The sequence below is a fragment of the bacterium genome, from assembly GCA_028821235.1.
Classification (GTDB): Bacteria; Actinomycetota; Acidimicrobiia; order Spongiisociales; family Spongiisociaceae; genus Spongiisocius.
In genome coordinates, this window is the sequence record JAPPGV010000089.1 from 1 (window position 1) to 115,343 (window position 115,343).

The window sequence follows — 115,343 nt, forward strand, 5'->3', positions numbered from 1 at the left end:
AGTTGCTGACGGTGCCCGAGGCGGCCAACCGTCTCGCCCTGCTCCAGAGCGGTGACGTGGACATCGCCCTCGATCTGTCCGTACAGCAGTTGGCTACCGCAGCAACTTCGGACGGTGTGAAGGTTCTGTCGGTTCCCGACCGGAACGGGATCAACGTCCTGCTGAACAACCAGGCTCCGCCGTTCGACAACGTGACCCTGCGGAAGGCGATGTCCTACGCGGTCGACTACAACGCGATCGTCAACGGCGTCCTGAATGGCCAGGCAGTCCCGAGCCAAGGACCTATCTCGGTGAATTCCAGGTTCTTCGACCTATACAACCTGGAGGACGCGTGGATCTACGAGCACGATCCCGACAGGGCTCGGCAGCTCATGGCGGAAGCCGGCTATCCCGACGGGTTTGAGTTCGAGATGGTCATCCGCCAGAACGTCCCGCTCGACGAGGCGGTCGCCACGAACCTCAAGGCGCAATTCTCCGACCTCGGGATTGACATGAGCATCCGTCCTGTCACCGGGGCCGAGATGTTCGACCACCTGTTCGGTCTCACCTACGGAGGTATGGCCTTCCGGGGCGGTCTCCTCGACTACGTCGATGACCCCTACTACCAGTTCTTCCTGTGGTGGGATTCGCAGGATGCAGCGATCAACTGGACCGGTTTCGTGGACCCGCGGATCGATGAGATCCTCGACGAAACGGCTTCGGTCGTCTCGGATCCGGGACGGCGCGAGCCTTATCGGGAGGCAGTGACCCGATTGGTCGATGCAGCACCGATGCTGTGGCTTGCCAATGCCAACTACACGCTGGCGATGCGTGAAGACATCGGCGGGTTCACGCTCCATCCCGACGGGCTTCTCTGGTTCGCGACCCTGAATCGGTCCGGCTAGTCCATCGGTAGCAACTACGCAGATCGGGAGGGCGCCGCCTAGGGTGGCCGCCCTCCCGATCGTTCTACCTCCCTGGAGCCACGCATAGAAGCGATACAGGCAACCAGTCAGGAGCGGGAGACCCGCGACCGGCTCTCCGGACTTCGGCGATGGGCCCTGTTCCTGGCCAATCGCGTCGTGGTTCTCGCCGTCGTCCTCCTGGCGGTGGTCATTATCGGCTTCACGATCACCCGGTCCACGGGTACCCCTCTTTACGCCTCGCTCGGAGTGGCGGTGAGCGAGGCGATAATCGAGCAGCGAGCCGAGGAGATGGGCCTCAACGAGCCCATCGTCGTACAGTTCTGGACCTATCTCACTCACCTTCTCCAGGGAGACCTGGGTGTGTCCCGTATTAGCCGCATACCGGTTGCCGAGGACATTGCCCTCAAGCTTCCCGCTACCGCCGAGATGGTCTTCTTCACGCTGATGGTCAGTTTCATCTGGGCCATCCCACTCGGTGTACGGGCAGGACTCAGACCCGACGGAAAGCTGGCCAGGCTCGGGGAAGGCATGGCGCAGTTCGGGGTCAGCGTTCCGGCCTTCTGGCTCGGCCTGCTGTTCATCTTCCTCCTCTACTTCCTGCCTCCCAGGCTCCCTGACCCTCTAGGTCCTCTCCCCTCGCTCTTCCCGCCTCCCTTGGGCCGCGTGGGCAGTGGCATTACTCCCCCGGAAATGGTGACCGGTCTCTACACGCTGGATGCCCTGATCGCCGGGGACTTCCGTCTGGCTTGGCATGCCCTGTGGCATCTGATTCTCCCCGCGGTGACCCTCTCGTTGACCAGTGGGCCCCCGCTATTCCGTGTCACCCGCTCCGCAGTTAGCGAGGCCGTGTCCAGCCCGTTCGTCGAGGCCGCCTACAGCTACGGACTGGGTCGGCGAACCGTTCTTGTCAGGGACGTTCTCCGCAACGCCTCCCCGCCGGTGCTCAATCTGGCCGCCATGACCTTCGGCTACCTGATCGGAGGCGGGGTGCTGGTGGAGGTGGTGTTCTCCTGGCCTGGGATCGGTTCGTTCGCGGTGTGGGGCATGGACAACTCGGATTATGACGTGGTACTGGCAGTGGTAATCATCGCCGCGGTCATCTACGTGATCCTGTACTTCATAGTTGATCTGATCCAGTTCGCCATGGATCCCCGGCTCCGTGACTGAACAGCGATGACCACCATCTCCCCCCAAAGGGAACGCCGGCTTCTAGCCCGTGTCTTTGTCGGCCCGACGGTCGGTATCACCGTCCGGCGTTCACTGTTCTTCTTCATGCTGTTCCTGGCCGTGATCGGTCCGTGGATCGAAACGATCGGCCAATGGATACCCATGCCCGTCTACGACCCTCTCCGGCCCGATCCGTTCAATCCGGTGTCCCCGCCCTCGGCGGAGCACTGGTTCGGTACGGACACGCTGGGCCTCGACATCTTCACGAGGGTGATAGTGGCCACCCGGGTCGACTTCACCCTGGCGCTCATCGGGGTCATGCTCGGCGGCGGCCTGGGATGCCTGGCCGGCGCCTGGGCCGCCTACCGCCGCGGGTGGGTGGACATGATTGCCCTGCGGATTGTCGAGGTGGTCCAGTCGTTCCCCGTCCTCCTCCTCGGGATCGCCCTGTTCGCCGCGCTGGGACCCCTCGAGATCTTCGGCCCCGTGGACAACGGCATGGCGGTCCTCGTGATAGCCATCGCCATGGTCAATTTCCCGTTGTACCTGCGCCAGGTACGCAGCGTGCTGCTGCCGCTTACCGAAGCAGAGTTCGTGCAGGCGGCCAAGTGCGCCGGCCTGGGAGCATGGGGCATCGTGGTGCATCACTTCATTCCCAACGCCCGGGGCCAGATCCTGGCCTTGTTCCCACTGACCTGCGCCTACGCCATCCAGATCATCGCCGGGCTCAGCTTCATCGGTCTCGGCATCGAACCGCCCAACCCCGAGTGGGGATCCATGATCAAGACGGGGGCCACGCTGATCGTCCAGGGCCACTGGTGGGTCTCCGTCTTCCCCGGCGCCTTCATCGTCCTGTCCGTGTACTCGTTGACCGGCTTTTCTGCCCGCTCCGAAACGTTGGTCGGTCCGGGAGGGACGTCCGCATGAACTCCGGTCCGGCCAACGGGGCGCTGCTGACCCTCTCGGGGGTGGAGGTCACCATCAACACCCTCTCGGGCCCGGTCCATCCTCTCCAGGGCGTGGATCTCCAGGTTTTCCCCGGTGAGACGGTCGGGTTGGTGGGGGAGAGCGGTTCCGGGAAGTCGATGACCCTGCGGTCGATACTGCGGCTGATGCCTCCGGGCGGGGCGATCACCGGCGGTGCGGTCGAGTGGCAGGACCGCTCGGTGCTCGACCTGGATACCGACGAACTCCAAACCTATCGGGGCTCGGATGTGGCCATGATCTACCAGAACCCGGTCACGGCCCTTGACCCGATGCTCAGCGTGGAGCGCCAGATCGTGGACGCGTTCAAGGCCAACCGCGAGGTACTGGACGGCGCTCCGGAGGAGTTCGCCCGCGAGGCCCTGCGGGACCTCGAGTTCGGCAACCCCGACGCGATCCTGAAACGCTACCCGCACCAGTTGAGCGGGGGAATGGCGCAGCGGGTCAACATCGCGCTGGCCCTGGCGTGCGGCCCTTCCCTCATACTGGCCGATGAGCCGACCACCGGACTCGACATGACCACCCAGGTGAGGGTGCTCGATCTCTTGGAGCGGCAGGTCAGCGCCCGTAATGCGGCCCTGCTCTTCATCTCCCACGACTTGCGGGCCGTGGCGAGGGTGGCCCGGAACATCGGGATCATGTACGCCGGACGGGTGGTGGAATTCGGCCCTCGGGAGCGGATCCTCACCGAGCCCTCCCATCCCTACGCCAGGGCGCTTCTCGATTGCGTGGACCTGCGCACCGATGAGCGTCCTCGTTCCATACCAGGCCTGGTTCCCCGGATGACCGAGGTTTACCAATTCTGCGCCTTCCGCGACAGGTGCGTGTACCGGATGGCCGTGTGCGACGAGGAACCCCTGCCCGTGCACGACTTGGGCGGGCGCCGCCGGTTGCTGTGTCACTTGGGTCCCGACCATGACTGAGGCCACCATCCTCGAGGTCCGCAACCTGTCGAAGACCTATCGGGTGCGTCGTTCTATCGGTCTGGTCGAGACGATCAAGGCTGCCCAGCGTGTCTCGTTCTCGGTGGAGCGGGGCCGGACCCTGGGGATAGTCGGGGAGAGCGGATCCGGCAAGTCGACCGTGGCTCGTTGCCTACTCGGCTTGACACCGCTCACGGAGGGGGAAGTCCTCCTGGAGGGGACCCAACTCGGTGATCTAGGCGTACGGAAGATGCGATCTCACCGCCGCATGATGCAAATGGTGTTCCAGATGCCGCAGGCATCCTTCGACCCGACCCGGACCGTGCGCAGTTCCGTCGCGCAGCCGTTGCGCCGCCTCCGACCGGACATGTCGAAGTCGGAGCAGGAGGAGCGTCTCCGGCATGTCCTGGCGGCGGTCAGCCTCGGTGAGGAGTTGTGGGATCGGAAGCCGAGGGCGCTGAGCGGAGGACAGCTCCAGCGCGCGGCCATCGCCCGAGCCCTGGCGCCCGATCCCGAACTCGTGGTGCTGGACGAGCCGACCTCCTCGCTCGACCTGAGCGTGCGCGGGGACATCCTGTCGCTTCTGCAAGAACTCCAGGACGAGTTTCACGTCGCCTTCGTCTTCATCTCCCATGACCTCGAAGCGGTGCGCGTGTGCGCGCACGAGGTGATCGTCATGTACCTGGGCCAGATCGTGGAGCAGGGCACGGCAGAACAGGTCTTCGGCTCACCTGCCCATCCCTACACGCAAGCCCTGATGGCGGCGAGCAGGTTCGAGACCGACAGTTTCGAGCTGGGCCCGAAGGGCGAGACCGACCCGGCCGCCGGTTGCCGCCTGATGCCGCGGTGCCCGCTGGCCGAGGAGGCCTGCTCCGCCGAGCAGGATCTGGTCCCGAGCGGTAGGGACGGGCGGACGGTGCGATGCTGGAAGGTCGTGGCCAACGACCACTGACCGCGGGTGACCGGCAACTGGTAGCCTGTCGGTCGCATCTTTCCACCTGAAGGGATCAATAGGTAATGGGCACGAGAATCGCGGTGGACATCGGTGGGACGTTCACCGATCTGGTCATGGAGTCGGACGCCGGAACACGGGTCTCGAAGGTCCTGAGCACCCCCGAGGATTTGGTCGAAGGTGTCCTGGATGCGGTAGAGGAGGCCGGCGCCGATCTCGACGACGTATCCCTCTTTATCCACGGAACGACGGTGGGACTGAACACCTTCCTCGAGCGCTCCGGTGGCAAGGTGGCCCTGGTTACCACCCGGGGCTACCGCGACGCCTACATCATCGGCCGCGGTCACCGGCCCGACATGTACGACCTGAAGTATCACAAACCCACCCCGCTGGTCGAGCGCGACTCCATCCTCGAGATCGACGAGCGGATCAGCGCATCCGGTGAGGAGCTGGCGCCGCTCGACGCCAATTCGGTCGAGGTAGTGGCCAAGGCCATCGCCGAGGCCGAGTACGAAGCGGTGGCCGTGTCCCTCATCCACTCCTATGTCGACCCACTGCACGAGCTGGAGACACGGGAGATTCTCCGCAGAACCCTCCCCGATATTCCCATCGTGCTCAGCCATGAGGTGGCGCCCGAGTGGCGGGAGTACGAGCGCACCTCCTCCACCGTCACCTCGGTGTACATCACCCCACGGGTTCGTGACTACCTGTCACGGCTGTCCCAAGCCCTCCGCGCCAAGGGGTTGTCGGTGCCGCTCCACATAACCCAGTCGAACGGCGGGGCGATGATTGCCGACTCGGCGGCCGACCGGGCGGTGCTCACCCTCTACTCGGGACCGGTAGGTGGCGTGATCGGGGGCCGGGAGGTGGGCCGGAGGACCGACCAGCCCGACCTCATCTGCATCGACATGGGCGGCACTTCCTTCGACGTCTCGATCGTGCGCGGTGGTCAGGTGGGCATGCAGTCCGAGTTCGAGCTGCAGGGCCTGCCGATACTGGCGCCCGCGGTGGAACTGGTGAGCATCGGCGCCGGCGGCGGGAGCCTGATCTACGAACGGCACGGCGGGCTCCGGGTGGGGCCCGAGTCCGCGGGATCGTTCCCCGGCCCGGCCAGCTACGGGCGGGGCGGCGTCCGCCCCACCGTTTCGGATGCCAACGTGGTGCTGGGCCGCATCCCGCGAGCCCAGAAGCTGGCCGGCTCCTTCACGCTGGACCGCCAGGCCGCCGAGGATGCCCTGGCGTCGGTGGCCGGGTTCTTCGACTTGACGGCGACAGATCTGGCCGAACAGGCGCTCGACGTCACCCACTTCGTCATGGCCGAGGCCATCCGCGAGCTGACCGTGGAGCGCGGCCTGCATCCGAAGGACTTCGCCATCGTGGCGTTCGGCGGGGCCGGCCCCCTCCACGCCGCCTTCCTGGCCGAGGAGCTCGAGGTGGAGCGGGTGCTGATACCCGCCAATCCGGGCGTGTTCTCCGCCTGGGGGATGCTCCAGGGCGATGTCCGCCACGATGCTGTGACCACCCATTACCGGAGGCTGGACCAGCCCATCGTCGACCTCACCGAGCCGATCGAGCGGCTCAAGGACAAGGTGTGCCGCGAGATGGAGGTGGATGACGAGCAGCGGGCCGGGATGCGCTTCGAGACCCACGTCGAGCTTCGGTACGTGGGCCAGGAGTACTCCTTGCCCATCCGGCTGGCGGCCGCGGCAGCCGACGAGGAGTTCAAGGCAAGCTTCCACGCCCGGTACGAGGAGCGCTACGGCCATGCCAACCCGGAGGCCCCGATCGAGATGGTCGCTATCCGCTTGACGGGCATCCGCGAGTTCGAGCGCGGCCCGTCCGGTGACGGCGACGAGCAGACCGGGGGTGCGGGCCGCACCAGCGAGCAGGTCATCTTCAACGGACGGTCCATGGAGGTCCCGATCGTGGACCGGGGCGATCTGTCCGGTCGCCTGGTGGGCCCGGCCATCGTCATGGAGCCGTCGACCACCACCGTGGTTCCCCCCGGCTGGGAGCTACGGGTGGGATCCCAGGGCCATCTGATCATGGAGAGGGGAGCCTGATCATGACCGACACCATCGTCAACGGCCAAAGCGGGAACATGCCCTCCCCGGCCACGGTAGAGGTGGTCCGGAACGCGTTCATCTCCGGCGCGGAGCAGATGCGGCGGAACCTGTATCGCAGCGCGCACAGCCCGGTGATCTACGAGATGAAGGACTGCTCGGTGGGTATCTTCGACGCCGAGGGTCACCTGCTCGGCCAGGCGCCGGGCCTACCGTTCTTCCTCGGCAGCCTCGGTGGGACGCTGCGAGAGGTGGTGAGGCTCAAGGGTTACGAGGTGTTCCGCGAGGGAGACGTCTGGATCGTCAACGACTCGACCATCGCAGGCAGCCATCTCAATGATGTGACCGTATACGCTCCGATCTTCGTGGACGGAGGCCTCAGGGGGTTCACGGCGGCCAAGGCGCACTGGAACGACATCGGCGCCAAGGATGCCGGATTCTGCGGTGACACTACGGACATCTTCCAGGAGGGTCTGCGCATAGGACCGACCTGCATCTTCCGGGACGGCCGTCTCGACCAGCAGATCGTGGACCTGATCGCGCTGAACTCCCGTTTCCCGACCGCGCTGGTGGGTGACCTGATGGCTGAGATCAGCGCCTGCCGGACCGGGGTGGAGCGGTTCCGTTCCATCGTGCGGCGGTTCGGATGGGACCAGGTGGAGAAGTCCATCCATGCCGTGTTCGAGCAGGCGGAGGCGGAGGACCGGCGCTCGGTGGCGGAGATCCCCGACGGCGTCTACGTCGAGGGCGCCTACCTGGACAACGACGGCGTGACCGAGGATCCCGTCTACGTGAAGGTCACCGTCACCGTAGAGGGTGACAGCATGACCGTGGACCTGACCGGCTCCAACAAACAGAACACCGGGAGCGTCAACAGCGGCATCGTGCAGACCCGGTCCGGCATCGAGCAGGGTTTCAAGTTCCTCGTCAACCCGCATTCTCCGGTGTCCGGAGGGAACTTCCGGAACCTGGAGGTCATCGCGCCCGAGGGCACCTGCTTCAACCCGAGCGAGACCGCCGCCTGCCTCAAGTACGGACCCCACCTGATGCTGGCGCTGGATCTGATGATCAAGGCCCTGAGCCGGGTCGTGCCGGAGCGAACCGCAGCCGGGCATGTGGGCGACTCGTGGAACGTCATCATCGTGGGGGAGGACGAGTTCGGCCTGTTCCTGTCCGGGGAGGCCCTGACCGGCGGCTGGGGTGCCTTCGAGGGGGGTGACGGCGAGTCGGCCCTGATCCACTCGGCGGCCGGCGACTTCAAGAACTTCCCGATCGAGACCATGGAGCACCGCTACCCGCTGATCATGCGGCGCCACAGCTTGCGCGAGGGTTCGGGCGGTGACGGGAAGTGGCGGGGCGGAATGGGGATCGTTCGGGAGTACGAGATCCTTGCCCCGGTCACGATCCAGCTCTGGTTCGAGCGGGCCGTCCAGCAGCCTTCATGGGGCCTCTTCGGCGGCCAGGACGGCGCGGGGCCGGAGGTGTGGGTGCACCGTCCCGGCGAGGCGCCCGAGAAGATGTTCAAGGCCAACGATCTGAAGGTCGAGGCCGGTACCCGGCTGGTGGTGAAGACCGGGGGAGGGGGAGGCTGGGGCGACCCGGCGCAGCGTGCCGCCGAGGACCGAGCTACGGACCGGCGCCTGGAGTTGGTCCCCTGAGTCCCGGGTAGCCGAAATCAGGACCTCTGACCTGTCCGCTCCGTCGCCCGCGACGGTCGAGGTAGTGCGGAACGCGTTCATCTCCGGCGCGGAGCAGATGCGGCGGAACCTGTACCGGAGCGCCTACAGCCCGGTGATCTACGAGGCCAAGGACTGCTCGGTGGGCATCTTCGACGCCGAGGGACGCCTGCTGGGGCAGGCGCCGGGCCTTCCGTTCTTCCTGGGAAGCTTGGGCGGGACGCTCCGGGCGGTGATCGGCATCAAGGGGTACGAGGTCTTCCGGGAGGGAGATGTCTGGATCGTCAATGACTCGACCATCGCCGGGAGCCACCTCAACGACGTGACCGTCTTCGCTCCGATCTTCGTTGACGGGTTGTTGCGCGGGTTCTCGGCGGCGAAGGCCCACTGGAACGATATCGGCGCCAAGCGGGCCGGCTACGTGGGTGACAGCACGGACATCTTCCAGGAAGGTCTGCGAATAGGCCCGACCTGCATCTTCCGGGAGGGTCGGGTCGATCAGCAGATCGTGGACCTGATCGCCCTCAATTCCAGGTTCCCGACCGCGATGGTGGGTGACCTGATGGCCGAGATAAGTGCCTGCCGTACCGGGGTGGAGCGGTTCCGGTCGATCGTGCGCCGTTTCGGGTGGGATCAGGTCGAGACCGCCGTCCGGCTGGTGTTCGAGCAGGCGGAGGCCGAGGACCGTGCCTCGGTGGCGGAGATTCCCGATGGTGTCTACGTGGCCGACGGTTACCTCGACGACGACGGTGTCACGGAGGATCCGGTCTACGTGAAGGTCACGGTCACGGTGGAGGGTGACAGCATGACCGTCGACCTCTCCGGCTCCAACCGCCAGTGTGTCGGCAGCATCAACAGCGGCATCGTGCAGACCCGGTCCGGCATCGAGCAGGGTTTCAAGTTTCTCGTCAATCCCCACGCTCCGGTGTCGGGAGGGAACTTCCGCAACCTCGAAGTGATCGCGCCGGAGGGCACCTGCTTCAACCCGGCCGAGACCGCCCCCTGCCTCCACTACGGACCCCACCTGATGCTGGCCATCGACCTCATGATCAAGGCCTTGAGCGCGGTGATTCCCGAGCGGACCGCGGCGGGACATGTGGGCGATTCGTGGAATGTCAGCATCGTGGGGGAGAACGAGTTCGGCCTCTTCCTGTCAGGTGAGTCGCTGACCGGGGGTTGGGGTGCGTTCGAGGGAGGGGACGGAGAGTCGGCCCTGACCCACTCGGCGGCCGGGGAATACCGCAACCAACCGATCGAGTCGTTGGAGAACCGGTATCCGTTCCTTATGCGTCGTCACGCCCTGCGGGACGGGTCGGGCGGTGACGGCAAATGGCGCGGTGGGCTGGGGATCATCCGGGAGTACGAACTCCTGGCGCCGTGCACCGTCAACCTCTGGTTCGAGCGCTCCAAGCAACCGTCGTGGGGGCTCTTCGGTGGCAGGGACGGAGCGCCGCCCGAGGTGTGGGTGCATCGTCCCGGGCACGAGCCCGAAAAGATGCTCAAGGCCAACGGTCTCAAGGTCGAGGCCGGGACTCGGCTCCTGGTGAAGACCGGTGGGGGAGGGGGCTGGGGAGATCCGGCGGAGCGCAGCGCTACGGACCGTGGACGGGACCGCCGACTAGAGATGGTCATCTGACTTGCGCGCCAGTCCGAGGGTGGGTCCATGCTGGTCTGCTGGAACGACATGATTGTCGCCGAACTCAACGAGCGGACCTAGGCACTATGATAGCAATGAAATCACCGTATAATCCCGTGCAGTTGCTAGCAGGAGTAGGTCAGTGGCGAGTATCACCGTGCGGAACCTGGAGGAAGGACTGAAACGTCGGCTGCGCATCCGGGCGGCCGAGAACGGTAGATCCATGGAACAGGAGGCTCGGGACATTCTGAAGGCAGCTCTGTACGCGCAGCCTTCGACGGGAGAGGACCTCGTCCGAGCCATCCGGAGCCGGTTTGCGCCCCTGGGTGGTGCTGAATTGGAGTTGCCGCCGCGTGAACCCATGAGGGATCCACCCGACTTCAGCGATCGCGATCGATGATCGTCCTGGATACAAACGTCGTTTCCGAGTTGATACACCCGCATCCTGCTGCCCCGGTGGTCGACTGGTTCTATCGACAGGCCGCCTTACGCCTCTATCTCTCAAGCATCACCGAAGCCGAGTTACGGTACGGTGTTGAGGTTCTGCCGGAGGGGTCTCGGCGGATGAAGCTCCGAGCTGCGGTTGAAGGGCTTTTGAGAGAGGACTTTGCGGGGCGTATTCTCCCCTTCGAGAGTGACGCCGCCCGCGCATACGCTTTGATAGCCGCCTCACGACGCGCCACGGGCCGTCCCATCAGCCGGGCTGACTGCCAGATAGCTGCGATCGCACGGTCGGTAGGCGCCTCGGTGGCCACGCGGGATACCGGTGGTTTCGAGGGATGCGGTGTCGGCGTCGTCAATCCGTGGTCTGACTAGCGAGAGGACTCCACATGAGTGACATGAACCAGGCGGTGCAGGACCTGGGGGTTGAGTTCTGGGACTGGAGGGTCGTTACCGGTTACCGGAGTCCTGACGATGTTCCCCGCCTGGAGCTTGTGCCCGACTGGATCCCGCAGTTCGACGAGGACTCCGCTCGCCACCGGCTGGACAAGGCCGCTGAATTCCGGCAGCGATGGGAGGACCTCGACGTGTCGGGCGAGCCGGTTCCCACCCAGGTCGACTACCGGCTGATCGGCTCCGCCATCTCCCGCGTGGAGTGGGAGACCAGGATCCTGCGCTCTTGGGAGAGGGATGCGGTCATGCAGGTCCATCAGGCCCTCGGCACCTATTACGACTCGCTGCTCTGCCCGCCGCCGTTCGACGGAGATCGCCAGGAGGGCATCATCCACAAGCTCCACATGGTGGGTCCCCAGCTCGAAGTCGCTCTCGAGAACCTGGCCCGAGCGGGTACTTCTGCTCTGGCCGGGTCGGCCATCCGCCTGCTCGAGGATATCGACTCGGCGCTGCCCGAGTCGATAGACGAATTGAGCGGATTCTTCGACGCATCCCGTCGGAGCTCCCTCGCCGAGGCCGGCGACCAGGCCACCGAGCACCTGGTGTCGTTCCGCGAGTGGCTGCGGGAGCACCAGGACGGGATGGCTGCCCCGCAGCCGGTAGGGCGCGACAGCTTCATGTGGTACCTCCGGAACGTGGCGCTCCTCCCCCTACAGCCCGAGGAGATGGTGCTGCTGGCCCAGCGGGAGCTCTACCGCAACTACGCCTGGGAGGAGGTGGAGCGCAACCGGTACGGGGACACGCCCGTGCCCGACCGATTCCCGACCGCCGAGGCCCAATGCGAGCAGCAGGCCCGGGATGAGCAGGCGGTGCGGGAGTTCTACGAGAACGAGAACCTCCTAACCCAACCCGAGTCGCTCCGCCGCTACCTCACCGCGCCCCGGCCGGGGTACGTGCGGCCTCTCAACTGGCTGGGGGTGGGCAACGATCTGACCTCAGATCAGCGTCTCGACGAGGACGCGTACACCTACGTGTGGGATCCCAACCAGCCCCTGTCCTATTTCTACGAGGCCAACGCCCGTGATCCCCGGCTGGGCATCATGCACGAGGGCGTCCATTACAAGCAGCTGGCCCTGTCCTGGGCCAATCCGAACCCGCTACGACGGCGCTACTACGACTCGATCAGCAATGAGGGCCTGGCCCACTACAACGAAGCTTTGATGCTCCAGGCCGGCCTGTTCGACGACGCTCCCTGGTCGAGGCTGGTGACCCAGAACTTCAAGCGACTCCGTAGCCTGCGGACGGTGGTGGACGTGAGTCTGGCCACCGGGGCCATCACCCTCGAGGAGGGGATGAAGATGTTCGAGGAGTTGATCCCGGTCGATCCCCAGACCGCTCTAGAGGAGACGTCGATGTACGTCTCCAACCCCGGTCTGGCGATGGCCTACATGGTCGGCAAGCTCGAGATCATCCGCCTGCTGGGCGATGCCAAGAAGAAGCTTGGCGCCGAGTTCAGCCTGCGATGGTTCCACGACCATCTGTGGAGCAACGGCAACGTCCCCATCTCGCTGCTCCGTTGGGAGATGCTGGACGACCCGAGCGACATCGAGGCCATCGACCGCGCCGGTTGACATGGGTCCCGCGAGACATGATGTCAAACCCACGCGGCTGGATCTCGTATTGTGCGGGTTGGTTGAAGCCGGGACTGTAGGGCGGCGCCACCGGAGGACCCCATGACCGAGAGCATCCGTGAGCAGGTACGGCAGAGCTACGCCAACGCTGCTCGCGCCACCATGACCCGGGTGGTCGAGACCGAGCCGGAGTTCGAGCTCGCGTCCAGCCTCTACGCGCCTTCCGACATCGACCAGCTTCCGATGGCAGCTGCCGAAGGATCCCTCGGCTGCGGAAATCCGGTTGCCGTGGCCGAGCTATGCCCTGGCGAGGTCGTGCTGGACCTCGGTTCGGGCGGGGGGATCGACGTGCTGCTGTCGGCTCGGAGGGTCGGCCCGGCCGGATTCGCCTACGGCTTGGACATGACCGATGAGATGCTGGACCTGGCGCGAGCCAATGCCGTTGAGGCGGGGGTGAGCAACGTCGAATTCCTCAAGGGCTACATGGAGCACATCCCGCTGCCCGACGCCTCCGTAGACGTGATCATCTCCAACTGCGTGATCAACCTGTCGGAGGACAAGAGGGCAGTGTTCGCAGAGATCGCCCGAGTGCTCCGTCCCGGCGGGCGGGTAGGGGTGACCGATGTGGTGGCCGACGATGCCCTCACTCCGGAGCAGCGGAAGGAGCGCGGCTCGTGGGTCGGATGCATCGCCGGGGCGCCCTCATTCACCGAGTACCGGCAGGGTCTGGAGTCGGCCGGCCTGGTCGACGTGGAGATCACTCCCACCCACCAGATGGCGGACACGGCGAACTCCGTAGCCGTCATGGGGGTTCACTCCGCCGTCATCCGGGCTCGTCGTCCCTGAACAGCGGACTCACGCGCACACTCCCTTCGACCCCGATCACCGACTCGTAGCGGCCCGCACAAGGGTTGCCATCGGATCGGGTCAGCAGCACGCCAGTCCGATCCTCCAGGTCCGTCCGGCCTCGACGGCTATCAGCGAAGCCAGGCCGAGGGCCGCCAGCGGATCGGCCCACCACCAGCCGAGAACGGCGTTAGCGACCAGTCCGATCAGGGCGACGACCGAGAGCTTCCAGCAGAAGTCGGTCTGGGCGGCGTCGGCCTCCATGGCATGGCTGTGCAGGGCCAGAGCTACGGCTCGTTTGGCGTTGGCCAACCACTTCATCACGGCTATCGACAACACCAGCAAAGCCACACCGACCGCCGAGGCGGACGGCCGCTCACCGCTCACCAGGGCGACCGTTGCGTCCGCAGCCACATAGAGCGCCAGTAACCAGAGGCTGAGGGCCACTCCTCGCCGGGCGATGCCCTCCACCCGGTCGATACGTTCCGGGTCCCTGGAGCGCCGCTCGGCGGCGATACGCCAGAGGATTACAGCGCCGGAGACGGTCTCGACGAAGCTGTCGATCCCGAACCCGAGGAGGGCCACGCTGCCGGCGGCCATAGCCGCTGCCACGGCGATGATCCCCTCCACCGCGTTCCACCCCACGGTCAGCCATTCGAGCCGCAGCGCACGCCGGAGCAGCCTCTTGCGGCCTCTGTCTGGCTGTTCGTGGGTCATGCGCTTCCTGCCCATGATTGACTAGGCACCAGCTATGAAACTAGTTCTTGAGTCTTTTCCTCGCACGGGAGAGAGAACTCTCCAGCAGTTCTTGCCTGTACGGCTCAAATTGTTGCCTAAACAGGCGGTATCTCTCGACGACCCAGTTGTGGACTTCGTCCCACGAATCCGTAAGGTCCGAAAAATCCTCTGGGTAGTAGCTCATAATCGTGCTTCCTCGATCTCGCTGCCACCGGCGTTCCCACTCCAGGTCTCCCAAGATTGATTCGATGTCACTCCTGTCTTCCTCTAGCCGGTCGAACGCCCAATGGCACCAGTCCAAGCTTTGATTACCGCGAGTGTCCAACTGGAACGAGAAAAAGATCCGATCACGGAAGTCAACCGAGTAGTTGAGCCCATCAAGGTGTTGGATTGCCAACCACGGTTTAGTGTGATCGCTCGTCGGGCCAAGTGGAAGATCAGCGAGTCTCAGCTTCTCTTGCAAGCGTTCCCGGAATCTGCGAAATCTCCTTCGGGGTGGGCGCGAGACGACATTTCTCTTCCGCCAGTCGTTCGGAGCAGCGACGACGCGAAAGTATGGGGCTGGCGGGGACCCGTCGATCGTCCACACTTCAATGACGACACCGAAGAACTTCGTCTGTGTGTCGGTTCGTTGATTGAGCCACTGCAACACTTGCCAGTGTTCGTCCTCGAACTCTTTGGCGATCCAGATAACGACATCGGCGTCCTTGCCAGCAGCATAGATCAGGAGCCTGCCTAGGTGATCGCCGTCGCTGTTAGCAAGCTGGTTCTCGATAATCACGGGACGACCGCTGCTGTCAGTGGCCATAATGTCCAGAAAGCGCTTGCCGACGGATGATTCCCGTTCTTGTGTTTCCAGCTCGATCCCCAGAGATTCTCCAAGCTCGGCGATATGGTCTGCCAACCACCGTGTGAAATGATCTGCTTCACTGGGCCAAACGCTTCGGAGGGCAACCCTCTTGATCCTTGAGAGTGGCGGTTGACCTACGTCACTTTCATTCATGAGCGAACCGTACCATTACGACCAGCATTCCCTGGGAGAGCGCCGACGCAGCCGCTAGCCATGCCGATACTCCCTGGCTGCAGGGTGCCATACGGGGTTCAAACTGGATTCCCTAAGGCTCGTCCATCCTGCACGGGGTCGGTTGGTGGTGTCGAGACTCCGATCTAGCAACAATGACGGTGGTCTTGCGTCGGCATGACCGAACGGACGGTCCGAATGAGAGCGTTCTCCGCCGGATGTGTGGGGGCACATCGGCCCGTCCGACCGCCCACTAGCATCGGGGGTCGCCGCAACAGAAACCTGGATTGGATTACCTTCGACCTCGCACGTGGCAGGATGCTGTAGCGCTGAAGACGGAGAACCCTGCCGCGGTTCCCATCAACGGCGGCACCGATCTCATGGTCGATCTCAACTTCGCCCGCTGCCGGCCGGCGGCTCTCCTCGATCTGTCCCATCTCGACGGACTCAAGCGGTGGGGCAAGAGCAACGGTACGGTCGAGCTCTGGGCCGGCGTCACCTACACCGATGTGTTGGAGCACCTGGGGACCGACCTTCCGGCGCTGGCGATCGCCTCGCGGACGGTGGGGTCGCCCCAGATCCGCAACCGGGGGACCATCGGGGGGAATCTCGCCACCGCTTCTCCCGCCGGGGATTCCCACCCGCCGTTCCTGGCTACGGGCGCGACGGTCCGGGTCGAGTCGATGCGAGGGGTCCGCGATGTTCCGGTCGGGAGTTTCTTCACCGGTCCCAAGCGCACCGTGCTGGAGCCGGACGAGCTGATCAGGTCCGTCCTGGTTCCCACCGCTCGGGGGCCACAGCAGTTCTCCAAGGTGGGCACCCGCAACGCGATGGTGATCGCGGTGGTCTCCTTCGCGCTCGCCTTCGACGTGCCGGGCCGCCATGTGGGGACCGGGATCGGTTCCGCAGCCCCCACGCCGATCGAGGCCGCCGGCGCCGCCGCCTACCTGGAGCAGGAACTAGACCGCGGCGGGTATTGGCAGGATTATCGAGAGCTTCCCGCCGGGATCGTGGAGGGCTTCTCCGAGCGGGTAGCGGCCGCCGCCCGGCCGATCGACGACGTGCGCGGTCCGGCCCGATACCGTGTCCATGCTCTTCGCGTCATGGCCCGCCGGACCCTGCGCTGGGCCTGGTCGGCCCTGGCGACGGATGGATCCCGTGCTCATTGAGTTGACCGTGAACGGCAGGAGCCGTACGGCCGAGAATGTCTGGGCCGGTGAGAGCCTCCTGTACCTCCTCAGGGAGCGGCTGGGTCTGAGGGGCTCGAAGGACGCCTGTGAACAGGGAGAGTGCGGATCATGTTCCGTGTACCTGGACGGTGAACTTGTCTGTGCGTGCCTGGTGTCGGCCGGCCAGGCCGATGGCGCCGAGGTGGTGACGGTGGAGGGCCTGTCGGACGGGGAGGCGCTCCATCCGATCCAGCAGGCATACGTGTCCGAGGGGGCGGTCCAGTGCGGCTTCTGCACGCCCGGGCTGATCGTCGCCACCCACTGCCTGCTCGATGCCAACTCCGATCCCTCGGACGCCGAGATACGTGAGGCTCTGGCCGGGAACCTCTGCCGGTGCACCGGCTACGAGAAGATCGTCTCCGCGGTCCGGCTGGCTGCGACGGGAACGGCGCCCGGATGAGCACGGTGCCCATCCCATCCAGGACCGGCCCGAGCGTCACTGTCCTGACCGGCTTCCTGGGCGCCGGGAAGACCACCCTCGTGAACCACATTCTCTCGACGGACCACGGCCGCCGTATCGCGGTGATAGTGAACGAGATGGGTGAGATCGGGATCGACGGCGATCTCATCGTCTCCTCTGACGAGGAGGTGATCGAGATGGCCAACGGGTGTGTCTGCTGCACCCTGTCGGTTCGCAACGACCTCACGGCCACGATCCGGAAGCTGCTGGCCCGCCCGGAGCCGCCCGACTACGTGGTCATCGAGACCAGCGGAGTGGCCGATCCGGTGCCGGTCACCCAGGCGCTCTTCGTGGACGAACTGTCCGATCGCATCGCGGTCGACGGGATCGTGACCATGGTCGACGCCAAGCACGTGGACGCCCACCTGGACGCGTTCGGTCCCGACCGTCGCGATAGTCGGGTGGTGGACCAGATCCTGTCCGCCGACCGGATCGTGATCAACAAGACGGATCTGGTCGGGCCGGACGCCTTGCGGAGGACAGAGGCCCGGATCGGTGAGTTCAACAGCACCGCGCCGGTCATCAGATCGAGCTATTCCAGGGTGGATCCGGATGAGATTCTCGGGATCGAGGCCTTCGGCGGATCGGCGGCGTCGACAGACGGCGGGTTCTTTGAGGACACCTATGTGCCCTCCGGCGATCCGGGCATCGAGGCCATCAGCATCGAGGTCGACGGCGAGTTGGACGAGGCGATGCTGAGGGGCTGGCTCGAGAACCTCACCGAGGCGCGATCAGCCGACATCTACCGGATGAAAGGCATCCTCGCCGTGGCCGGGCGCCCCCGCCAGACCATCCTGCAGGGAGTCCATCGACTCTTCGAGATCTATCCCGGCGGGCGATGGTCGGGCAGCCGTGGCAGCCGACTGGTCTTCATCGGTCGTGACCTCGATCACCGCATGTTGCGGTCCGGTCTGGAAGGCTGCCGCGCCTGATGGGAGTTCGCTCGCAGTTGGACACGAAGGTTCGCGACCGCGCGGCCCACGCGCGCGGCGTCGGCGCCTCACCGCCGCGTCCTGATGCCCCGCTCAAGGTGCTGGGCCGCTTCGCCTACGCCTCGGACCTCCACATAGACGGCATGCTGTGGGGCGCCACGGTCAGGAGTCCGCACCCGAGGGCACGCATCCTGGGTGTCGACATCGGCCAGGCCCTGGCGATCCGGGGGGTTGCCACCGTGCTGACCGCCGAGGACGTGCCCGGACACCGTTTCTACGGCATCAAGGTGGCTGACCAGCCCGTCCTGGCCGCCCACGAAGTCCGGTACGTGGGGGAGCCGGTGGCGATCGTGGCCGCCGACCATCCCGAGACGGCCCGTAGGGCGGTCGAGGCCGTCACCGTCGAGTACGAGGTGCAGGCGCCCCTGACCGATCCTGAATCCTCCCTGGCAGGGGACGGGGATCCGATCGACCCGGGCGGGAACGTGGCGCGGCACGTTCGCATCCGCCACGGGGACGTTGCAGCGGCTCGCTCGCGGGCAGAGATCGTCATCGAAGCCGAGTACCGCTCCGGGGTCCAGGATCCGGCCTTCCTGGGCCCGGAAGCCGGTCTGGCGGTGCCGGACGGGAGCGGCGGCATCGACCTGTACGTGGCGGCGCAGTGGATCCACGACGACCGGCGCCAGGTGGCAGCCGCTCTCGGGCTGGATCCGGGCATGGTGCGCCTGACGCTGAGCGGGGTAGGCGGTGCGTTCGGGGGCCGGGAGGATCTGTCGGTCCACATCCATGCCTGCATGCTGGCGCTGCGGATGGGCCGTCCCGTCAAGATGTCCTACAACCGGGAGGAGTCCTTCGTCGGCCACGTCCATCGGCACCCCTCGCGGATCCGGGTGGAGTTGGGCGCCCGCCGGGACGGAACCCTGGTCTACTCCAAGGTGAGGCTCCTGCTGGACGGAGGCGCCTACACGTCCACCTCGCAGATCGTCATCGCCAACGCCTCCTACTTCGCCGCCGGCGCCTACGCCGTCGACCACGTCGAGATCGACGGCTACGCCGTCTACACCAACAACCCTCCCCGCGGCGCCATGCGCGGCTTCGGGGCAGTCCAGGCCTGCTACGCCATCGAATCGGCCATGGACCGCCTCGCGGGGGAACTGGACATGGACGCGGTGGAACTGAGGATCCGTAATGCCATCCAGGCGGGAGACCTCCTACCCACCGGACAGGTGATTGACGGCCCCGCCCCAACCCGCGAACTCCTCGATCATCTGCGCAGTCTTCCCCTGCCCCCCAAGCGTCCTGCGGCAGGCGAGGACCTGAGGCGGCTGCCCGGCGGCGTGGGCAATACCACCCACGGGGAGGCGGTGGTCCGGGGGGTCGGCTACGCCCTCGGGATGAAGGCGATCGGCTTCTCGGGAGGCGTGGACGACATCTCCACGGCGCGAGTGTCGGTCTCGGTTGCAGGCGGCCGGCCCGTGGCGGAGGTCTACAGCGCCGCCTCGGAATGCGGGCAGGGCATCGTGGCGGTCCAGGCCCAGATAGTGCGCACCGAACTGGGCATCGACTCGGTGACGGTCCGGCCCGCCGACACTGACATCGGGGACGCCGGCTCGTCGGCGGCCTCCCGCCAGACCTGGATGACCGGGGGAGCGGTCGAGGGCGCCTGCCACGGCGTGCGCGAGCGGATCCTCGAGCGGGCCGCCCGGCGCCTCGGTTGCTCTCCGCGAGACCTGGCTCTCACTCCCCACGGGGTCACGGTTCCCGGCAAGGGGGAGGCTCTCGTTGGTCTTGCCGACATCCTCGGCCATGACACGATCGAGCACACCTTCGTGTACCACCACCGGCCTACCGAGCCCATCGACGACGTCCGGGGCCAGGGCAACGCCCACATCGCCTTCGCCTACGCCGCCCACCGGGCGGTGGTCGACGTGGACACCGAGCTGGGTCTGGTCCGGGTGGTCGAGCTGGCCACCGCCCAGGATGTGGGGAGAGCCATGAACCCCCAAGCCGTCGAGGGCCAGATCGAAGGCGGTTCCGCCCAGGGTCTCGGCCTCGCCCTGCTGGAGGAGGTCCAGGTCGAGGACGGCTTCGTGAAGAACGCTTCCTTCACCGACTACCTGGTCCCGACCATCCTCGACATGCCTCCCATGAACGTCCGGCTCTTCGAGTTCCCCCATCCCGACTCCCCATACGGGCTCAACGGGGTAGGGGAGCCGCCCACGCTGTCCTCCACCCCGGCCATCGTCAACGCCCTGCGCAACGCCACCGGCCTCGACCTGCCAAGGGTCCCGGTCCGACCAACCGATCTGATCTCGTCGTTCTAGCGCGACGGCTCTCGGGAAGAATAGGTCGATGCGACCTACGTTGTCCCGAGTCTCTACAAGCCCCTATCCGCGAAGAGTTGGGGTTAGCCGACGTCTAGGAGCGGGTTGTGCCATCGCAGTCCTGGGAAGCGGGCGAAGTCACCGTCGTTGGAGTGGACCTGGGCTTGGTGTTCGATGGCCAGCGCGGCGATGTGGGCGTCGGTGACGAGGTTCCCGCCCACGCCGACGGCGGCCAGCAAGTTGCGGAAGATGGCGAGGTGCTGAGTGCCCGGATTCAACGGAGTGACGCTGGATGAGCGGAACCACTTGGCCACGAGGTCGGCCGCGTGCTCTGGTGCCGCCGGGTCGCGCAGCACGGCGGGATGGGTAAGCAGCCGTACGAACCCTGTCGCCACGAGCCAAGGAACCCCTACTCGCTCGGTTCCGTTCACCAAGTCCTCCCACCACCGGCGTGCCGGCTGGTGCAGCGGCGCGCCGGCGGCGTGGGCGTACACGAGCAAGTTCAGGTCTGGGACGATCACTGCGCCTGCGGGCCGGGGAATCCGCCGACCTCGAGCGAGTCGTTGAGTTGGTTGAGTCGCATCGGATCGACGCCGGGCCTGAACCCGCTCGGGTAGGGATCGACTAGGTAGCGCGGCGCGGTCTCGACGAGCGCAGGGGACAGGCCCCGTCTCAAGGTGTCGTTGACCACCTTCTTGAACGGCTGGTCTGTGCGCTGGGCCTGTTCCTTGAGGGCATCAGCCAGATCGTCATCAAGAGTCAGAGTCGTACGCATGTAGACATCATAACATCAATGTCAAGTGATGCCATGATGTTAGATCGTGAAGCCAGATGTCATTCGATCACCACTAGCAAACCGGCTCCGACTCAGGGGGACTCCGAGTCTCGAGCCTGCAGGCTTCTCTAGCGGCGGCGTAGTTGTTTGATCCGCCGGGCGGCTGGGGTCCATAGCCACTCGGGTTCGGTGAACCGGCGATGGTCCTCGCCGGGCAACCCCAAGGGGTCGTAGTAGCTCTTGTCGGTGTTCTTGCGCAGATAGCTTGTTCGCCGCAGCACCTTCAGGGAGGCATAGATCGTCCCCTTGTGGGTCCAGCCCTGGCGCTGGTAGTTCCAGTTATCGGGCGCCAGGTGCTGCGCTTCGCTGAAGTACCGCCAAGCGCGTTCGCTGTCGCCCACCGACTCGAAGTGCAGCGCCAGCTTGAACGTCGCCTCCGCCAACCGTAGGTCGTCATCGACGGGCTTGAGCCGCTCGGCTAGTTCCTCGCTGGACCAGACATGCTCGCTGTCGGCTCCCTTGTCGATCCAGTCGCGAATGGCCCGGGCGAATGCGTCGTCGCCCACGCGGACCTTGCCGAGGCCGAACCTGATGGTCGTGTGAGCGGGGTACGTCCCCTCGTTGCTACGGACGATGCGCCCGTCCTCGTCTATCCACGCGGCTGACGGCACGCTCACCCAGCCGAACAGCGAGCTGATCTGATGGGTCGGGTCGATGACGCACCGGTAGGTCGGCGAGGCCCGGTCGAACCATTTGTCCACCACGGCGGGTCCGCCCGAGTCCTGCGCCACGCTGATCAACTCGAACCGGTCCGGACCGATCGATTCGTACAGATCCTGCCAGTCCGGCAGGCTGAAGCGGCACCCTCACCATGAGGACCAGGTGAACAGCACCACCTTGCGCCCCCGCAAGTCCGAGAGACTCAACGTGTTGCCGTTCCGCTCGGTCACCTCGAAGTCCGGGGCGATGGCGCTCTCAAGCCCGGCGCGACGGACCTCGGGCACCGAGCCGAGGCTCCAGACATCGCCGTCACGGGCGTACTTCTGGCCGATCCTGTCCGCGAATCCCGAGTAGCAGAACCAGACCCAGTCGTCGGCGTCCGCGATCCACTCCTCACGCTTGTCCGCCGGCAGCGGTACGCACAAATCGCCCAGGCAGGCGCCCTCCGGCTTCATCTGCCAGCCGGTGGCGCGCGGGAGTTCGTCCATCCGCACCCACAGCGCTCCCGCGGGGTCGGTCCGCCGGGCGACCTGGTTCGTCTTGCCGTTTACGAGGATGATCATGCTTGCTCCGCGAGAGCCGGCTCGCCCGGCCAGTTGAGCGCTTCGCCGTGCGTCAGGCTCCATTGGTACCTGACCGTAGTGCTCGCCGGCTACGAAGGCTATTGGCCATGGGCGGCCATCACGGACCGCTACGGGTTGGAGATGCGGCGTTCGTTTGCCTACGACCGGGTGTGCCAGGGACGGACCGCGCCCGGTCGCGAGGGTGATCGGAAGCCCGGTGATTCGGGCGGGGCAGTCCTATTGGTACCGTGCGGACCCGCTCGGGAGTGCCGAGGGGGTGATTCTCGTAGAGGGGATGAATCGTGCGGTCAGCAGGGAAGAGACGCGGTCGGTGAGGGTGGGTCGAGTCGGTCTGGGCTTGTTGGGCGCGGCGTTGGCGTCCGTCTTCATTGCGGCGTGCGGGCCGGCGGATGATCTGTCGACGTCGGGGGCTTCAGTCGTGTCGACCCTGGCCTCCGAGACATCGGCCGGAACGACCGCGGCTTCGACCGCGCCGGTCCCGGTTGTCGAGACGGGTCTCGACGGCGTGTCCGCGGACGCGCGTTCCCTCGTTGACATCTGGCTGTCCGCGGTGTCGGAGTCGGGTGGAGCGTGGCCGGGTTACGACCTTGGCGATATCCCGACGGTGTTGGTCTCGGTCGACGTCGGGGGGAGCATAGGGGCTGTGGTGGCCTTCAACCACCCGAGTCCGAGCCCCTTGGGGAGCGCGATCCTGGATGTCGAGGTGGGCGGCCACCGGGTGGCGGTGGTCGGGGAGCCCGCCGACCCGGAGAGGCTGGCCTCCATGGCGCCGTTCGACTTCTTCGCGGACATCGGCGGTACGGAGACCTTCGTGCTGGTAGGACAGCGGGGAGAGCCGGGCCGGGAGCCTGACACTCCGGGGTTCGTGGCGATGGTCGCCCACGAGGCGTTCCATCGTTACCAGTTCGATCACTGGGTTCCCGGCGCAACTGCGCAAGACGTCGTGGGATACGACTTCGGGGCGGAGAACCTCGAGTTGGTGCTGCTCGAGAACCGGGTCCTGGTCGCTGCCTACCAGGCGCGCACGGTGGGGGAAACCGAGCGGCTGGCCCGCCAGTTCGCGGCGGTGCGCGCCGCCCGGCACGAGCGGGATCCCAGGGTTGCGCTCGATGAGGAGCAGGAACGTATGGAGGGGTCGGCCCGATGGATCGAGCACCGGATGGGCGACGCGATCGGAAACACCTACCTCTCTACCAATCACACCAGCGAACTCGGATACCTGGATGAGAGCATCGACGACCCCGGGGCGGTGCTGGGCAACGTCAAGTCGTTCTTCGGGTTCGGGCGCTTCTACAGCAGCGGCGCCACCGTGCTCGCTCTACTCGAACGCCTCGGTGTGGCCGGCGCCGACGTCGCTGACCGGCTCGGGGACGGTGATACGCCTGCCCAGTTGCTAGCACAGCGCATCGCGCCCCTAGGCGACCGCGACGAGCTGGTCGCGGCGGCCTGGGCGGAGCACGATCCGGACGGCCGGCTCGGCGCGGCCGCGGCGGCCCTCGCCGAGCTCGCAGCCGGCGAGGGGGAAACCGACTTCGGCGCCGGCGACGCTCCTGAAGAGACGCTCGGACCCGGTTTCGAGGTCAGCGAAGACCAGATTGCCTGCCTCCTGGACCATGGGCTCGACCTGAGCGCCGACAGCGTCACCATCCCCGACGACATCGCGAGTGCCTGTCTCGGCGACTCCGGATCCTGAGCGGCCCGTTACCCGCGGCAGCCTCCCGGTCCAGGAGAAGCGGCCCTCCCGGCGAGCCGGGCACTCCTTCCTCGGGCCCAAAACTTTGGCGCGGCCCGCCGCGATGGGCTATTTTTCCTGAAGCGGGCAGAACGAGCTCGAGAACAGTGACCTATCGAAGGAGGCCGCCTTTGGTACCGAAGTCCAACCGTCCCCACCACTTCACCCGCCGCCAGTTCCTTGGCGGAGGCTCCGCACTCATGGCCTTCGCCGCCATGGGGGGTCTGTCCGCGCTGGTGGCCGCCTGCGGTGAAGGTGATCCGATCGAAGAGGGCGCCGAGCCCGGTACCGACTTCACCGGCAACCTGGGCGTCCTGATCGGCACCCACATGGATCCGGTCAAGGCCCTTCTCGAGCAGCATCAGGGTTCGGTCGGGTTCGCACCCACCATCGAGGAGGTCACCACTCCCGACCTCCGGAGCAAGCTCACCACCTCGTTCCTGGCACAGAGCTCCCCATGGGATGCGGTGTTCGTCACCGCCGAGCTCGGCGCCGAGTTGGGCAACCGCGGCTGGCTGACCAACGCCGGCATCTTCATGGATGAGCGGGTCCGTCCGGAAGGAGACCTGCTGACCAGGGGGATGGGAGCGGTGGAAGTCGGAGGCAACACCCTCGCCGTACCGTGGACCATGGGCAGCCAGTTGCTCCACTGGAACAAGCAATTGATGGAGCAGGCCGGACTCGATCCGGATGCCCCGACCGACTGGCATTCCACGCCCAACTCCTGGGACACTTTCGTCGAGTATGCCAAGGCCATGACCGGCGAGCGGGACGGCGTGCAGTACTACGGATATACGGACGCCTGGGCCGACAAGCATGTCCTGTGGACGTGGGGCGGCATGCTCAACATGCACGGCGGGAGCTTCCTCGACGAGGAGTCCCAACCGGCGTGGAACTCGGAGGCCGGGGTCGAGGCCCTGCAGAAGCTCTACGACCTGCTGCATACCCACCAGGTCATCGACCCGGCCGTCACCACCTACACGTGGGTGTTCGACGCCACTCCCGGGTTCTTCGAAGGCACCAGGGGCATGTTCATCTCCTGGCCGTTCGTGGCCGGTGTGGCGGCCATTCCCGACGCGGCGCCCGGTTTGGCCGGTCACAGCGCCTTCGCCCCCAACCCGGCGGTGGTGACCAGTGGATCGGTGGACGGCTCCGAGTTCTTCGGAGTTCCGGTCTACGCCGAGAACAAGGACGAGGCATGGCGCCTGCTCGATCTCATCACCTCCCGCGAGGGCCAGCGGGTGGTGGCGATGGGCGGGTGGGGATCCATCTATTCGGGAATCCTGCAGGAACCCGACATCGTGGAGGCCTTCCCGTTCTACCCGGCCCTCGCCAAGGCATACGAGTATCCCGTGGACGGCGGGTGGTCGGAGGATCGTCCTCGCTGGACCCAGATGCTGGCCGATGAGATCCACGAGGTCCTGGCCGGCAACAAGGCACCCAAGCAGGCGCTGGACGACGCTGCCGCGGCCGCCACCGCGGCCCGGAGGCAGGACGAGGAGTAATCTCGCCGCCTCCTGACGACATGACTGGAGAAGTCCGGGCGGAGGAAACAATCCGGACAGGAAGCCGCCGGGGTCGCCGGGCAGCAATTGCCCTGGTGGCCCCGGCGGTCTTGATCGTGGCCGGCGTGTACGCGTACCCGGCCATCACCACGGTCGCGTACAGCCTGTCGGCCATCGACCTGTCGCCCCGGTTCCGGATCGTCCGGTTTGTCGGCCTCGACAACTTCATCGACCAGCTCGGGAGCGGGGCGTTCTGGGAGGCCACCTGGACGACCCTCTACTTCGGGTTGATGCTCTGCCTGGTCACGGTGGTCGCGTCATTCGCCATCGCCCTTCTGCTCAACAAGACCTTCCTGGGACGGGGCCTGGTCCGGGTGACCGTGCTCCTGCCCTGGGCGGTCCCGCCGGTGGCCTCGGGAGTGCTGTGGGTGCAGATGTTCCATGCCGAGTTCGGCTTCCTGAACGGGCTGATCAGGGCGTTCGGCGGCGAGGGGGACATCATCTGGCTGGGCGGGCAGGGCATCGCCCTTCATTCGGTGCTGATCGCCGAGGTATGGCGCTGGATCCCCTTTGCAACCATCTTCCTGCTGGCCGGGCTCCAGATCGTTCCCCGGACCGTCAAAGAGGCCGCCGCCATTGACGGGGCCGGGTCATGGCGAACGCTGCGCCACATCACGCTGCCGCTCATGTTGCCGGTCGTCATACCGGTGGTGATCTTCCTGTTCGTCTGGGCGATGAAGGTGTTCGACACCATCTTCGTCCTGACCAGGGGAGGACCCAGCCGGGCCACCACCACCCTGAACTTTCTGGTCTACCGTCAGGGTTTCGAGCAGTTCGACTTCGGGAGCGCGGCGGCGACGGCCTACCTGCTCTCGGCGCTGACGGTGCTCGCCATCGCCGGGCTGGGCTGGATGCTGGTCCGTGCCCGAAGGCTGGCGGGGGCGTGACCATGGTCGGAGCCGCTCCGGGCCGGGTCGTCCGCCGGGCCGCAACGTATGTCGGGGCGGCGGTGGTGCTCATCGTGATGGCGTTCCCTCTCTACGGGATAATCCTCACCAGCACCCAGACCGAGCGGGACATCCGTTCGGCTGACGTGGCGTTCGTCCCCACCTACATCACCACCGAGCACTACACCCGGATCTTCTCCGCCTCGTCCGGCGTCCCGGTTGCCGAGTCGATGGTCAACAGCCTGGTCGTGGCGATCGCTACCGCCGTGGTGACCGTGGCCATCGCGGTGCCCGCCGCCTACGCCCTCAACCGCATGCGGGTGCCGGGCCGCCGCCTGATCCTGGGTGGTTTCGCGGCCATCTACGTGTTGCCCACGCTCCTCTTCATCATGCCGCTCTTCATCACGGTGGTGCAGCTGGGCCTGCGCGACACCTACGTCGGCCTGGTCCTGCCTTACGTGGCCTTCACCCTCCCGTTCATGGTCTGGATCATGGGATCGTTCGTGCGGGCCATCCCCGTCTCGGTGGAGGAGATGGCTCTGATCGACGGCGCCGGCCTGGCCCAGCTGATCCTCCGCATCGTCCTGCCCTTACTCAGGCCCGGGATCTTCGCCGGGTTGCTCCTGGGGTTCGTGCTGGCCTGGATAGAGTTCCTGACCCCGCTGCTCTTCACGTCCAACCTGTCGATGATGACCGTCACGCTGGGCTTGTTCCGCTCTACGATGGATATCGAGATCGGGCAGTTGGCGGCGGCCACCGTGATGACCGCGCTGCCGGTGATCCTCATCACGGCCTTTTTCCAGCGGAACATCACCGAGGTCATCACTGCGGGGGTGGAACGATGAGCCGCCGGTCGGACCGGCTCGACCCGAACGAAGGGAGGCATGGCAGATGCCGAACCAGATAGACGTGGTGATACAGCCGGTGGTGCTGAGGTTCAGCCTGCTGGACGACGAGGTGGTGTACCACTTCGCCGCCGACACCGACGCGGTGCTGGACCGCATGGAGCGGATGATGGGCATCGACCCGGCCGAATCCAGCCTGTTCGACTCCAACCTGGGCTTCCTGCCGGTGTCCACCACCGTGCTGGTCCGGGGCCCGAAGACCGTCCTGGTGGACCCGGGCAACCATCACACCGGTTTCTACGGCCAGCTCGGTATCGGCCTGGCCCGTTTCGGGGTCACACCCGCCGACGTCGACTACGTGGTTTGTACCCACTGCCATCACGACCACATGGGCAGCGCCTTCCGGATTCCCGGCGCCGACCTGGTTATGGGCCAGGGGGAGGTCGACTTCTGCGAGGAGATCTACGGGCCGGAGGAGACCGAGCGGCGGCTGGCCGTCATGGGCGACCTGATCGAGGTGCCGCGCGGCGGCGAGCTGGAGATCATGCCCGGCCTGGTGGCTATCTCGACCCCGGGACACACCCCCGGCCACATCAGCGTGATGGCCGAGTCGGAGTCGGGGGAGCGGGTCCTGGTGGCCGGTGACACGGTCATGACCCGCCGCGAGTATTCGGAGCGGTCCTTCTCGCATTGGTATACCGACGACCAACTCCGGGGGCTGAACGCCAGCCTCGACCGGATCCAGTCGTTGGCGCCCACCCGGGTGATGCCCGGCCACGACCGGGTCTTCGCCCCTGCCGGGGATCTGTCGTGAACCGGTTACGCACCGCCGTGGTCGGGACGGGGATGATCGGCTCGCTCCACGCCCGCATCTACGCCGAGCATCCGCTGGCCGAACTTGTGGGGGTGGTCGACGCCAGCGCGGACGCGGCCCGGACGGTGGGGGAGCAGCTCGGCGTCCCCTGGTTCACCGAGGTCACCGACCTGCTGGAGGGGTGCGATCTCGCCGCCGCGTCCGTCTCCGTGCCGGAGCACCATCGCTATCCGATCGCCATGCAGCTGGCGAGGGCCGGAAAGCACCTGTTGCTGGAGAAGCCCCTGGCGCCCTCGCTGGCCGGCGCCGACCGCCTGATCAAAGATCTCGAGGAGACCGGAGTGCTGACCATGGTCAACTTCATCCTGCGCTTCGATCCCCGCTACTCGGAGGCCAAGGCCGCGGTCGCCTCAGGGCGCATGGGTGATGTCCATACCATCTTCGCGCGCCGGCGCGGTTCGTCCCTGGGCGCCGACATCTACGGTGTCTGGACCGATCTCCTGATCTCCACCGGCATCCACGACCTGGACGTGATGGCCTGGCTGGCGGACTCCCCGGTCACCAGGGTGTATGCGGAGACCATCTCCCGCCGGTCGGCTCCCTACGGCCATGATGACGCGGCCATGGTGCTGGTGCGGTTCGAGAACGGTGTCATCGGTTCGCTCGAGATCAGCTGGGTGCTACCGCCCACCATCCCGGCGCTGCTGGACGCCTCACTCCAGCTGGTCGGGACAGGGGGAGGTGTGTTCGTGGACGGATCCAATCACGGCCTGGCCATAGCGGACCGTGAGGGGTTCACGCATCCCGACCTGACCCACTGGCCGGTGAGCCGCGACCGGGTGAGCGGCGACCTGGCAGGCTCGCTGGATCACTTCATCCGGGCGGTGCTGGATGGCCGCCCTCCCGAGGTGACGCTCGGAATGGCCCGTAACGCCCACGCCATCGTGGATGCCGCCAAGCGCTCGGCCGAGTCGAACCAGCCCGTGTCGCTCACGCCGCCGGGCTGACCTGGTGGTCTGTCTGCGAAACAGCTTGGCGTGCTCTGGCTGCCACCGGTGCCCCGTCGCTGCGTTCCGCTTCCTCAACGTACCGCTGCGGGTACGCCTTCGTCAGCGGGCCTTGCGAGGAACACCGCTGCCGACGCCATACCACACCGCCATTCCACAGACAGACCACTGACGTGGCCGGTCCTCGCATCGGGGTGGCATCCCTGGTCCAGGAGACCAACACCTTCAGCCCCAAGTCGACGGTCCGGGAGGACTACACCGTCCTGTCGGGCGAGGAGGCGCTCCGGACCCTGGCCGGAACGAACACCGAGTTCGCCGGAGCGGTAGCAGGGCTCGAAGAGATGGGCGCCGAGGTGGTCCCGCTGCTGGCCGGGTGGGCTCTTCCCTCCGGTCGGGTTACGGACGAGACGTTCGAGTACCTGGCCGGGATGCTGGACCGGGAACTGGAGCGAGCCCTGCCCCTCGACGCGCTGGTGCTGTCGTTGCACGGTGCGATGGTGGCCGGATCGGTCTTCGACGCCGACGCGGCCTTGATCGAGGTGGCGCGCCGCCGGATCGGGTCCGTTCCGCTCGGGGTCTGCCTGGACCTCCACGCCAACGTGACGGAGCGGATGGTCGAGCTGGCCGACATCATGGTCGGGTACCACACCGAGCCGCATGTCGACATGGCCTCGACGGGTGAGCGGATCGCCCGCCTGGTGGTCAAGACCGTCCGGGGCGAGGTAGTGCCGGTCATGGCCCTGGCCAAGCGACCCATGCTGGTCCCGGCGGAGGGCATGCGGACCGACATGGGGCCCATGTCGGAGGTTCGGAGCCTGGCCGACTCCCGAACCGGGGGCCCGGTCCTGGACGTGTCGCTGTTCCCGGTCCAGCCCTGGCTCGACGTTCCCGAGCTCGGTCTGGGCGTTCTGGTGGTCACCGATGGCGACCTGACGGGCGCCGGCTTGCTGGCCGAGCAACTCGCCGGCGAGGTGTGGCGCAGGCGCGACCGGATGACCACGCCCCGCCTGATGGTTCCGGAGGAGGCCTTCCGGGCGGCCCGGGAGTCGGACTGCCGGCCCTTCGTAATGGCCCATACCGCCGACTGCCCGACCGCCGGCGCGCCCGGAGACGATCCCGTGATGGTCACCGAGGGGGCCCGCCACGCCCCCGATCTGGTGGTGTTCCATTCGGTTCTCGATCCTGAGGTCTCCCGCCGGTGCCACAACGAGGTCGGAGGGCGGGTCCGGATTGCGGTGGGGGGCGCCTTCGAGAAATCTGTGGTCCCGGTCGAGATTGAGGGCACCGTTACGGCGGCCGGCTCTGGCGCCTACCGGCTTACCGGCCGTTCCTTCACCGGCCGGGAGGTATCGATGGGGGAGTGGGCGGTGATCGTCACCGGCAACCATCACCTGCTCGTCAGCTCGGCCCCCTCGATCACCGCCGATCCCGCCACCTGGAGGCATGCCGGGCTCGAGCCTGATCGGGCGGACGTGCTGATCGTGCGGTCCTGCAGCGACTACCGGGCCAACTTCCCCGGATCGGCAGCGGAGGCCGTCACCCTCGACCTTCCCGGTCCGAGCACTCCCAGGCTGGAGCACTTGGAGTTCCGGCACGCACCGAAGCCGCTGTACCCGCACGACCGGGCGGCGATGTGACGGACTCGATGCCGGATGCCGGCGGCGCCCGGGCACGCCACGAACAGGAGGCCCTCGCCTTCCTCAGGGCCACCGCCGACGAACAACTTGCGTTCGCCCGCCGCCTCATCGCCACCCCCAGCCCCACTCCACCCGGGGACGAACGAGCGGTCGCCCGGCTGGTCGAGGAGAGGCTGGTGGAGCTCGGGGTGCCGGACATCACCGTGCTGAGCGCCGAGCCTACCCGCCCCAACCTGATGGTCCGGGTTCCCGGCCACGGACCGGGCAAGACCCTGATCCTGTCCGGCCATCTCGACACCAAGCCGCCCGGTGACCTGTCCCGCTGGCGGGTGTATCCGTACGATGCGGCTGTCTTCGGCGGTGTCCTCCACGGCCTGGGATCGGGAGACATGAAGGCTTCCATCGCCGCCATGGTCTACGCCGGGGCGGCTCTGGCCCGCGTGGGCGGCTGGGCCGGAGAGCTGCATCTGGTCCTGACCGCGGACGAGGAGGGGGGTTCGACCCTGGGTTCGAAGTGGCTGGCCGAGCAGGGTCATCTGGAGGCCGACGCCGCCATCATCGGCGAGCCGTGCGGCGTGACCGCGGAGTGGGAGAGCATCGGCATCGTCTCCCGGGGGTCCGCCCTCTTCGACATCGAGGTGGTGGGAACCCAGATGCACTCCAGCGTGTCCGATCGTTTCGACCCGGTCAACGCCACCGCGGAGATGGCCTGGCTGATCACCAAGATGCATGAGGAACTGCTCGACCACCTCACCTACCGGCCCCACCCCCTCGATGGCACGCGGCCGACCGTGAGCATCGGGGTGATGGTCGAAGGAGGGGTCTTCTACGGGGTCTACCCGGGCAACGCCCGGTTCTCGTCGGACATCCGCCTGGTGCCGGGCATGAACGAGAAGAGCATCACAGCCGACCTGGAGGACTTCCTGGATCGCGCGATGGCCGAGAATCCTCGCCTCGACGCCAAGCTGAAGATGGTGGGCGCCAGCGAGGCCACTGAGATTCCATCCGACCACCCGGCCGTGACCGCCCTCCAGCACGCCTCCCACCGCGTGCTCGGCAAGCGCGTGGAGCCGGCTGTCTTTCCGGGCGCCACCGACGCGCTCAGCTTCCAGGGCATCGCCGGCATCCCCACCGTGGCCGCCTTCGGACCCGGTCTGGTGCCACGGGCGCACGCCCCCAACGAACGCCTCGCCATGTACGGGGTCAACCAGGCCGCGCTCATCTACGCCCTCGCCGCCCTGCGCTTTCTAGCTCGTTCCTAGTTGTTGGTTGCTAGTTGCTAGTCGATATTGGATTCCACTTACCACTGACCGCTGACCACCGCCCACTGACGGTTTGAGCCGGACTGTCTTGCGGTGTACGGTGCGCGGGTATGGCGAGTGAGGGGTATTGGGTGTGTATCGGGTAGCGGTGATCCCGGCGGATGGTGTGGGTCCGGAGGTGTCGGAGGAGGCGGAGCGGTCTCTTAGGGCGGCGGCGCGGTCCCATGACTTCGGCGTGGAGACGGAGTGGTTCGACTGGGGTTGCGACCGGTATCTGGCCGACGGCAAGATGATGCCCGACGATTACCTGGACACCTTGTCGGGGTTCGACGCCATCTTCCTGGGGTCGGTGGGCGACGTGTCCAAGGTCCCGGATCACCTGTCTCTGGAGTTGATCCTGGGGATACGGCGGGGGTTCGACCAGTACGTCAACCTGCGCCCGATCCGCCTGTACCCGGGGGTCGGCACCCCGATCCGCACCGCCACGCCCGAGACCCTGGACATGGTGGTGGTACGGGAGAACACCGAGGGCGAGTACGCCGCCCAGGGAGGGGTGTTCAAGGCCGGCACCCCGGACGCGGTGGCATTGCAGACGGCGGTCTTCACCTACAAGGGATGCGAGCGGGTCATGCGCTACTCGTTCGAGTTGGCTCGCCGGCGGGCCAAGCTGGGATCCGAGGCGCCGGTGGGACGGGTCACCAACTGCACCAAGTCCAATGCCCTCAACTACTCGATGGTGTTCTGGGACACGGTGTTCGACGAGGTGGCGGCCGGCTATCCGGACGTAGAGACGGACATGGCGCTGGTGGACGCCCTGTCGATGTGGATGGTGAAGAACCCGGAGTGGTTCGACGTGGTGGTGGCCTCCAACCTGTTCGGCGACATCATCACCGACCTCGGGGCCATGCTCCAGGGGGGCATGGGTTTCGCGGCCGGCGGGAACATCGACCCCGAGCACAGGTTCCCGTCGATGTTCGAGCCGATCCACGGTTCGGCGCCAAAGTACACCGGTCAGCGGCGGGTGAACCCCATCGCGTCGATCGAGGCTGTTCGCATGATGCTGGACCACCTGGGCGAGCATGGCGCAGCCGATGCCGTGGGCGCCGCAGTCACAGAGGTGCTGGCGGAGGGGGAGGTAGGGACCCGGGACATGGGCGGCACCAACAGCACCGACGAAGTCGGAGCGGCCATCGCGGAGCGAATCCGCTGACATCCGCATCCGACCAGCGGCCCGGGCCGGCGCCCTGAAGCACGCATGACGAAGTCAGCACCGCTCCGGGCTACCCGCTCCGAACTCGCCGCCGTGCGCCGCCGTCTGGCCTACGTGCTGTTCTCGGGGGCGGTCCTGGCCTGGCTGGCCTTCGTGGCCACCCTTGCCGTAGCGACCGTGGCGGCGCGTTCCCTGAGCGGGTCCACCATGATGGCGGGGCTGCCGCTGGCTGCCGGCGCCCTCGGCCAGGCGCTGGGAACCAACGTGTTGGGACGGCTGAGCACCCGTTACGGGCGCCGGTTCATCATGGTGGCAGGCCCGCCGGTCTCCGCCTGCGGCGCGGCGCTGGAGCTTATCGGCGTCACAGCCGGCTGGTACTGGGTGCTGGTCGGTGGGGCGATCCTGATGGGAGCGGGCGTGGGCGCCATCCACCTGGCCCGCTACGTTGCCGCCGAGTTGGCCGAAGATTCCGAGCGAGGCAAGGCGATGGGCCTCCTGGTGTGGTCGGCGACCATAGGGTCCGTGATCGGCGCCAGCCTGGTGGACCGGGTCGGTCGCTTGACGCAGGAGTGGTTGGGCACGCCTTACGGTGGGGCTTTCCTGCTGGCGACCGTGGCCTTCTCCCTGTCCTGGGTGATCTTCTGGGTCGGGCTGCGCCCCGACCCTTCCAAGGTGGCGGTGACCTCCGCGGTCCGCCCCGAGCCAGGCGGAACGGTGGGCGCCTCCCTGCGCCTTCCGGCTGTCCAGCTCACCATCCTGGCCCTTCTGTCCGCGCAGGGCGCCATGGTCCTGGTAATGACTGCCACCCCCCTCCGCATAGAGGACGCCGGCTACGGCCTCGACGCGGTTGGCTTGGTGCTGTCGGTCCACGCGGTGGGGATGTTCGCCTTCGCCCCCCTCGTGGGCAAGCTGGTCGACCGCCTGGGACGCCTCCCCATGCTGGGGATGGGCATGTGCCTGACCGTGGTCTCTCTCCTCCTGACGGGCACGGCACCTTACGACGGACTCTTCGTGCTGGCCTTGGGCTTGTTCGTGCTCGGACTGGGTTGGAACTGCTCCTTCCTCGCCAGCAGCTCCATGCTCTTCACATCCGCCCCGCCCGGGGTCCGCCAGGTCGTAGAGGGATGGGCCGACTCGGCCGCGTGGACGATGGTCATGTTGGGAAGCGTCGCCTCGGGCGTGCTGATGGGCTCGGTCGGATACAGCTGGCTGAGCGCGACCGCGGCCCTGCCGATGCTGCTCATCCTCGCTCTCGCCCTGGCTGTACCCCGCCTCCGTGGCGCGATCAAGACCTGAATCGTTATCCCGCCGCTACGCCCGCCGAGAATCTTCCGCTCTCTGTAGGCCAGGCCGCCGACGTATTCAGTCCTCTGTTTCCTCTATTCGAGTCCAGACTTGCTTGAGTGGCAGTTCTGCCTGTAGTTCCTCGTCGAACTTGTGGTAGTTGCGGAACACAGCGTCCATCAGGTCTTCGGCGCTCCATACCCGCACTCGGAAGAACTGCTCGCGCTGCTCACGTCGCGTGGTCCTGGTGACCCCTCCCCAGGCGACCAGTAGACCTTGATCGGCACCCTGGGCACTCACCACACCTTTGAGTTCCCGGAGGACCGGCGCGCTGACCGGAGTCTCGCCGGACTTGACCTGCACGACTATGCGAGGGCTATCGAGGCCAAGCGGGCCGCGTCCGGCAAACACGTCTATGCCACCGTCAGGGCCAGGCGGCGAAGGCTCGGTGGTGAACCCTTCGGCCTCCAGGATCTTGGCCACCAACTGGCTGAGTTCATGTCCGGCGAACTTCTGCCCAATGAACTCCCGGATTCGGTCTCTGGCGAATCCTTCGAGATCCACACCTTCGGGAGAGTCAGGCGCTTCGGCTGTAACGGGTCCGTCGCCACCGTCGGCCTCCAGATCGTCCTGCGACCGGCTCCCAGGATCTCGATCCCCGGACATCAGTTTGCGCAGCCGCCTGGCTCCGTCATTTCGGGTTATGGCACAGAATGTGAGCAGCGAGCCAAGTGAATAAAGTAGGTCTTGTCCGACTTCGGAACGTGGCAGGTCGGTCCGCTTCCAGTCCACGGATACCACATGGCGGTTGTACGGGTCCTCTGCGTCTCGGTACCAGTACGCCCGGGTTACCGTGCCCAGTGCGATCTGACCGGTTGTCTTGAGTGGCAACACCACCAGATCGCCTACCCGGACCTCGGTCTTGAACCTCCAGAGCTGGTTGGTTTGTACTGAGATCGACCTCTCCTTGGCATCCGGACTCGCGTCGCGGATCAGCCTTTCCAACTCGTCTCGGCTTGCCACCAGCTTCAGGTCGGGGATAGCGCGCCAATCAAGGCCGGCAAGGCCCTTTTCGAGGTTGAAGTCTTCGTTTCCGCCGCGTCTCCCGGCCCTTATGAGCCAGGCCGTCGGCGTGTCGTCTCCGTCCGTGTCAGCCATCCGCTTGCCCATCCGTTCGCTGGTTCCGTCGGAATCGTAGCGAGACCCGGAGGCCGGCCCTCGACCGCTAGTCTGACCGGGTTGCCGCGTGTGCTTAGCGAGTCGGAGGAAACCTCAAAGTGATAATCGATACCCACCTCCATCCCACCAACGTAGTCGACCAGGCGTGGCGCCATACGGGGGAGCCGTTCAACGGGGAGCGCATGCTCGAGATGATGGACGGTCCCTACTGGATCAACGGCAAGCCTCGCCGGATCGACATGGGTTTCATCCAGCCTCCCCCGGGCAACACGGTCTGGAATGAGGGCAGCCGCGGGGGCCGGGAGGGTATCCGTGACTACATGGCCTACATCGCGGAACTCACCCAGAAGTACCCCGACCGCTTCATCGGCAACTTCAACTACAACCCCAGATTCGGGCCCGAGAACGGCGCGGCCGAACTCGAGTTCCACGTGAAGGAATACGGCTTCAAGATGATGAAGCTGCACGCCAACATGCATGCCTACCGTCCCGACCGGGCCCTCGACTGGCTCCGCCCTCCGCTCCAGAAGTGCGACGAGCTCGGCGTGGTGGTCCTGCTCCACACCGGTGACGGTCCCTACTCCATTCCCACCCAGTTCTATCCGATCATCCGCGAGTTCCCCAACGTGAACTTCATCATCGGCCACTTCGGTGTCCAGACAGGCGGCGTGTACTGCTTCGAGGCCTTCTGGATGATCATGGACTCGCCGAACGTCTACGGCGAGTCGGGATGGCTGCTCCAATCTCGGATCGTCGAGTTCGCCAAGGAGATGCCGCGCGATCGCCTGGTGTTCGGCACGGACTCACCTCCCAACGACCCGGGTATGTGGCTGACCCACCTAGAAGTGCTGTGCCACGAGCCTCCGCAGGGCTTGGGTATCGACGAGGACCGGCTCGAGGACTACATGGGCAACAACATCGCCCGGCTGGTGGGAATCCAGCCCACCGCACCGCCCCAGTCTGTCGAGGCAGCCAAGGCGCAGCTGGCAGCCGGCAGCCACGGGCGTGCCATCGACTAGCCCGCCGGGAAGTGGTGGACAGAGATGTGAGGAGTCCTACGTGACCGCCCCGGACTTCACTGCGAGCCAGGACCTCCATGACTTCGTCTCGGTGTACGAGCGCTCGTTCCCGGAGGATGTCCTCAGTTTCACCGAGCCGGTGCCCGACTCCCAGGACGTGACCAGCGTCGTGTGGGAGCTGGCCGCAGCGGGCCACGACCAGATGCTCCGGTTCAGGCGCATCGACGGTATCCCGTACGAGGTGGTCACCAACCTGTTCGGGTGCCGCCGCCGGATAGCTCGAATGCTGGGGGCGGATCTGCGGAGCCTGCACGACGCCTACCAGGCCAGCGCCAAGCACCTCATGGAGCCCGTCGATGTGGGAGACGGCCCGGTGCTGGAACGCGTGACCGAGGGCGACGCCATCGACCTCCGTACCTTCCCCCTCCTCACCCACTTCGCCACCGACCGGGCGCCCTACATCACCAGCGGGATCATCGTGGCCGAGGACGCCGACGGGATCGGCAACCTCAGCTACCACCGGGCCATGGTCCACTCGCCCACCGAGTTCGCCACCAGCCTCCACTCCCGAGGGGACCTCTGGCGGATGCTGAAGGCCGCTGCCGAGCGTGGCGAATCGCTCCGGGTGGCGATGGTGCTCGGAGGGCATCCCCTGTTCATGCTGGCCGCTTCCGCCCGGGTGCCGATGACCGTGGACGAGCGCCAGGTGGCGGGTGGTCTGTTCGGGGCGCCTCTCGAGGTGGTGCGATCACCCCGCTACGGGATCCGGGTTCCCGCCACCGCCGACTTCCTGTTCGAGGGGGTGATCGACCCGGAGGCCCGCGTCGAGGAGGGTCCGTTCGGGGAGTTCACCGGGTACTCGTCCGACCGGTCCACCAACAGCCTCTTCCGCGTGGAGGCCATGTGCTCCCGGCGCGATCCCCTTCTTCTCGACGTGGTTGGAGGCAACTCGAACGAGCACCTCAACCTGGCCCGCATCCCCAGAGAGTCCGAGATGGCGGAGAAGCTCAAGGGAAGGTTCCCGGGTGTAGCCGCTGTCCACTACCCCAACTCGGGCAGCCACTTCCACTGCTACGTGAGGCTCCGGCAGCGCCGCGTGGGCGAGGCCCGCCAGGTGATGCTCGGTCTTTTGGGCTGGGACCCTTACCTGAAGACGGTGATCGCGGTGGATGACGACATCGACGTCACCGACGACTCCGAGGTTCTATGGGCGCTGGCCACCCACTTCCAACCCGCGGGCGACCTCTTCGTGGTCGATGGCCTGCCGGGTAGCCCGCTCGATCCGTCGTCGTCCGTCGAGGGCACCACGTCGCGCCTCGCGCTGGATGCAACCCGCGGCCCTGACTTCAGCGGGGTCAGGATCGGGTTCTCCGAGGAATCGCTGGAACGAGCGGGCCGTCTCATATCCGAGCGCCTATCCTCCTAGAAGTTCTGTGCAAGCTACACAGGAGGTAGTGAACGATATGTCCATCTTGAGGAGTTTCATGGGCCGGCGCGGCTGGCTGGTCGGGTTGCTGGCGTTCGCCCTGGCCATGGCCGCCTGCGCTGAAGAGGAGGACGCCGGCCGTTCAGCCGACGATCCGATCCGGATCGCGATGGTCGGACCCAGCGCGTCGAACGACCTGGCCTTCACCCAGAGCATGGTCGACTCCCTCAACCGTCTCGGCGAGGACTACAACATCGAGGTCGACATCACCGACGGCACGTTCGTCATCGAGGATGCCGCCGTCGCCATCCGCGGGTACGCGGAGGACGGCTTCGACATCGTGCTGGCCCATGGCTCCCAGTTCGGGGGTTCGCTGTCGGAGATCGCCCCGGACTACCCGGACACCTACTTCGCCTGGGGGACCAGCCGGGACACATTCGGGCTGTCCAACGTGTATTCCTACAGCGTCAAGTCGGATCAGGGCGGATACATCAACGGCGTCATGGCCGCCCACCTCACCGAGTCGAACATCATCGGCGTGGTGGGTCCGATCGAGGTCGGAGACATCAAGGCCTACATCGACGGGTTCGTGGTCGGTGTTGCCTCGGTCGACCCGGGGATCACCGTCAACGTCAACTACATCGACTCGTTCAGCGATGTGGCCCTGGCTGCCGAGGCGGCACAGGCCCATCTCGAGGCGGGGGCCGATGTCCTGACCGGCGTTTCCCAGATGACCGTGGGGGCAACCGGAGTAGCCAGGGAACACGGTGTCCTCTGGTTCGGCTCGCAGTCCGATCAGACTCCCCTCGGTGAGGAGATCGTGGTCGCCTCCCAGATCTACAACTGGGACTTCCAGCTCGGCCAGATAGTGGAGGATCTGCTGGCAGGGGAGCTGAACGGGAGGGTCATTACCGCCGACTTCAACAACGGTGGTCTGACCATGGCCTACAACCCCGGTTTCTCGCTCGACTCAGCTGTCCGGGCCGCCGCGGATGCTGCGGAAGCGGGCATCAAGGACGGATCCATCTCGACCGGTATCGAGTAGACGGAGATTGGAGACACGACACCACCGGAACCGTACGGTGGCAGTCGTTGTCCGGCGGAACCCTCGGCGCGTTCCGTGGGTTCCGCCGGACGGGTTTGATCCGATACGGAGGCGCCTCTGAAACCTGACCGCAGGCTCCTGCTGGCTCGCCTCGCCGGGCCGGGCGTCCTCGTAGGGGCGGTGCTTGCAGCCGCTCTGATCGGCGCCGTCACGCTGGTCATCCTCGGAGCGAATCCGCTGACCGGTTATGCGGCGCTGATCGAAGGCGCGTTCGGCGGTACGAAGAACCTGGCCAACAGCGCGCTCAAGGCGATGCCGTTGCTGCTGGTGGGCGCGGGTATAAGCGTGGCCTTCCGGACCGGCGTCATCAACATCGGTGGTGAAGGCCAGATCATCGCCGGGGCCATCCTCGCCACTCTGGTGGTCCTGGCCGTTCCCGACCTACCGCGCTTTCTCCTGCTGCCCCTGGCCTTCCTGTTCGGGGCGATAGGTGGCGCCATCTGGGGCGGGATGGCGGGCACCCTCAAGTCGTACGCGGGGGTGAACGAGATCCTGAGCACCATCATGCTCAACATCATCGCCGTCCAGATCCTGAACCTCCTGCTCAGGGGTCCTCTGATGGATCCGGGCGAGATCGAGAAGGGTTCCCGGATTCCCCACACGGAGCGGCTCAGCGCCAACGCCGACCTTCCGATCCTCCCCGGAGGAACCCGGTTGCATCTCGGCGTGGTCGTGGCCGTGTTGATGGCGGTGGTCTGCTACGTGGTGCTGTTCCGCACCACCCAGGGTCTCCGCCTCCGCGCCGCGGGACACAATCCCTTCGCGTCGCTCTACGCTGGGATGTCGGTGAAGCGCAATGTGGTGCTGGCCTTCATGTACAGCGGCGCCATGTGCGGGCTGGCCGGGGTGACGCTGGTGTTCGGCAGCGAGGGGCACCGGCTGGCGACCGACGGCGGCGCAACCACGTTCACGGGAGCGGCCGGGTTCAACGGGATAGTGGCGGCGCTGTTCGGCGGTCTGCATCCCCTGTGGACGATCCCGGCCTCGTTCCTGTTCGGGGCGCTCCTGGTCGGCGCCAACGCCCTGCAACGAGCCGTGCAGGTCCCTGCTGCGTTGATCCTTGCCCTCAACGGTCTGGTCGTGGTGTTCGTGGTCAGCAGCCTCCAGGCCCGGATCCGGCTCTCTCAAGCGGTCTCCGGGATGGCCGGGAAGGAAGAGACCACCGACGACCCGGCTGGTGACGATCAGCAGACCCCCGATGGGGCGGATCCTCCGTGACCGATTTTCTGACCGTCTCGGTCCTGCTCGCGACCCTTGCCTCGGGGATCCGGCTCGCCACGCCGTTCTTGCTGGCGGCTCTGGGCGAGACCCTCAGCCAGCGCAGCGGAGTGCTCAACCTGGGGGTGGAGGGAGTCATGTTGCTCGGCGCCTACGGCGCCTACTACGCAACCCTCCGCACCGACAGCGTCGTGCTCGGGATACTGGTCAGCCTGGTGGTCGGCGGGGTGATGGGAGTCGTGTACGGGGTGGTGACGCTCGCCCTCAAGGCCGAGCAGGGTATAAGCGGCATCGGCATCTTCATCTTCGGTCTGGGCCTCAGCGACCTCCTGTTCCAGAAGCAGGTCGGAACGCCCACTCCGATTGACGGTCTGGGGGATGTCGCCCTGCCCCTACTAGGGGACTTGCCTCTGGTGGGTGAGGTTCTCTTCCACCAGAACATCCTCGTCTACGTGGCCTTCCTGCTGGTGCCCGTCCTGTGGTTCGTCGTGAACCGGACCCCGTTCGGACTGAACGTCAGGGCGGTCGGGGAGACCCCCGAAGCGGCCGACAGCCTCGGTGTCAGCGTGAACCGGACCCGCTACATCACCATCTTCGTGGGCAACGCCATGGCGGGTCTGGCCGGCGGAGCGCTGGCCCTCGAGCTCGGGATCTTCCAGCAGAACCTCACCAACGGGCACGGGTTCATCGCCATAGCACTGGTCTACTTCGGCGCCTGGCGGCCCACCGGAGTGATGGCCGGCGCCATGGTGTTCGGCCTGGTGTCCGCCACCGTCCTGCAATGGAAGACCCTCGGCATCGTGGTGGGTACCACCGCCAGCATCGTGGGCATGTTCCCGGCCGTTCTCACCATCCTGGTCTTGGTGCTCGTCTCCCGCCGCACCGGCCAGCCGTCCGCGCTCACCCGACCATTCGAACGGGGGCACTAGTGGTCTGTCTGCGAGACAACCGGGTGCTCTGGCGGCCATCGGCGTCGCGTCGCTGCGTTCCGCTTCCTCAACGTACCCTGCGGGTACGCCTTCGTCAGCGGGCCTTGCGAGGAACACCGCTGCCGACGCCATACCACACCGCCACTTCACAGACAGACCACTAGCCGTGCGACCGACCACGGACGGAGCGCCGCTCCTCGAGTTGGAGGGGATCACCAAGCGGTTCCCCGGCGTGGTGGCCAACGACCGGGTTGACTTCGACGTGCGACCCGGTGAAGTCCATACGCTGCTCGGCGAGAACGGGGCGGGCAAGAGCACCCTGATGAAGATCCTCTACGGGCTGTATCACGCCGACGAGGGCGAGATAAGGCTCCGAGGGGAGCCGGTGACGATCGACTCGCCGTCCGATGCCATCGAGCAAGGCATCGGGATGATCCACCAGCACTTCATGCTGGTACCCACCCTCACGGTGGCGGAGAACGTCGCCTTGGGGCTCCCGTCCGGGCGGCGCCTGCTGCAGGATCTCAGTCCGGTCCAGCAACGCATCAGGGAGCTGTCCGAGATCTACGGGTTGGCGGTCGATCCCGACGCCTACATCTGGCAGCTGGCGGTGGGCGAGCGCCAGCGGGTGGAGATCATGAAGGCCATCTACCGGGATGTCTCGCTGCTGATCCTCGACGAGCCCACCTCGGTGCTCACCCCCGCCGAGGTCGAGGACCTGTTCGTGACGTTGCGACAGATGACCGACGGCGGTCGCGGCCTGGTGTTCATCTCCCACAAGCTGCACGAGGTCATGAGCCTGTCCGACCGGATCACCGTGCTGCGCGGGGGCCGGGTGACAGGCCGGACGGTTCCCTCGGAGACCAGCCGGGAACAGCTGGCCCACATGATGGTGGGCCGCGAGGTGAGGCTGGCGCCTAACCGGAGCGAGTCCGATGTCGCGGATGCGCGTCTCGCGATCAGCGCCCTGGAGGTCCTAGGAGACCGCGGTACTCCGGCGGTGACCGGCTTCGACCTGGAAGTTCGCAGCGGCGAGGTGGTCGGAATCGCGGGGGTCTCCGGCAACGGGCAGCGCGAGTTGGCCGAAGCGCTAGCCGGTCTGCGTCCGGTCGCCTCCGGGACCGTCGTCATGAACGGAGTCGATACCACCACCAAGACACCCAAGGAGATCCGCCGGCTCGGAGTCTCCTACATCCCCGAAGAGAGGATGCGGGACGGCGCCATCGGCGAGTTCAGCGTGGCCGAGAACCTCATCCTCACCAGCCACGATCTGCCGCCGACCAGCCGGCGAGGGTTCCTCAACTTCAAGGAGATCGAGACCGGATGCTCCGACCTGGTCCGGCGGTTCACGGTCAAGACACCTTCGCTGGAGACGCCTACCTCCAACCTGTCGGGAGGCAACATCCAGAAGCTGATCATCGCCCGGGAGCTCTCCGGAGAACCCGAGGTACTCATCGCCTCCCAACCCACCCGGGGGGTCGACATCGGGGCGGCCGAGTACATCCACACCGTTCTGATGGATCAGCGGGCCGGGGGGATCGCCATCCTCCTGATCTCGGAGGATCTCGACGAGGTGATCGGCCTCTCCGACCGGATCGCCGTGATGTTCGAGGGCCGGATCATGGGCATCCTGGACCAGGAGGAAGCGACCGTGCAAAGACTGGGCCTGCTGATGGCCGGGGTATCCGATGGAGAGGCGGAAGCGCCGGCGGGTCAGTAACCGACCAGCTCGGGACCTTTGTAGCCGGCGCTGGGGCGAGGGCCCGATTCAAGTCGTCTTCGAGCCGTAGCCGTCCTGAGCTACCAGCACTCCGGGGTTGAGTATTCCCTTCGGGTCCAGGTGTCTCTTGGCGCGGGCCAGCACGTCGCCGAAGAGCGGGGGTCTCTGCCGCTCGTACCACGGCTGGTGGTCGCGACCGATGGCGTGGTGGTGGGTGATGGTGCCGCCGTTGTCTATGACCGCGTCGGAGACGGCGCGCTTGATCTCCCACCACTGGTCCAGCATCGATCCCGGGTCTGCCGAGCAATGGAACGCGAAGTAGGGGGCGGGCCCGTCCGGATAGGCGTGGCTGAACCGGCACGACACGGCGCCCTCGCCGCCGGTCGCCTCGCGGATGGCATCGTGGGTGGCCTTCCGGACGTTGTGGTAGAAGGCCTCGAAACGGTCCCAGGTGATGGCCGACTCGAAGGTGTCGGAGATGATGCCCAGCGGCGTGAGGACCTCCCGGTTGTAGGGCATCCTGATGAAGGCCTCGCGCCATGCGCCCGCTGCTCCCATCAGGTGGGCGTCCGGGTTGGTCCGCCAATAGGCATCCGGCTCGCCGCCTTCGCCCAGGGCGCACTCCTCTGCGATGTCCATCCACGTGTCCACGGGGCGGTCGGCCGACTCGAAGGAGACCACCATCAGCGTGAACGAACCGTCCCCGGCCCCGTTCACCGCCAACTCCACCCCGTCCACGATCCGCACGTTGGCCGGGAACAGGCCGGCCTGGGCGATGGCCCGCACCGCTCCGGCGGCCTGGACGAAGTCCGGGAAGCGGAAGGCGGCCGTGGCCTTGAACCTGACCCGCCCCTGGACCCTCACCCAGGCTTCGGTGATGATCCCGAGCGACCCCTCGGATCCGATGAGTAGCCGGTCGGGGCTCGGACCGGCTCCCGACCCCGGTAGCCGCCGCGACTCCATCCTCCCTGCAGGAGTGACCATGGTCACGTTCTCCACCAGGTCGTCGATGTGGGTGTACAGGGTTGCGAAGTGGCCTCCCGAGCGGGTGGCGATCCAACCCCCCAAGGTGGAGTGCTGGAAGGACTGGGGGAAGTGACGGAGGGTCACCCCGTGTGGTTTGAGGGCCGCCTCGAGCTCGGGCCCGCGCGCCCCGCCCTGGATGAGAGCCGAACGTGACAGCGTGTCCACCTCGAGAACCCGGTTCATACGGCTCATGTCCAGGGTGACGACTCCCGCGTAGCGGTCGGCCACGTCCGGAGTCACCCCTCCCACGACCGACGAGCCGCCTCCGAACGGAATCAGAGCCGCCCCCTCCTCACCCGCCCATTCCAGCAGGGCCGCCACGTCGTCCTCGTCCTGGGCGTATGCGACCACGTCGGGAGCATGGGCGAAGTCCCGAGCGAAGATCCTGATCGAGTCGGGCTGGGATTGCCCGAAGCTATGCAGCACCCGCTGGTACGGGTCCTGCGCGCAAAGGGGAACGAGGGCCGGCGGCGGCGCCAGGCGGGGCAGGGGGAGCGATATGTCGCCGAGCCCGGGTGCAGCCCCTGTTCCGGTTGCGTTTATCCCGTGCCCGACGGCAAGGGTGGCGAGCAGTGCGTCCCGATCGGACGCCGAGAGCCCGTCCCCCTCGTATCCCCATCCCCAGTACTTAAGCCGTTTCGCCATCCGACCCGCCTACCCCCTGTCACTGGGCGCCGATGAGGACCGTGTCACCCTACCGCCCTCGCCACGAGGCGTGTCCCACCCTCCCGGTAACGTCAATCCCAGTGGTCGTTGCGCGAGAAGCCATGCGAGGAGGAGGAAGCGAGTTGATGGATCGGACGGTAACGGTGGTACAGGGAGACATCACGGCAGCCCGCGTGGACGTGATCGTCAACGCTGCCAACGAGTACCTCCGCCACGGTGGCGGGCTGGCCGCAGCTCTGGCCGCGGCGGGCGGAGAGGAGTTCGTGGCTGACTCCGACCGATGGGTCTCCGAGCACGGCCCGGTTCCGTCCGGAAAGGCGGCGGTCACGGTCGGCGGCCGCTTGCAAGCCGGCTGGGTCGTCCATGTCGTAGGACCCCACTACCGCGAGCGTCAGGACAACCCGGCCCTGCTGCGGGCGGCCGTACGGGCGGCCCTGGAAGCCTCGGCCGGGGTCAAGGCAGAGACCGTGGCCATGCCGGCCATCTCCACCGGGGTGTTCGGCTATCCGCTGGAGCCGGCCACCGGGGTGATCGCCTCCGAATGCGTCCGATGGGCGCGGGCACATCCCGGCGTCCTGGGCGAGATACGGCTGGTGGGCTACGACCGCCGGACCGCGGACGCCTTCCGGCTCGGGCTGGACAACGCAACTGCCGAGGAATCGCCACCAGAAGGCGGCTCAGGATGAAGGTCGCCAAGCTAACCGAGCTCATATCCCGGGCGCCGTGGCGGGAGGCGGTCACCTATCGGGACACCTGGCCCCACGAGTACGTACTGTCCGAGAAGGACGGGCAGCAGGAGCTACTGGAGGCCGTCCGCGAGCGGTTCCGGGCGGGGGAGGGCGTGGCCTGCCGCTTCTTCCGCATGAAGAACACGTACCTGTTCATCGGCGACCACAAGTACTGGCTGATGACCCACTGGGACAAGATCGAGCCAGGAGTCAACTACGTGCTGAACCGCGCCCGCCTCTACCGCGACCGTCGGGACTTCGTGATCCAGCCCGGAGACACGGGTAGACCCGAGGACTACCCCGCCAGCCCCGCGTTTAGCGGCTGACCCCTCCCATCCGGACGATCACGAGGTCGGGCTAGTAGGCGCGGACGTCGGCGATCTTGCCTTCCCGGAAGGTGTAGATGTACACCTCCTGGGCATCCAGCGGCTCTCCGACCGATCTCCCGGCAAAGGGTCGCCTGGCCGTCCCGCGGGCGATCACCTCCAAGGCGATGACATCACCGTCTCCGTAGATGCCGATGACGTCGTTGCAGAAACCGTCGAGCGCGTCGAAGGCGTCCTCGATCCACTCACCGACTGCCCGGTTCCCTTTCAGACGGCGCCCGAAACGGATGATGTCCACCTCGACGTCGTCCGTGTAGTAGGACGCGAACCGGTCGATGTCGCCGTCGTTGAGCGCCCCGACCATGTCCGCAACAACAGCCCGGTTGCCGGTCTCATCCCGGCGGCTCACCCGATCGGCTCCATGTCGAACGCCTCGAGATGGTGGGCCGGGAGTAGCTGGGTGCCGGCCTCGTCGCGTATCCGTACCACGCTGTTGTAGGCGTCGAAGAGGTCGGTGTGTCCCCCGGGAGGAATCACCTCGTACTTGGCGGTCTTGAGGATCTCCGGGTCCGGGAAGTAGTTCTCCCAAATGGTGCAGAGGCCGGCGATCACGTAGCGGCCGCTCTGGGTGTGCACGGCGATCGACTGGCCGCCCGGGGTGTGCCCCGGTGTGAACAGCACGTCCAATCCGGGGACCAGTTGCTGGTCTCCTTCCGTGAGTTCGAGCCCCTGCATAGCCATCTCCTGGTACCGGTAGTCGGGGGCGAAACCCGAGGCGATGAAGGGATGGGGCGGTAACGCGTCCCATTCCTTCCGCTGCACGATGACCCTGGTGTCGGGGAACAGGGGCAGGTTCATGCAGTGGTCCCAGTCGAGGTGGGTGAGGACGATGAAGTCGATGTCCCCGGTGTCGAGCCCCCGGTCGGCCAGCAACCGGTCGAGGGGACGGAGGTTGATCACGTCGGCGAACTCCTCCCCGGCGTGACGTAACCTTTCCTCTCCCGGGGGCTTGATGTGGCCGGCGTACTCCTCGGCGCTGCATCCCACGTCGACGAGCACATTGAGGCCCCGCTCGGTGTCCTGGACCAGCCAGGAGACGTAGGGAAGGTCGATCTTGTCCCCGAAGTTATGCAGGAAGGTGAACCTGGACTTCTCTCGCTGCGGCCCGTAGGCCATGACCAGGGGAGTGATCGTGAACGACATGTCTATCTCACCTCCAGTGGGGGGACTCGCGCGTTGTAGGTATAGGCGGGGGTAAGTGGTTGCAAGGCCCATTCGCGGTAGAAGTCGAGGACATAGGGCTCGACGTCGGCAGCCAACCGTGCTTCTCGCCGGCCCTGTTCGGTCGACACCCATAGCCTCTCACGCCCGGCCTCGGCGAAATCGGCAAGGACCTGCTGCTCGTCGACGGTGGTGAACCGCCCTTCGTCAAGAACGATCCGTCCGGCGATCATCACAGTCTCCAGATCCGACCCCGTTGCCCTGTCCAGGACGACGTCCAGGATCGGCATCGACCCGTACTTGGGCGGTGGCCACAGGAGGCGTTGCTTGGTGAGCACCAGGAGGTCGGCTTCCTTGCCCTCGGCAAGCGACCCCAGTGCCGCCTCCTGCCGGATAGCTCGGGCGCCGCTCCAAGCCGCCCGGCGCAACACCTCGAGCGAGTCCGTGCGCCCGATCTCCAACTCCCCGGGGGTCCGTTGCAGGTACAGGGCGAGACGGAGTTCCTGGAAGAAGTCCTCGATGTCCGAGAAGGAGATCGAGTCGGTTCCGAACGCCAGTGCGGCACCCGAGTCGAGGATGTCACGGGCTCGGGCGATTCCGGTGCTGAGACGCAGGTTTGAACCCGGGTTGTTCACCGCCACGGCGCCGGTGTCGGCCAGGATCCGGATGTCCTCATCGGTTGCCCAGACGAAGTGCGCACAACTCACGTCGGGTCCCAGAACCCCTATGTCGGCGAGCCTCCGCATCGCGGTCTTGCCGTATGTCTCCAGGTTGAACAGCATCTCCGAGCGGGTCTCGAGGAGATGGGTGGTGATCCCGGTGTCGTACTCATCCGCCAGGCGACGGTTCAATAGGTAGAGATCGTCGGAGCATGCGGGTGTCCAATCCGGGGCGAGGATCACCCGGAGGCGCCCGTCATGGCCGTCCCACTCGGTGTGGATCCGGCGGTAGGCCGCCACCACGTCTTCGGTAGGCCAGGCGTATCCCATGGTCGATTCCCGCACCCGGCGGGCCAACTCGTCCGGAAGGGATGCGAGGAAAGCATCGTCGGGGGTGTGGACGTAGATGTTCTCGTCCCGGGTGACCATGCCAAGAGCCACCCTCATGCCGATCGTCCGGTAGGCGTCCAGGATCGGGGGGTTGCCGAAGTCTTCCAGCATGGGATAGCCGTAGTTGAAGTCCACGGCACCGGTCTGCCCTCCCCGGATGGCGCGCATGAGCCCAACCAGGATGATGGTCCGGATGTCCTCGTCGGTTGACGCCCTCCGGAAGATGCGGGTGTTCATCCGCTCGAAGACATATTGGAACAGGCCGGGCGAGCCGGCGCCCATCGAATGGAAGTGCCCGTTGATGAAGCCGGGCATCACCAGGTGCTGCTGCGAGCCGACCACCCGGTCGAACGAACCCCGGTTCTCCAATTCCTCGCGGCGGCCCACCGCGGTGACCAGGCGGTCTTCGACGATCAGGGCACCGTCGTCGATGATGTCCCGGCCGTTTCCGGCCAGAGCTACGACCGGATCCCCGACTACCAGCAGCCGGCTCATCGAACTAGCCGAGGGGCCATTGCTCGAGGTTGTAGGCCATATCCCAGAATCGGTACTCGTAGTTGGTGCTGATGATGAAGTTCTCCAGCATCTGCTGGCGTCGCTCGTCGGACAGCCCCTCGGAGTACTTGTCGACGAACGCTCGGTAGTTCGCCACGAGTTCGTTGTGCTCCTCGCTCATGTAGAACTCCCACCACTCCGCGGGCGCGCCCTGCAGGTCGGCGCTGCGGAGCTGGATCCCGATCTCGTCGTACGTCCAGGGACACGGCATGAACGACCCCAGGTACTCGACCGGGTCCTTCGTCCACACCAGGTTGAGGATATGCCGCGTATAGGCATGGCAGGTGGGGGCGATCCGGGCGCCGGGTTGGCCCCCGACCCGCCGGAGCATGTCCTCCTGGTGGTGCAGCTCGTCCACCACCATGGCGGTGCGGCTCAGGAAAAAGTCCCGGATCTCGTTGTTGTGGGCCTTGGCGGTGGCGATCGATCGGCACTTCACGACGTTGTTGATGTAATGGGTGTTCTGCTCGAAGTAGAAGGCAAGGCGCTCGTCCGACAGGGTTCCGGCAGCCAGATCCTGCAGGAAGGGGTGCTCGTAGATCCTCTCCCACATGTCCTTCGCCTGCTCTTGCATGTAACGGGTCCAACTCATCGGGTCTCCTTGCTCGCTTCGAGTGATCCCATTCCGGTCACCCGGCAGGCGGGATCCGGTACACGCGCTCGGCATTGCCGCCGAGGACGAGGTCGATCTCGTCCTCGCTAAGGCGGAACCCGAGTTGCTTCGCCCACTCCGGCAGCATGCGGATCACGTCCACCCATTCCTTCAGCGTCATCGAGACCTCGACGTTGGTCATGTCGCTGCCGAACAGGAGCCGGTCAATGCCGATCCGGTCCCTGATCCAGACGAAAGTCCTCACCAGGTCGTCGACGCTTGCCCAGTGCTGCCAGAGGCTGATCTCGAGATGGACGTTGGTCTTGTAGATCGCCACGCTCATGGCTTCCTTCGCCCAGGTCTCGAAACGGGCTCCGTGGCCGAGCACGAACCTGACCTCCGGGAAGTCCGCCGCCGCCGAGTCCACGTACATGGGGTGGCCGTACTTGCTCTTTAGGCGCCCGCCTGAGTGGCCCTGGTGCAGGAGGACCGGAACGTCGTAGGAGCGGCACACCTCGTAGAGTGGATGGACGACCTCGTCGTCGGGGTAGAAGCCGGTGGTGGGGTAGAGCTTGAGTCCCAGGAATCCCCAGTCGACGATCGCCTTCTCCAGGAACTTGGCGGCGCCGGGCCGGCGCGGATCGACCCCGCAGAAGGAGTAGATGCGCCCGGGCCACATCCGGGTGAGCTCGTAATAGCCCTCGTTCTTCTCCTCGTACGGCACCACGCCCTCGTCCCCGGTGAGGAGCCCCCGGTCCATCGGCATGGTCACCGATATGTCCACGCCCGCCTCGTCCATCCGGGCGATGGTCTTGCTGCCGTCGGGATCCCAGCAGGCGTCGACCGAATCCCGGTAACGAGCCTCGGCGTCCTCGGGGTCCATGTCGAACCACCGGACCTGGTTCACCCAGGAGATCGGCATGGCCTTCTGCGACTCCGGGCTCCAGGAGGGTTCCCGGAAGATGTGTATGTGAGCGTCGACGACACGGCTCATCGGGTTCCTCCTCGCTGTCGCCTCCGGCGATAGCCGTCCATGGAGGGGATGGCCTCGAGCAACCTCTTGGTGTAGCCGTCTCGGGGGTCCTCGAACACCTGCTCCGTGGGGCCCTCCTCCACGATCCGGCCGTCGAACATAACCATTACCCGCCTGCTGATCTGCCGCACCACCCCCAGGTCATGGCTGATGAGCACGTACGACATGTCCATCTCCCGCTGCAGGTCGATGAGCAGCTGCATCACTTGGCCGCGAACCGACACGTCGAGCGAGGAGGTGGGCTCGTCGAGGAATACCAGCTTCGGGTGGGTGGCTATGGCCCGACCGATCCCGACCCGTTGGCGCTGGCCACCGCTGAGTTGACCGGGGTAGCGGTCGAGGTGGAAGCCCCGGAGACCCACCAGGGTCATGATCTCGTTGGCCCTCTCCTCTTGTTCCCCGCCCGACATACTCAGGTGGAGCTTCAAGGGCTCCGTGACGATCTCCCGCACCGTCATGCGGGGATTGAGAGACGAGTTGGGATCCTGGAAGACCATCTGCATGTTCCTGTACAGGCGGCGCACCCTGGCCTTGGGGACCTGGTCCACCCGGACCCCATCGAATTCGACCTCTCCCGAAGTCGGGTCCACCAGCCGGAGAATGCTGCGAGCGGTGGTCGTCTTCCCGGAGCCGCTCTCTCCGACGAGCCCCACGCTTTCCCCAAGGGCGACATGAAGATCGATGTTGTCGACCGCAACGATGGTCTGTTTCCGGGGCCACACACCCCGGTGGAAGTGCTTGCTGAGGCTCCGCACCGCGAGTAGGGCCCCGTTGGGACCAGAGGTCATTCCTGGCCTCCTTCTCCGGTGGGTCCGCTCGTGATGTGGAGCGGGCCGGGCATGGCGTGGTAGCGATCGGCGAAGTGGCATATGGACACATGACCCGGTTCGACTTCGACCAGAGGAGGGACGGTGCGGCAGCGGTCCTCGGCGGATGGGCACCGATCCTGGAAGAAGCATCCCTGCGGCAGGTTGCGGAGGTCGGGCGGCGCGCCCGGGATGCTGTACAGGTCACCGACCCCTCCCTCCACGCTCTCCGTGGACCGGAGGAGTTCACGGGTATAGGGATTGGCCGGTCTCTCGAAGACCTGGCTGATGTCACCGAACTCCATGGTCCGACCCGCATACATGACCGCCACGTTGTCGCAGAGTTCGCCGACCACGCCCAGGTCGTGCGTGATCAGCAGCACCGTGAGGCCCATCGACTCCACCAGGTCCCGGAGCATGGAGATGATCTCGGCCTGGACGGTCACGTCGAGCCCGGTGGTCGGCTCGTCGAGGATCAGGAGTTTGGGGGGGTGGATCACGGCTAGGGCCACCATGACCCGCTGGGCCATTCCACCGCTCAACTCGTGGGCGTACTGGCGGATGGTCCGCTCCGGATCGGTGATCCTCACCCGCTCCAGGATCCTGAGGGCCGCTTCCCTGGCTTCGCGCTTGGTGGCCCCCGTGTGAGTCCGCAGGGCCCGTCCGAGTTGCTCCCCGACCGTGAACACGGGGTTCAGGGCCGCTTTGGGATCCTGGAAGGCGATCCCGACTCCGTCGCCCCGGAACGGCTCCATGCGGTCCTCCGCCCAGGTGAGTACGTCCTCCCCCTGGAACAGCACCCGGCCCGACACGTACCGGAAGTTCTCGGGCATGAGCCGGGGGATGTTGAGCGCGGTCATGGTCTTTCCGGAGCCGGTCTCGCCCACCAGACCGGTGACCTTGCCTTCTTCGATCGGGACGTTCACACCGTTCAGGGCGCGCACGTCCCCGCCGATGGTGTCGAAGTAGCCCTCCAGCCCGTCTATCTCGACGAGGTTGGCGCCCATCAGATCACGTCCCGGTCACTTGCGGGACCTCGGGTCCATGACGTCCCTGACCCCGTCACCGAGCAGGTAGAAGCCGGTCGTGAGAACCAGTACGAACAATCCCGGGAACACGGAGACCCACCACTCTCCGGTTATGATCTCCGACTGCCCGCGGGCGATCATGGATCCCCACTCCGCGGTACCCGGTTCGATACCGATCCCGAGGAAACCCAGGGCCGCCGTCACCAGAACCACCCAGGCGGCGTTCACCGACGCGTACGCGAGTACAGGGGACAGGCTGTTCGGGAGCAGGTGCCGGAAGGCGACCCGCATCGGCGATCCGCCCACCATGCGGGCCGCTTCGGCGAACTCCCACGTACGTTTGGTCAGGATCTCGGCCCTCACCAGGCGGGCGTAGTAGGGCATGCCGATGAAGGCCATCACCACCACCACGTTCAACTCCCCGGGTCCGATCGCCACCACCACCATCATCGCCAGCAGGAGGGTGGGGATGGACTGCAGGATCTCGAGAATCCGCAGCAGGATGAGATCGACGATTCCCCCGTAGTACCCGGCGATCGTGCCGAAGAGGACGCCGGCCACCAGCGCGACCAGTACCGCCGAGCCGGTGATGCGGAGATCGAGCGCAGTGGCGGCGACCGTCTTGGAGAACACGTCGGAACCCACCTTGTCGGTGCCGAACCAGTGCTCGGCGCTGAGGCCGGATAGGGGTGGCCCGGTGAGGACCGCGGCGGGATCATGGGTGGTTATGAACTTGGCGAAGAGGGCGATCAGTATGAACAACCCCACGAGGACCGTACCGGCGGTGAGGCTCTTGCTCTGGCCGAAGACGTAACGGATCTTGCCCCATCTGGAACGGGCCGGTGCCACGACAGCGAAGGATGCCTCCTCATGGACCAGGTCACCGGTCATGTCGATCACTGCCGCCTCCCTTATCTGGTTCTCGGGTCGATGAGCATGTACACCACGTCCACCAGGAAGAACGCCACGATGTAGGTGATCGAGGCGATCAGAACGAATCCTTGCAGGGCGGTGAAGTCCGACTTGATGATCGCGTCGAGCCCGTACTTGCCCATTCCCGGCCAGTTGAACACCGACTCCACCAGGACTGCCCCGGTGAAGACGAATCCGACGATCACGCCGATCATGGTGACGATGGGCAGGAGAGCGTTCTTCAGCGCGTAGCGGAAGTAGATCACCTGCTTGCGGATACCCAGCGCCTTGGGCGTACGTATGTACTCCGAGCGCATGACCTCAACCATGGAGGCGCGCGCCACCCTGGTGATGGGCGCCATCACAACCACGCCGAGGGTTACTCCCGGCAGGACCAGGTGCCGGAACGACTCCCACCCCATGGCCCAGTCACCTGCCAGAAGGCTGTCGAGCGTGTACAGCCCCGTGATCTTCTCCGGTGCCGTGGCGCCGAGCGGGAGCCGGCCCACCGGACCCGGAAACCATCCGAGGATGACGAAGAAGACCAGGATGAGGACCAGACCGAGCCAGAAGGAGGGCAAGGCCATTCCGACCAGAGTGATGCCCCGCACCGAGAAGTCCAGGGGACCGTCCCGTCTGGCTCCGGCGATGACACCGAGCGGTATACCCACCACGATGGCGAACGTGAGGGAGAACAGCGCAAGCTCGAACGTGGCCGGGAGCCGGTCCCAGAGATCGCTGGTAACCGGCCGTCCGGTGATGGTCGACTCACCGAGATCGCCCTGGGTCAGATCTCCAAGGAATACCGCGTACTGCTCGGGAATCGACTTGTCGAGGCCGAGCCTTGCCCGGATCTCCTGCCGGAGTTGCTCGTCGGCCTGTGGTGGCACATAAAGGGCCACCGGATCCGGGGCGAACACCCGTGACACGAGGAAGGTGAGGGTCACGACGCCGAAAACCACCGGGACCACCAGCAGGACCCTGGTGGCCAACTGGCGGGAAATACCCGACTGCATTTCTTGCCAACCTCCTACCGGCGGCCCGTAGGGTTGGGCAGCGGAGGACGGAAGCGGCGGGACGTCTTGGCCCCGCCGCTTCCTGCCGACTCGGGAGCCGGACTGATCACCCGGCCAGTCTCAACAGGTAGGACCGGAGGTGCGGGTCGGCGGTGAACGCCACGCCCACGACGGCGGGATGGACCGCTCCCGGCAGGCCGCGCACCGTCATCGGGATGATCGGAACGTTCGCAGCGGCGAGACGCTGGACCTCCCTATAGGCATCGGCCCTAGCCGCAAGGTCCGGATTGAAGCGGTTCTCGAAATGCAGGGTGTCGATTTCGATGTTCGAGTAGTGGGTTGTGTTAGAGAATCCGCCCACACCCACCGGACCGGGGAACCCCCGGGTCACGAGCCAGAGCCCTACGTTCGGGTCCGCGTCGTCCAACCAGATAAGACCGCTGCGCATCTGCATCCCGGCCATGACCAGCGGGTCGTCGTAGCGGGCGGTTGTCTGCTCGCCGAACTCGGCTGCCGGAAGCGGCCGTAGCCGGACGTCGATCCCGACCTGTGACATGCTGGCCTGGATGAAGAGTGCGATGTCTTCCCACTCCTGGCGTTCCGAGGTGTAGAAGAGGTCTGTCTGGAACCCGTTCGGGAGGCCGGCCTCAGCAAGCAGGCTCCGCGCCATGTCCAGGTCGGTGTCATAGACATCCCAGGCGGGGATGAACGACGGCGATGCGGGGTTCACGACCGAGTAGGCACGCGTGGCATTCGTGAACACGTTCTCCACGATCGTGTCGTAGGGGATGGCATGGGCTACTGCTTGGCGTACCCGAAGGTCGTCGTACGGTGGCGTTGACGTAGGGAGGTCGATCCTCCACACGTCGGGGAGCGGGGCGTTGACGACGGTGAAGCCCGCCTCGCCGAGTGACTGGAGTTCTCTCTTGCCGAGGCCGAATGCCACGTCCACCTCGCCGCCCAGCATGAGGGCGGTGATGTCGGCCGGGCTGTTGAGGGTCCGGTAGATGACCCGGTCGAACCCGTTGTAGGCCTCACCGAGTTGGTTCTGATCCCCTTCGGTCCAATGACCCGGAACCCTCCTGAGGATCAGTTCCGTCCCCGGCGTGGCTGCTTCCATGACGTACGGTCCCGATCCCTCGGGGTTCTCCTTCAACCACTGGTGACCCCAAGGGTCATCCTCGGTGGAGCGCGCCTGAACCTCGACGGAGTCGACGATCCCGAAGATCGGAAACCGCATGCTCGGCAGCGAAGCGGTCAGCAGGAAGGGTGTCCCGTCACCCAACTCGTAGTCGAAACGCACCGTGTAGTCGTCGATGACCGTGATCTGGCGGGACGGATCGAAGATCCCGGCCAGGTTGGAGTTGAACCTCCCGAACCCCGGCACCTCGATGGCCCGGACGAACGAATACTTGATGTCGTGGGCGGTCACCGGGTTCCCGGTCTTGTTGAACGTGACTCCCTCTCGAAGAGTGAAGGTCACAGAGCCGCCGTCGATCTCCCAACTGGTTGCCAGACCCGGCGCCACGTCGAGGCCGTTCCATACGAAGTTGCCGTCGTCGCGCTCGGTTAGGTCATAAGTGAGCAGGCGGTCGTACATGGCCGCGCTGGCCTCCCGGTTGAAGTTCACCAGGGCGTCCGGGGGATCGAGGCTGTTGAAGTAACCGGTCCACGCGATCACGACAGTCTCCTCGTCCTGTACCCGGTCGGGCGCCTGCATCACGTCGCCTTCCTCGACCCCGGGCGCCACGGTGGTGGTCGTTACCGCCTGGGTGGTCGGCGTCTCGGTTGTCTCCGAGACCTCTTCTGTTGTCTCCGTAGCCCCCGTCGTGGTGGCCTCGGTTGTCTCCGTGACCTCGTCCGTCGTGGTGGCAGGTGCGGTCGTGGCGGGTGCGGTCGTTGCCGTGGCCTGGGTGGTGGCGGCGGGTTCGTCGTCGCCACACGCCACGGCCGCGATGGAAAAGGCCAGCAGCAGCACCAATGGGTAGAAGAATCGGGTTCGGGTCATGAATGATGCCTTCCTATCCGAAGTGCCTGGAGCCTACGCGGTGATCTCGCAATGCCACGACGGAGGCGCCACCTCACGGTGACGATCATACCCCCGCCTGCCGTTGCACGACGGGGAAAACTTCGAACGGCGGATCAGACGGGCCAACTACGCATGTGGTAGGCGTCGTCCCAGAACATCCACTCGTACCGCATGCCGAGGCGCCACTTCTCGAGGAGCCCGTCGAGGTCTTCCTGGTCGAGTCCCTCGCTGAGCCGATCAACTGCCGCTCGGAAATCGTCCATCAGGTCGTGGTGCACCTCGCTGCCGTAGAACTCCATCCAGTTCTCGCGGCGCTCCTCCCCGATGTTGCCCGAGATCCTCTCGCCGATCAGATCGTAGGTCCAAGGGCAGGCCACGAAGCTGGCTAGCCAGTCGATCGTACGCCCGTGTAGCGCGTTGTACCACATGTGGTACGTGTATCCCCGGCATGCGGGCGCCATCGGTGGCAGTTTGTTGCGATCACCTCCGAACACCTCCAGGAGGTCGCCCTGCCGATCCTCACTGGGCTCGAGATTCCAGTCCCGGGTCAACAGATCGAACGTAGCCTTGTCCGGCGCCTTCGCCGCTGCGACCAGGCGGCACTTGTAGACGGCGTCCACGTACTGGGTGTTCTGCTCGAAGTAGAAGCGCAGCACCCCGTCGGGCAGGCGTCCTGCTTCCAAGTCAACCAGGAAGGGGTGGTTCTCGATGGCGGTCCAGATGTCGGTGGTGTTGTCCCAGAACCACTGAGCCCGGCTGGCGACATCCTCGCCCATCGGCGGTCTCCTTCCTTCCGTCCAGTATGTGAATCGTAACTGTAAGGTTGCCTGCCGGGTGTGGATCGGGAGGAACGTAATGCCAAGACTGCGAGGAAAGAGGGCGCTGGTCACCGGAGCCGGCTCGGGCATGGGCGCGGCCACGAGCCGACGGTTCGCGCGCGAAGGTGCCTCCCTTGCCCTGGTGGATCGCAATGCAGACGGCGTAGTCCGTGTAGCCGATGAGATCCGTTCGGCAGGAGCGACCGCCGTTCCGGTTGCGGCCGATCTGGCCCTGGCCGCTGGTGTGCGCCGAGCGATAGAGGAGTCGGTGGGGGGACTCGGCGGGATCGACATCCTGGTGAACTGTGCCGGCGTGGGCCAGCATCCGAAGCCCATCGAGAAGACGGATGAGGCCGAATTCGACCGCATCTTCTCCGTCAACGTCCGGAGTGTGTTCTTCATGATCCGGGCGGCGCTTCCCCATCTGGCGGAGGCGAGCGAGCCGGTCATCGTCAACATCGCATCGAACATCGCGATCCGGCCTCGTCCGGGATATGCGGCCTACACGGCGAGCAAGGGGGCGGTGGCTTCACTCACCCGGAGCCTGGCTCTCGAGCTTGCTCCAAGGAACATACGGGTCGTGGCGCTGTGCCCGGCGGCTTCGGATACTCCCATGCTGGTCGAGTTTATGGGAGGTGAGAACACGGCCGAGAGCCGGAAGGCGATCGCCGAGGCGATCCCCATGGGCCGCCTGGTGCAACCGGACGAGGTGGCCGCCGTGGCCGCTTGGGCGGTGTCGGAGAATGCCAGGATGGTTACCGGAGAACTGATCTCTGTAGACGGCGGCCGGGGCCTCTGACTCCTAACAGTCGCCGCTCGACTACTTCGCCTTTCCGGCGAATCCGAACACCCCGTTACCGAGCGTTCGTCGAGCACACGGCCATCCCCGCCGATCCCCACATCCTCGCCCCCGCGTTGATAGCAGCCAACCGCGAGCGTTGGCTCGACTTGTGGAACAGCGCCGTCCTGCGCTGACATGATCCGGCGGGCTATCCCCGCGAGGATCGACTCGTTGCGATGGATCGCCACGAGAACGGTCGTCGTGGGGATACCCCTCGGTCATCACGCCCTATTCGCCGGTCTGGAGCACGACCTCCGCCCTCACGCCTCCCCATCGAAGGTGATGACGGAGCGGGCCACGGTCCCGTGTTCGAGGTCGTCCATGGCGATCCCGATCTCATCGATGGGTCGGGTCCGTCCGACGAGTTCGTCCAGCTTGATCATGCCCTGGCGGTAGAGCTCCAAGTACCTGGGAATATCGGTCCGGGTCCGGGTCGATCCCATGTTCGAGCCCTTCACCGTCTTCTCGTAGAGGAAGTCAACGCCCGGCAGCGAGATGTCGACTCCCTCGGGGATCATCCCGATCAGCACGGCCGTACCCCCGGGCCGTAGCGACGCGAATGCATGCTCGGCGGTCGTCTTCTGCCCTATGGCGTCAAACGCATAGTCGACGCCCCCGTGCGTGATCTCCATCAACTCGTCCACCGGGTCACGCGAGATGATGACGTCGGTGGCGCCGAACTTTCGAGCGGACTCCGCCTTGCCCGGGAACACGTCGATGGCGACGATCCGGCCCGCACCCGCGACCGCGCTTCCCTGGATGACGTTCAGCCCGACCCCGCCAGCGCCTATCACCGCCACGGTGGCGCCGGGCCTCACGCCGGCGGTGTTGAAGACCGAGCCCAGGCCGGTGATCACCGCACATCCGACCGTCGACGCGCTGAGCAAGGGTATGTCCCGATCGATCCTGGTCACGGCGTGTTCGTGGACGAGCATCATCTCCGCGAACGCCCCAACGCCCCAGTAAGGATGTATCTCCTCCCCGGACCGCGACAGGCGCGGGCGGCCGCCATCGCGCATCGTGCCCTCCTGCTGGCAGAGAGCCATCCTGCCGGCCAGGCACCACTCGCAACGGCCGCAGAAGACCATGAGGCAGGCCACGACATGATCCCCCGGAGCCACGTACCTCACGTCCTCACCGACAGCTTCCACGATCCCCGATGCCTCGTGGCCCATCACGGTGGGCAGCGGGGTCGTGTAGTGGCCCACGAGATAGTGGTGATCCGATCGACAGACACCGGCGGCGACGGTCCTGACCAGTACCTCGCGCGGAGCCGGGGTGTCGACCGCGACATCTTCGATTCCGAGCCGGCCCGGGATGGACCTGAGAACTGCTGCTTTCATCACTCGCTCCCTTCGAGCTACGGCTCCTGCTCGCCCGCAGGGGGAGATGCGAGGTGGGCTACCAGGCCGGGGGTGAGAGGGAGGCGGTCGACTATCGGATGACCGGGGAGGGCGTCGGCGACCGCGTTGGCTATGGCCGCCGGCACGGCGATCATCCCCGATTCCCCCATCCCCTTCACTCCCAATACCGTGTTGGGCGAGGGAGACTCGATGTGACCGATCCGGATGGTCGGCACCTCGGCGCAAGTGGGGATCAGGTAGTCCATGAGGCTGCTGGTCAGTACCTGTCCATCGGCGCTGTATGCCACTCGTTCCTGCAAGGCGTATCCCAGGGCCTGTGCCGCGGCGCCGTGAAGTTGGCCCTCCACGATCAACGGGTTGATCACCCGGCCGCAGTCCTCGACAGCGACCAGGTCGACGACCGTGACGGAGCCGGTCTCCAGGTCGAGCTCTACCGTGGCCACCACGCAGCCGTTCGAATAGGTGGCGCCAGGGTCGTGGAAGCGTTGCGAGCTGAGCGTCGGCTCGGGTTCTGCGACGCGCACCGCAGGGTCGAAATAGGCGGCCGCAGCCACGCGCTCCACGGCCATCCCGGCAGACCGGTCACCGGCCACGTGCACGACCCCATCACTGATGTCGAGATCCCGTTCGGACGCCTCCAGCAGATGGCCGGCGATCCGCAACAGCTTCGACCGCACGTCCTCGGATGCCAGGACCACCGCTCCGCCCGTCACGACGGCAGTGCGCGAGGCACGCGTGCCGGCGATGCTCGGTGGGGTGGCGTCGGTGTCGTCACTCCTTACCTCGATGGTCTCCGGGGGGATACCCAGGGCGGCGGATGCCAGTTGGACCAGTGTCGTCTCGTGGCCCTGGCCCTGGGTGGGTGTCCCGACCGACACCGTGACATGTCCGGTGGAGTCCATGGTGACACGAGCGGCATCGTGGGAGGCGAAGACCCAGTGGGACTGGGCCGCGCCGGCGCTTCCCCATCCGTTCGGCTCGACGTACGGGCTGATGCCGATCCCGCGCCGGCGCGGGTACATGTCGCTTTCCTGCTGCTGACGGAACGAGTGGTAGCAGGCCATCTCCAGGGCCTCGTGCATGGATTCGCGAAACGATCCGCTGTCATAGACCATGCCCGTGACGTTGGTGTAGGGCGTCTCCTCCGATCGGATCATATTCATGCGCCGCAGCTCCGCCGGATCCCGTCCTTCCTCACGGGCTATGTGATCTATGAGCAGCTCGCGGGCGGTGTGGGAGGCGGTCCATCCCACCCCTCGGTACGGGGATGCCGGCGCCTTGTTGGTGAGGACTGCCAGGATCTCGCATTCGTAGTGATCGATCCTGTAGAGGCTCGGGACGAGCAGCGCCGACAGATACGGTTCGATGAGCGCGCTGGCGCTGTTGTGGGAGTAGGCGCCGGCGTCCCCGATGATCCTGGCGCGCATCGTCCGGAATCGGCCGGTTTCGTCGACGCTGATCTCCAGGGACACGATCTGTTCCTTGGCCTGCGGGGCGGCGACCAGATTCTCCCGCCGGTCCTCGATCCACCTCACGGGGCGTTCCAGTGCCATCGACGCCAGGGCGACCGCTACCTCCTCCGGCGCCGCAGGGATCTTCTGGCCGAAGCCTCCCCCGACGTCAGGGACGATCACCCGCACCCTTGACTCGGGGACGCCGGTGCTGACGGCCAGGCGACGGCGTAGCAGGTGATGGCCCTGGGTCGAGGACCACACCGTCAGCCGCCCCCGGCCGGCGTCGTAGGAGGCCAGGCAGCCGCGTGTCTCCATGGGAACCGCCGTTGCCCGTCCTCCATGGAACTCGGATCTGTACACCCGGTGGTCTGATGCTGACTCCTTTTCCGGATCCCCGAACCTTTTCACCTCCCTGAAGACGACATTCGAGCCGAGCCCGGGGAAGAGCAACGGTGCGCCGCTGCGGGCGGCGGTTCGTGCGTCGGTTACCGCGGGAAGCTTCTCGAAGTCGAGGAAGACGAAGTCTGCCCCGTCCTCGGCGGCGTAGCGGTCCTTCGCAACCACGAGGGCGACCGGCTCGCCGACGTAGCGGACCCGGTCTCCGGCGAGCGGCGGCTGCGGGGTCTTGGCGAGTCCCTCGATGGCTACGGAATCCACCAGCGGAGCGTGATCCGGGAGCGTCACCGCCGTCAGCACGGCTCGAACACCGTCGAGCCCGCCCGCTTCCCGCGGATCGACCCCACGCAGGATGGCATGTGCGTACGGCGATCTCACGAAGGCTGCGTCGAGAGTCCCCGGGAGGCGAACATCGGCCAGGTACTCGCCCGAACCGGTGAGAAGCTGGGGATCCTCCCTGCGGGTAAGCGGCGCGCCGATCAGGGAGGCGATTCGATCCCTGTGGCCACCCGTCATCGGCGTCCCTGGAAGTCGACGGCGATCCCGCGCCGTGCGGGTCTGTACGTCCGCTCCATCCGGAAGGTTGGTGACCGGGGTCGCGGCCGCGCCGGACGCGGCAAGTTAGATTGCAGGCAGACCATCGCATGAACCCGCGCGGTGGGTGTCGACTCCGATTGTACAGGGAGGCACATGTCCCGGACCCTGATAGCGGGCGGCACCGTGCTGGCGAACGGGGACCTGGGAACCATTGCGGACGGCGCCCTGGTGGTCGAGGACGGGATCATCATCGAAGTGGGGGAGAGGACCCGTCTCGAGGCGCACGGTCCCTTCGAGACCGAATTGGGCGGCACCGACCGGATGATCCTTCCCGGTTTCGTGAACGGCCACTACCACACCGAATGCTGGACCGCCCCGGGGCTCCTAGGAAGCCTGTTCGAGCTGGACAATCTCTACATGGGCTCGGGGCTAATCGACACCACCGAGGAGATCATCGAGCTGCTGGCCACCTACGGGCTGATCCATGCGGCCAAGGGGGGCCAGACCACCCTGATCGACACCTTCTACGGTCGGCCCTGGATACACCTTCTGGGTGCCGAGGCCGCGCTCCGGGCCTACGACGCGGTCGGGCTGCGCGTGGCGCTCGGGATCACCATGAGGGACCAGAACACGTATGCCCATGAGGATGACGAGAAATTCCTGGCCCGTCTCCCGGCCGCCATCGCGGAGGAGGTGCGGAACTCGCCCCTCGGTTACGCCTGGCCGATCGAGGATCAGTTCCGGGTTTTCGACCAGCTGTACCGGGAGTGGGACGGGCGCAGGGGACGATCCCGCATCATCCTGGCCCCGGACTGGACTCCGGTCTGCTCGGACGATCTGTACAGACGCTGCCGCCGGGCGGCCGATGAGTACGGCACGACGATCACCACCCACGCGCTGGAGACGCGCTCCGAACTGATGTGGACCGTGGAGAACGTGGGTCCGTCGGGGATGCGCCGCCTTGAGGAACTAGGCGTGCTCGGCGAGGACGTCACCCTGTCGCACTTCGTGTGGGCCACCGACGAGGACATAGCGGTCGTCGCCGGTAGCGGGGCGGTGCCCGTGCACTGCCCCGGCTCGAACCTTCGTTCCTCGACGGGCATCTGCCGGGTGCGGGACGTCCTCTCGGCGGGCGGTTCGCTCAGCATCGGCACCGATGGCATCGCTTCCGGGGACCGCGAGGACATGATCGGCGAGGTGAGGCTGGCGAGCTACTTGCAGCGGGACGCCGGTGACATCACCTCCGGCCCGATCCCGGGGGAGACTCTGCTCCGGGCCGCCACCGAGGGCGCCGCCGTGCCGGCGGGGTTCGGAGGAGAGGTAGGAAGGTTGGCCCCCGGCTACCAGGCCGATCTCGTCTGCTTCCGCACCGACCGGATCGGTTTCCCGGCCGCCCGCTACGCCAGGACCCCGGCACCGGATCTCCTGGTGGAGCGGGCCGACGCCGGCGACATAGAGTTCGTCATGGTGGGTGGTGAGATGGTGGTACGGGACGGGGAGGTCCTGCTGGTGGACGAGCAACGGATCATCGACCGCATCAACGAACTCGCAGAGGATCTCTACAAGCCCACCGCAGAGGCCCGCCGGCGGCGGGAACTAGCCGATCTCATGACCACCCACATAGAGGAGATCTGCCGGCGCTGGTACCAGATACCCGTCCACCGTCCGGCCACCATCATGAACACCCGCAGGGCTCCAGGTGCGTGAACGGCCATCGTAGACAGGTACACTGCGCGACCGACCGTTCAAGTGGCTCGCCGGCGCTGTCACACCCCGGGCGGGTCCCCGGCGGCCGCATCAGGGTGAGGAGAGGGGATGACCATGGAGCCGATCCGGTGCGCCCTGGTCGGGCACGGCATGATCGGCAGGGAACACGCCCGGATCATCGCCGCTCATCCGGCGGCGGAGTTGGTTGCAGTCTGCGATACCGACCCCGATGCCGGCGCCACCGTCCCGGAGGGAACCCTCTTCACGACCGACCTGGATGTTGCCCTGGATGTCGAGGGCCTCGAAGCGCTATGGGTTTGCACGCCCCAGCACTTGCATCTGCCGGTCGTCGAGGCCGGTCTGATCCGCGGCCTGCATGTCTTCTGTGAGAAGCCGTTCGCGTCCTCGCTGGATGACGCTGATCGCATGATGGAGCTCGATGCGTCGACCACCGGCGACCTGGTGATCGGCCATACATTGCGTTTCGACCCGAACTACGTCGCTATACACCAGGCCGTGACGGAGGGGCGGCTGGGTGACATAGTCCATATCTCGGCGCGCTGGAACGCGCCGGACTACGAGGGCAGGATCATCTCCGGCCGTACCACCATTCCCCAGGAAATGGCCATTCACGATCTCGACGTGATGCGCTGGCTGGTCGGGGACATCGAGCACGTCTACGCAGAGGCGGCCGCACATGCGGTGGTGGGACCGGGGCCGGATGCGGCGGTCGGCACGGTGCGGTTCCGTTCCGGCGCGGTCGGTGCCCTGGATCACAACTGGATCCTCCCCTTCGAATCCGGGCTGCGCTCCGACCACCGGTTGGCCGTCTTCGGGACCCGCGGTAGCGCGTACATCGAGACCCGCGACTCACCGGCGGTCGTCTTCAGCCTGGACGGTCTCGAGCATGTTCATTCGGGCTATTACTCCTACCCGAACGACATACCGTTCGGCGCCCTTCCCTCGGAGGACGCCTTCTTCCTCGGCCGGGTGCGGGACGGTAGGGACTGGCCGCTGACGCTGCACGACGCCCGGGCCGCTCTCGTAGCGGCCCTCGCGATGGACCGTTCGATAGCGGAGGGGCGCGTCGTCTCGATTGCCGAGGTCGGCGGCTGACAACCGACGGGGCTGCGCCATCGCGTAGCCGGTGGCCAAATACTCGTGGATGGGGGTTCACAGGAGGAGCGAGCGGACCCCTTGGCTCTCCTGACCTGGGGTTCCCCAGCCGGAAACCGGTACCATCCGGTCATGCCCGACGAACTCGCCGGGGTCTTTCCCGTATTCCAGACCCCCTTCCTGGCCGACGACACGATCGATTGGAAAAGCCTCGAATACGAGATCCGCTGGATGCACGATCACGGCGTGGACGGCATCGTCATGGCCATGGTTTCCGAAACACTGAGGCTATCCGGGAAGGAGCGGCGGGACCTCGCGGAGGCGGCGTGCGAGATCGGCTTGGCGTACGGGCCGGTCGTTGTCAGCGTGGGAGCGGAGAGCACCAAGGTGGCTGTCGACTACGCGCTCCATGCCGAGCGTTCCGGGGCTTCCGCCCTCATGGCGATACCACCCACGACCGTTCCGAGCCTGGAGGACGAACTCGCCGCCTACTACCGCGCCCTGCTGGGGGCCACCGCAGCGCCGGTCGTGATCCAGGACGCCAGTGGTTACGTGGGCGCGCCGATGTCGATCGGCCTGCAGGCCGAACTGCTCGATGAATATCCGGGACGGGTGCTGTTCAAGCCGGAGGCTGTACCTATCGGGCCGCGGCTGACCGAACTGCGGGAGGCCACCGGGGGAGCGGCCCGCGTGTTCGAGGGCTCCGGAGGGATCGCACTGGTCGACAGCTACCGCCGGGGCGTCATTGGGACCATGCCGGGCGCCGAGGTCTGCTGGGCCCTGGTCGCCCTGTGGGATGCGCTCCGGCGCGGCGACCGGCAGCGGATCGACGCGATCAACGGACCGCTCACGGCCCTGATCTCCTTGCAGACCGGGCTCGACGGCTTCATCGCCGTGGAGAAGCACCTGCTGGTGCGGCAGGGTGTCTTCAGGAGTGCCCGGGTCCGCGGACCGGTGGGCTACCGGCTCGACCCGGAGACCAGGCTAGAGGTGGACCGTCGCTTTGACCTGCTCCGCGAAGCGGTCGGCGGCCGCTCCCTGTAGACGACGCTCCGATGGGTTCACTCCGGGTACCGACCGACCAGGCGGGTGCTCGTCACGGACACGACTCGCGATCGAAGCCGGAAGCAGCAAGTGCGGATACTTGACCTGGTGGTGGACATCGTCGAGTGGGACGTCGGAACTATCCCCGTAGTCGATGAACGTGGTTGCATCGGTGGCCGGCTCCGCTACGGGGTGATCCGCGTGCGGACCGACCCCGACCTCGACGCCACCGGGCTGATCGGCCCGCTCGACGGTGAACTCGTACCGTGCGTGGCGCAACTAACCGACGTGATCAAACCCCGGCTGGTCGGTCACCGGCTCGCCGAACCGGACCAGGTCTGGACCCGACTGGACCGATGGGCAGGGCACGGGTTCCCCCTCCATCCTGCGATGGCGGCCGTCGACATCGCCCTCTGGGATGCCCTTGCCAGAGCGAGGGGTCTGCCTCTCTACGCCCTGCTGGGAGGGCAGAGCCGGGAGATTCCCGCGGTGGCCACCTCTCCTCCCATGCACGCGCGACCGGAGTCAGTGGTCGAGCAGGTCATCGAGGCGACGGAGAGCGGCTTCAGGGCCTACAAGATCCATCCCGGCGGGGTGCCCGAATCCGACGCCATCCGGCTGGCCGGCATGGCGCGTGAGGCGGTCGGACCACCCGTCGCCCTGATGTTCGACCCCAACAATTCGTACGACCTCACCAAGGCTCTGGCCGTCGGCAGAGCGCTCGACGAGGCCGGATTCGCGTGGTACGAGGACCCGGTGGCGCCGGACGACTGGAATAGCATCCTCCGGCTGGCCGAAGCGATCCGGACGCCGCTCGCGATGAGCGATGCGATCGGGTTCCTCTCCCATCAGGCCCGCCTCGCCCTACGGTTGGGAGCCCCCCAGATTGTCCGGGTCAGTGCCCGCAAACTGGGCATCACAGGGTTGAAGGCGCTCTGCGACGAGCTCACGGCGGCCGGAATGCCGTTCGAGATCGGGTTCGGGGGCAACCCGCTCGCCAATGCGGCCAACCTGCACGTCGCCTCCAGCGTTGCCGGACGTGCTTACTATGAACACATGCTCCCGGCCCGATACCACGAGACCGGCGCCGTATCGCCGGTCCGGGTGAGCAACGGCGCTGCCATCGCCTCGTCCAGGCCCGGGCTCGGTGTCGGACTGGACCCGGACCTCGTGGCCCGGCACACCGTCACGAGGCTCGGCTGAGAGGGCTGGTCGAGAGGAGGTCACCGAATGAGAGCCGGCGTGTTGATACCGCAGGGGTGGCTGGGGGAGTACTCGGGGTGGGCGACGCCGAGAGCCTTCCGGCGAGCCGTGGAGGTGGCGACCCGGGCCGAGGAACTGGGGTTCGAGTCGGTCTGGGTCAACGACCATCTAACGCCCGAGGAACCCATCCGCCAAGCCCCGCTCCTCGAGTCCTTCGTACTGCTCGCCGGTGTGGCATCCGCCACGAGGACAATCCGGATGGGCCATCTGGTCCTCTGCGCCGGGTATCGCAATCCGGGCATGATGCTGAAGATGATCACCACCCTGGATGCCGCCAGCGGTGGCCGGGTGGACCTCGGGCTCGGCGCCGGTTGGAAACGCGACGACTGGGTCGAGTACGGCTACGGGGATCGGGACGTCGGGTCCCGCCTGCGGATTCTCGAGGATCATCTGGAGATGGCGGTGACGCTACGCGGGCCTCGGACCTGCGAGGAGTCCCTCGCCGCCTCTATTCGATCCAATCCGGCTCCGGTCCAGGAGGCGATGCCGATCATCGTGGGGGGCAACGGAACCGAGGTCACCTGGAGGCTGGCGGCCCGGTACGCCGACGAACTGAACGTCGACGGGCTGCTTCCCCATGAGCTGGAGCCCTTGCTCCCGGTGCTCAGATCGAGATGCGAGGAGGTCGGGCGTGACCCTGACACCCTGCGAGTCTCGGCTCATTACTGGTACGGAAACGCCGCACCGCCGGGTCCGGAGCGTGTCGAGCATCTGGCCGCGTACCGGGCCTTGGGCGTCCACCGAGTGATGGCCCTCCCGCTCGGCGCGGCGGTCGGCGACGAGCCTCTGGAGGCTTTCGCGGACGACGCACTGTCAGCGGGCGTCGAGTTGGGCTGAGGACACCGCCACCGGCTCAGGCTAAGCGGGAACGATCCCCAGTGATCGCGGCATCTCGAGCCGCAGGGTCAACTCCATGGCCCCGAACGCCTGGCCGATCCGGAGGTCTCCAGCCACCGAGATGAGGGCGATGGCATCCCCCGGCTCCAATCCCAGCTGCGTCTCGAGTATCTGGAACATCGCCTCGACCGCTTCCTCGCGGGCGCGCTCGAACTCGAGATGCGCGGTCATCACCATCACGGCGTCCTCGGTGACGGCCCAGGGCCATCGGAGCCGAGCCCCTTTCCAGAGGTCCACCTTGACGGTGACCTCAGCCGGGGTCTCCACGGCGACGCCGGACAACTCCCCGTCGCCCTGGGTGGCGTGGACGTCGCCCACATAGAGCAGCCCACCCTCCGAGAAGACCGGAAGCATGACGGTGGTTCCCTCGGCAATCACCGGGTGGTCGAGATTGCCACCGTGCCGTCCGGGAATGCCGGCCTGGGGTGCGTCACCCGGGACGGCGGTGCCGATGCACCCGACCATCGGGTTCACCGGTAGGAGCACGCCTTCCGAATACCGGATGAGACCATCCTCGATCGGGCACACCCGGCCGACCGGACTGGGAACCCGACCCTCGGGGAACGGTCCGACATGGGCATGGCCACCGCACCACCCGGGGGAGAGCAACTCGATACGATCGATACGGATCACGAGGGCGTCGCCCGGCTCGGCTCCCCGCACTGCAAGCGGCCCGGTCAGCGGATTGCCGCGGCCGGGAGTCGGCAGGGGTAGCTTGAAGGGGACGCTCGGAGGGCGGTCGAGCAGTGCGCCTGCCCTGGCGTCCCAGGTCTCGAAGACCACCGTCTCGCCGGGCGCGACATCCAGCCGCGGGGGATCGGCGACCTCGTAGTAGTAAGAGACGATGTCGCGGGTGATGTGCCGCATGGATCCTGCTACGTGTTCGGGGTATCGACGGGGTCCCGGTCGCTGAGTGGGAACGCGGCGTCCACTGCCCAGGTGACCGCGACTTCCATGCCTGGCGTGATTAGGGTCGCCTCCTCGTTGCTCACCCTCTGGCTGACGACCCGTCCGAGCATCCGGGTCTCGACTAGGTACTGGGTTATCGGCCCCATGTAGATGACGTCTTGGACCCGACCCGACAGCCTGCTGGCTAGCTGCCCTGAGTCGGTTTCCTCGCGGCGCGGGGTCACGAGTATCCGCTCCGGTCGGACCGCTAGCCGGAGGATGCCTCCCGCGCTGGTCGCGTCACCCGCCATCACGACGATCCGGTCACCGTCGCCGTGCTCCGCCACCGCCAGGTCACCCTCCGTACGGGTCACGGTGATGGCGAAGTCGTTGAGCGTACCCACGAAGTCCGCCACGAACTCGTTCCTGGGCTGTTCGTAGATGGAGCGCGGCGCCCCGATCTGCAGCAGGCGTCCGTGGTTCATGATCCCGACCCGATCCGACATCAGCAGCGCCTCCTCCTGATCGTGGGTCACGTAGACGAAGGTGGTCCCGAGCGAGTGCTGGATCGACTTCAGTTCGAGCTGCATGCGCTTGCGGAGCTTGACGTCCAAAGCGCTGAGCGGTTCGTCGAGAAGGAGCACGGCCGGTCGGTTGATGAGGGCCCGGGCCAGCGCCACGCGCTGCTGCTGGCCTCCCGAGAGCTGGTCCGCCGCCCTGGCGCCGAGACCACCGACCCCGACCACCTCGAGCATCTCGTTGACCCGCTGCCCGATCTCGTCCTTGGGAACTCTCTTCAGCTTGAGACCATATGCCACGTTGTTGAACACCGTCATGTGCGGGAACAACTCGTAGTTCTGGAAGACCATGTTGGTGGCCCGCTTGTTGGGCTGCACCAGTGTCACGTCCTCGCCCCGGAGGTATACGGACCCCTCGTCGGGCGTTTCGAACCCCGCCAGCATTCTCAGCAGGGTGGTCTTCCCGCAGCCGCTGGGCCCCAGGAGGGAGAAGAACTCGCCCTCTTCCACAGCCAGCGTCACGTTGTCTACAGCTACAACGCTGCCGAAGCGCTTGGTGACACCCTCCAGAAGGATCGCGGGCTGGAAGGTCTGTCCGGGTCCGTCGGTCATCGTTCGCCAATCGTGGTTCTGCTAGCGGCCATGAAAGCCAGACTCGTAGTGAGTATCAGCATGACTGTACCTATGGCGTTGAGCGTCGGGTCGATGCCCTTCAGCACCCTCCCGTACATCACGAGCGGCAACGTCTTGTCCTGCCCGGCTGTGAAGAAGGCGATCACGAAGTCATCCACCGAGATCGCTGCCGCCAGGAGCATGGCGCCTATCACGGCCGGCAGGATCAGGGGGAGCGTGACGGTCCGGAACGCGTACCAGCGTGTCGCCCCGAGGTCGTGAGCCGCCTCCAGGAGTCCGAAGCGGAAGCGTTCCAGTGAGGCGCCGATGATCAGGAACACGAACGGCAGCGCGATGAGAGCGTGGCCGAGGTTGGCGCTCCAGATCGAACGTCCCACGCCGATCTGCCGGTAGAAGACCGCCAGGCCGATGGCGTAGAGCAGTCCCGGGATGGCGAGCGGGCCCAGGGCCGTGGTCAGGAACACCGTCCTCCAGCGGGCCGCCACCTTCAGTATCCCCAGGGCGGCGAGCAGGCCGAGGACTCCCGTGATGCCGGCGGTCACCACCGCCGCCTGGATGCTGCGCCGGAAAGCCCTGAGTACCAGCGTGTCGGTGAATATCTCCTGGTACCAGCGGATCGAGACCCCCGCGAACGGGAAGCTGAGGCGGGGAGAGGAGTTGAAGGAGAACGCCACCATCACCACCAGCGGAGCGAACAGGAAGACGAACACCAGCACCATGAAGACGGCCGATCCCAGAGGGCGCCGCCGCAGGCGCACCAGCGTCCGGCGCCAATCCGGCCCGGTCATCGCGTGAGCCGCTTCATCAGCGAGATGATGATGTAGGCGAACACGCCCATCGCCACCATCAAGGTCATGGCCAGGGCCGCCCCCTGCGGCCATTCGAGGCTCTGGCCGAAGTAGAACTCGATCCGGTTGCCTATCAGCAGGTCCTTGGTTCCGCCGAGAAGCCGCGGGGTCACCCATTCACCCAGCGTTGCTATGAACACGAACGCCGTGGCCGCCCGCACGCCCCGCATCGACAGCGGCAGGACGATCTGGCGAGCGGCCCGGATTCTCGAGGCTCCCAGGTCCCGAGCCGCCTCGATCACGTGAGGGGAGACGTTCTGCATCGCCGCATAGATCGGGAGCACACCCAGCGGAATCAGGAAGTTCACGAGCGAGGCACCCACCGCGAACATGCTGTTCAGCAGGTAGCGGATGGGCTCTTCGATGATGCCCATCCCCATGAGGGTCTGGTTGATGACCCCCTGGCGGCCCAGGATGCTCCGCCATGCGTAGATGCGGACGATGTAGCCCCCGAAGAGGCTGACCAGGATCAGGAAGTAGAGAAGCTGTCGCTTCGCCCGGAAGACGAAGTTGAGGACGTAGGCACACGGGAAGCTGACGAGGAGGACGATGACCGTCAGGATGCCCGCCACCTGGATCGTCCGCAGTCCGAGCCGGGCGTGGATGGAGGTTGTCAGGACCTCCGCGTAGTTCGACAGCACGAACGCCGGCACGGGATCGAAGTCGACCAGCCGGAAGAAGCTCATGGCCGCCAGGCCGGCCAGGGGGACGAGGAACAGCAGCGTGAAGTACGCCGACCCCGGCAACAGCTGCAACCAGGCGGCTACCTTCCGGCGGCGATCGATCGCGACGAGGACCTCGCCGGATGTTCCCCGTCGGGAACGCTTCCTGCGAGGTCCTCGCCTCGAGAGGCTCTCCGTCATCCTTTGCCGCTGGGTGATGCCGTCAGGCGCCGACCCTATGCCTCGGCCTTGATCTCCTCCCAGGCGTCAAGCCAGTCGGAGATTGTGGTGATTCCCTCGGGCGCCTCGTCATCCTCCGGTGGCTGGGCATTGCGGAAGGAGACGGCCGAAGTGTCGGTACGGACCAGGTCGTAGTCATAGATCTGAGCGCCCGGTCCGGCGATCTCCGCCGAGTTGGAGTTGACCACGCCGGACACCAGGTTCTCGCCCACTTGGGCGTTGATGTCGTCCGAGATCATCAGGTCGATGTACTCGTAGGCGCAGTCCACGTCGTCGGCCGTGACCGGGATGGCGAGTCCGTCCCACCAGCCGCCGCCGCCCGACTCCTCGAAGAAGGCGAAGTCCAGGGTCTCGCCCTGCTCCTCTGCCCAGGTGAGCATGGCCTCCCAGCCGTTGACGTTCAGGTCCGAGTCACCCGCCACCATGATGTCGGTCGCGTCCCGGTAGCCGTTTGCGAAAGCCGATGCGTTGCGGAGGATCTGCAGTGCCTGTTCCTTCACCACCTCGAGTTGATCGGCGTCTATGTTGGTGCGGTCACCCACACCGTCATCGAACCCGTTCGCTACCGCCAGCATCGAGAAGACGAGCGTCGGCGAGTCGAAGATCGTGAAACGGCCCTCCCACTCCGGCTCCATGAGCTCGGTAATCGACTGCGGGGGGTTGGCTACCCGTCCGGGATGGTAAATGTAGGGCCCGTCACCCCAGGCGATCGGCACGCCATAGACCTGCCCGTCGGCGCCCCGCAGCGAGGAGTTCTCCCTGAGCCCCGGGAACATCTTGTCCCAGTTCTCCAGCCTGGACGTGTCGAGCGGCTGGAAGAGGCCTGCCTCGATGTGCCGGGGACCGACGTGGTAGGCGATCGTGGCCAGGTCGTAGACGTCACCGACCTTGATGGCCGCGACGAACTGGGGCCAGCTACCAGGCCAGTTGGTTTCCAGAGCGACGCCGTTCTCGTCGCGCCAGGCCTGCAGTTCGGTTTCTCCGGCTTCTCCGTCGAGACCGATGAAGCTAAGGGTTGCACCCTCACAAGCACTCATGGCCTCGGCCATTGCTTCCGTGGTCGTGGGTGCCGCTGTCGTGGGCGCGGCCGTAGTGGCAGCCGCGGTCGTCGCTGCAGGCTCGTCCTCGCCGCAGGCCGCTACCACGAGAGCGAGCGCTGCGAGCGTGACCAAAACGCGTCCTCGAATACTCATCGAGTCCTCCTCCGTGAAGGTCTTCGCCTCCACATGGTCAATTTCGTTGCGTTCTACGCAACGGTCTTGCGCTGATGATTCTGGTGCCCCCCTCTCGAAGGTGTCAAGTGGTTATGCGAGGCTGCCGCGGCGAGGTTTTCCTAGGCGATTCCATCGGTTACTGTTCTTGACTCTTCGCCGGGGAGGAACAGTGGCACTGATGGAGACGGTGGCCCGTGCTGTCCGCACGGTCGAGTTCGTGGCCCGGGAGGGCACGGTGAGGCTCGACGACGTGGCATCGGAGATCGGGGTCCACAAGTCCAACGCCCTGCGCCTGCTGAACACCCTGTGCGAGCTTGACTGGATCGTGCTCGACGATCGGCGGTCTTACGCGGTCAGCCCCCATCTCGTCGCCCTCGGGCAGGCGGCTGCCTCAGGCACGTCGTTCCGGCAGGCCCTCCAGCTCGCCGAGACCCTCCGTGACGTGTCGGGGGAGACGGTGCATGTCGCAGTACCACATCGCCGGCGAATGCTCATCGTCGGACGGGTGGACAGCCGCGATCCGCTGCGCGTCTCCTGCCAACTGGGGAGCCGGGATGCGATGCATACCTCGGCGCTCGGTAAGGCCTACCTGGCGGTCCTCACGGAACCGGAGGCAGTATCCCTGATCGCCGACCTCGATCTGGCGGGACTGACGCCGTTCTCCATCACGTCCCGCAACACTCTCAAGGCCGAGGTGCTCCGTACCCGTGACCGCGGTTACAGCCTTGACTTCGAGGAAGGCCGCCTGGGTGTCTGCTGCATGGGTTTCGCCCTCCGCCTCGGGAGCAACCTGGACCCGGTAGCCATCTCCATCACCGGGCCGTCCGATCGCTGGAACAAGGACAGGATGAGAGAATTGGCGCCACGACTGGTAGAGCATGTTCGGGCGTTCAAAGCCGTGTCTCTCGCCGGGAGCGCCACGGGTCAAACCGCGCCTTCCACGATCCGGTAAGCGTCCAGAGACCCACGGTCGAGCCGTACCCCGAGGCCGGCGCCTGTAGGGACCGTGGCTGATCGCCACCCCACGAAGCGGGCGTTCTCGACCATCGTCGCCTCGAAGTAGAGCGGTCCGATCAGGTCGCTCGGTACCCTCCGGCTCAGGTCCTTCGTGGCCGCCGCCGTGTGCGCCATCGCCGCCGCGCCTATTCCGAGTTCGAGGTTGGATCCAAAGGACACGGACAGCCCGAGGGTACGGGCCAGATGAGCCATCCGGATCGTCCGCCTCAGTCCTCCGCACTTGCCCGGATACAGGTTGACGGTATCGAAGGAGCGGTGCCGGGCCGCCTCGACCACATCGGTGGCGGTCCAGATCGACTCGTCGCCGATCACCGCCATCGGTGTTGACCGGAGGAGCGCAGCGGACGATGCGGCGGACTTCCTCGGTAGCGGCTGCTCGACCGCGACTACGCCGAGCGCGGCCAGCCGCTCGAACGCGGTTGCCGCCTCCTCCGACGTCCATCCCTCGTTGGCGTCCACGGTGATCCGGATGTCCGGTCCGGCAACGCTCCGGACCGCCGCCACCCGGGCGAGGTCCTCCTCCAGCCCCAGCCCTACCTTGACTTTCAGGGTGGTGGCTCCCAGGCCTGCGGCGTCGGCGGCCATCGCCCGCACGGTCTCCACGTCCCGCGCCGGGAGCACCAGCTTGGTAGTGACTCGTGTGCGGTAGGTGCCCCCCAGGAAGGCATGGGCCGCTACTCCGAACTGCCGTCCGGCCACGTCCAGGCAGGCCATCTCGACAGCCGCCCGGAGGAACGGCCGGTTGCTGACCACCCGGTCGATCCGGGCGGATACGTCGGCCCACTGGAGTGGATCGGCACCTATGAGGGCGTCTCCCAGAGGACCTCTCAGCAACCTGGACGTCTCCAACGCCTCCTCCCCGTTCCATAGCGGGTCACAGGTGATCTCGCCGAGTCCCACCCTTCCCGGGCCGCACTCGACCTCCAGAACGACGTAGCGGCTAGCCGCGACCGACCCGTGCGCGGTCTTGGGCAGGAAGCGGGCCAGCCGGGGAACCTCGACCGGGGTGGCGGTAATCCCGGTTATTTGCACGACACCGTCCGTCCGACCTGTGCCGGCCGGTTCAACCGGTGTCCCGGTAACGCTCCAGAGCGTCCCGGTCTAGGCGCACGCCAAGTCCGGGGCCTTCGGGTGCCACAGCCACACCCGCTCTCACGTCGAGAGGTTCGGCTATCACGTCACCCTCGTAATAGAAGGGGCTGAGGATGTCGGCCGGTACCCGCCGGTCGAATCCTGGGGTCGAGGCTGCGATGTGGATGTGCGCCGCCAGCGCGATACCGAGTTCCAGGTTGGATCCGATGGTCCACCCGAGACCGAAGGATGTGGCCACGGCCGCCACCCGCCGGGCGGCGGCTATCCCACCGGCCATACCGACGTAGACGGACAGGATGTCACATGACTCGTTCAGCGCGAGCAGCGCCGCGTCCTCCGGTGTGCCGGCGGACTCGTCGGCGACCACGGGCATCCTGACCTGCCGCCTTACCTCGGCCATGCCTGCCAGGTCGCGGGCGGGTACCGGCTGTTCCATGAACGAGACTCCCAGCGGGGCGATCTGCCCGCCGGCCTGGATGGCCTCACCCCGGTTCCATCCCCCGTTCGCGTCCACACCCAGTACCACATCGTCGCCGATCGCCGCCCGTACCGCCGCCACCCGGGCCACGTCATCCCCGACACCGCCCCGCCCGACCTTGACCTTCATGGCCCTGAAACCCTGCTCCACCGCCCAGGACGCGACCTCGGCGGCATGGTCCGGCTCTCGACCGGTCACCGAGAACTTGGTCGGAATCCTCGGCATCACCGGCCCGCCCAGGAGCCGATGGACGGGTAGCCCCGCCGCCTTGCCCGCAATGTCCCACAGCGCCATCTCCACCCCGGCCTTGGTGAAGTGATGGCCCGCTATGGCGCCGTCGATCACCGGGTGGAGCGCTTCGGGCGACCGGGGATCGAGGCCGGTGACCGCCGGTCCTATATACGTGTCGATCACATGCCGGGCGGTTGACGAGTCCTCGCCGCTCCAGACCGGGGTGCAGGACACTTCTCCGAGCCCCACCAGGCCCTCGTCGGTCTCCACCTCGAGGATCAGGAAAGGCGAACGCTGGTGAATCCCGCCGGCGCCGGCGATTATCCGTTCCTCGACCATGGACACGGCCACCGCCGTGGTGCGTATCCGCTCGATTCTCATACGACGGCCTCCTGACTCAACTAGTGGTCTGTCTGTGTAATGGCGGTGTGGTATGGCGAGGCAGCGGTGTTCCTCGCAAGGCCCGCTGACGAAGGCGTACCCGCAGCGGTACGTTGAGGAAGCGGAACGCAGCGACGGGGCGCCGATGACCGCCAGAGCACCCGGTTGTTTCGCAGACAGACCACTAGTCCTCGAGCCCCAGCAGTTGCAGCGCCGGGCGCCGGATGATCCCTTCGATGACTTCGTGGGGGATCGGTGGCCAGCCCGTTCCCACTGACTCGTTGACCGCGCGCAACGCGTCGGCGGTGCCGGACGGCGTGGCGAACGGGAAGTCGCTTCCGAACAGGAGCTTGTCGGTGACCCGGTACTCCATCGCGGACCGCAACGCCATGTACAACTGGACCGGCCTGGTATGGAGTGCGGAGACATCAGCGTACAGGTTGGGGTGCTTGCGTATCACCGCCATCGTCTCCTCGCACCACGGGTGGCCGAGATGGGCGATGAACAGCCGCAGTTCCGGGCACGCGCGGGCGACATCGTCGATCAGGAAGGGCCTGGCCCAGCGCAGCGGCGCATCCGAGACGAACGTGGTGCCCTGGTGGCAGAGCACCGGCAGACCGAGCTTCTCAGCGTGGCGGAACAGGGCTATGGCCCGAGGGGAGGTCGGATCGAAGTGCTGGTAGATGGGCCCCACCTTGAGGCCCCTGAGGCCCAGTTCCGAGACGGCGAAGGTGAGCCGCTCCAAGGCGTCGGGCCGTTTGGGGTCGACGCTTGCGAAACCGATCAGCTTGTCCGGTCGGGAAGCCACGTACTCGCTGACGTACCGGTCAGGCACCACCATCCCCACCGCCGGGGCATCCATCGCCACCACTATCACGCGGTCGACATCTTCCATGGCCTCCCGGTGCGCCTCCAGGTCGTCCTGCGGCCAATTCATCTCGCCCCAGGCCCGGACCATCTCAGCCACGAATCCGGGGCTGAAGTGCTCCCGGGCACCGACGTGGGTATGGGCGTCGACGATCATGGTGGCCGGACCTCAGGCAAGCGTGCCGCTCCTTGCTGTCACGTATCAGCGCCCAGCATGGCGGCCACCGCCAGGTACACCCTCGCAGATCCGGCCAGATGTTCGATCCAGACCCACTCGTCCGGAGCGTAATGCCAGGCACCCACGCCGTAGACGACCGTCTCCAGTCCGGCCGCCGCGAGGTCCGCGGCGTCGGTGACGAAGGCTTGGCCGGGCAGTTCGTTGGTCACGCGCGGGGCAATGCCGACGATGGCGGTCTGCGCGGCCGTTATGGCATCGACCAGCGGACCCGACGTGGCGCCCAGGAAAGGCTGGTGCACACCGATGATGCGCACCCGGTGGCCGACGTCGTCCGGCACCACGCTCTGGACGATGTCCAGGATCTCCTGCCTGACCGTGATCCTGTCCATCCCCGGCACACACCGGAGATCGCCGGTGATGGTTGCCGACTCTGCCACAGCCGTGGGTGAACTGCCCGCTTTGAGCTCCCCGATCAGCAGCCGGGGCAGGTCAGGTAACCGGGGCTCAGGTTGGTGCGCGAACTCGTGGTCGACGAGCTTGTCGTATATCGCCGCTGCCGGGCGGAGGGTATCCACGGCAGACTCCATCCGGGACACGTGCGCCGGAGACCCCGTCAGGGTGATCTCGAACTTGAATGCCCCCCCGTTGCCGGTGTGGATGTTCAGATCTGAGGGCTCTCCGCAGATGCCGTAACCCTCGCTAGGTCCTTCGGTGGCCAGCGCATACTTCGCCCCGAGCCCGATGCCGTCGTGGTACATCGTCGCGTGCAGGATCAGGTCGCCGGGAAGAGGTCCGAATCCGGCAGCGGCCTCCACGGCGGCCACCATCGCCGCTACCCCTCCGAGCATGTCCGTGATGCCTCCGCCGTACAGCCGCCCGCCGGACTCCCATGGGCTGTGGGCGCTGTGGGTCCATCCGGAGGGGTATACCCCGGCATCGATGTGACCCTGCAGGACGAGAGGTGGCCTCTTCCCCTCGCCCCTCACCCGCGCTATCACGTTGGGACGACCTGCTACCACATCCGCCACGTGAACGTCCGCCCCGGCGCGCTCGAGGGCCTCCGCGATGATCTCGGCGCGCGGGCCCTCGGCCTGGGGATCATCCGACGGGACGCTGCATAACGCTCGAGCGATCTCGACCACCCGCCGTGTCTCGATGGCGGCGCCGGCCTGTTCGAACCGTTGGCTCATGTTCCCTCCCTTTCCTCCGGAGCGTCTGGCAGGCTCGGTGAGCCTGCATAGAAGTCGATCATGGCATCGGCCACCGCGTCGCTTCCGATCTTCAGGAAGGTGTGGCCCAACTCCTCCGATGCGGCGGCCGGGCTGTCGGTGAATCCCTCGGTCTCCTGCCAGCTTCCCGGACGTTCGACCCTCACCGGCACGTCGATGGAGCCGATCGAGGAAGTCCAGCCGGGCCGATGGGGTCGGGGGTCCCGGACCAGGGAAGGATCCAATGCCAGCATCACCGACGTCTCGAAGGCGCCGGCATGGCCCGGCAGGCGTCCGATATCGCGGGCGCCCGCGGCCGCGAGCCCTTCAGCCGCCAGATGCCACCACGAGCAGGCCGCCACTTCCATGCCTTCCTCCAGCGCCAGATCCCGGGCGGCCAGGCCGATCAACTCGTGGTTCCCGCCGTGGCCGTTGACTATGAAGAGGCGGCGGAAGGATGCGTGGGCGATGGACCGCCCGATGTCCATCAGGACGGACAGGAACGTGGACGCCGTGAGCGACAGGGTGCCGCCGAACGGTATGTGGTGGGGAGAGGATCCGTACCAGAGGGTCGGGGCCACCGCCACGGGGAACCGGTCCGCCACCATCGCCGCCGCCGAGCGGGCCACGTATTCGGCGCCCATCGAGTCCGTGCCGACCGGCAGGTGGGGTCCGTGCTGCTCGGTGGCGCCCACCGGCAGGACCAGCAGACCGTCCCGGGCAATCGTGCGGGACTCGACCCGAGTCAACTCGGCGAAGAGCAGTCTCACCGGGAACACTCAGCTTGGAGGGGCAACGATGGCCGCGCTGCTATCCGGGAGACTCGGAACGGATGCATGCCCATCGACCCGGAGCGCCCGCTCAGGACACGACCGGGATACCGAGCCCGGCCGCATGAGGCTTCGACTGGACCGAGGCCGGTCTCTCCCGCTGTAGCCACTCCAGGGCGATGGCAGCCCGGCGTACCTTCTCACGAGCGTTGGCGATGGCGGTATCCACGGTATGACCTCCGGATGGGTAGACGCCTCCGGCGTTGGCCAGGCCCATTTTGGCGTGCAGCGGGGCCCCCACCGCCACGAAGTCGGCGATCTCGTGCCCGCGGACGACAGGTCCCATGCTGTCCGGGGTCTCCAGGTAGAGGTCGATCGGAATGGATGCAGCCGACCTGATCTCCCAGAGTTGCTCCAGTGTCACGTCTGCAGGGATGTTGACCGACCCGGCTCCGATATCCTCGAGCAGGCATATGGATGCCGGGTTCGAAACCCCCATGTAGGCCGAGATCTTCCAAATCGTCTCGCTCGGGAGGTCTCCGTCACGCTGCATCCGGGTGAGGACCGCCAGCAGGCCCAGGTCACCCACGAGAAAGCTGCGGATCCCGGCTTCCGTAGCCCTGATGATGTCCGCCGCCGCGTACCGAAGCTGGCGCATGCCCCGGATCTGGGCGAACTGGCTACGCCCGTCCTCCGACCGGCTGAAGGCGCCCACGTCATAACCGGCCTTGGGCCCTGTGAACAGGCACACCTCGAGGCCCGCCTCGGCGCCGATGGCGGCCATTTCGCGGAGTTCGCCCTCCTCCAGCAGCATGCCACCGCTGCCCTGCGAGACGCGGTTGACGGTGAGGTCGTAACGACCGGCCTGCTCCACGACCGCCGCCAGCACTCCAGGGCCCTCCACGCTCGGGATCTCGATCCGGAACTCGGCGCCGTCGGGGAACCGGCGGTCACTGTCAGCCGGCTTCGGTGCGGAGACCAGTCCCTGCCCGCGGAGCGCTTCTTGTATCTTCATGCGACCCTCCCCGGGTGTTGCGCGCGTCGCAACGGCGTTGCGTGGCATGATTATTGGAGAATTGCCTGGTGGCGTCAACCAGGCGCGTGCGAGGTGTGTCTCGGCGCGATCCCGCCCGAGGCGTCTCGCGTGCGCGGGAACGCCGGAAGGAGGTACACGTGGAGCCCGTCCGCTGTGGCGTGGTGGGTGTCGGGATGATGGGCTCGGTTCATGTCCAGGTCCTCGACGCGCTTCCCCAAGCAGAACTGGTCGCCTGTTGCGACCTGGATCCGGGCGTTGCCGACAGATTGCCGTCCGGGGTGCGCCTCTACTCCGAGCTGGACCGGTTGCTGGGAAGCGAGACGCTTGAAGCGGTCTTCGTCTGTACCCCCCAGGAGCATCATCTTGAGGTAGTGGCCCGCTGCCTGGAGGCCGGACTTCCGGTGTTCTGCGAGAAGCCGATCGCTCACGACCTGGACGCCGCCGATGCCATCATCGGGATCGCCCGGCAGGTCGGCGGTCGGCTGGCGGTGGGACATACGATGCGTTTCGAGCCCGACTACCTCGCTCTGGCCAGGAGCGTGCACAGGGGGGACATCGGGGATCCGGTGAGCCTGAGCGCCCGCCGCAACGTCCCGGCATTCGAGGGGCGTCTCCTGGCACACCGGACGACCCTGCCCGTCGAGGTGGGCGTTCATGACCTCGACCTGCTCCGCTGGCTGGCGGGGGACATCGTGCGGGTCCAGGCCATGCCGGCATCCACCGCCTCGCTGGGGGAGGGCGCGGTGGATGCGGTCGTGGCAACCCTGCGTTTCGCGGGCGGAGCGGTCGGATCGGTTGAGTTCAACTGGGTCATGAACCACCGGTCCGGGCTGGCGGCGGACTACCGGCTGGCCGTCTTCGGCACACGAGGCGCCGGATATGTCGAGATGCGCGATCCGGTGACCAGGGTCTATTCGCTTGACGAGAACAGGTGGCTCAGGACACACGGTGTGTTCGACGTGGGAGGTACCGTGGCGGGCTCGGTCGCTGTCGAGGACCGCCATTTCCTGGGCTGGGCCCGGGGCATCCGGGACTGGCCGGTGTCCTTGGAGGATGCCCGGGCGGCGCTGGAGGTGGCGCTGGCGCTGGACGAGTCTTCACGCAGCGGCGCGCCGGTGAGTGTTTCCCAAGGTCGCCGATGAAAGGAGAAGAGCTATGAATTACTCGGTGAGGGTCCTGAGCGTAGGCGAGTCGCTGATCGCGGGACCCGAGGTCTTCTGGATGAGCCATTGGGACAAGGTGTACCCGCTCGGGTTCAACGTGACCTTGATACAGGGGGGAGGTATAACGGCTCTCGTCAACACATCGCCTCCGGACGACACCACGATGGTCGAGGAGGGTTGGCCGAAGATGCGGTACCTTCACGACGCTCCCAAGGGGGACCTGGAGAGGCAGCCGGAGCACTACATGATCGGTGCTCTCGAGACGGTCGGCCTGACGCCTGATGACATCACCCATGTCCTGCTGACCCCGCTGGAGCTCTATACCACCGGGACCCTGCACAAGTTCAGATCGGCCCGGATCTGCATTGCCAAGCGTGGCTGGATCCACTTCCATACCACCCATGACCACCCCCACGACGACCGCTGGCGGTCGATTCCCAGAGACACCCTGGTGGATCTCGTGACCGACAGCTGGGATCGGGTGCATCTGCTGGAGGACGAGGACGAGATCGCGCCCGGCCTGCGTACCTGGTGGTCGGGCGCCCATCACCGGGAGTCGATCGTGGTGGAGGTGGACACGGCGGTTGGGACGGTCGCCGTCTCAGACTCGTACTTCTTCTACGAGAACGTGGAGGATGGCGAGATGCTGGGGTTGAGCGAGAACATGTACGAGGCGCTCGACTGCTACGCGAGGGTGCGGGCGACGGCTCGTCACATCGTCCCGATCCACGATGTCAAGGTCTTCGACCGCTATCCGGGCGGGGTGATCGCGCCATGATCCCTCCGGCGTCCCGGCCGTACATGGCATGGACCGTCGCCGGCCGGGAGTGGAGGTGAATCCGTGATAGTCGACGTGCACACCCACATCGGCTGGTACCCGGATCACTGGTCGGAGGAGGCGGCCCAGGAGGCCCTGGCATCCAAGCTGGTCAAGATGAAGCAGTCCGGGGGCGAGGTCCACAGTGCCCACCTCGACCTGCACTCCTACGACTCGCGGCCGGAGGATCACTGGGAGGCTGCGGAGCCGGCCGACAAGGTGGTGGTTTTCGGGATACAGGCGGAGCCCACGGGCATCGTCGTTCCCAACCGGTTGGTGGCCGAATACGTCGCGACCCATCCGGAGAAGCTGATCGGCTGGGCGTCCGTGAACCCTACGGCGCCGGACGCCATCGACCAGTTGACCCACTGCGTGGAGGACCTCGGTCTGGAGGGCCTGAAGCTCGGTCCCACCTACCAGCACTTCGATCCGACCGATCGGACCTACTGGGAGTTCTTCCGCAAGTGCGCGGGATACGGCATCCCGACCATCTGGCACCAGGGCACGACTTTCCCCAGCCGCGCCCGGCTCCGCTGGGCCTTGCCTCTACAGCTCGAGGACGTGGCCATGGAGTTTCCGGAGCTCAGGATGATCATCGCCCATCTCGGCCACCCCTGGGAGGAGGATGTGGTCGCCCTGATACGCAAGTCGCCCAACATGTACGCGGACATCTCGGCTGTCCACTACCGGCCGTGGCGCTACTGGCAGGCGATGGTCACCGCCATGGAGTACGGAGTAGACCACAAGCTGTTACTGGCCTCCGACTACCCCTCGGGCACCATCACCAACGTGATCAACGGCCTCAGACGGATCAACGACATCGTCGAGGGCACTCGGCTCCCGACCATTCCCGAGGAGATACAGGACGCGATCATCTACGAGAACTGGCGACGGCCCTTCCCGGAGTGGGAGTAACCCGCGAGGAGGTCGGACTCAACCCTCTGCCGGCGGGGTATCGAGGATCGAGAAGTCGTACATGCCGACCTGGGCATCCTTGAGGTCCCTCGGTATCTGGTAGTGCGAGGGCGGGTTCCGGTCCCGCTCCATGGTTCCGGGATCCCGGCCCAGGAAGTCGTGCAGGACGCCGCCCGAGTTGTGGCGGGGCGGGGGGATGCCGAGCACGTGCGCGATGGTCGGCGCTATGTCTTTGAGCCAGGCGGGACCCAACAGGTCCGGATCCCTCCGGTACCCGCGGCCGGCGGGACCTCCCACCATCGCCAGGATCGCCATGTTCGACGAGAGAGAAGTGGCGGCGGTGGGGAGGACGTGACCGTGGGCGGCGGTCTCCGGTGGGGGATGATCCGAGAACACCGGCGATGGCGCGCCGCCGTGCCAGTGGGGCGCCACGTCGCTCTCTATTGCCGCGTCGATGATCTCGGAGTCGATGTGTGCTTCGGTGTCCCACACGTAGCCGGATTCCAGGATGACCAGGATGTCACCCGCGTCGGGACCGAACCACCCGAGCACCGCGGCCTCCCGCTTGGGCAGGGCCAACGCGATCGGTGTCTTGCCGGTTCCGGGATCGACCAGGGTACGAAGGTCCCGGATCGCCTCTGCCATCACCGTCTCGGCCTGGTCGGGGTCGAGAGCCGGGTTGAGGCGTATCTCCGGTGCGTTGAGGCGGTCGGGAACGTAGACCTGGGTCCGGTTCCAGTCCGTGTTGGCCTCGTCGATGGAACCGTCCGGGTCCAGGAGCACCGTCCGTCCGGTCTCCACGAAGTAGCGGCGGAAGTTGATCATACGGTCCACGGGCAGGTTGCCGTGGTCGGCAACCAGGATGAGAAGGTCGTCGTCCCGGAGGCCTTCGAGGGCGATGCCGAGCGCCTCGTCGATCATGTCCAGGGCGTCGTGGATCACTTCCAGGTGTTCTTCTGCTCGGTCTGCCCGGTAATGGGGCCAGGCGGGATCCACATGCCCGAGGTGCAGGTGGTTGACCCAGTCCAGCCAATGCCAGTGGAATCCGACCAGCGAGCATCCGTGGCGGTCCAGCAGTTCAAGCATGGCGCGGGCGAGCCAGCGAATCTGGTAGCGGGCTTCGTCGGCCATGGTCTCGTAGTCGGCGGCGCCGCCGAGCGCGGCGATCTCGCTTACGTGCTCCTGGTAGGGCCCGAGCTGCCGGGTGAGGGCATCGAGGATCCACCCGGGTTCGGAAGGCCCGTCGACCGGAAGTATCTGGCTGCGCCACAGGTGGAAGTCGCCGCTGCGCGGGTCGCAGCGGATCAGGCGTATGCGCGTCCGTCCGTCGATCGCGCCGACCGGGACCACGAACCAGTCGCTCCATTCCCCGACGGACCCGGCGGCCAGCAGGTCGTTCCCGTCACGGGAGAGGCTGAGGACGATGCGCTCGTACCGCTCGTCGCCGGTGACGGCGAACGGCACCTCGGTCACGGAGCCGCCCACCTTCGCCACTATCTCCAGTGTGCCGGTGCGGGGCTTCAAAGCGCCGCCGAGATTGGCCCATCCGGACTCGGACTCGAAGCCGACGCGGTGGGAGATGGGAAGGTCCGTGTCGGTGCAGTATCCCTGACCCGACACCAGCTCGAAGGGGGTCTGGCCGTAGTCGGGTAGGGCGCAGCCGTCGATCACGAAGCCGTTCTCCAGGCGGGACGGCCATGATGCCGGGTAGTGCACCAGCCCGACCTTCAACCCGGCCCTATCGGCGGCCTCCCACAGGGTCTCGCTCTTCAGCGCCGAGGAGTGGAAGCTGGTCAGCCACCGGCCATCGGGCAGGGAGACCTCCCAGCTGATCACTCCGTGCGCGCCGGGATCCGCCCCGGTAGCGATGGTCGCCCAGTTGGTGGGCGTCCAGGCGGGCCAGCACGGAATGGCCTCGGACACCGCACCTTCCCCGTGGAGTACCCGTTCCAGGTTCGGGTAGCTTCGCTGCTTCATCAGATGCTCGGTGAGGGGCAGGATCATCTGGTCGATCCCGAACAGCAGAACCCGGGTCATGGGCCGGTCCGGCGGGTGCGGTTGAGGGGGGTCACGAGCCCAAGAACCGTTCGAGGACGTTCCGGGTCACCTTCGAGATCTGGTCGTCGACCGCGATCGAGCAGGTGTAGGAGATGGAGCCGACCGAGAAGACCTCGCCACCACTCGTGGTCCGATGATGGACCATCTCCGCTCCGCCTTCGTCGGGATTGGTTCCCTTTGCGATCAGACTGATACCCGGCGGGGACGAGGGAGTCAGCTTGTCGGTCTCGTGCCCGGACGCGCCTCCGGGCGCCCGCCGGTCGAGCGACTCCGTGCCGAAGAGGTCACCCTCGGCCAGGCCGGTACCTGCCAGGGCCCAGTGCGACGGATCGATCACCTGGTAGGGAGCGCCCGTCTCGTAGCCGGTGTGGGTGGTCACCACTCCGGTCAGGTGGGCTTCAGACTCGTGCCGGGTCCCGAACCGGCTCTCGTAGCCGGGCGGGCGCTTGCGGTGGTCGTTGTTACGTACGGTGATCGTCGTCCGGTCCAGGAACTTCACCTCGCAATTGAGGCTGTTACCCCCCAGCACCATCAACCTCCCGCCCCCGTCGAACACCCACGACTTCACCTGGTAGTACATCTTGGCCGACCAGTACTCGGGATGGGTGCTGACGATCAGCACCTCGTAGTCGTCAAGTGGCATCTCGTCGAAATGCAGCTGGGTCTCGGCGTAGTAGTCGTAACCGAAGCCTTCCCGCTCGAGCCATCCGAGCAGCCGCCATTCGGCAGGCGCGACGTGTTCCTCGCCGCGGCGCTCCATAGGGTCGGTGATGGAACCGTGCTCGGGTGTCATGTTGAGCGGCTCGGGGCGGTCGAACGACAGCGGGTCGTACTCGTCCGCTATCCAGGGCTGGAGGGCCGGATCCGTGTAGTAGACCTCTTCCTGCCGGAAGTTGAAGTGGGGCCGGGGGGAGAGCCTGATAGCGGACACGTAGTTGCTGCGACCCCCGTAGTGGTTGTAGCAGTTCCAATTGATATTGGACGCCAGGACGGCGAGCCGGTGGCGCGGCTCGCGGGGGGCGACGATCCACGGGAAGGAGAAGAAGGCGCCGGTCGCGTCCTTGGCGTGGAAGTAGTAGAGACCTGACCGCTCCGGTGCCTCCACGTACACCCTGGGGTCGACCTCGGGGAACGAGTAACCATGGTCGCTCCACTTCACGCCGGACTGCGTTACGTCGCCGTCCGGGAGTATCTGGGCGTAGGCACCGCGGGGCTCGTCATCGAAGTGACCCAGCTTCGAGATGAACTCACGCTCCCACCCGTACCGCCAGAGGCTCACCACCGCGTTGTACGGCGAGTGGAGGCGGACCTGTCCGACCTCGCCGGATCTCGTCCACTTGGGCCACACGTAGCCGCTGAGGTTGTCCGACAGCAGACGGAAGTGGTGGACCCGGCCTTCCACGACCTCCATGTCCACCCATTTGGGCGTGAAGCCCGGGCGGGTCAGGTAGACGCGGTAGGAGCCCGGTTGCACGCTCGCATGAACCGATCCGGAAGCACGGGAGCGGGCCCTGACCGACGTCTTCCCCCTGGTGAACTCCATGTCGACGTCCGGGATGGCGACGTAGAACTCGTCGCTCACGTATCCGACCAGCACCATCTACCTCCGCGCTTCCCGCGTGAGCGGGCTCCGGGTCCCTCTCATTATGGCGGACATCCCACCGGCGGACCCGTCCAGAACGGCCCGGTATTTCTACGCGGCGTCGTGTTTTCTGGTCAGGAGCCGAGCCGGGTTGGTGACCAGCAGCTTGTCGATCAGCCCGTCGCCGACCCCGTAGGTCAGCCTCATTCTCGGCACCACCCGGGTGAGGACGTGGTTGTAGCCGAAGCCGCCGTAGCGGAGCAGGTAGTGCTTCTTGTGCATGTCCTGGGCCATGATCAACTGGTCCTCGAAGCCTTCCTCCGCCAGAGCGAGCATGGTCTCCAGCTTGGCCTGGTCGCTCTTGGACTTCCAGGTCGGCTCGAAGTAACCGTCCTGGCCGAAACTGTCGAACCCCACCAGCGGTCCCCGCTCCAAGACAGCCCGGTGGTAGCCGAGATCGGTGATCTCGTCGAGATGGGAGAGAGAGGTCCGGTCGAGGGGTTGACCCTCCTCCTCGAGTATGTCGAGGATGCGTAGCACCACCTCGAGAGCAGGAGGGTGGCAGTGGACGTTGATCGCCGTGTCTGTCTCGACCGCGACGCGGGCGGAAGCCCGCAGGACCCGCTCCTCCACGTCGAAGAGCGTCTCCGAGGTGCCTATCTCTCCGATGATCCCCGGACGGATCGTTGTACCCCCCATGCCCTCTGTGACCTCGCGCCGGAGGAACTCGGTGAGGTCGGACGCGCTCATACCCTCCACCCAGGGGGGATGCAGTGCTTGGACATAGAAGCCCGTGCCGGCCACGATGTGGAGATCGAGGTCGGCGGACAACCGGGCCAGGGCCTCGGGCGCCGGGTTGAGGCCGATGGTCGTCAGCTCCACGATCGTGCCACCGCCGGCCCGGACGTACTCCCCGACCTCCTCGCAGATCAGTTCGTAGTCGTCCTCGGGGCTCTGGACGAGGTTCTGCCGGTAGGCCGACTGGTTCCATCGGCTGATCCCGGCCAGACGAACCTCGAAGGGCCGGTCGCCGGCCTCGGAATCGAGTATTTCCGGGGACGGGCTCCAGGCATGGCGGGAGTCGAGGAAGATGTGCTCGTGGGTCATGGTCGGGCCCAGGCCCGACGGGCTGATAGGGCCCCGGACCGTCATCACGTGCGGCATGGGCACCTCCGACACGGCCATTGTCCGCGCCATCCTATCCGGGGGCGCTCCATTCTGTGCCGAGGGCGATCCTGTCCCGGGGATCGGCGGGCCCGGACATCCCCGCCTACCGCCGGCGGACGGTGCCGCTGAGTCCGCTGATCCTCCCAGCTAGTAGCGGACCAGGCTTCTTATGCCTTCTCCACGGTCGAACTGCTGGAGGGCGCCGCTGATGCCATCCTGGTCGATCTCGGCGGTGATCAGTTCGTCTACCAGGAGTTTGCCGGCCTTGTACAACTCGACGTAGCGGGGGATGTCGAAGGCTGGCCGAAGCGAGCCGTAGTAGCAGCCTAGGAGCTTGCGCTCGTCGAGCAGCAGGCCCATGTCGACGGTGAGTTTGGTTCCGTATGGCGCTATCCCGACCTGCACGGCCGTGCCTCCCCGGCGGAGCGAGCGGACCGCGGTGGCCACGGTTTCGGGATGGCCGATCGCCTCTACCGCCAGGTCCACCCCGAGTCCGCCGGTCATGGCGATGAGCGTTTCCGAGGTTTCCTCCTCGGACGCGTTCACCGTGTGGGTGGCGCCGAAGCGTCGGGCGGCTTCGAGCTTGTGCTCGGCGATGTCGACTCCGATTATCTTCCCGGCGCCCCGCAGCCGCGCTCCCTGGATGGCGTTGAGTCCGATGCCCCCGCAGCCGATGACGGCGACGCTGTCGCCGAGTTGCACGTTGCCCGTGTTGACGACAGCTCCGACCCCGGTGGAGACGGCGCATCCGATCACGGCGAGGGGCTCGAGGGGAACATCGTCCGGGACTGGGATGGCCGCCGAGGCCGGCACGGTCACCTCCCGGGAGTAGGTGGACAGCATCAGGTGGTGGCTGATGGTTGTCCCGTCGGGGGCTGTGAAGCGGCTCGTTCCGTCGTGGAGTTGGCCCTCGTAGGAGGGTCCGATGGCGGTCATGCACAGGGCCGGGTTTCCTGTGGCGCAATAGTTGCAGTTGCCGCACGGCGACACCCAGGAGAGGACCACCCGGTCTCCGACCTGTACGGGGGACGGTCCGGGCCCGACCGCGGTCACGATCCCGGCGCCCTCGTGGCCGCAAATGATCGGCAGGTTCACCGGGATGTGGCCCTGCACGATGTGCAGATCACTGTGGCATACCCCGCTCGACACCATCTCCACCGAGACCTCGTTGGCCTTGGGTGCTTGCAGCTCGACCTCCTCGACCACCAACGGGGTGTTGAACTCGTGAAGTACCGCCGCTTTCGTTCTCATTCCCGATCCTCCGTCTCCAGTGGTATCCGTACCGGAAGGTAGCCTCCTTAAGGCTACGGGATGCGGACTGGAGGAGCATGCGAATGAAGTACGGGATAGGCGCCGTCAACTCACTTCTCATCGACGATCCCGCCGCCATGCGTGATGTCGCCCAGGCAGCCGAAGGTCTCGGCTACGACTTCCTTACGCTGATCGATCACGTCCTGCTCGCCTACTCGGCCGCGGACGGGACACCTCGGGCGCACTACCCGGCCCGGACCCCCTACCACGACATCCTGGTTGCTCTCGGGTATCTAGGGGGTGTCACGACCCGGATCGCGCTGCGTTCCGCAGTGGTGATCATGCCTCAGCGGGGTCCAGCGGTCGTCGCCAAGCAGGCGGCCGCTGCGGACAGCCTCTCCGGAGGGCGTCTCGAGTTGGGGCTCGGGATCGGATGGCACCTGGAGGAATACGACGCCCTGGAGGTTCCCTTCACGGAGCGGGGCAGGCGGATGGACGAGGGCATCGAGTTGATGAAGCTGCTCTGGACCCGGGACCGGGTCGACTTCGACGGGCGGTTCTACCGGGTGGACGGCATGGGAATGGAGCCGAAGCCGGTGACCCGGCCCCACCCGCCGCTGTGGTTCGGCGGTACGACCCCGCCCGTGTTCCGGCGGGTGGTGGAGCACGGGGTGGGCTGGCTGTCGAGGCCTGTCCAGACGGTCGAGGAGATCGGCGCCTGCTGGAAGAAGATCCGGCGTCTCGCCGCCGAGGCGGGTCGGGACGCCGACGCACTCCGACTCCACGTCTCCGTGGGCCTAGGTCCCGAGGAGACCACCGAACAGATAGTCGGGAACGTGCGAAGGATGATCTCCGCGGGAGCGACGGATATCTCGTTCTTCACCAGCTACATGCCCGGCATCGAGTCCGCCGGTGACCACATCGCTCAGCTGGAGCGGGCCATGTCCGACGTCGTGCCGGGGGTGGACGCCGGGCCGTAGCCGCCTCCACCGCTGGTCTCCACCCTGATGATCGACCCGGGTTCCAGAGAGGAGGACGTCTTCGAGGCTGTCGATACGACCTGCCCATCGGGCCCGAGGATCGTCACCCTGGTGGGGCGGGCGTCATCGCCCCCGCCCACCCCCTCCGGCCGGTGCTCCTCGATGGCCTGCTCGCAGTAGAGGGTGGCGATCTGGGGGACGTCGAGGATCTGGTACTCGCGACAGATCCCCAGGCCGCCGGACAGCAGGCCCTCTCCGGACGAGTCCTCGACGAGTTCGCTCTTGAGTATCCGGACCGAGTACTCGGTCTCGGCCACCTCGACCGGTAGCAGCGCCACGTTGGACATGTAGGTGTCCACCCCGTCGATTCCCCTTCCGTGGTCATGCGCGCCCGTCCCGCCGCCCACCACCTCCATGAGGACCGCGGTCTCGCCGGTCTGGGGGGAAATGCTGCCGATCTGCAAGCCGAAGAACGTGACGCTGCTGCTGGCCACCGCCCGGGCCGGCCACAGATCGGAGGCCGCCCGGATGAGGGTGTCGGCGACCACCTGGCAGGTGTTGTGCCGCACGGAGACGGCCGCGGGGAACCGCGGATTCAGGATGGTTCCCGACGGGCACGTGATGGTGACGGGCGCCAGCAAGCCGTCGTTGGAGGGAATGTCGAGGCCGACCATGGTGCGGACCAGGTAGGCCACGCATGCCCGGGTGCTTGCCCACGGCACGTTGAGCGCGCCGTCCACCTGGGGGGACGAGCCGGTGAAATCCACATGCAGCGCCCGGCGGGTCTTGGCGAGCCGGACGCGGATCGGTACGGGGGCGCTGCCGAGTCCGTCGTCGTCGAGATGGCCGGTGCGGACGGCTTCCCCGTCCTCGAGGTCGGACAGGGCGGCGGCGGTCTGGCGGGCGGTCCGGTCGAGGATCGCGGTGAACGCAGCGCCGACCTGGTCGGATCCGTACCGTGCCATAGTGCGCAGCAGGGCCCTCACCCCTGTGAGACAGGAGGCGTGTTGGGCCCGCAGGTCGGCCACCAGCCCCCGGGGTTCCCGCACGTTGGCGGCGATCATCCGGAACAGGTCCCGGTTCTCCTTGCCCCCTTGGTAGAGCTTGATGGGCGGGAAGATCAGACCCTCGGCGAACAACTCCCGGTGGTGGGGCGCCAGGGTGCCGGGTGTGGGTCCGCCCAGGTCGACATGGTGGGCGGTCGACCCGGTCCATCCCACCACCTTGCCGTCGGAGAAAACGGGCATGACCAGGTTCAGGTCCGGCGTATGCATGCATCCCATGTACGGATGGTTGAGGAGGAAGGCGTCTCCCGGCTGCACGTCACCAGGGTCCGGATACTCAGCTCTGCAGGTCTGGACGGCCAGCGACATCGCCCCCAACTGGGCGGGAATCCGCTCGTCCTGGGCCACCGATTCGCCTCCGGGCGCGAAGATCGCGCAGCTGAAGTCCTCCATCTCCCTGATGATGGGGCTGTGGCTGGAACGCTTGAGGATCATCGCCATCTCGCGAGCAGCGTGGCGGAGGCGGCTGTGGATCAACTCGTAGGTGACAGGATCGAGGTCTCTGCTACGCATCGGCCGCCTCCCGGATGATCAGGTTCTGGAACCGGTCCACGCGGGCGGACTGCCCGTCGAGAACGACGGTGGTGGCGTCCGGTTGCTCCACTATGCACGGCCCCGCCAGCACGGCGCCGGGACTCAGATCATCGCGCCTGTAGACGGGGGCCTTGACGGGGCGGGGCATCTCCCGCAGCTTCATGAGGCGTGTGGAGACCGGGCTCGGAGAGCGGAGGGATTCGCCGTTGGGTGGGGCCGTGCCGACCGGGAGCGAGCCGAAGGCGGACATCCGCAGGGTCACGGCCACCACGGGATCATCCGATGTATGGCCGTAGAGCGAGTCGTGGATGTTGCGGAACTCATCACGGACCCCTTCGGGGCTGAGCCCGGCGGACCTGACCGGGACGGTCAACTCGAAGCCCTGGCCCCGGTACCGGCAGTCGATGGAAGGTTCGAGACGGACTCGACGGTCCTCGATCCCGTCCGCCCGGAGCCGGGCGCGGAGCGACTCCGCGGTCGTGTCGAACCAGCGGGCGATACCTCCGATGGAGGACTTGTCGACGGTGGTCAGCACTGTGGCCGACTCGTCGATTCTGAGGTCCGTTGCGAGCAGGCCCGCCGCGGAGAAGAGGCCGGGGTGACGTGGGATGATCGCTTCCGGCATGGACAGATCCCTGATCAACTGGCCGGCGTGGAGCGGCCCCGCCCCGCCGAAAGCCACCAGGGTGTACCGCCTGGGATCCTGCCCGCGATCTATCGAGACCCTCCGGATGGCCGCCTCGAGATGGGCGTTGGCAATGGCCAGCACGCCTTCGGCGGTAGCCTGCGCGCTCAGCCCCAACCCGGCGCCCACCGTGGTGATCGCATCGAGGGCCGCATCCCGGTCCAGGGTGAGGCTGCCACCCAGAGCTGTCAGCTCACCGAGGGTGCCCGCCACCAGGTGAGCGTCGGTGAGGGTGGCGTTCCGACCCCCGAGCCCGTACGCGGCGGGGCCGGGATCCGCTCCCGCGCTGGCCGGACCGACCTTGAGGGCGCCTGACCGGTCGACCTCGACGATGCTCCCGCCTCCGGCTCCGGCCGAATGGATGCCGAGGGACGGCGACAGAATCGGGTGGGATTCGATGTGGCGCATCGGGGACACCGAAGCCAGCCCCTTCCGTATCAGGCAGACATCCGCCGACGTACCACCGATATCGAGTGACAGGAGGTGGGTTCGCCCGGTGGCCGCTCCCAGGGCCACCGCCCCAGCCACACCGGCCGCGGGTCCGGAGACCAGTAGTTTGTGGGCCTCGGCCTCCGCTCGGGCGGCGGGGACGCCCCCGCCGTTGGACTGCATCACGAGGAAGGCTCCCGGTACTCCGAGATCCCGTATTCCATCCTCGGCTCTCTTCAGGTAGTCCCGGACGACCGGGCGGAGCCCGGCGTTGACAGCCGTCGTGACGGTCCGAGGGTACTCCCGGAACTCGTTAGCCACCTCGGAGGATCGGGAGACGGCCAGGCCGGGACATGCGACTTCGAGGGCATCGGCGAGCGCGCGCTCGTGGCTGTCGTCCAGGTAGCTGAACAGGAGTGAGATGGCGACCGCTTCCGGATCCCGTGACTCGACCTCGCTGACTGCTCGGCCGGTCTCCGACGCCGTCAGGGTCCGAACGGTACCGGTTGCGGTTATGCGTTCGTCCACTTCGATCCGGTCACCGCGCGGGATGAACTCCCTCGGGCGGCTCTGGCGCAGGTCGTAAGCGTCGGGACGGGAACCCGAGCGGTAGGTCAGTATGTCGCGGAAGCCCTTGGTCGTGAGGAGGACGACCCGGGCCAGCCTGTCGTTGATGACCGCGTTGGTGGCGATGGTGGTGCCGTGGAACACCAGGGACACTTCCTCGAACGCCATTCCGAGACGGCCGAGAACGGAGAGGCCGTCGAGCAGACCGAGAGCCGGATCGGCGGGGACCGTGGGCACCTTGGCCGTGAGCCGCTGCCCGATCCCGTCGTCTGCGACCACGTCGGTGAAAGTGCCACCGATGTCGATGGCGACGGTCCATGTCATCGGCAGGAACTCAGACCGGCCAGGCCCTCTCGTTGTAGGCCATGTCCCAGAACATCTGCTCCAGGCGGCTGCTGGTGCGGAAGATGTCCTCGATTCTTGCCAGGTCCGAACTGCTCATGCCCTCGCAGAGTCGTTCGAGCTTGTCCTTGACCTCTTCGAGCGTGTCCCAGTACTCCTGCCCACCGAAGAACTCGATCCAGGTGCGGTAGACCTGGTGTTCGGGGGCGTCGGGAAGCCGTTCCTTGCCGATCTCACCGTAGCTCCAGGCGCAGGGTGTCAGCGAGGCCATGATGTCGGCGGCTCGGCCCTCGTAGGCCACGGTCAGCAGGTGGCGGGTGTAGGCCAGCGTCCCGGGTGCCATCACCACCTCTTCGGTCGCTCCAGGAACCATCTGCCGGACCTCGTCGAGCAACTGGCGGTTCTTGGGTAGCTCGAAGTCGACGATGTTGCTCACGATGGCGGCGAAGTCCCGCATGGTGTCCTCATCATCGGCCTTCGCCACACCGAGGGCCATCGCCCTGGCCAACTCCCTCAGGAAGACGATGTTCTGGCCGATGTAGAAGGCGAACTTCCGTTCTGGAAGGGTGCCGGCGGCCAATTCATCCACGAACGGATGGTTGTGCAGCACGTGCCAGATGTCCCGGCAGCTGTCCCTGAGGTTTTCGCAAACACTGCTCATCGACGGGTACCTCCTCCGATACGCCGGCCGCCATCGAAGCCGACCGGGCCGGTCGTCGTGTTGTACTCGTAGCCGAGGGCCATGGGCTCCTCCGCCCACGGGCGGTAGAAGTCGAACAGGTACGGCTCGACCTCGAACGCAAGCTCGGCCCACCGAGCCCAGGGCTCCTCCAGATCGAAGAGCCCCCTCGCTATCGCCTCGTTGTACTCGTCCCGGATCTGCTGCTCGTTAAGGGTGGTGATCTCCCCGTTGTCGAGCACCACCTTGCCGGCGATGAGCACCGTCTCGATGTCCGTGCCGTCGGCCCGGTCCAGGATCACGTCGAGGACCGGGCTTATGTAGAAGCGAGCAGGCGTATCGAAGACCCGCTTGCGGTCGAGGATGAGCAAGTCGGCATCTTTTCCCACCGCCAGGCTGCCGATGCGATCCTCGGCGCGGGCGGCCCGGGCGCCGTAGGTGGCCGCGGATCGCAGGAGCGCCTCGGAGTCGAGCCGGCCGTGCTCGGGTTCCGGGCCTAGGGGTAGCCGCTGGAGGTAGGCGCCCAGCCTGACTTCCTGGAGCATGTCGTCACGTTCGGAGAAGGAGATGGCATCGGTGCCGAACGCCAGCCCTCCGCCGGCGTCGAGGATGTCGCGCACCCGGCAAACGCCGGTGCTCAGCCGTAGATTCGAGCCGGGGTTGCTCGCCGCCACGGCCCCGCTGTCGGCCAGGATCTCGATGTCGCGGTCCGTTGCCCAGACGAAGTGCGACAGCGAGACGTCGGGACCGAGCAGTCCGATGTCAGACAGGCGTTGCATGCCGGTGACACCGAAGCGCTTGATGTTGTATTGCATCTCGGATCGGGTTTCGAGGCAGTGGGTCATGATCCCGGTGTCGTACTCGGTGGCTATGGCCCGGCACCGCCGGTACAGGTCGTTCGAAACGGCCGGGGTCCAGTCCGGAGCAAGCAGGACGCGGAGCCGGTCGTCCCGGCGGTCCCACGTCCTGGCAGTATCCTGATACGCGGCTAGGACATCGTCGCTGGGCAGGGCGTAACCCATGGGGGAGTTGCGCACCTCTTCGGCCAGCTGTTCGGGCAGTCGTTTCAGGAAGTCCTCGTTGGCCTCGTGGACATAGAGGTTCTCATCGCGCAGAGTGATCCCGAGCGCGGTCCGCATTCCCAGGTCCTCGTAGGCCTGCAGAGCATTGTTCATGCCGAAGTTCTTAGGACCGGGCCGGCCGTAGAAGGCGTCGACCGTGGTTGTGATTCCGCCCCGGACCGCGGTCATGAGGGTGACGAGGATGGCCTGGTACATGATCTCCTCGTCCATCGGCTTGAAGACCGGATGTACGTAGATGTTGGCCCTCTCGAAGAGCATCTCCCAGAGACCCGGACCCAGCGCCGACTCAGAGTGGTAGTGGGCGGCAACGAATCCGGGCATGACGAAGTGGTCCTGCGAGCCGAGGATGCGGTCGAAGGGCCCCTTGGTCTCGAGTTCGGCCCTCGGTCCCGACTCCACAATCTTCTTACCTTCGACGATCAGGGCGCCATCCGTGATGAACGCTTCGTCGGCAAGCGTGACCACCGGGTTGCCCACGATGAGGTATCGCGACATCTGTCCCGTCCTTTCGGCTCGTGCCTCCCGGGCCTGCACCGGTGAAGCGCTGACGTCTCTCCCGGACCTGCCGATTTGGTCCGTCATGGCGAGCTTACTTCGGGCTTGGGAACGGCGTCTTGAGGAGGGTGCCGCAAAGACGAGAGGGGGTTGGCCCGCGATCCCGCGACCTGGGTTTCGTTGCCGGTGCCGGGCCTGGCGGACGGTGCTCGGGTTAGGGTATCGACGTTGCCCGAGTCCAGAGGAGGGCGCCAATGCAGATCGATATGCACACCCATGTGCTCGCATTGGCGGCCGATCCCGAGTTCTCGGTGGAATACGGCCGGGAGGGGTCGCTCTGCATTTACCGCAGTGCGGGGTCCGTGCCGACGCATCGCATGCCCACGGAGGACGAGTGGGAGGAGAGTGGCTTCTCCCGCAAGGGTTGGCCGATCATCGGTGGCGCCGAATCCATGCGGGACCACCCCGGATTCGACAAGATCGTCCTGCTGTCCGTGTCGCCGCAGTGGCTCGACGGCCGCTTGATAGGAACGGTCGACCCGACGGGCATCAGCGGCGTCGAGGGTCCGCCTCACCCCGAGAAGTGCAACGACTACATAGCCGGGCTCGTGCGTCAGGACCCGGCGACCCTGGTCGGCTTCGCTTCGGTGAACCCCGCCTACCAGGGACCGGAGGCGGCGGTGGAGGAACTCACCCGGGCTGTCCGCGAGCTGGGATTGTCCGGAGTGAAGCTCTACCCGATGTACCAGCACTGGTCGCCCGACGATCGCGAACTGGCCTTCCCCGTCTACCAGTGTGCTCTTGAGCTCGGGATCCCGGTGATGTTCCACCAGGCCGGATCAACGCGTATCGACGCGTCCCTCGGCCTGGGACGGCCCGCGCTCCTCGACGATGTCGGCAGGGAGTTCCGTGACCTCGTGGTGATAATAGCCCACATGGGAATCCCGTGGCAGGACGAAGCGCTCTTCCTGCTCACCAAGCACCCCAACTTCTACGGTGAACTCTCCTACCTGATCGCGGCCCTCAGTCCGAGGGAGTTGTTCACCTTCCTCCACAAGGCGGAGCCCTTCTTCGTTCCCCTGGAGAAGCTGTTCTTCGGTTCGGACTATCCCGGGTTCCTCTACGACCCGGTGGTGCTGCGTGACAAGCTCCTCACCATCAACGACCATGCTGAACCGCTGGGACTCGACCCCTTACCCCGGCACAAGCTCAAGGGCATCATGGGCGACCACGCGGCCGCCGTCCTCGGCTGGTGATGGGGGAGTTCGGTAACGGCAGACCGTAGCCTTACCCGGGTCCGGTCGTCGTCCGGATGAGCACGCGGCATTCCAACCGCAGGAGCCCCGCTCATGCGGTCCATCCACCGTCGACGAGAAGGTTCTGCCCGGTCAGGTAGGAACTCATACCGGATACGAGGAACAGCGCTGCTCCGACCATCTCCTCCGGCCGGGCGATGCGGCCAATGGGCGTCCGCTGGAGGATGGCCGACACGTTGTCCTCGTCGGCGAGATAGTCGCGGGTCATGTCGGTTTCCACCCACGCCGGACTGATGCAGTTGAGCCGCACCTTGGGCGCCCAATGGTCGGCCAGCACGGCACTCATGTGGATCATGGCCGCCTTGCTGGCGCTGTAGGCGACCTGGGCGCCGTCGCTCACCACCCCTGACAGCGACGCGATGTGGACGATCGAGCCTCCATTGCCGTCCAGCATGCGGCGACCGACTTCCCTGGTCAGGAAGAAGGCGCCCCGGAGGTTCACGTCGAACAACGCATCCCATTCCGCGGGGCTGATCTCCAGCGCGGAGGAGCGGTTCGTGGCTCCGGCGGAGTTGACCAGGCTGTCCAGCCCTCCCTTCCACCTCCACGCCGCCGCTACAGCCGCCGCTGTGGAGTCGAGTTCGGCGATGTCCGCAACGAGCGGAAGAAACTCGCCTCCTCCGGCGCGTATCTCGTCCCCGAGATCGTCAAGGGCGTCGGCGGAGCGGGCCAGGCCCATCACCGAGGCGCCGGCCGCGGCCAGACCGATGGCTATGGATCGCCCGATTCCCCTGCTGGCGCCGGCCACTAGCGAGGTGGCGCCACCGAGACCGGGCCGTAGTAGCACCTCGAAGTGTCCACATTCCACCACGAGCGCCCTCCCTGACCTCCGATAAGCTGAGATCGGATCTCAACCAGCGAGGAAACCCTAATGGCCTTGTTCGATGAGTACGAAGACCACGACGCCCTCGGCTTGGCCGGCCTCATCCGTGACCGCCGGACCACCCCCGATGAGCTGCTCGACGCGGCGCTGGAACGGGTAGCGACCAGGAATCCCGGTGTCAACGCGGTCATACATCTCATGGAGGACGCGGCCAGGGAAACGATCTCCCGCGGACTTCCTCCGGGGCCGGTGTCGGGGGTTCCCTTCATGCTCAAGGATCTTCACGGACTCTGCGCCGGCGAACCCACCACCAACGGATCCCGCCTCTACCAGGGGAACGTCGCGGACCATGACAGCACCATCATCGCGCGGTACCGAGAGGCCGGTCTCCTCCTGTTCGCCAAGACCAACACGCCTGAGGTCGGGATCAGCGGCACCACCGAGCCGGTTCTTTACGGGCCGACCCTCAACCCATGGGACAGGTCCCGCAGCGCCGGAGGGTCGAGTGGCGGAGGCGCGGCGGCGGTGGTCACCGGCATGGTGCCCGTCGCGCAGGCAACCGACGGGGGAGGCTCGATCCGCAGTCCGGCCGCCAACTGCGGGCTGTTCGGTCTGAAACCGACCAGGGCACGGACACCGGCCGGTCCCGACGCGGGGGAGGGATGGAGCGGTCTTGCCACGTACCATGTCGTCTCCCGCACGGTGCGGGACAGTGCCGTCTTCCTCGACGTCGCCCACGGACCGGAACCCGGCGACCCCTACACCGCGCCCGTACCCGATCGCGACTTCCTGGCCGAGGTCGGCAGGGACCCGGGCAGGCTCCGCATTGCTCTGTGGACCGAGGGCCTCTGCGGGGAACCCGTCGACCCGGAGTGCGTGCTGGCTGCGGAACGGGTCGCCGGCCGGCTAGCGGAACTCGGTCACACGGTCACCCCCGCCGTGCCTCCGGTCTCGGGGGCCGAATCCCGCCGAGCGATAACCACGATCCTCGTGGGGCATACCGCCAACCACGTCACGCTACGGCTGAATGCGCTGGGCCGTGCCCTCCGGAGCGACGATCTGGAGAACATAACCCGGCTGGCCGCCGAGGAGGGGAACCGTCTGTCGGCGCGTGACTACGCCAACGCCTTGGTGATGGCTCATCGCACCGGCCGTCAGATGGCCGGGTTCTTCGACGAGTACGACATCATCCTGAGCCCCACCCTCGCCGATCCACCCCTCCCGCTACGCGGCCTCGATATGATGGGGGACGACCTGGACTACTACATGGACAGGCTGTGGGGGCACATGGCCTTCACCCCGCTCTACAACCTGAGCGGTTGCCCCGCCGCGAGCCTTCCGATGCGCATGACACCTGACGGTCTCCCCGTAGGCGTCCAGATCGGCGCCGCCTTCGGCAACGAGGCCATACTGTTCCGCCTCGCCGCCCAACTCGAAGAGGCCGACCCGTGGTGGGATCGCCGGCCCCCACCGCTGAACACGGAGGACTGACTCTCCGATCACGGGTAGCCGGTTCTCACCGGCCACCGTTTCTGGTCACCGTCCGCTGTTTCGGTGGTGGTCTAGGCGGTACACGCGGCGGGTGTTCTCTCCGAGTATTTGGTCGATTTCGTGTTGGGGGATGCGGTAGCCCAGTTGTTTGGCCCATTCGGGGAGCATGCGGAATTGGTCTACCCATTGTTTGAGGGTGAGGGAGACTTCTATGCCGGCCATGTCGGATCCGAACAGGATCCGGTCTGCTCCGATGCGGTCTCTCATCCATACGATCTTGCGGGTTAGTTCGTCGGGGGAGATCCAGTGTTGCCATAGGCTCATGTCGAGGTGGATGTTGGTCTTGTAGATGGCGACGGAGATGGCTTCGTGTGCCCAGGTTTCGTAGCGGGCGGAGTGGCCGAGGATGAAGCGTAGGTCGGGGAAGTCGGCGGCGGCGGAGTCGACGTAGATGGGGTGTCCGAACTTGGATTTGTGCCGGCCTGCGGAGTGTCCTTGGTGGAGGAGTACGGGTAGGTCTCGTTCTAGGAGGAACCGGTAGAGGGGGTAGACGAGGTCTTCGTCGTCGGGGTAGAAGCCGTTGGTGGGGTATAGCTTGAGGCCTATGGCGCCCCATTCGTCTACTGCTGTGGTGAGGATGTCGAGGGCGTCGGGGCGGCGGGGGTCTACTCCGCAGAAGGTGTAGAGGCGTCCGGGGTGTCTTTTGGTGGCTTCGGCGCAGAGCCGGTTCTTTTCCGCGATGGGGATGACGCCTTCTTCGCCCAGGCCGACTCCGTGGTCCATGGGCATCATCACCGACGCGTCTACCCCGGCCTCGTCCATACGAGCCACCGCCTTATCGCCGTTGCCGTCGGCAGCCACACTCCAAGCCTCCGCGAAGTACTCGGGGTCGGACTTGGGCGGGTCGTACCAGCGCACCTGCCTCGCCCAGGATTCGGCCATGCCCGAGGACACGTTCATCGGGTTCCAGTCGTGTTCCATGATGTGCATGTGGCAATCCACCACCAAGGGCATGGTCACTCCCCTCTTGAACCGTTCCCCGTAAGGGGCGGATGCTTGGCGTTGTAAACGGCCGCCGGCTCCAACGGTGTCCGGGCCCACGGGCGGTAGAAGTCGAGGACGTAGGGGTCTACCTCCCATCCCAGGCGCACCGACTCGGGGTCGGGGTCGCTTCCCATGATGCGCGCAGCCGCTTCGGTGACGTAGTCGTGCACACGGCTGTGCGGAATGCGGGTGAACTCGCCGTCGTCGAACACGATCTCTCCGGCGACCATGACCGAGGCCACGTCGGCGGCGGAGGCTCGGTCGAGGATCACGTCCAGGGGCGGGGTGGATGCGTAGCGTTCCTCCGGCCAGAACAAGCGGTCCCGGCTCAATACGACCAGGTCGGCTTCCTTGCCGACGCCGAGCGAGCCGAGTTCGGACTCGAAGCGGATCGCCCGGGCGCCGTTCTCCGCAGCGGCTCGCAGCACGGCCTCCGAATCGAGGCGCCCGACCTCGAGCAATCCCGGCGTTCTCTGCAGATAGGCGGCGAGGCGGAGTTCTTGGAGGAAGTCGCCGGAGTCGGAGAAGGAGATGTTGTCGGTGCCGAAGCACACCCGCCCGCCGCGGTCCATGATGTCCCTCACCCGGGCTATCCCGGTGCTGAGCCGGAGGTTGGAGCCGGGATTGTTGACGGCCACCGCTCCCGTGTCGGCGAGTATCGAGATGTCCTCGTCGGTCGCCCAGACGAAATGGGAACACGACACGTCGGGCCCCAGCACCCCGAGATCCGCCAGGCGGCGCATAGCCGTCTTGCCGTCGCTCTCCAGCGCGTACATCATCTCGGAGCGGGTCTCGAGCACGTGCGTCATGATCCCCGTTCCGAACTCATCGGCGAGGCGCCGGTTCCGCACGTAGAGTTCGTCCGAGCACGCCGGCGTCCAGTCGGGGGCGAGCAGGACCCGGATCCGGCCCTCCCGGTGATCCCAGCGGGAGACCAGGTCCCGGTAGGTGGCGAACACCTCGCCGATCGGCCATGCGTAACCCATCGCCGAGGCGCGCACCCGAGCAGCCAGATCCTCGGGAAGCATGGCGAGGAACGACTCGTCGTCGGCATGGACCAGGGTGTTGCGGTCCCTGGTCACCACGCCGAGGGCCACCCGGACTCCGAGGTCCCGGTAGGCCGCCAGGATCGCGTCGTACCCGAAGTTGGGCAGACCCGACCGGCCGTAGTTGAGGTCGACGAACCCGGTCTGGCCACCTCGCACATCGTTCATGACGTTGGCCAGTACCGCGTGGTATAGGTCTTCCTCGGTAACGGGGGTCCACATGCCATGCAAGTGGACGTTGGCCCGCTCGAAGATGTACTGGGCCATGCCCCTGCTCAGGGCTGAACCCGAGTGGTAGTGACCGTTGATGAATCCCGGAAGGACGGTATGGCGGCGCGATCCGACCCGCCGGTCGAACGGACCGAGGCCCTCCAGCTCGCGCCTCTTTCCGATCCGGGAGACGGTCCGATCCTCGACGACGAGCGCGCCGTCCCGGATATACCCCGGGGAAGCATCGCCGAGGACGACGAGGGGATCTCCCATTACCAGCGTCCGGCTCACCGTGGTCCTCTCACCCTGGTCCTCCTTGGGTGACCTGACCATAATGCCACCGGAGTGAGGTTGCTGGAACACGAGTCCAAGGCCCGCCTGGCCAGGGCCGGGGTCAGGGTTCCGCGGGGTGCCGTCGCCACCACACCGGAACAGGCTGGGTCTGCCGCGCGGGCTCTGGACGGCGAGGTCTTCGTCAAGGCGTTGGTCCCGGCGAACCGGCGGTCCAAGAACAATGGCGTGATAGGCCCCATCGGACGGGACGCCGCGGCGCGAGCGGCGCATGAGTTGCTCGGTTCCCGGATCCTGGGCCATCGGTGCCGGTCGGTCTACGTGGAGGAGGCTGTCGCCGTGGCCGGAGAGCTCTATACCGCCTTCTCGTGGGGTCCTCGCGGTCCCCGGGTCACCGCATCCGGCGCAGGAGGTGTTGACATCGAGAGCTCGGGCGATGCGATGGTTCACCTTGACCTCGAGGGGTTGGCAGAACTGCCCCAAGACGGGGCGGAGCGTCTCTGGCGGCGGGCGCTGGGCGACGCCCGGGTCCCACCTGCGCTGGTCGAGCTGACCGTGTCGGCAGCCGGCGTCTTCTTCGACGATGCGCTGCTGGTGGAACTGAACCCGCTGGCCAGGTCGGCCGACGGGTTGTTCATCGCAGTCGGAGCGCTGATCGAGATGGACGGCAACGCCCTCTTCAGGCATCCGGAACTCCGATGGCGTCCCGACGGGTTCAGCGAGCGGGAGGCCGTCGTGGCAGAGGCCGATCGCCGGCTTCCGGGCGCCTCCGTACGTTACGTGGAACTCGACGGTGATACGGGGCTGCTGGTGGGCGGGGGCGGCGCCGGGCTCTACCAGCACGATCTGCTGGTCCAAGCGGGTATGCGACCGGCCAACCACAGCGACCTGGGCGCCGGGGTATCGGCCGAGAAGCTGGACGTGCTGATCGAGGCCGTGCTCGGCCACCCCAACCTCTCGCGTCTGCTGGTCAGCTTCAACATCCTCCAGCTGGCCCCTTGCGACCTCATCATGGAGAGACTCCTGATGGGGCTGGACCGGCTCGGAGACCGAGACGGTCCGATCCCGGTGGTGGTCCGGCTAGAGGGGCTCAACGCCGATCGGGCCCGGAGGCTGGCGGCAGGACGGGCCGGTTTGCGGTACCTTCCGTCCGGAGCGAGTCTGGGAGAGGCCGTGGACACCTTGGTCAGGATCAGCCGGTGATCGTCCGCGCCGACATGGCGTCGATCGTCTGGCGGATCACCGTCGCCGAAGGCGAACGGGTGCGAGCCGGGCAGGAGCTCCTCATCCTCGAGTCGATGAAGATGGAGATGCCCGTCATTGCTCCGGTGGCCGGGACAGTGGTAAACATCCCGGTGGCGGAGGGAGACGTGATCGAGGCCGGTGACGCGCTGGTGCGGATCGAACGCAGCCGGTGAGCATCCTGGTCGACGAGCGGACCCGGATCCTGGTCCAGGGCATAACCGGCTCCGTGGGCCGGGTGGATACCCGGCTTTGCCTCGACTACGGATCCCGGATCGTGGCCGGCGTAACGCCCGGACGGGGTGGTGAATCGGTCTCGGGGGTGCCGGTCTTCGATACGGTGGCCGAAGCAGTCGAGCGGACCGGGGCCACCGCGGCCGTTCAATACGTGCCGGCCCGCCACGCAGCGGACGCGGTGGTCGAGGCGGCCGCCTCCGGCCTGTCGCCGATCGTGGCCATTGCCGAGAACCTGCCCCGGCAGGATGCCTGGCGGGCCGCCGTCGCCGCTCGGAACGCCGGTTCGGTCCTGATCGGGTTCAATACCAACGGCATCATCTCACCGGGAAGGACGAAGCTGGGGGGCATCGGCGGGCCGCGGCCCGACGACCTGTTCCGCCCCGGAACCGTGGGTGTCTGCTCCCGGTCGGGGGGAATGTCCGCCGAGATCGCGCGTTCGTTAGCCAGGGCCGGCAGCGGGGTCTCTACCTGCGTCTCGATGGGAGGGGAGTCGATCACCGGAAGAACCATGGCCGAGTACGCCCGCTGGTTCGAGGCGGACGAGGCCACCCGCAGCATCGTGGTCTTCGGCGAGCCGGGATCGGAGCATGAGGCCGAAATGGCCGCCGCCATGGAGCGCGGCGAGGTGACCAAACCGGTCGTGGCGATGATCGTGGGCCAGTTCCAGGACGCCTACCCGGCCGGATCCTCCTTCGGCCACCTATCGGCGATGGTACGGCTCGATACCGACCGTGCGGTGGTTAAACGTGACATGCTGGCGGCCGCCGGAGCGCTGATCGCGGAGCGTGTCGAGGACATTCCCGATCTCTTGGGAGGGTGCTGAAAAAGACGGGGTTTGGTTGGCCCGCGATGCCCCTACCTGGGGTTTTGTTTCCGGCTCTCGGGCCAACGGGACATTCTTCAGTACCCTCGTAGGGTCATGAGCAGGATGGAGGCGAAGTGATCTGGGACCCCGAACTCGAGGAGATGGAGCGCCGGAAGGTGTATGCGCTCTCGATGGGCGGGGAGGAGGCCGTGGCCCGCCAGCACGACGCCGGTCGGCTCACCGCCAGGGAGAGGCTCAGCCTACTGCTCGACGAGGGTACCTGGCAGGAGATCGGGACCTTCACCGGTGCGGCCACCTACGACGCGGAGGGCCGGCTCGTGACCGTGAAACCGGCCAACACCATCATCGGCACCGGCCGGGTCCGCGGTCGCCGGGTGGCCGTCGAAGCCGACGACTACACGATCAGGGGAGGTTCGACGGAAGCGCAGATCTCCGAGAAGTGGGAGTTCATCAACCGGTACGCATTGGAGATGCGGATGCCGATGATCCGTCTCGTGGAGAATGTCGGCGGAAGTGTCCGCCTGCTCGAGAAGATGGGGCGGACCAAGATCCCCGGGTACCGCATGTGGCCCCTCGCCGGGATGCTCGGCTACGTACCTGTGGTGGCCCTGGTGCTAGGTCCGTCAGCAGGTCTCGGTCCTATGAAGGCCGCCAGCAGCCACTTCTCGGTGATGGTCCGCGGCACCAGCCAGGTGTTCGCCGCCGGCCCTCCGGTGGCGCGGGTCGCCCTGGGCCGGGACATCGATAAGGAGGAACTGGGAGGCGCCCACATCCACACCGAGGAGAGCGGAGTCATCGATAACGCGACCGACTCGGAGGAGGAGGCGATCTGCCAGGCAAAGCGGTTCCTGTCGTACCTGCCGCAGAGTGTCTTCGAGTTGCCCCCCCGCCAACCCGGCGACGACTCTCCCGACCGCGCCGAGGACGAGTTGGCCTCGATCATCCCGCGGAATCAGCGCCGGGTCTACGACTCGCGGAGGCTCCTCTCGCTGGTCTTCGACCGCGGCACGCTCTTCGAGATCGCTCCCGCCTACGGACCTTCATCCATCACGATGCTGGCCCGCCTCAACGGTTATCCGGTCGGCGTGATCGCCAACGATCCCTACCGGTTCGGGGGCGGTCTGACCCGCGCCGCTGCAGAGAAGGTCGAGACTTTCGTGGATCTCTGTGACACCTTCCACGTTCCGATCGTGAACTTCGTGGACCAGCCCGGCACCGTGATCGGGCTGGAAGCCGAGCGCGAAGGGGCAGTGCGAGGGACCATCCGCCTCATCTCCGCCATCGAGCAGTCGCGGGTTCCGTGGTGCGGCATGATCGTGCGAAGGCTCTTCGGTCTGGCGGGCACCAGCTACGGTCGGCTGCAGGGCTTGAACCTTCACTACGCCTGGCCGTCTGCCCGGTGGGGTTCCATCCCGATCCAGGGCGGGGTACGAGCCGCTTTCCGCCGGGAACTCGACGCCCTGCCACCAGACGAAGCGGCGGAAAGGCTTGCCCGGCTGGAGGAGCAATACGACGGGCTGTCGTCGCCGTTCCGGACGGCAGAGGCTTTTGGAGTGCCGGAGATCATCGACCCCCGCCGGACCAGGCCCATCCTGTGCCAATGGATCGAGGACGCCTATGCCGTGCTACCCGAGCAACTGGGGCCGACAGCCCGTACCATGCGCAGGTAGCCAGGAGGAGACGGTTGTGGCGCCGGTGGCGCGATCCCACCTGCTTACCCGAGACCTGGAGAGGCCCACTGCGAAAGCGAGGAGATAGTGGCTGATCGGATCATCATCGAGAACGCTGCCATCGTGACGATGAACGAGGAGGACGATGTCATCTTCGACGGATCGATGGTCATCGAGGGCAACCGGTTAGTCGCCGTCGGAGGATCCGAGGCGGCGTCCGGATACGACCGCGCCACCGCGAAGGTCATCGACGCCGGCGGCAAAGCGGCGCTGCCGGGATTCGTCGACCTCCACTACCACACCGCCATCGGAAAGGGCTACTGCGACCATCTGGATCTGTGGGAGATCCTGCAGGGGTTCTGGTATCCCATGATCCGGGCGATCAATCCCGAAGAGGCCTACTGGGCGGCCATGGCCAGTTACAGCGAGTCTCTGAAGGCCGGTGTCACCACCGCCAACGACATGTTCCGCCAACTCCCGGCCCTGGCGCGGGCGGCAGTCGACAGCGGGATCCGGGTGGTTCTCTCCAACGACATAGCCGACCCGGAGCACGACCTCGACGTGATCGAGGACAACGAATCGGCCTACCACGAGTGCCACGGGATGGGCGACGGGCGGGTGGAGGTCTACGTGGGTATCGAGTGGCTACCCCTCGCGTCCGAGCAACTGCTGGTGGACTGCCGGGCGCTGGCCGACCAGCTTGGGACCGGTATCCACATCCACCTGAACGAGTCCCTCGGCGAGGTCGAGATCTCCAAGCAGGCGTTCGGCGGCCGCCGGCCCACCGAGGTGGCATACGACACCGGGATCCTGGGACCGGATTGCGTGGCCGCCCACTGCGTGCACCTATCGGACCGGGAGATCGGGCTCATGAGCGAGACAGGAACCCATATCTCCCACAACCCCACCTCCAATGCCAAGCTCGGCAACGGTATCGCCCGGCTGCCCGAGATGCTGGAGGCAGGCCTCAACGTCGGCCTGGGCCACGACTCGGCGGAGGGAACCAACAGTTGCGACCTGTTCCAGGTGATGAAGTGGGCGTCGTTGGTTCATCGGGCCGAGCGGAAGGACGCGTCGATCCTGCAGGCGCCCGCCATCCTGGGCATGGCGACCAGGAACGGCGCGCGTGCCCTCGGCCACGAGACGGGCGAGTTGAGCGTAGGAAAGGTGGCGGACGTGATCCTGGTCAACCTGCAGAACCACCACTTCACCCCTTGGGTGCCGGGCAACAAGATCCACCTCATGTCACACCTGGTCTACAGCGCGGAGAGCGCCGCGGTCGACACGACCATCGTGGACGGCACGGTGGTGATGGAAGGGCGCGAGTTCCTGGTCTTCGACGAGGAGGAGGTGCTGGCGAAGGCGACCGAGAGCTTCTTCACCTGCATCGACCGGATGGAGGTCCCCGAGGAGTACGCCGGGCTTCTCGATCGCTAGTTGCTAGGTATTAGATTTTGGTGATTGATTAGATCATATTGAGGTGTACTGACCGCTGGCCACAACCCTAGGGACTAGCCATCTGGCGTTTCCACTAGTTCCACGAGCAGGCCGTCGAACTCGCGGGGGTGGACGAATGCGATCATCGTGCCCATCCCGCCGGGACGGGGCTGCTCGTCGATGAGTTGAACGCCCACGCTGGCGAGCCGCCGGAGGCATTCCCCGATGTCCTCCACCTCGAAGGCGATGTGGTGGAGAGCGGAGCCGCGCTTGTCTACGAACTTGCCTACGACCCCGGGGCCGGTCGCTTCGAGGGTCTGGACGAAGCCGTCCCCGACCGGGAGCATCCTCTCGGTGAATCCCGGTCCGTCCTCCTCGTGGCAGACCGGAACGCCCAGCAGCTCAGCGAACCGTTCGTGTGGCGCAGACGTCGGGGTGTGCGCGAAGGCGACATGGTGGATCCTGAGCAGCGGCGGCCACCACGGGGAAGGGGTCGGTTCCTGGACCATTACAGGCGGGAGAAGACCCTGGAGAACGCCTCGACGGTCTCCCGGCGCCGGGAACCGAGCGGGAACACCGTCACCGAATCCACTCCCAGGTCGGCCAGGGTCCGGAGGTGGGCCATCGCTTGGTCGCTGTCGCCGGCGAAGGCCATCTTCTCGACGAATTCCCGGGGCATGATCGAAGCCGCGGCGAGTGCCTCCTGGAACTCGCCTCCTGCATACCGAGCCTTGACGTCGGCCGAGATGGCGGGGTCCAGACCGGCCAACTCGCAGTAGACCGGCGCGGTCTGGGGGAACCAGGCGGCGATCGAGCGGGCCGCCTGCAGGGCGCCGGCGGGATCGTCGTCGTCTATCGCTCCGTAGCCGAAGACGGACACGTGGGGGCGGGACCGGCCTGCTCGCTCGGCGCCCCGGTCGATGTGCTCCAACCCGTAGGCGACCCCGTCCCGGAACAGGCCGCCCAGGAAGATGACCCCGTCGGCGATCTCGCCGGCCAACTCCAGGGTCTTGGGTCCGCTCGCCGAGATGAACACCGGGATCCGGTATGAGGCTTCGAACCGAAGGTGGGCGTCGTCCATAGTGAACCCAGCCCCTTCGTAGGTGACGTGTTCGCCGGCAAGGAGCCGGCGGATAACCTCGATCGACTGGCGCATCTCCAGGAGCCGGGCGGGCCGCAGGCCGAGGGAGCGGAGCGGGCGATCGCCCGCTCCGATACCGAGGACCGTCCTTCCCGGCGCCAACTCCTCGAGGCTGGCTGCATTGACGGCCACGATGCCGGGATGGCGGGTCTGCGGGTTGGTCACCGCGGTTCCCAGCACCATGCGGGTGGTCAACCTCGCCGCCAGCGTCAGGTGCATGTAGGGGTTTCGGGTGTGGAGGGAGGAGTCGGTGAGCCAGAGGTAGTCGTACCCGCACCGGTCGACTACCCGGACCATGTCCTCGAATACGTGGGGAGGGTAACGACCCTGTAGGGCTACACCGGTCTGCATACGGTCATCCTGCCTTCCTGTCGTAGCGGAGGATGGTATCGGCCAGCGCGGCGAGTCCGGTTCCGATCGGTTCGGTCTCGATCCACTCCCCGGGTGTGTGCTCGCCGGATCCGAACGTGATGCCGATGGTGACCGCCGGAATGCCGGCCGCGTAGGCGGCGTTGGCGTCAGTGCTGGCTGCGACGTGCGCCGCATCGATCCCGACCGCGGCCAGGGCGGCGTCGGCGGCCGCCACCAGAGGATGCGTCTCCGGGATCGACCCGGCAGGCCGCTTGCCCAGTTCCTGGTAGGTCGCCGCCAGCTGTGACTCGGCCTCCACCACGCGGCGCGCCGAGGCATCGAGGTGGTCAAGGACCTCCGGGTCGGCGGAGCGGATGTCGACCCGCAGCGCTGCGCGGCGGGCACGAGCGTTGATCGACTCGCCCCCCTCGATGTGTCCTACGTTGAGCGAGCACCGGGCTCGGGACCTGGCGTCCGGCAGGAGATGTTCCAGGCCCACGATGATCCTCGCCAGGTCGTGGATGGCGCTGGGCGCGTCAGCAGCCTCCCAGGCGTGCCCTCCCGGACCCTCGAGTTCGACCAGCCGGCGGACCGACCCGACACCCACCGTCGCCACCCGTCCGAGGTAGTTGCCCTCCAGCGCGATGAACGCGCTCATCCCGGCCGGAGGATGCTCCACGAGGTGGAGTGCTCCGGCGAGGTTGCCTAGGCCCTCCTCGCCGGTGGTGGCCGCTATCCACACCGGCCGCGACAGGTCCTCCGGCAGGAGGCGGTCGAGCAGTGACAGGGCAGCGATGGCCACGGTGTTATCACCGACCCCGACACCATGGAGACGGCCGTCCCGCTGCTCGGTCCCATGGGGGATGTCCCGGCCGAAAACCGTGTCGAGGTGGGCGGCCACGAACGTTGCCGGACCTTCTCCCGCACGGAGTCGGGCGACAACGTTTCCCGCCCGGTCGACCTGCGGCCGTAGCCCGTCCGCGCGCCACCACCGTTCTACGACGGTTACCCGGTCGGCCTCGTCAAGAGGAGGCCCGGGGACTGCTGCCAGCTCGACGGTCCGTGCGAGGATGACCGCGGCTGCATCTTCGGTCATCCCGGCTCGGCCGCCATCCCGCTTGCGAAGAGCGCATCGATGTAGGCGGGCTCCATACCGGCCTCGAGCAGTGACTCCCGCGTGTGCTGGCCGAGGAGGGGCGCAGGCCGGGGGATCGGCAAGGGTTCACGGTCGATCCGGAGCGGCAGGCCGATCGCAGGGTAGGGGCCCGCCGTGTCGTGCTCCAGCGTCTGTACCGAGCCGAGTGCCCGAGCCTGGGACCCGTCCAGTACCCCGCCGATGTCGTTGATACGGTCCGCCGGTACCTGAGCCTCTGCGAACAGGGTCAGCCACTCGGCTACGTCCTTCCGGGTGGTGATCGACTCGATCTCGGCGGTCAGTTCGTCACGAGCCGCCACCCGGGAGGCGTTGTCGGCGAAGCGAGGGTCTTCTACCAGGTGCGATGCGCCGAGCGTCTCGCAGAAGCGGCGCCAGATTGCCTCCGATCCGGCGCCGGCGGCCACGAAGTGCCCGTCGCGGGCGCGGAATGCTCCGTAAGGGGCGAAGGTGGGGGAGTGGCTGCCCAGCAGGCCGGGCACCTCGCCGTTCACGAGGTACGGCGTCGCTACCGTGGCCAGCGCGGCCAGCGAGAACTCGAGCAGCGAGGTGGAGACCTGGCGCCCGAGGCCGGTTCGTTCCCGCTCGGCCAGCGCGGCGAGCACCCCGACCACGCAGGCGAGCCCAGCTCCGATGTCGGTGACCGGGACGCCGATCTTGGCGGGCCCGGTCGCTTCATGCCCCGTGACGCTCATCAGGCCGCCGGAGGCCTGGAGAATGAGATCGAACCCACCCTTCCCGGCGTCGGGACCCACGTCTCCGAAGCCGGAGACCGACCCGTAGACCAGGGAGGGAAACCGGGCGTGGACCGCGGGGTAGTCGAGCCCGTACTTGGCGAGGCTTCCGGGCCGTCCGTTTTCCAGCAGGACATCCGCGGAGGCCAGGAGCCCATCCATCGCGGGGCGGGCATCCTCTGCTCGGAAGTCGAGAGCGACGCTCTTCTTGGCGCTGTTGAGGGTCATGAACAGCACCGATTGGTCCCCCACGCGCGCGGTTCCCTGGTTCCGGTAGGGGTCTCCACCGGCCGGGCCCTCGATCTTGAGAACCTCCGCGCCCAGGGTCGCCAGAATGAAGGAGGCATACGCTCCCGAGACGAACCTGGTCAGATCGACAACTCGGATGCCGTCCAGCATGCCGTTGCCGGTCACCAGGGACTCGGTTCCCGGAACTCTCCGTACTCGTTCCTCATCATGTCGCTCATCTCGCCGAGCGTCCCTCCGGCCCTCGCGCAGTCCATGATCGGGGGCATGACGTTGGTTCCGGTGCGCAAGGCCTCGCGCAGGGCCGCGAGCGTCGTCCTGGCTGCAGACTCGTCACGGGTGGCCCTTCTTCGTTCCGTGCGAGCGATCTGGAGTTCCCCGATCTTGGGATCCAGGGTGAACAGCCGCGGCTCGTGTTGTGCCAGCGCGTCGTCCACGTAGCGGTTCACGCCCACCCGGACCCTCGATCCGTCGGCGATCTCCCGCTCCGTCCGGTAGGCCTCAGCGGCTATCCACCGCTGGGGTGTACCCGACTCGAGCGCCGCGACCGCTCCCCCCAGTTCCTCCACGGCGGCCATGATCTCGCGAGCCCGGCGTTCCACCTCGCTGGTGAGCCATTCGACGTAGTAGGAGCCCGCCAGGGCGTCGACCGTGTCGGCGACCCCGGACTCGTGTGCCACGATCTGCTGTGTCCTCAGGGAGAGCGTGACGGCCTCCTCGGTGGGAAGCTCGTAGGCCTCGTCATAGCCCATCACGTGTACGGACTGGGCGCCGCCCAGCACCGCGCCCAGGCACTGGATGGTCGAGCGGATGATGTTGTTGAGAGGCTGCGCGGCGGTGAGGGTGGTACCCGAGTTACCGGAGAAGAAGCGGAGCCGTGCGGAGCGGGGATCCTTGGCGCCGAAGCGGGTAGTGGCCGTGTCGTACCAGAGTCGCCGGGCCGCCCTCAGCTTGGCGACCTCCTCGAACAGGTTCATCGTGGTGGCGAAGTGGAAGGAGAACCGGGGCGCGAAGGAGTCGAAGGACAATCCTCGGGCCAGCAGTTCCTCCGCATATGCGATGGCGGATGACATGGTCAGGCCCAGTTCCTGGACGGCATTGCATCCGGCCTCTCTGGCGTGGTACCCGGTTATGGAGATCGGGTTGAACCGGGGCAGGTGTTCGGACGACCATTCCACGATGTCCGCCACGAGCCGCATCGATGCGGCCGGAGGGAAGATGAACGCCTTGCGGGCCAGGAACTCCTTGAGCAGGTCGTTCTGGAGCGTCCCCGAGAGGTCCGCGTAGGACGCGCCCTGGCGCTCGGCCGTCACCAGGTAGAACGCCAGGATGATCGGCGCCGTGGCATTGATGGTGAAGTTCACCGAGAGCTTGTCGAGGGGCAGACCGTCGAACAACGCGGCCATGTCGTCGGCGGTATCGACAGCCACCCCCACCCGGCCGACTTCGGCGCGGGCCATGGGATGCGACGAGTCGTAGCCGAGCTGGGTGGGCAGGTCGAAGGCCACCGAGAGCGCCGTCTGGCCCTGTTCCAGCAGGAAGCGGAAGCGGTCGTTGGCGTCCTCGGCGCTGCCGTACCCTGCGAACTGGCGCATCGTCCACAGGCGCCCGCGGTACATCGTCTCGTACGGGCCCCTGGTGAAGGGAGGGTGGCCGGGGAGGCCCAGATGGTCCCCGGGCCGGAACCCCCCGACATCGTCCTGCGTGTATAGGGGAGCGACCGGGATGCCCGAGTCGGTACGGCGATCGCCGGTCATGGCGCGACGCCGGCGGAGGCCTCACGGAACATCCCGTTCACCACCTCATCCAGGGGGGATCCGACCGGGAACACTCGGGAGATCCCGATCCCCCGCAGCGCGTCGGCGTCCGCTTCGGGAATGGTCCCGCCGATGACGATCGGAACGCCAGCGATTCCGGCCTTGCCTCGTTCCTCCACCAGTTGGCGGCCCAGGGCGAGGTGGGCTCCGGACAGCACCGAAATGCCGATCACGTCGGCGCTCTCCTCGATCGCCGCGGTGATGATCTGCTCCGGTGATTGCCTGAGGCCGAGAAAGATCACTTCGGCGCCGGCATCCCGGAGGGCCATCGCGATGACCTTCACGCCGCGGTCGTGGCCGTCGAGACCGGGCTTGGCCAGGAGGATCCGGGGCCTTTTCACTCCGTCAACTCCCCGTCGCTGATCACCACCTCGCCGTCGATCTCGAGGGTGGCGGCCGCCATCACGCAGTCGAGATGGGCGGTTGCGTCGACCGTCCCTCCGTAGGCGATGGAGTTGCCGAGGGCTATGTGGGCCGTCCCCAGCGCCGACTCGGTCTCCATGGGGACCCCGCAGATGGTTCCGAGCGGGTTTAGGCCCATGGAGACCTCGGCGAGGTTGCTCATCCGGTCGTCGTCACATCGAGCGATCATCTCGAGGAGCCGGTTCCGGTGGGTGCCCTCCACACCCACCATCCGTCCGTCCTCAAAGTGCATCACGACCGGCTCGGGAAGGGGTCCTCTGCCCATGAAGAGCAGGTCGCCGTCGATCACGGCAACTCCGGAGGTGGTTTCCTCGACCGGCGCGGTGCCGGCCTCGATGTCGGGTGGCGCCATGTACTGGCCGTCGGCCCGGGCGATCCCGTCCAGCACGCGTCCGGCCCTGTTCTCGATCGAGCCTCGCAGATCGGTCCCGGCGGGGCTGGTGAGCCTGAACCCGGACCCGCGATCCCAAGCGGTTCCCACCTTGACGGCGACGGCACGCTGGGAGTCGAAGTCGACCGTCAGGGGGCCTCCGGAGCGGAATGTGCCCAACTCGACGCCGGGCATCGCCAGGTACCTGACCCCGGCCGCCGAGGCGCGCTGACGGGCCCGGCTCGATCCGATGAACAGGCTGGTCAGCTCGATGGCGGCGCCGGCCGATAGGAGGGCGGCGGCCACCGCCGCGGGTGGCTCGGCACCCGGAATGAAGGGCATCCGCATGGCGGCAATGACAGGGACGGCCCTCCGGGACGACACCCCATCCACGAGCCCGGCCACGACCTGCGCGTCCGTGCCCTCGTCGGTCAGCAGCAGAACCTCCTCACCCGGCCGTATTCGCAGGCACGAGTCGAGCACGGTGTCGAAACCCGGGTACTTCATGCCGAGAGAGCCAATGCTGCGAACGCGGCGTAAACCTTGGCGGCGTCGTGTATGTCGGGGACGGAGAGGTTCTCGTCGGCCGCGTAGACGGGTTCCCCACCCGGACCGAAGATCACCGTCTCGACCAGCGGCCCGAAGCTGGAGGTGTCGCCCAGCCAGCCCTCGACCCGCAGCGACGGCTCCTGTCCCGGCCGCGCCGCCCGGACAGCCTCCATCATCAGGGTCACCACATCGGACTCCCGATCCACGAGATGGCCGGGCTTCTCGTCGGCGAGCACCACCTCGGCTCTGAACCGGGGGTCCCTTTCCGCCGCTGCGGCCAGGGCACGGTCGATCTCGGCCCGGACTGTCGCCTTGCTGACACCCGGCTGGGGCCGGCAGTCGACCCGGATCACGCACTCGTCGGGGATCATGGACGGGCCGCCCGGGGGTAACCCGCCGTAGATCCGGCCGGGGGACATGAACGTCTCGCTGCCGAACATCTCCGCCACCCAGGGCTCCAGTTGAGGCTCCAGCCGGGAGGCGTCCAACTCGATGACCGCCAGCGCGGCCAGGTAGTTGGCGTTCACGGCGTCGTACTTGTGGCAGGTGTGGGCGGAGCGTCCGTAGACATGGATGTCGAAGTAGTACCGGCCCCGATGGCCCAGGCAGATAGTGCTCTCGCTCAACTCTCCCAGAACGCACAGGTCGGCCGGGTGGGCCTCGAAGTATGCGATCGACCCCCGCTGGTCCCCCATGTGGTCCGACACCGCCGCGAAGGCGGCTGTCCCGGAGAGCGGGAGGCCGGCCTTCCTGAGTCCTGCCAGCGCCGCGATCTGGCAGGCCAGGGCCCCCTTCATGTCCATGATCCCGTGGCCGTACACGCGGTCGTTGACGAAGTCGCCCGAGTACGGTTCGGCAACCGTCCAGCCATGCGAGACCGGCTTGGTGTCGAGGTGGCCGGTGAGCACCACCCTCCGGCCCGGACCGAACGAGAGCTCCCCGATCGCGTTGGGCCGGTTGGCCAGGACGGGCTGGAGTTTCACCTTCTCGAACCCGAGATCCCCGAGCGTGCCGGCGATGAACGCCGCCAGGGGTCCCTCCTCGCCCAGGACGCTCGGGATGCGCGACACCTCCCGGCAGAGCTCGACGGCCAGATCGAGGTCCACTGATTTGATCGCCGTCCGCGCTATCGCGTCAGCGCCCACCCGTCTCCTCTCTCGCCGGCAGACCGCTTCGGATCATCCGGACGACG

103 protein-coding genes (1 of these 103 running past the window's edge) are annotated in these 115,343 nt (G+C 66.5%); 52 read left to right on the forward strand and 51 right to left on the reverse strand.

What is annotated here, in order from left to right; genetic code table 11:
* From OXK16_10035 to arsM, 12 genes are all read left to right on the forward strand, one after another.
* Positions 1 to 884, forward strand: an 884-nt coding sequence (locus OXK16_10035; protein MDE0376286.1) for an ABC transporter substrate-binding protein, incomplete at its 5' end; no start/stop codon positions are given.
* Positions 885 to 1,046: 162 nt separating this feature from the next.
* Positions 1,047 to 2,072 carry an ABC transporter permease gene (locus OXK16_10040; GenBank protein MDE0376287.1) on the forward strand — a complete coding sequence of 342 codons (1,026 nt, stop codon included), beginning with the start codon at positions 1,047 to 1,049 and terminating at the stop codon, positions 2,070 to 2,072.
* A 6-nt stretch (positions 2,073 to 2,078) separates the two neighbouring features.
* Positions 2,079 to 2,999, forward strand: coding sequence for an ABC transporter permease (locus OXK16_10045; GenBank protein MDE0376288.1), 921 nt, complete (start codon positions 2,079 to 2,081; stop codon positions 2,997 to 2,999).
* Positions 2,996 to 3,979, forward strand: coding sequence for an ABC transporter ATP-binding protein (locus tag OXK16_10050; protein MDE0376289.1), 984 nt, complete (start codon positions 2,996 to 2,998; stop codon positions 3,977 to 3,979). The genes OXK16_10045 and OXK16_10050 overlap by 4 nt, the downstream gene beginning before the upstream one ends.
* Positions 3,972 to 4,931 carry an ABC transporter ATP-binding protein gene (locus OXK16_10055; GenBank protein ID MDE0376290.1) on the forward strand — a complete coding sequence of 320 codons (960 nt, stop codon included), beginning with the start codon at positions 3,972 to 3,974 and terminating at the stop codon, positions 4,929 to 4,931. The genes OXK16_10050 and OXK16_10055 overlap by 8 nt, the downstream gene beginning before the upstream one ends.
* Before the next feature lie 65 nt (positions 4,932 to 4,996).
* Positions 4,997 to 6,994 carry a hydantoinase/oxoprolinase family protein gene (locus OXK16_10060; protein MDE0376291.1) on the forward strand — a complete coding sequence of 666 codons (1,998 nt, stop codon included), beginning with the start codon at positions 4,997 to 4,999 and terminating at the stop codon, positions 6,992 to 6,994.
* Positions 6,995 to 6,996: 2 nt separating this feature from the next.
* Positions 6,997 to 8,652 carry a hydantoinase B/oxoprolinase family protein gene (locus OXK16_10065; protein MDE0376292.1) on the forward strand — a complete coding sequence of 552 codons (1,656 nt, stop codon included), beginning with the start codon at positions 6,997 to 6,999 and terminating at the stop codon, positions 8,650 to 8,652.
* Positions 8,603 to 10,306, forward strand: coding sequence for a hydantoinase B/oxoprolinase family protein (locus tag OXK16_10070; GenBank protein ID MDE0376293.1), 1,704 nt, complete (start codon positions 8,603 to 8,605; stop codon positions 10,304 to 10,306). Before OXK16_10065 ends, OXK16_10070 begins: the two co-directional genes overlap by 50 nt.
* 142 nt (positions 10,307 to 10,448) lie before the next feature.
* Positions 10,449 to 10,706, forward strand: coding sequence for a plasmid stabilization protein (locus OXK16_10075; GenBank protein MDE0376294.1), 258 nt, complete (start codon positions 10,449 to 10,451; stop codon positions 10,704 to 10,706).
* On the forward strand, positions 10,703 to 11,122 hold the full coding sequence (locus tag OXK16_10080; protein MDE0376295.1) for a type II toxin-antitoxin system VapC family toxin: 420 nt from the start codon (positions 10,703 to 10,705) through the stop codon (positions 11,120 to 11,122). The genes OXK16_10075 and OXK16_10080 overlap by 4 nt, the downstream gene beginning before the upstream one ends.
* Positions 11,123 to 11,136: 14 nt before the next feature.
* Positions 11,137 to 12,771: a DUF885 family protein gene (locus OXK16_10085; protein MDE0376296.1), complete on the forward strand. Its 1,635-nt coding sequence runs from the start codon at positions 11,137 to 11,139 to the stop codon at positions 12,769 to 12,771.
* Between the two features lie 102 nt (positions 12,772 to 12,873).
* A complete protein-coding gene (gene arsM, locus OXK16_10090) occupies positions 12,874 to 13,617 on the forward strand; it encodes an arsenite methyltransferase (GenBank protein ID MDE0376297.1) in 744 nt (247 codons plus the stop codon).
* Positions 13,618 to 13,698: 81 nt separating this feature from the next.
* Here arsM and OXK16_10095 read toward each other — a convergent pair whose 3' ends face one another.
* A complete protein-coding gene (locus tag OXK16_10095) occupies positions 13,699 to 14,334 on the reverse strand; it encodes a cation transporter (GenBank protein ID MDE0376298.1) in 636 nt (211 codons plus the stop codon).
* A 40-nt stretch (positions 14,335 to 14,374) separates the two neighbouring features.
* Positions 14,375 to 15,259: a DUF4268 domain-containing protein gene (locus OXK16_10100; GenBank protein ID MDE0376299.1), complete on the reverse strand. Its 885-nt coding sequence runs from the start codon at positions 15,257 to 15,259 to the stop codon at positions 14,375 to 14,377.
* 404 nt (positions 15,260 to 15,663) lie between these two features.
* On the opposite strand from OXK16_10100, the gene OXK16_10105 reads away from it, so the two are divergent.
* From OXK16_10105 to pucD, 4 genes are read left to right on the forward strand one after another with little or no spacing between them, the layout of a single operon-like run.
* Positions 15,664 to 16,545: an FAD binding domain-containing protein gene (locus OXK16_10105; protein ID MDE0376300.1), complete on the forward strand. Its 882-nt coding sequence runs from the start codon at positions 15,664 to 15,666 to the stop codon at positions 16,543 to 16,545.
* Entirely contained in the window at positions 16,535 to 17,005 is a 471-nt protein-coding gene (locus OXK16_10110) for a (2Fe-2S)-binding protein (protein MDE0376301.1), read from the forward strand. Before OXK16_10105 ends, OXK16_10110 begins: the two co-directional genes overlap by 11 nt.
* Positions 17,002 to 17,997, forward strand: a complete 996-nt coding sequence (locus tag OXK16_10115; protein ID MDE0376302.1) for a GTP-binding protein — start codon at positions 17,002 to 17,004, stop codon at positions 17,995 to 17,997. Before OXK16_10110 ends, OXK16_10115 begins: the two co-directional genes overlap by 4 nt.
* Entirely contained in the window at positions 17,997 to 20,321 is a 2,325-nt protein-coding gene (pucD, locus tag OXK16_10120; protein ID MDE0376303.1) for a xanthine dehydrogenase subunit D, read from the forward strand. The genes OXK16_10115 and pucD overlap by 1 nt, the downstream gene beginning before the upstream one ends.
* Before the next feature lie 83 nt (positions 20,322 to 20,404).
* On the opposite strand, the gene OXK16_10125 is transcribed toward pucD, so the two are convergent.
* The 3 genes from OXK16_10125 to OXK16_10135 all read right to left on the reverse strand — a co-directional run bounded on the left by OXK16_10125 (position 20,405) and on the right by OXK16_10135 (position 22,379).
* Positions 20,405 to 20,842, reverse strand: a complete 438-nt coding sequence (locus OXK16_10125; protein MDE0376304.1) for a type II toxin-antitoxin system VapC family toxin — start codon at positions 20,840 to 20,842, stop codon at positions 20,405 to 20,407.
* Complete coding sequence (locus OXK16_10130; protein MDE0376305.1) at positions 20,839 to 21,096, reverse strand: ribbon-helix-helix domain-containing protein; 258 nt, start codon at positions 21,094 to 21,096, stop codon at positions 20,839 to 20,841. Before OXK16_10130 ends, OXK16_10125 begins: the two co-directional genes overlap by 4 nt.
* 128 nt (positions 21,097 to 21,224) lie before the next feature.
* Complete coding sequence (locus OXK16_10135; protein MDE0376306.1) at positions 21,225 to 22,379, reverse strand: TlpA disulfide reductase family protein; 1,155 nt, start codon at positions 22,377 to 22,379, stop codon at positions 21,225 to 21,227.
* A gap of 217 nt (positions 22,380 to 22,596) precedes the next feature.
* Here OXK16_10135 and OXK16_10140 point away from each other — a divergent pair, with 217 nt between their 5' ends.
* From OXK16_10140 to OXK16_10185, 10 genes are all read left to right on the forward strand, one after another.
* A complete protein-coding gene (locus tag OXK16_10140) occupies positions 22,597 to 24,093 on the forward strand; it encodes a hypothetical protein (protein ID MDE0376307.1) in 1,497 nt (498 codons plus the stop codon).
* A 170-nt stretch (positions 24,094 to 24,263) separates the two neighbouring features.
* Positions 24,264 to 25,637: an extracellular solute-binding protein gene (locus OXK16_10145; protein MDE0376308.1), complete on the forward strand. Its 1,374-nt coding sequence runs from the start codon at positions 24,264 to 24,266 to the stop codon at positions 25,635 to 25,637.
* A 95-nt stretch (positions 25,638 to 25,732) separates the two neighbouring features.
* Positions 25,733 to 26,584 carry a sugar ABC transporter permease gene (locus tag OXK16_10150; GenBank protein ID MDE0376309.1) on the forward strand — a complete coding sequence of 284 codons (852 nt, stop codon included), beginning with the start codon at positions 25,733 to 25,735 and terminating at the stop codon, positions 26,582 to 26,584.
* Between the two features lie 2 nt (positions 26,585 to 26,586).
* On the forward strand, positions 26,587 to 27,429 hold the full coding sequence (locus OXK16_10155; protein MDE0376310.1) for a carbohydrate ABC transporter permease: 843 nt from the start codon (positions 26,587 to 26,589) through the stop codon (positions 27,427 to 27,429).
* A 46-nt stretch (positions 27,430 to 27,475) separates the two neighbouring features.
* Positions 27,476 to 28,243 carry an MBL fold metallo-hydrolase gene (locus OXK16_10160; GenBank protein MDE0376311.1) on the forward strand — a complete coding sequence of 256 codons (768 nt, stop codon included), beginning with the start codon at positions 27,476 to 27,478 and terminating at the stop codon, positions 28,241 to 28,243.
* Positions 28,240 to 29,250 carry a Gfo/Idh/MocA family oxidoreductase gene (locus OXK16_10165; protein MDE0376312.1) on the forward strand — a complete coding sequence of 337 codons (1,011 nt, stop codon included), beginning with the start codon at positions 28,240 to 28,242 and terminating at the stop codon, positions 29,248 to 29,250. The genes OXK16_10160 and OXK16_10165 overlap by 4 nt, the downstream gene beginning before the upstream one ends.
* Positions 29,251 to 29,423: 173 nt before the next feature.
* Positions 29,424 to 30,887, forward strand: a complete 1,464-nt coding sequence (locus OXK16_10170) for a M81 family metallopeptidase (GenBank protein ID MDE0376313.1) — start codon at positions 29,424 to 29,426, stop codon at positions 30,885 to 30,887.
* An 8-nt stretch (positions 30,888 to 30,895) separates the two neighbouring features.
* Positions 30,896 to 32,149 carry a M20 family metallopeptidase gene (locus OXK16_10175; GenBank protein ID MDE0376314.1) on the forward strand — a complete coding sequence of 418 codons (1,254 nt, stop codon included), beginning with the start codon at positions 30,896 to 30,898 and terminating at the stop codon, positions 32,147 to 32,149.
* A 127-nt stretch (positions 32,150 to 32,276) separates the two neighbouring features.
* The gene (locus OXK16_10180) at positions 32,277 to 33,359 is read left to right on the forward strand and encodes a 3-isopropylmalate dehydrogenase (GenBank protein MDE0376315.1); all 1,083 of its coding nucleotides are present in this window, start codon (positions 32,277 to 32,279) and stop codon (positions 33,357 to 33,359) included.
* Positions 33,360 to 33,404: 45 nt separating this feature from the next.
* Complete coding sequence (locus OXK16_10185) at positions 33,405 to 34,655, forward strand: MFS transporter (GenBank protein MDE0376316.1); 1,251 nt, start codon at positions 33,405 to 33,407, stop codon at positions 34,653 to 34,655.
* A gap of 66 nt (positions 34,656 to 34,721) precedes the next feature.
* On the opposite strand, the gene OXK16_10190 is transcribed toward OXK16_10185, so the two are convergent.
* Positions 34,722 to 35,801 carry a restriction endonuclease gene (locus tag OXK16_10190; GenBank protein ID MDE0376317.1) on the reverse strand — a complete coding sequence of 360 codons (1,080 nt, stop codon included), beginning with the start codon at positions 35,799 to 35,801 and terminating at the stop codon, positions 34,722 to 34,724.
* Between the two features lie 119 nt (positions 35,802 to 35,920).
* Here OXK16_10190 and OXK16_10195 point away from each other — a divergent pair, with 119 nt between their 5' ends.
* From OXK16_10195 to OXK16_10220, 6 genes are all read left to right on the forward strand, one after another.
* On the forward strand, positions 35,921 to 36,841 hold the full coding sequence (locus tag OXK16_10195; protein MDE0376318.1) for an amidohydrolase family protein: 921 nt from the start codon (positions 35,921 to 35,923) through the stop codon (positions 36,839 to 36,841).
* Positions 36,842 to 36,932: 91 nt separating this feature from the next.
* A complete protein-coding gene (locus OXK16_10200) occupies positions 36,933 to 38,267 on the forward strand; it encodes a UbiD family decarboxylase (protein MDE0376319.1) in 1,335 nt (444 codons plus the stop codon).
* A gap of 58 nt (positions 38,268 to 38,325) precedes the next feature.
* Positions 38,326 to 39,312, forward strand: coding sequence for a BMP family protein (locus OXK16_10205; GenBank protein MDE0376320.1), 987 nt, complete (start codon positions 38,326 to 38,328; stop codon positions 39,310 to 39,312).
* 180 nt (positions 39,313 to 39,492) lie between these two features.
* Positions 39,493 to 40,590 carry an ABC transporter permease gene (locus OXK16_10210; protein MDE0376321.1) on the forward strand — a complete coding sequence of 366 codons (1,098 nt, stop codon included), beginning with the start codon at positions 39,493 to 39,495 and terminating at the stop codon, positions 40,588 to 40,590.
* Positions 40,587 to 41,519: an ABC transporter permease gene (locus OXK16_10215; GenBank protein MDE0376322.1), complete on the forward strand. Its 933-nt coding sequence runs from the start codon at positions 40,587 to 40,589 to the stop codon at positions 41,517 to 41,519. Before OXK16_10210 ends, OXK16_10215 begins: the two co-directional genes overlap by 4 nt.
* 166 nt (positions 41,520 to 41,685) lie before the next feature.
* A complete protein-coding gene (locus OXK16_10220) occupies positions 41,686 to 43,239 on the forward strand; it encodes an ABC transporter ATP-binding protein (GenBank protein ID MDE0376323.1) in 1,554 nt (517 codons plus the stop codon).
* Positions 43,240 to 43,287: 48 nt separating this feature from the next.
* Here the strand turns inward: OXK16_10220 and OXK16_10225 are convergent, their stop codons facing one another.
* Positions 43,288 to 44,910 (reverse strand): FAD-binding oxidoreductase, encoded by a 1,623-nt coding sequence (locus OXK16_10225; GenBank protein ID MDE0376324.1) that lies wholly within the window; start codon positions 44,908 to 44,910, stop codon positions 43,288 to 43,290.
* A 146-nt stretch (positions 44,911 to 45,056) separates the two neighbouring features.
* On the opposite strand from OXK16_10225, the gene OXK16_10230 reads away from it, so the two are divergent.
* Together OXK16_10230 and OXK16_10235 are read left to right on the forward strand one after the other, a co-directional pair.
* A complete protein-coding gene (locus OXK16_10230) occupies positions 45,057 to 45,617 on the forward strand; it encodes a macro domain-containing protein (GenBank protein MDE0376325.1) in 561 nt (186 codons plus the stop codon).
* Positions 45,614 to 45,985 (forward strand): hypothetical protein, encoded by a 372-nt coding sequence (locus OXK16_10235; GenBank protein MDE0376326.1) that lies wholly within the window; start codon positions 45,614 to 45,616, stop codon positions 45,983 to 45,985. The genes OXK16_10230 and OXK16_10235 overlap by 4 nt, the downstream gene beginning before the upstream one ends.
* Before the next feature lie 31 nt (positions 45,986 to 46,016).
* On the opposite strand, the gene OXK16_10240 is transcribed toward OXK16_10235, so the two are convergent.
* The 11 genes from OXK16_10240 to OXK16_10290 form a co-directional block, all read right to left on the reverse strand.
* Complete coding sequence (locus tag OXK16_10240; protein ID MDE0376327.1) at positions 46,017 to 46,394, reverse strand: nuclear transport factor 2 family protein; 378 nt, start codon at positions 46,392 to 46,394, stop codon at positions 46,017 to 46,019.
* The gene (locus OXK16_10245; protein MDE0376328.1) at positions 46,391 to 47,188 is read right to left on the reverse strand and encodes an N-acyl homoserine lactonase family protein; all 798 of its coding nucleotides are present in this window, start codon (positions 47,186 to 47,188) and stop codon (positions 46,391 to 46,393) included. The genes OXK16_10240 and OXK16_10245 overlap by 4 nt, the downstream gene beginning before the upstream one ends.
* A 2-nt stretch (positions 47,189 to 47,190) precedes the next feature.
* A complete protein-coding gene (locus tag OXK16_10250; GenBank protein MDE0376329.1) occupies positions 47,191 to 48,750 on the reverse strand; it encodes an amidohydrolase family protein in 1,560 nt (519 codons plus the stop codon).
* A gap of 4 nt (positions 48,751 to 48,754) precedes the next feature.
* Positions 48,755 to 49,402, reverse strand: coding sequence for a hypothetical protein (locus OXK16_10255; protein MDE0376330.1), 648 nt, complete (start codon positions 49,400 to 49,402; stop codon positions 48,755 to 48,757).
* Between the two features lie 37 nt (positions 49,403 to 49,439).
* A complete protein-coding gene (locus OXK16_10260) occupies positions 49,440 to 50,396 on the reverse strand; it encodes an amidohydrolase family protein (GenBank protein MDE0376331.1) in 957 nt (318 codons plus the stop codon).
* Positions 50,393 to 51,223: an ATP-binding cassette domain-containing protein gene (locus tag OXK16_10265; protein ID MDE0376332.1), complete on the reverse strand. Its 831-nt coding sequence runs from the start codon at positions 51,221 to 51,223 to the stop codon at positions 50,393 to 50,395. Before OXK16_10265 ends, OXK16_10260 begins: the two co-directional genes overlap by 4 nt.
* The gene (locus OXK16_10270; GenBank protein ID MDE0376333.1) at positions 51,220 to 52,248 is read right to left on the reverse strand and encodes an ABC transporter ATP-binding protein; all 1,029 of its coding nucleotides are present in this window, start codon (positions 52,246 to 52,248) and stop codon (positions 51,220 to 51,222) included. The genes OXK16_10265 and OXK16_10270 overlap by 4 nt, the downstream gene beginning before the upstream one ends.
* Before the next feature lie 15 nt (positions 52,249 to 52,263).
* A complete protein-coding gene (locus tag OXK16_10275; GenBank protein MDE0376334.1) occupies positions 52,264 to 53,160 on the reverse strand; it encodes an ABC transporter permease in 897 nt (298 codons plus the stop codon).
* Between the two features lie 20 nt (positions 53,161 to 53,180).
* A complete protein-coding gene (locus OXK16_10280) occupies positions 53,181 to 54,197 on the reverse strand; it encodes an ABC transporter permease (protein MDE0376335.1) in 1,017 nt (338 codons plus the stop codon).
* A 106-nt stretch (positions 54,198 to 54,303) separates the two neighbouring features.
* On the reverse strand, positions 54,304 to 56,205 hold the full coding sequence (locus OXK16_10285) for an ABC transporter substrate-binding protein (GenBank protein ID MDE0376336.1): 1,902 nt from the start codon (positions 56,203 to 56,205) through the stop codon (positions 54,304 to 54,306).
* 134 nt (positions 56,206 to 56,339) lie between these two features.
* Positions 56,340 to 57,002, reverse strand: a complete 663-nt coding sequence (locus OXK16_10290; protein MDE0376337.1) for a hypothetical protein — start codon at positions 57,000 to 57,002, stop codon at positions 56,340 to 56,342.
* 79 nt (positions 57,003 to 57,081) lie between these two features.
* Between OXK16_10290 and OXK16_10295 the strand changes: the two genes are divergently transcribed.
* Positions 57,082 to 57,843, forward strand: coding sequence for a glucose 1-dehydrogenase (locus OXK16_10295; protein MDE0376338.1), 762 nt, complete (start codon positions 57,082 to 57,084; stop codon positions 57,841 to 57,843).
* 302 nt (positions 57,844 to 58,145) lie between these two features.
* On the opposite strand, the gene OXK16_10300 is transcribed toward OXK16_10295, so the two are convergent.
* Both OXK16_10300 and OXK16_10305 read right to left on the reverse strand, forming a co-directional pair.
* Positions 58,146 to 59,228: a Zn-dependent alcohol dehydrogenase gene (locus OXK16_10300; protein ID MDE0376339.1), complete on the reverse strand. Its 1,083-nt coding sequence runs from the start codon at positions 59,226 to 59,228 to the stop codon at positions 58,146 to 58,148.
* A 17-nt stretch (positions 59,229 to 59,245) separates the two neighbouring features.
* Positions 59,246 to 61,615 (reverse strand): xanthine dehydrogenase family protein molybdopterin-binding subunit, encoded by a 2,370-nt coding sequence (locus tag OXK16_10305; protein MDE0376340.1) that lies wholly within the window; start codon positions 61,613 to 61,615, stop codon positions 59,246 to 59,248.
* Positions 61,616 to 61,789: 174 nt separating this feature from the next.
* On the opposite strand from OXK16_10305, the gene OXK16_10310 reads away from it, so the two are divergent.
* From OXK16_10310 to OXK16_10330, 5 genes are all read left to right on the forward strand, one after another.
* On the forward strand, positions 61,790 to 63,343 hold the full coding sequence (locus tag OXK16_10310; GenBank protein ID MDE0376341.1) for an amidohydrolase family protein: 1,554 nt from the start codon (positions 61,790 to 61,792) through the stop codon (positions 63,341 to 63,343).
* 108 nt (positions 63,344 to 63,451) lie between these two features.
* Positions 63,452 to 64,459 (forward strand): Gfo/Idh/MocA family oxidoreductase, encoded by a 1,008-nt coding sequence (locus tag OXK16_10315; GenBank protein MDE0376342.1) that lies wholly within the window; start codon positions 63,452 to 63,454, stop codon positions 64,457 to 64,459.
* A 132-nt stretch (positions 64,460 to 64,591) separates the two neighbouring features.
* On the forward strand, positions 64,592 to 65,503 hold the full coding sequence (locus OXK16_10320; protein MDE0376343.1) for a dihydrodipicolinate synthase family protein: 912 nt from the start codon (positions 64,592 to 64,594) through the stop codon (positions 65,501 to 65,503).
* 90 nt (positions 65,504 to 65,593) lie between these two features.
* Positions 65,594 to 66,706, forward strand: a complete 1,113-nt coding sequence (locus OXK16_10325; protein MDE0376344.1) for a mandelate racemase/muconate lactonizing enzyme family protein — start codon at positions 65,594 to 65,596, stop codon at positions 66,704 to 66,706.
* Positions 66,707 to 66,733: 27 nt separating this feature from the next.
* The gene (locus OXK16_10330; GenBank protein MDE0376345.1) at positions 66,734 to 67,603 is read left to right on the forward strand and encodes an LLM class flavin-dependent oxidoreductase; all 870 of its coding nucleotides are present in this window, start codon (positions 66,734 to 66,736) and stop codon (positions 67,601 to 67,603) included.
* 21 nt (positions 67,604 to 67,624) lie between these two features.
* On the opposite strand, the gene OXK16_10335 is transcribed toward OXK16_10330, so the two are convergent.
* From OXK16_10335 to OXK16_10355, 5 genes are all read right to left on the reverse strand, one after another.
* Positions 67,625 to 68,530: an acetamidase/formamidase family protein gene (locus OXK16_10335; protein ID MDE0376346.1), complete on the reverse strand. Its 906-nt coding sequence runs from the start codon at positions 68,528 to 68,530 to the stop codon at positions 67,625 to 67,627.
* Between the two features lie 8 nt (positions 68,531 to 68,538).
* On the reverse strand, positions 68,539 to 69,681 hold the full coding sequence (locus OXK16_10340; protein MDE0376347.1) for an ABC transporter ATP-binding protein: 1,143 nt from the start codon (positions 69,679 to 69,681) through the stop codon (positions 68,539 to 68,541).
* Positions 69,678 to 70,490 carry an ABC transporter permease gene (locus OXK16_10345; GenBank protein ID MDE0376348.1) on the reverse strand — a complete coding sequence of 271 codons (813 nt, stop codon included), beginning with the start codon at positions 70,488 to 70,490 and terminating at the stop codon, positions 69,678 to 69,680. The genes OXK16_10340 and OXK16_10345 overlap by 4 nt, the downstream gene beginning before the upstream one ends.
* On the reverse strand, positions 70,487 to 71,305 hold the full coding sequence (locus OXK16_10350; GenBank protein MDE0376349.1) for an ABC transporter permease: 819 nt from the start codon (positions 71,303 to 71,305) through the stop codon (positions 70,487 to 70,489). Before OXK16_10350 ends, OXK16_10345 begins: the two co-directional genes overlap by 4 nt.
* 143 nt (positions 71,306 to 71,448) lie before the next feature.
* Entirely contained in the window at positions 71,449 to 72,645 is a 1,197-nt protein-coding gene (locus OXK16_10355) for an extracellular solute-binding protein (protein MDE0376350.1), read from the reverse strand.
* A 199-nt stretch (positions 72,646 to 72,844) separates the two neighbouring features.
* Here OXK16_10355 and OXK16_10360 point away from each other — a divergent pair, with 199 nt between their 5' ends.
* A complete protein-coding gene (locus OXK16_10360; protein ID MDE0376351.1) occupies positions 72,845 to 73,618 on the forward strand; it encodes an IclR family transcriptional regulator in 774 nt (257 codons plus the stop codon).
* On the opposite strand, the gene OXK16_10365 is transcribed toward OXK16_10360, so the two are convergent.
* The 6 genes from OXK16_10365 to OXK16_10390 all read right to left on the reverse strand — a co-directional run bounded on the left by OXK16_10365 (position 73,591) and on the right by OXK16_10390 (position 79,903).
* Positions 73,591 to 74,715: a mandelate racemase/muconate lactonizing protein gene (locus OXK16_10365; protein MDE0376352.1), complete on the reverse strand. Its 1,125-nt coding sequence runs from the start codon at positions 74,713 to 74,715 to the stop codon at positions 73,591 to 73,593. The genes OXK16_10360 and OXK16_10365 overlap by 28 nt on opposite strands.
* A gap of 31 nt (positions 74,716 to 74,746) precedes the next feature.
* The gene (locus OXK16_10370; protein ID MDE0376353.1) at positions 74,747 to 75,865 is read right to left on the reverse strand and encodes a hypothetical protein; all 1,119 of its coding nucleotides are present in this window, start codon (positions 75,863 to 75,865) and stop codon (positions 74,747 to 74,749) included.
* A gap of 184 nt (positions 75,866 to 76,049) precedes the next feature.
* Entirely contained in the window at positions 76,050 to 76,889 is an 840-nt protein-coding gene (locus OXK16_10375; protein MDE0376354.1) for an amidohydrolase family protein, read from the reverse strand.
* Positions 76,890 to 76,927: 38 nt separating this feature from the next.
* Positions 76,928 to 78,100, reverse strand: coding sequence for a M20/M25/M40 family metallo-hydrolase (locus tag OXK16_10380; protein ID MDE0376355.1), 1,173 nt, complete (start codon positions 78,098 to 78,100; stop codon positions 76,928 to 76,930).
* On the reverse strand, positions 78,097 to 78,888 hold the full coding sequence (locus tag OXK16_10385; protein ID MDE0376356.1) for a creatininase family protein: 792 nt from the start codon (positions 78,886 to 78,888) through the stop codon (positions 78,097 to 78,099). Before OXK16_10385 ends, OXK16_10380 begins: the two co-directional genes overlap by 4 nt.
* A gap of 91 nt (positions 78,889 to 78,979) precedes the next feature.
* Complete coding sequence (locus OXK16_10390; protein ID MDE0376357.1) at positions 78,980 to 79,903, reverse strand: hypothetical protein; 924 nt, start codon at positions 79,901 to 79,903, stop codon at positions 78,980 to 78,982.
* A gap of 158 nt (positions 79,904 to 80,061) precedes the next feature.
* Here OXK16_10390 and OXK16_10395 point away from each other — a divergent pair, with 158 nt between their 5' ends.
* The 3 genes from OXK16_10395 to OXK16_10405 all read left to right on the forward strand — a co-directional run bounded on the left by OXK16_10395 (position 80,062) and on the right by OXK16_10405 (position 82,819).
* On the forward strand, positions 80,062 to 81,066 hold the full coding sequence (locus OXK16_10395) for a Gfo/Idh/MocA family oxidoreductase (protein MDE0376358.1): 1,005 nt from the start codon (positions 80,062 to 80,064) through the stop codon (positions 81,064 to 81,066).
* 13 nt (positions 81,067 to 81,079) lie between these two features.
* Positions 81,080 to 81,865: a hypothetical protein gene (locus OXK16_10400; protein ID MDE0376359.1), complete on the forward strand. Its 786-nt coding sequence runs from the start codon at positions 81,080 to 81,082 to the stop codon at positions 81,863 to 81,865.
* Between the two features lie 63 nt (positions 81,866 to 81,928).
* Complete coding sequence (locus tag OXK16_10405; GenBank protein ID MDE0376360.1) at positions 81,929 to 82,819, forward strand: amidohydrolase family protein; 891 nt, start codon at positions 81,929 to 81,931, stop codon at positions 82,817 to 82,819.
* A gap of 18 nt (positions 82,820 to 82,837) precedes the next feature.
* Here the strand turns inward: OXK16_10405 and OXK16_10410 are convergent, their stop codons facing one another.
* From OXK16_10410 to OXK16_10425, 4 genes are all read right to left on the reverse strand, one after another.
* Positions 82,838 to 84,856: an alkaline phosphatase family protein gene (locus OXK16_10410; protein MDE0376361.1), complete on the reverse strand. Its 2,019-nt coding sequence runs from the start codon at positions 84,854 to 84,856 to the stop codon at positions 82,838 to 82,840.
* 31 nt (positions 84,857 to 84,887) lie between these two features.
* Complete coding sequence (locus tag OXK16_10415) at positions 84,888 to 86,477, reverse strand: carboxypeptidase regulatory-like domain-containing protein (protein ID MDE0376362.1); 1,590 nt, start codon at positions 86,475 to 86,477, stop codon at positions 84,888 to 84,890.
* 93 nt (positions 86,478 to 86,570) lie between these two features.
* Complete coding sequence (locus tag OXK16_10420) at positions 86,571 to 87,644, reverse strand: hypothetical protein (GenBank protein ID MDE0376363.1); 1,074 nt, start codon at positions 87,642 to 87,644, stop codon at positions 86,571 to 86,573.
* Between the two features lie 129 nt (positions 87,645 to 87,773).
* Positions 87,774 to 88,877, reverse strand: a complete 1,104-nt coding sequence (locus OXK16_10425; GenBank protein ID MDE0376364.1) for a Zn-dependent alcohol dehydrogenase — start codon at positions 88,875 to 88,877, stop codon at positions 87,774 to 87,776.
* 83 nt (positions 88,878 to 88,960) lie between these two features.
* Between OXK16_10425 and OXK16_10430 the strand changes: the two genes are divergently transcribed.
* Entirely contained in the window at positions 88,961 to 89,857 is an 897-nt protein-coding gene (locus OXK16_10430) for a TIGR03619 family F420-dependent LLM class oxidoreductase (protein MDE0376365.1), read from the forward strand.
* Here OXK16_10430 and OXK16_10435 read toward each other — a convergent pair.
* From OXK16_10435 to OXK16_10450, 4 genes are read right to left on the reverse strand one after another with little or no spacing between them, the layout of a single operon-like run.
* Positions 89,803 to 91,434 carry a hydantoinase B/oxoprolinase family protein gene (locus OXK16_10435; protein ID MDE0376366.1) on the reverse strand — a complete coding sequence of 544 codons (1,632 nt, stop codon included), beginning with the start codon at positions 91,432 to 91,434 and terminating at the stop codon, positions 89,803 to 89,805. The genes OXK16_10430 and OXK16_10435 overlap by 55 nt on opposite strands.
* Positions 91,427 to 93,460: a hydantoinase/oxoprolinase family protein gene (locus OXK16_10440; GenBank protein ID MDE0376367.1), complete on the reverse strand. Its 2,034-nt coding sequence runs from the start codon at positions 93,458 to 93,460 to the stop codon at positions 91,427 to 91,429. The genes OXK16_10435 and OXK16_10440 overlap by 8 nt, the downstream gene beginning before the upstream one ends.
* Positions 93,461 to 93,470: 10 nt before the next feature.
* On the reverse strand, positions 93,471 to 94,139 hold the full coding sequence (tenA, locus tag OXK16_10445) for a thiaminase II (protein ID MDE0376368.1): 669 nt from the start codon (positions 94,137 to 94,139) through the stop codon (positions 93,471 to 93,473).
* Positions 94,136 to 95,734 carry an amidohydrolase family protein gene (locus tag OXK16_10450; protein ID MDE0376369.1) on the reverse strand — a complete coding sequence of 533 codons (1,599 nt, stop codon included), beginning with the start codon at positions 95,732 to 95,734 and terminating at the stop codon, positions 94,136 to 94,138. The genes tenA and OXK16_10450 overlap by 4 nt, the downstream gene beginning before the upstream one ends.
* A gap of 254 nt (positions 95,735 to 95,988) precedes the next feature.
* Here OXK16_10450 and OXK16_10455 point away from each other — a divergent pair, with 254 nt between their 5' ends.
* Positions 95,989 to 96,990, forward strand: a complete 1,002-nt coding sequence (locus OXK16_10455; protein MDE0376370.1) for an amidohydrolase family protein — start codon at positions 95,989 to 95,991, stop codon at positions 96,988 to 96,990.
* A gap of 91 nt (positions 96,991 to 97,081) precedes the next feature.
* On the opposite strand, the gene OXK16_10460 is transcribed toward OXK16_10455, so the two are convergent.
* Positions 97,082 to 97,861: an SDR family oxidoreductase gene (locus OXK16_10460; GenBank protein ID MDE0376371.1), complete on the reverse strand. Its 780-nt coding sequence runs from the start codon at positions 97,859 to 97,861 to the stop codon at positions 97,082 to 97,084.
* A 60-nt stretch (positions 97,862 to 97,921) separates the two neighbouring features.
* On the opposite strand from OXK16_10460, the gene OXK16_10465 reads away from it, so the two are divergent.
* Positions 97,922 to 99,364, forward strand: a complete 1,443-nt coding sequence (locus OXK16_10465) for an amidase (GenBank protein MDE0376372.1) — start codon at positions 97,922 to 97,924, stop codon at positions 99,362 to 99,364.
* 45 nt (positions 99,365 to 99,409) lie between these two features.
* Here OXK16_10465 and OXK16_10470 read toward each other — a convergent pair whose 3' ends face one another.
* Complete coding sequence (locus tag OXK16_10470; GenBank protein MDE0376373.1) at positions 99,410 to 100,378, reverse strand: amidohydrolase family protein; 969 nt, start codon at positions 100,376 to 100,378, stop codon at positions 99,410 to 99,412.
* Positions 100,379 to 100,380: 2 nt separating this feature from the next.
* The gene (locus OXK16_10475) at positions 100,381 to 101,955 is read right to left on the reverse strand and encodes an amidohydrolase family protein (GenBank protein MDE0376374.1); all 1,575 of its coding nucleotides are present in this window, start codon (positions 101,953 to 101,955) and stop codon (positions 100,381 to 100,383) included.
* A 54-nt stretch (positions 101,956 to 102,009) separates the two neighbouring features.
* Here OXK16_10475 and OXK16_10480 point away from each other — a divergent pair, with 54 nt between their 5' ends.
* The 5 genes from OXK16_10480 (at position 102,010) to OXK16_10500 (ending at position 107,367) form a co-directional block, all read left to right on the forward strand.
* Entirely contained in the window at positions 102,010 to 103,158 is a 1,149-nt protein-coding gene (locus OXK16_10480) for an acetate--CoA ligase family protein (GenBank protein ID MDE0376375.1), read from the forward strand.
* 14 nt (positions 103,159 to 103,172) lie between these two features.
* Positions 103,173 to 103,373: a biotin/lipoyl-binding carrier protein gene (locus OXK16_10485; protein MDE0376376.1), complete on the forward strand. Its 201-nt coding sequence runs from the start codon at positions 103,173 to 103,175 to the stop codon at positions 103,371 to 103,373.
* Positions 103,370 to 104,257 (forward strand): succinate--CoA ligase subunit alpha, encoded by an 888-nt coding sequence (locus tag OXK16_10490; protein MDE0376377.1) that lies wholly within the window; start codon positions 103,370 to 103,372, stop codon positions 104,255 to 104,257. Before OXK16_10485 ends, OXK16_10490 begins: the two co-directional genes overlap by 4 nt.
* Before the next feature lie 116 nt (positions 104,258 to 104,373).
* Positions 104,374 to 105,930, forward strand: a complete 1,557-nt coding sequence (locus OXK16_10495; protein ID MDE0376378.1) for a propionyl-CoA carboxylase — start codon at positions 104,374 to 104,376, stop codon at positions 105,928 to 105,930.
* Positions 105,931 to 106,017: 87 nt separating this feature from the next.
* The gene (locus OXK16_10500; GenBank protein MDE0376379.1) at positions 106,018 to 107,367 is read left to right on the forward strand and encodes an amidohydrolase; all 1,350 of its coding nucleotides are present in this window, start codon (positions 106,018 to 106,020) and stop codon (positions 107,365 to 107,367) included.
* Positions 107,368 to 107,441: 74 nt separating this feature from the next.
* Here OXK16_10500 and OXK16_10505 read toward each other — a convergent pair whose 3' ends face one another.
* The 9 genes in view from OXK16_10505 to OXK16_10545 are tightly spaced (at most 33 nt apart) and all read right to left on the reverse strand, a layout consistent with a single transcriptional unit that may run on beyond the window.
* Complete coding sequence (locus OXK16_10505) at positions 107,442 to 107,876, reverse strand: VOC family protein (GenBank protein MDE0376380.1); 435 nt, start codon at positions 107,874 to 107,876, stop codon at positions 107,442 to 107,444.
* Entirely contained in the window at positions 107,876 to 108,859 is a 984-nt protein-coding gene (locus tag OXK16_10510; protein ID MDE0376381.1) for an LLM class flavin-dependent oxidoreductase, read from the reverse strand. The genes OXK16_10505 and OXK16_10510 overlap by 1 nt, the downstream gene beginning before the upstream one ends.
* Positions 108,860 to 108,863: 4 nt before the next feature.
* Positions 108,864 to 109,955, reverse strand: coding sequence for a M20/M25/M40 family metallo-hydrolase (locus OXK16_10515; GenBank protein ID MDE0376382.1), 1,092 nt, complete (start codon positions 109,953 to 109,955; stop codon positions 108,864 to 108,866).
* Positions 109,952 to 111,160: a CoA transferase gene (locus OXK16_10520; GenBank protein ID MDE0376383.1), complete on the reverse strand. Its 1,209-nt coding sequence runs from the start codon at positions 111,158 to 111,160 to the stop codon at positions 109,952 to 109,954. Before OXK16_10520 ends, OXK16_10515 begins: the two co-directional genes overlap by 4 nt.
* Positions 111,157 to 112,749, reverse strand: a complete 1,593-nt coding sequence (locus OXK16_10525; GenBank protein ID MDE0376384.1) for a methylmalonyl-CoA mutase family protein — start codon at positions 112,747 to 112,749, stop codon at positions 111,157 to 111,159. The genes OXK16_10520 and OXK16_10525 overlap by 4 nt, the downstream gene beginning before the upstream one ends.
* Positions 112,746 to 113,150: a cobalamin-dependent protein gene (locus OXK16_10530; protein MDE0376385.1), complete on the reverse strand. Its 405-nt coding sequence runs from the start codon at positions 113,148 to 113,150 to the stop codon at positions 112,746 to 112,748. The genes OXK16_10525 and OXK16_10530 overlap by 4 nt, the downstream gene beginning before the upstream one ends.
* Positions 113,147 to 114,109: a hypothetical protein gene (locus tag OXK16_10535; GenBank protein ID MDE0376386.1), complete on the reverse strand. Its 963-nt coding sequence runs from the start codon at positions 114,107 to 114,109 to the stop codon at positions 113,147 to 113,149. The genes OXK16_10530 and OXK16_10535 overlap by 4 nt, the downstream gene beginning before the upstream one ends.
* Entirely contained in the window at positions 114,106 to 115,296 is a 1,191-nt protein-coding gene (locus tag OXK16_10540; protein MDE0376387.1) for a M20/M25/M40 family metallo-hydrolase, read from the reverse strand. The genes OXK16_10535 and OXK16_10540 overlap by 4 nt, the downstream gene beginning before the upstream one ends.
* 33 nt (positions 115,297 to 115,329) lie before the next feature.
* Positions 115,330 to 115,343, reverse strand: the end of a protein-coding gene (locus OXK16_10545; GenBank protein ID MDE0376388.1) for a sulfurtransferase. It continues 847 nt past the right edge of the window; 14 of the gene's 861 nt are visible here — the last part of the coding sequence; its start codon lies beyond the right edge, outside the window — the gene reads right to left on this strand; the stop codon is at positions 115,330 to 115,332.

Bases quoted from the DNA above. Each gene is read 5' to 3' on its own strand.
- OXK16_10045 (MDE0376288.1), top strand. From the start codon at position 2,079: ATGACCACCATCTCCCCCCAAAGGGAACGCCGGCTTCTAGCCCGTGTC.
- OXK16_10050 (MDE0376289.1), top strand. From the start codon at position 2,996: ATGAACTCCGGTCCGGCCAACGGGGCGCTGCTGACCCTCTCGGGGGTG.
- OXK16_10055 (MDE0376290.1), top strand. From the start codon at position 3,972: ATGACTGAGGCCACCATCCTCGAGGTCCGCAACCTGTCGAAGACCTAT.
- OXK16_10060 (MDE0376291.1), top strand. From the start codon at position 4,997: ATGGGCACGAGAATCGCGGTGGACATCGGTGGGACGTTCACCGATCTG.
- OXK16_10065 (MDE0376292.1), top strand. From the start codon at position 6,997: ATGACCGACACCATCGTCAACGGCCAAAGCGGGAACATGCCCTCCCCG.
- OXK16_10080 (MDE0376295.1), top strand. From the start codon at position 10,703: ATGATCGTCCTGGATACAAACGTCGTTTCCGAGTTGATACACCCGCAT.
- OXK16_10085 (MDE0376296.1), top strand. From the start codon at position 11,137: ATGAGTGACATGAACCAGGCGGTGCAGGACCTGGGGGTTGAGTTCTGG.
- arsM (MDE0376297.1), top strand. From the start codon at position 12,874: ATGACCGAGAGCATCCGTGAGCAGGTACGGCAGAGCTACGCCAACGCT.
- OXK16_10095 (MDE0376298.1), bottom strand. From the start codon at position 14,334: ATGACCCACGAACAGCCAGACAGAGGCCGCAAGAGGCTGCTCCGGCGT.
- OXK16_10115 (MDE0376302.1), top strand. From the start codon at position 17,002: ATGAGCACGGTGCCCATCCCATCCAGGACCGGCCCGAGCGTCACTGTC.
- pucD (MDE0376303.1), top strand. From the start codon at position 17,997: ATGGGAGTTCGCTCGCAGTTGGACACGAAGGTTCGCGACCGCGCGGCC.
- OXK16_10130 (MDE0376305.1), bottom strand. From the start codon at position 21,096: ATGCGTACGACTCTGACTCTTGATGACGATCTGGCTGATGCCCTCAAG.
- OXK16_10155 (MDE0376310.1), top strand. From the start codon at position 26,587: ATGGTCGGAGCCGCTCCGGGCCGGGTCGTCCGCCGGGCCGCAACGTAT.
- OXK16_10160 (MDE0376311.1), top strand. From the start codon at position 27,476: ATGCCGAACCAGATAGACGTGGTGATACAGCCGGTGGTGCTGAGGTTC.
- OXK16_10175 (MDE0376314.1), top strand. From the start codon at position 30,896: ATGCCGGATGCCGGCGGCGCCCGGGCACGCCACGAACAGGAGGCCCTC.
- OXK16_10185 (MDE0376316.1), top strand. From the start codon at position 33,405: ATGACGAAGTCAGCACCGCTCCGGGCTACCCGCTCCGAACTCGCCGCC.
- OXK16_10190 (MDE0376317.1), bottom strand. From the start codon at position 35,801: ATGGCTGACACGGACGGAGACGACACGCCGACGGCCTGGCTCATAAGG.
- OXK16_10205 (MDE0376320.1), top strand. From the start codon at position 38,326: ATGGGCCGGCGCGGCTGGCTGGTCGGGTTGCTGGCGTTCGCCCTGGCC.
- OXK16_10225 (MDE0376324.1), bottom strand. From the start codon at position 44,910: ATGGCGAAACGGCTTAAGTACTGGGGATGGGGATACGAGGGGGACGGG.
- OXK16_10230 (MDE0376325.1), top strand. From the start codon at position 45,057: ATGGATCGGACGGTAACGGTGGTACAGGGAGACATCACGGCAGCCCGC.
- OXK16_10235 (MDE0376326.1), top strand. From the start codon at position 45,614: ATGAAGGTCGCCAAGCTAACCGAGCTCATATCCCGGGCGCCGTGGCGG.
- OXK16_10245 (MDE0376328.1), bottom strand. From the start codon at position 47,188: ATGTCGTTCACGATCACTCCCCTGGTCATGGCCTACGGGCCGCAGCGA.
- OXK16_10250 (MDE0376329.1), bottom strand. From the start codon at position 48,750: ATGAGCCGGCTGCTGGTAGTCGGGGATCCGGTCGTAGCTCTGGCCGGA.
- OXK16_10255 (MDE0376330.1), bottom strand. From the start codon at position 49,402: ATGAGTTGGACCCGTTACATGCAAGAGCAGGCGAAGGACATGTGGGAG.
- OXK16_10260 (MDE0376331.1), bottom strand. From the start codon at position 50,396: ATGAGCCGTGTCGTCGACGCTCACATACACATCTTCCGGGAACCCTCC.
- OXK16_10265 (MDE0376332.1), bottom strand. From the start codon at position 51,223: ATGACCTCTGGTCCCAACGGGGCCCTACTCGCGGTGCGGAGCCTCAGC.
- OXK16_10270 (MDE0376333.1), bottom strand. From the start codon at position 52,248: ATGGGCGCCAACCTCGTCGAGATAGACGGGCTGGAGGGCTACTTCGAC.
- OXK16_10275 (MDE0376334.1), bottom strand. From the start codon at position 53,160: ATGACCGGTGACCTGGTCCATGAGGAGGCATCCTTCGCTGTCGTGGCA.
- OXK16_10280 (MDE0376335.1), bottom strand. From the start codon at position 54,197: ATGCAGTCGGGTATTTCCCGCCAGTTGGCCACCAGGGTCCTGCTGGTG.
- OXK16_10285 (MDE0376336.1), bottom strand. From the start codon at position 56,205: ATGACCCGAACCCGATTCTTCTACCCATTGGTGCTGCTGCTGGCCTTT.
- OXK16_10290 (MDE0376337.1), bottom strand. From the start codon at position 57,002: ATGGGCGAGGATGTCGCCAGCCGGGCTCAGTGGTTCTGGGACAACACC.
- OXK16_10295 (MDE0376338.1), top strand. From the start codon at position 57,082: ATGCCAAGACTGCGAGGAAAGAGGGCGCTGGTCACCGGAGCCGGCTCG.
- OXK16_10300 (MDE0376339.1), bottom strand. From the start codon at position 59,228: ATGAAAGCAGCAGTTCTCAGGTCCATCCCGGGCCGGCTCGGAATCGAA.
- OXK16_10305 (MDE0376340.1), bottom strand. From the start codon at position 61,615: ATGACGGGTGGCCACAGGGATCGAATCGCCTCCCTGATCGGCGCGCCG.
- OXK16_10310 (MDE0376341.1), top strand. From the start codon at position 61,790: ATGTCCCGGACCCTGATAGCGGGCGGCACCGTGCTGGCGAACGGGGAC.
- OXK16_10315 (MDE0376342.1), top strand. From the start codon at position 63,452: ATGACCATGGAGCCGATCCGGTGCGCCCTGGTCGGGCACGGCATGATC.
- OXK16_10320 (MDE0376343.1), top strand. From the start codon at position 64,592: ATGCCCGACGAACTCGCCGGGGTCTTTCCCGTATTCCAGACCCCCTTC.
- OXK16_10330 (MDE0376345.1), top strand. From the start codon at position 66,734: ATGAGAGCCGGCGTGTTGATACCGCAGGGGTGGCTGGGGGAGTACTCG.
- OXK16_10335 (MDE0376346.1), bottom strand. From the start codon at position 68,530: ATGCGGCACATCACCCGCGACATCGTCTCTTACTACTACGAGGTCGCC.
- OXK16_10340 (MDE0376347.1), bottom strand. From the start codon at position 69,681: ATGACCGACGGACCCGGACAGACCTTCCAGCCCGCGATCCTTCTGGAG.
- OXK16_10345 (MDE0376348.1), bottom strand. From the start codon at position 70,490: ATGACCGGGCCGGATTGGCGCCGGACGCTGGTGCGCCTGCGGCGGCGC.
- OXK16_10355 (MDE0376350.1), bottom strand. From the start codon at position 72,645: ATGAGTATTCGAGGACGCGTTTTGGTCACGCTCGCAGCGCTCGCTCTC.
- OXK16_10360 (MDE0376351.1), top strand. From the start codon at position 72,845: ATGGAGACGGTGGCCCGTGCTGTCCGCACGGTCGAGTTCGTGGCCCGG.
- OXK16_10370 (MDE0376353.1), bottom strand. From the start codon at position 75,865: ATGAGAATCGAGCGGATACGCACCACGGCGGTGGCCGTGTCCATGGTC.
- OXK16_10375 (MDE0376354.1), bottom strand. From the start codon at position 76,889: ATGATCGTCGACGCCCATACCCACGTCGGTGCCCGGGAGCACTTCAGC.
- OXK16_10380 (MDE0376355.1), bottom strand. From the start codon at position 78,100: ATGAGCCAACGGTTCGAACAGGCCGGCGCCGCCATCGAGACACGGCGG.
- OXK16_10390 (MDE0376357.1), bottom strand. From the start codon at position 79,903: ATGAAGATACAAGAAGCGCTCCGCGGGCAGGGACTGGTCTCCGCACCG.
- OXK16_10400 (MDE0376359.1), top strand. From the start codon at position 81,080: ATGAATTACTCGGTGAGGGTCCTGAGCGTAGGCGAGTCGCTGATCGCG.
- OXK16_10410 (MDE0376361.1), bottom strand. From the start codon at position 84,856: ATGACCCGGGTTCTGCTGTTCGGGATCGACCAGATGATCCTGCCCCTC.
- OXK16_10415 (MDE0376362.1), bottom strand. From the start codon at position 86,477: ATGGTGCTGGTCGGATACGTGAGCGACGAGTTCTACGTCGCCATCCCG.
- OXK16_10420 (MDE0376363.1), bottom strand. From the start codon at position 87,644: ATGGCCGTGTCGGAGGTGCCCATGCCGCACGTGATGACGGTCCGGGGC.
- OXK16_10425 (MDE0376364.1), bottom strand. From the start codon at position 88,877: ATGAGAACGAAAGCGGCGGTACTTCACGAGTTCAACACCCCGTTGGTG.
- OXK16_10430 (MDE0376365.1), top strand. From the start codon at position 88,961: ATGAAGTACGGGATAGGCGCCGTCAACTCACTTCTCATCGACGATCCC.
- OXK16_10435 (MDE0376366.1), bottom strand. From the start codon at position 91,434: ATGCGTAGCAGAGACCTCGATCCTGTCACCTACGAGTTGATCCACAGC.
- OXK16_10440 (MDE0376367.1), bottom strand. From the start codon at position 93,460: ATGACATGGACCGTCGCCATCGACATCGGTGGCACTTTCACCGACGTG.
- tenA (MDE0376368.1), bottom strand. From the start codon at position 94,139: ATGAGCAGTGTTTGCGAAAACCTCAGGGACAGCTGCCGGGACATCTGG.
- OXK16_10450 (MDE0376369.1), bottom strand. From the start codon at position 95,734: ATGTCGCGATACCTCATCGTGGGCAACCCGGTGGTCACGCTTGCCGAC.
- OXK16_10455 (MDE0376370.1), top strand. From the start codon at position 95,989: ATGCAGATCGATATGCACACCCATGTGCTCGCATTGGCGGCCGATCCC.
- OXK16_10465 (MDE0376372.1), top strand. From the start codon at position 97,922: ATGGCCTTGTTCGATGAGTACGAAGACCACGACGCCCTCGGCTTGGCC.
- OXK16_10470 (MDE0376373.1), bottom strand. From the start codon at position 100,378: ATGCCCTTGGTGGTGGATTGCCACATGCACATCATGGAACACGACTGG.
- OXK16_10485 (MDE0376376.1), top strand. From the start codon at position 103,173: ATGGCGTCGATCGTCTGGCGGATCACCGTCGCCGAAGGCGAACGGGTG.
- OXK16_10505 (MDE0376380.1), bottom strand. From the start codon at position 107,876: ATGGTCCAGGAACCGACCCCTTCCCCGTGGTGGCCGCCGCTGCTCAGG.
- OXK16_10510 (MDE0376381.1), bottom strand. From the start codon at position 108,859: ATGCAGACCGGTGTAGCCCTACAGGGTCGTTACCCTCCCCACGTATTC.
- OXK16_10515 (MDE0376382.1), bottom strand. From the start codon at position 109,955: ATGACCGAAGATGCAGCCGCGGTCATCCTCGCACGGACCGTCGAGCTG.
- OXK16_10525 (MDE0376384.1), bottom strand. From the start codon at position 112,749: ATGACCGGCGATCGCCGTACCGACTCGGGCATCCCGGTCGCTCCCCTA.
- OXK16_10535 (MDE0376386.1), bottom strand. From the start codon at position 114,109: ATGAAGTACCCGGGTTTCGACACCGTGCTCGACTCGTGCCTGCGAATA.